Here is a 96611-nt window from a genome sequence, read left to right as displayed (position 1 = left end):
ACATACATGAAAGGCGGGTCAAATCTCGGTGGAAATGCCGGGTCAGTTCTCAGTGAAAATCAACAGGCAATCGGTCAATTCTCGCGGCGCCTTTCTCCAAGGCAACCCATGAGCGTTTAAATCGCATCAAGAACCGGGAGGCTTTCCGCCCGATCGCACCGATTTGCCTGGAGCAGGATGTTGCGCTGCACTTCGATTTGTCACGCCCATCGCCCTACATGCTTTTTTTCCAGAAAGTTCTCGATAGCCGGTTGGAGGCCGTCACGCACGTTGATGGCACAGCACGGGCTCAGACGGTTTCGCGGGAGCAAAACCCCCGCCTGTTTCAGTTGCTCACGTCGTTCAAGGCGAAGAGCGGGGTCGGGGTCCTTTGTAACACATCGCTGAACTTCAATGGCACCGGCTTTATCAACCGTGCAAGCGATTTGTTGACCTATGCCCGGACCGCAGGTCTCGACGGGTTTGTTATGAACGATGCCTTTTATCTCCTCAAGACGGCACCCGGCACGGAGTCGGTGCAATCGAAAGTTTGAGATCTGACAGCTAAGCTGCAAAGTTACGCTGTTCATGGTTTATTTGCCTACCGTATTCTGGCGGCAGATCCTTGGTTGGGGTGCCCCTCAAAGCCATCCTCGGCCGCGTTGCGGCTGGCCTCGATCGAGTCCTGCGGTTCCCCCGCGCGCAATCACATTGGGTCTTGCGCGCTGAACTTTCGCCCAGCTCGGAAAGCCTAAGCAGCCACCTTGTCCAGAAGGATGACACACGCCCTTGGAACTGGCGCGCGGCACATGCCGACAACGTGGCTCTGTCAAGATAGCCTCCTATCATCACGAGCCGTTCACAGGTCACACAGTGCGGGTATTCGTGTCAGCCCCGGGGTGAGGGTCCACGCGCATCCATCTTTATGGCCTTGCGACGAGAGCCTAGATGCAATTGCCCGAGGGCCATTAGCGCCTGGCAAAAAGGCTGACTCACGCCTGTCCTGGAGAATTCCACGAGTTCGTTCAGTCCAGTCGTACTGGAGAGTCGCAAGGCTTCGTAGCGGCAGACCGGAATCTGCCGATTGTTTTTGAATCGCCTGTCCGGCCCACCGCTTTTGTTAGGGTGGGCCCAGGTGTGTGCAACCACTTCAGTGTCGGACGGAACTCTCCCCGTCTCGATAAAATTGCTCGGAGCAAACTGTGAATGGAGATCAGCGTATCCAACCGCGCCGAAGCGGTTGCCATCCTTCACGAGGACGAGATCTGGCATGAAATAGAGCACCTGCCGTCCCACGTGCATCGAAGGCGGTGTAACGTTGCTACGAACAACTTGCGGTAAGGTGTTTGCAAGTTTTGTAGGCTTTTTGTCGACCAGCATGCTGGCCCCGGCATTGCGCTTCCAAGTTGTCAGATCCTGGATCTTGCCTCCGGCAGCGACATGCCACTTTCCTGCGCAGCGAGTGAGCGTTTCGAACGCGGCAACCAGCCCGCCATAGGCAGCCTCGGCGTCTTGCTCCAGATCATAATAGAGCACGCTTACCCGGCGGTAGCCGTCAAACCATTTGCCAATCAGCATGCCCGGTAGAAATGCAGCGACCCCCAGCAGAGGCGCGGCACCTCCGAGCGCTTTCCCAACAAGGAAGCCGCTTATCCCAAATAGAACTGCCAGCACGACGGAGAGCCGGGTCTGCGATTGCCTGGCGTTGATTTCATCGATCACATTTGCAAAAGTCTCATCCCGCATGTCCATAACGTCGCCGGACTCGATCTCGCTCATCACGACGCCATCAGTGATGTATTGTGGGGCCGACGGTTGCGGTTGAGCTTGCGGCGTGTAAGGGGTTGGCTGTTGGATACCCTTTTTCGCGCCGGCTTTTCCGAGCGTGCCGCGATAGTAGAGACCGCCTACGCCTGCGTGGATATAGTGGCCGCGCGGACCCGTTCCGATCCGAAGACCTTTCACACCAACGGAGACGCCTACCCCGCCCGACGAAAAGTTGAAGCGGAACGGCCCTGCACCGATCGATTTTCGAACGTAAAACCCCATTCCCTGAGTCCCCCAACTCAATGCTGTGTGCGCTAAGCCACTAGCATTCTTTCCCACTCACGACTTCGATCCCCCAGCCGGCGCGAGATCCGTTTCTCGCGACCGCTGCCTCACCCTGATTTCAATTCGTCGTCTCGCCTTCACGTCGCCGGCCTGCGCTCCGTCGGTCAGATGGTCGCCAGGCAATATCAGCTGGCCACCCGACATCGGCAGGATTGTGAGCCCTTTCAGCTCGGGCATATCGCGAAGTATACTCGTGACCGAGATTGCTCGGGCCAGCCCAAGGCCGGCGTTGTCGGCCGGATGAAGCGTACCGACTTCAACGTTGCGGGCGAGGACCGGTTGGAGACCTTTATCCATGTTCGATAACTGACCGGACATGGCCTGCTCGTCCGTGTGTCCAATCACCTCGATGACGTCGACGCCGTATGACGTTGCAATGCCCGCAATCGTCTTCGACAGATCCCGCAACCGCGTCCTGAAGCGATCGGAAAGCTCCGCACTTCCGGTGTCGAAATTGTAGCCATCGAGTTCGCTGAGACTGATGATGGGCGGCCAATCGTGCGGCTTGGCAGCAAGCATAGGCTCATCTGCCTTCTTCAATGCATCTGAAAGGTCCTTGGAGGTCTTGGCCGTACCGGCGTAACCAAACTCCTTCAGCACCTTCGTGCGCTCGATCATCGCCTTGGCTTGGTCGACGTCGATATCATTGTCGGAAAGGACTTTGGTGACCGGCGCCTTTTTCACCACTTGTTCAACCGAAAGCCCTGCCTTTTTGATCCTTTCAATGTTCTCTTTGGCCAGGACCAGTTCACGCCATTGCTGGTCGAGCACGTTGCGCCCTGTCGCGGGCTTGACCATTTCATTCAGCTGAGCAAGGAGCCGCTTGTTTTCCTCGTCGAGCTCACGCGATTCCTGCCTGAGGGATTTGGCAATCTTCTGCGCCTCTGCAGCCTCTTTCTGCTTCTTGGCGATGATTGCGCCGGCTGCAAGCAGAAGGCAGAACACCAGAAGCAGCATCGTTTCGGCCATCGTCAGACCCAGGATCAGGCCGCGGCCATAGCCCTTGCGCTCAAAAGCGACCGCTGTTCCCACGACCTCGGTCACCGGCCCCACCAACCGCTTTTTCTCGGCGGTTCAGCCTTGTCTGGCGCGCCGCCCAAGGATTGGAAGGAATCGCCTTGCGCACCTTCGGAGATGTTGATTATCGCCTCTTCACCAACACTGGCGGCAGGTATCACTGCGCGTGCTGGATCGACTGCTATTGCGTCGTTAGCCGCATGGTTGGCGCGCGCCACCTGAAGACCCCTTTCTGCAATTGTTGCAACGAGTTCGCTCGTGTCCTTACTCTGCTTTTGCACCACTGCCGCAAGCGCTTCGGTTAGGCGCTGCTGCGCTTGAACACTCTCCGCTGTCTTCTCTGCCGCGGCTGCCGCCCGCTCTACACCACTCGCCACTTTCGCCACTGCGTCAGCGAGACCGGTCATACGAGCTTGTTGCTCCTGCGAGGCCGTCTCGGTCTTGACCGCATACTGGGCGACAGCGCTGCCCAGGAGCTTTACCATCGGCGCCAGATCGTTCTTTAGCACCTCGTCAGGAACGACAACCTTTTCCAGCTTCGTGGCCACGGTGTCAGCTTGTTCGCCGAGCTTACCGACCGACGAAGACATCGAGCTGTTGGCTTTGTCGAGCAAATCAGCAGCAGCTTCGACCCGCTGCGCAATCGAAGAGAACTGACTTTCGACCTGCCCGAAATTGTCTTTAAGCGCGTCACTGAGTTTGCCTGAGGCCTCTTGCACCGGCTTGATCGATTCCATGGCGATCTTGTCCAATGCGGATCTTATGTGCTCGCCGTTCCGCTCTGCTTGCACGGCAATCTCTGCGAAGCCCTCTTCGAGCATTTGATGGCTGACCCGGCGAAAATCGGCAAACTCCCTGGTGACGCTCTCCATCTCGGCTCTTACTCGCCGCGTCATATCGGCGAGTTCATGCCTGGCCGTCCTCTCGATATCCGCAGGGTCGCGGCGCATCTGATTGTAGAAGATTCTGAGCGCGATGCCGGTGATGGTCGACGTGATCGCGATACCGAAGTTCCTAACGATTGCATCAGTCGAGCCCTCCGACCCGAACTGGAACAACGAGATGCCGAGGCTCGTCAGGGTGAACAGGAAGCCCATGTAGTAAAGATTGTCACCGGTCTGCTCATCGTGAAGGCGAAGCTTCCCGGTGAAGATCGATACGCCGAGGTAAAAGAGCATCAGGCATACCGGTGCACCCGCCGCCACGATCGGGTTTACGCCTGAGAGCTTCGCAATGGCGATGAAAACGCAGCCGCCGAGCGTCAAAGCCGCGAAGACAACGAGCGGAAAGCCTCGATGCCCCAACAGGGGATTGTCGTGCTTCCTGGCCATCAGTTTAACCCCTCCAAGCCAACCAGCTTTTCGAACTCGCCGTGGTGGTTTTGGACCCATTGCGTCCAGAACTCGGCGTGGTCGAGCGACTGAAATGGCTTCTTTGCCCTGTCGATATAGAGAATTGTAACGGCCACTTCATCAAGCGAGGTGCCGTAGGTCCGATCGGCGGCGCTATTGACGTATTTCTGGTAATCGAGACCTGATCGGTACTGCGAATAAGGCGCGCTATGTTCGATCATGTCCGAGGCGACCACCAATCTCTTGGCGCCACCCTGTTTCGCCAAGCTGCTATCGAAGAGCGACAGTTTGATTTTCTGAATGCCGGCCATGATCGGAGACTGGCTCGCCGAGGCAGCATTCGGAATTTCATCAGGAAGCTTGTTCAAAGGGTCGCCGAAGGCGTTTTCCCATTTCTTTTGACGCCGCGCAGGGTTGTTGGTCCAATTATCCACCGTCGACCCGTCACCCGGGTTGCATCCATCGAACATCACGGTCAGGTCGCCGGGGTCAGAGTTCAGCGTGTAAATCCTCACATAGCCGCCCGGCTCGACCCGCCCGATCGTCTTGCGGAACTCGTTCTTCAGATCGGCCATCGTCGTTGCCGAAATCGGATCGGTGGCGTCGATCAGCACGGCCGTCAGGCTGACGGGGCCATCCAACGGACAATTCGTGCTGGCGTCGATCTGACCCTTGCCAGAACGTGACCACATCCAGCCAAAGCCGGCCAGCATCGCAACGGATAGCCCCCCAAGGGCGACAGCCGCGACGATCGTGCCCGCATGGCCCTTCTTGCGCCTGCGAGCCCGCCTAGCCATTCACGCTGTCCGGATGAAGTTTGTCGAGCTCGCGGTACTGCTCAATCCCCCGCTCGCACTCCTGGCCAATGAGGCGGACTTGACCATTGAGCTCTTCTTGCGCCTCGCGGATCGATGCGCCAACATCCCCCTCGCTCCACTCCCCGTCACCGGAAATTTGAGGTTTGATGCGATCGAGCTTGTAAGGCGCCCCGAAATGTTTGGGGGCAGGCTCTTTCCTCGCCTGTATGTTCGCTTCCCTGTATTTCGACAGAAGCTGGTTGCAGGTTCGCTCCAACTGGTCCTGATGCTGTGCAAAAAGCGCCAGAAGCCTGGACCGATGATCGACGATCGCACGATGCTCCCTGCGACGGCTGCCGAGTTCCTTGACGATGTCCTCAACCTTTTCGTTGTGGTCGTCGCGAACGTCTTGCAGTTCTTCAATCAACTCTCTCTTACGATCGATATAGTCCTGCCGCTTACGGACCAACCGATTTTCGACGCCAGCGTAACCCGGATACGGGTCGAGTACGAACCAGCCGTCAATAAATGCGAAAATCGAAAACATGAGGCCGATCGCAAACAGAAGCCACGACTTCACGTCCGTGAGGCCCGCCGGATTGGCGAGCATGTTTCGGATGACCTCTGTACCGGCGCCATCCGCGAGCGAGCCACTCACCTCGCGATAGTGCGCCAGCGCCAAATTTATGGTCACGGCCAGACCGACATAGACAAGGATCGAGAAAATCCCGACTAGCTTCCCAAACACCGACCGGTGGGTGACCAGGCGGGCGCAAAAAAGCGCGAGAAGCAATGCGGCGCCGATGTTGATGAAGGAGAATGCTGCTGCCTCTAGGATGCCACCAAAGAACCCCTGCTCGTTCCCTTTGGCAAGGAAACTCCCGTTCATCGCTGTTTCGATAAGAAAAAGGAGTAGCAGCAGCGAGAGCCGCAAAAGATGAGCCGCGCCGTGCTGGACCCGTGCCGCGCGAAACAATCCGTGCTTCTCTTTGAACCAGGCGTGCTCTTTCTCAGCGTCGTCGAGAGCCCTCCTCAATCCATGGAGTTCATCCAGCCCGACCGTAACCGAAGCTTTGAAGTCTGACACGCTGGCCGCGTTCGCCTGACGGATTAGACCGAACTGTTCTTCGAAATCGAGGCCGGCGAGACGTCCGCCGAGAAGCTGCAGGTTGTCCTCTAGAGTATGATACGAAGCCTTTTTCTCGTCTTCGACACGTTCAATGATGGCATGTTCGACATCGTCGAGATTCTTGGCGCTCTTCGGGGGCTGGTTGCCCTCGCCACGCTCCTTCCCGCGGCCAGCGAGATCCATATCGCGATCAATCTTGGCGACATCCAAGCTGTTGAAAAGCTGGGTGCTCGCTCGGAAATCATGGTTGGAATCGCGCAGCGACTCGCGTAGCCGATTTAGCTTTTCGAATTTAGAACCCACGCCCTTCGCATCCCAATTCTTTTCGCCCCAAGCAGAATGCTTTCTATGCACAGTAGCGCGAAAGGGCAACCATAGGCGTGCGATCGTCTTCGGTCTTCGCGGAGGAGCTTCAACGAACCCCGCAGGTTAGAAATGTAACGCGAAATCAGTTCAGCTGATCTCTCTCTTGCGGTACCTTTGGAAACCAAACGAGCCCTGAACGATGGATCGCTATACAAGTAGACGTGGACCTGAAGACCGCGATCGCGGCGTCGCCCGATCGACTCACATGCGGAGTGAGCTGCTGGGCGAAGTGGCGAGATGTGTAACCTCCGACGACCGGGAAACGGCAATTATCGATCTAAGGCAGGCGAGCCGCTCAGTCCAGATCGACTCCGTTTTTGACAGGGTCCGGGGAGAGTCAATCCGGTTGCACAACACAATTGAGCACATCGGCAATTCCCGAGATATTTCTTTGTTCTCTGATGTTGATCAAACCGAGCTAGGAAATTTGACCATTGCGCCGGACGAGGGCAGCTTGCGAATTGGCTGGATAAACAACAGATACCGGTCGAGGTACGGGGCTCGGCATGGTTATGATCAATATGGCCGATCGGTTCAGAGCGTCAGAGAACCTTCGCAGTCTGATTCTTCGTTCTCAATCTGAAGAAGCTTCAATATTTTTCTACAAGAGCGGATTTCGATTTACAGGAGAAGGAAACGAAGCCAAGAATTTGGAGATACGGAGGCAGATTTCCAACCCACAATTTCCACCTCCGGATGATGTCATCTTTCTTGGCGAAATGGAGCGCGCGTAAGTCGGCGTCGCGCATATCGATCGATCACGCCAGGATGAAATGGCGACCCACCTCTTGACTCAAGCGCCTGAAAGGCGTGGAGCGCCCTGCGAATAGGGGCGTGAGGTTGAGCACAGCGTGTGCGCCTGGATGAGCTTTCTGGCGCCCACCCCGCACCGCCTCGTCACCTGACCATGCCTTGGAGATCAAGGAATGCATCACCGGGGCCATCGTTCGCCACCTGATCCGGTGTTTACGGGGGAAGCACCGGCGACCGGATCTATCATTGGACGCATATGCCTGGTCCGTATGTTGGTTAGTTGAGAGGCGCCTGAACGGCGGCGCAAGACCCGCGCTTACCTCACTGCACCAACGGCATCCTTCCGCTTGCGGCGAGGAGGGTCTATGAGGTCGGCTATTTCGCCACCAAGTTTGGACTCACCATTCCAGAAGTCCGCGAACCACTCGCAAAGCACGGTAACGACAGGGAGACGCTGGAACGCGAGGCAAAGGCGCTCGGCAGCAGATAGCTGCCGATCTCCATTGTGTCGCATCGGCACCCACATGGCACGATGTGCGCCATGCCTGCAGATACTCGCCCCTCGGATGTCTTGGCGCTGGCCGAATTAGCCGATCCGAAGCGTGCAGTAAGCGCCGCGATCGAGCTTTACGGGCGGGACACTGCGGTCCGCGCTAGAGGCGAATTTTGCGGGTCGAAACGCCGACTACCGCTTTTGGTGCCAGGTTTATCGAGAACTGACCGACGGAAGCATGAAGCAATAAAAAAGGCCCGCCGGGTGGGATGCGCGGTCCGGCCTCACAACCCCGATGTCTGGGAGTTGTTTCCACCGCACGAAAAATGCGCAGGGTTAACCCGCGGGCGACCTAATCCGGGAGTGTTCGACGGCTCTCGGCGTACAGGCGTTTCAGCCAGCGAAATTGCCGCAAGAAGCGGATCGTGTCGCCGCGCCGATTGGAACGTGAACGCCCGCAGGAACGCCCCTGCATACTTGTTGTCGCATATTGCTCGGCCGCCAAGGCCAAGGGACGTCCTCGTTGCCCTCGACCGTCGATTCGAGCTCAGGGATGCGCGAAAGCCCGCAAATAATTCAATGGGCGCGTAAGTGACACACTTGGCTCATGCGTGGCCTTGAGCCTCCGGCTGTCATGTTCAGCCGTGTCCGATAGAAGACATTTATGTCCGAAATCGGACGCGGAGGCCCAATATTGCGTCGGCGCAGCGACGCAATGCACATGATTTTACCCTTAGGTCGTCTTGGCACGTCGACTGCAGGGAACCCGTAAAGGATTCTAACGACCTCGGCAGTCTCCCGGTCTCGTCACAGGAATGCAAATGAACTTGCTCGATGGGCTTAATGCCGTAGACGTTGGCACTGTGGAGGTCTTTCCCGCCGGAACCCTGCAGCGTCAGCAGGGAGTGCGCGAATTCGGATCGTGCGACGAAATGACTGCTTTGCTAGTCAGAACACAGCGATCTAGCGCGAAAACGACCGCCGCCACGCCTGGCCTTCAGGAGAAGGAATCTAAAGAGTGAACACGCCGAGCTATTCCGAGACTTTGGAACTTGCGATTGACCGTTCGTACGAGATCAATCTAGACATGTTGAGATCGCGAAACCTGCACCTCGAGATGCACAACGATTATCTCGTTGGGACATATCCCCCCCTCAAGGCCATGAAGGATCTGGATGCCGCACTGTTGTTGGATCAGGTTGCGTCGTCAATCGACCTCTATTTCCACATTCCCTTCTGCAACCAGTATTGCACATTTTGCCACTTTGGCAAAGAAATCAATCCACCCACCGCGCGAGTGGAACGATATCTGGCGGCTCTAGATAAAGAGATGAGTTGGTCGGAGGCGGCGCTTGATGGCAGAGTCATTGAGACTGCGTTTTTCGGAGGTGGCACTCCTTCATTCCTGACCAACGATCAACTCAAAACGCTTTTTGGCATGGTTAGCAAGCGCTTTGATTTATCGAACTCTGAGGTAAGTTTCGAATTGCACCCCTCTCTTGGAAAGCAAGTCGATGCTACGGATCGCTTATCCACTATGCTTGCGAGCGGCGTAAACCGCTTCGTGCTTGGCGTTCAAACCTTGGATAGGAATATCTTGCGCATATTAAACCGCGGGCACGGTGCGGAGGAGGTAACACAAACTGTAAAATTGCTGATTGAGATGGGCGTTGAGAATCTATCCCTTGACCTTATGTATGGACTGCCGGAGCAAACGTTCAGGAGTTGGTACGACTCCATTATCGGCCTATTGGACATGGGAACAGAGAAGTTCAACATATTCCCATTGATGTTTAAATCGACGGACCCCATCACCCGGCAATTAGCGCGAGGACGATACCATTTCGCCGGAGCTAAGGAGCGCATCATAATGCACTTCATGGCTGAGCACATCCTCACGAGCCTCGGCTATCGTCACGGGCCCATTTTCTATTGGACCAAGAGGTCCCAACCGCACTCCTTCCAACAGTCCCGCAAATACGATTCCTGGAACGACAATAATCTTGTCCCGTTTGGGGTTGGCGGATTTGGCTACATGAGTCAGTGCCAGTTCTATAACGAGGCGGATTTAAATAGCTATCTGTCCAGAGTTGAAGCGGGGGAGAAACCGGTGTGGAAAGGTGTTGTACTGTCGCAAGACGATCTCATGCGCAGAACGTTGATGTTCTCATTACGAAGCAGCGGAGTGTTGCTCTCTCGCTTCGAGCTAGAGTTTGGCGTATCGATTGAACAATACTTTGGCCGCGAGCTTAAACTCCTAACTGAGGCGGGGCTGGCGGCTATCTCAAACGATGGCGTGCTTTCGTTAACTGCTTCTGGCGTTATCAATGCGGGCGCTGTGTCGCTGCTATTCTTCTCGGAAGACGTGCTGGAGCAGGTCGCGTACACCGAAAGCAGAATAACCGACAAACGAGCCGATCTGCTCGAAAAACACGATTACTCGCCGGCGGGAAGATACGGGTCAAGTGTAGAAATGCGGGCCCTGTTCGGTGAAGTCGGGGGTGCGCTCGATGTCCATTAGGTCTTCTTTTTCCATCCCGGAACAGGGGGCTCATCGGGTGCAGGCGATATTTTCTCATTTGACCGATCGCATTGATCGCCGGCACCGAAAACGGCCGCTTGGTCTTCTCAGCGATTTTGTCACCGAGCAACTGCCGCACCGTATTGCGGAGATCAAAGGCAGTAAACGTCCAGGTGAAGCGGTTAAGGCCCTAGGGCGGAGCATTAACGCAATGATTGTGGCGAAGGACCACGAAGCGCAGTTGCGGACTCTGCCCCGGTCCGAGTTCGGGGTCGCTAAGACAGACATCCAGTATCTCGCCAATTGTGCTTATCAGATATCCGCCTTTGCCGGCCTTGATCCCGTCGATGCCGAGTTGACGGTGGGAGATGCGCTGAGCCGTCTTGCACGCGTGAGTTGCCAACTGCAACCTAGCATTGACGTCCTCTCCTACGAAGACATGATTCTTACGAATCCGTTGCAGTGCGATCCACGCGTATATTGCCTTGGCTCGGCCGGGGTCGAGGAGCGGGATTTCTGCCTGGGTCATCAATTCATTGAGAGCGAATTACAGTCAGCGATAGACGCTCTACTTGAGCTGCGCGATGCCGCCGAGGCGGATGCAAGTTATTGTCTTGCACGTTGCGCGGAGCGCCTAGAGTCAGCAAATTCTGTTCTGGGGCGCTTTCACCGATATATGTCGCCCGATCTATTCGGCCAATTTCGTATGTTCTACGGAAAGAACCCTTACAAGGATAGGCTTGGCCCAAGCGGCCGTTTTTCTGCCCGCGTCGTGGCGGTCTCGGTGCTACTGATCGGCGAAGAACTCTGCCACCAGAAACCTCAGTTTTACAGAGATGTATATCGACTGTCAGAATACTATCCGCAGGAATGCATTCACGAGATATTTCGTTGGTTGTCATCTGATAGCCGAAACGCCGGACTCCAGCCAAGCTGGCTAGAGGGGAAAGCGAACTTCCCTAAGTCTGCAACGATTGCGCCCGGCATCGAGCGCCAGGCGAGTGAAATCAGAGAGCTGCGCGCGTCCTGTGTCGGGGCGCTGGATCGGTTTACCCGGATGCACCGCAGTACGGCCTTGAAATATACGGTTGAACCAGGTCGTTCAATTGTCGGAGTTGGGGCGTCGGAAAGTGTTGATGCTGTGCTTTCACAGCGGCTCTTGACGGCGGCGGGCCAAAGTTAACGTCGGTATCGCTTTGCCAAGCAAATATCACGCTAGAGGCGCTTGCGTCCGACACGAGTCGAAAGCGAGGGTCAATGTCTCAAGACGTGGTCTTCCGTCGCTTCGAATCTGGGGATGCCGACGATGTATGGCATCTTCATAGAAGCGCAACTAAGCATGTAGGTGTGCGCGGCCCCGGAGGGGTGTGGGAGGATGATTTACGCAATGTTGGAGAAGTCTATATCGAGTCAGGCGGGGACTTCGTAGTCGTGCGTATTGGGACTCAACTTGCTGCTATGGGTGGATTGAAACGCGTTGACGACGACGTCGCAGAACTGAAGCGTATGCGGGTCGCTCCCGTCTTTCAACGACGAGGGCTTGGAAGGAGAATTCTTGGTGAATTGGAATCGCGAGCCGTCGCTCTGGGATTCAAGTGGATAGTCCTCGACACGACAACGATCCAAGTAGGGGCTCAAAGATTTTATGAGACGGCCGGCTATATTCGCCTCAGGGAAGGGATGTTGCACGGATATGCAGTGATCTTCTACCAGAAGCGGCTCGTCGGCCGGGATGGTACCCCGCGTTATCGATGAAGTTGTGAGGCGATACAGAAGTCGGTGAACGCCATGACGCGACCGTAGAACCCAAATGAGGGTCGGCTTCGGGGCGGGCGGAGTGACACCTTGCCCAGAATTCGTCCGCTGGACGCGGATTCGCAATATGCGGTCACAGGGGCCGTGTCGTCGTTCCCTGCCTGGATTTTGGTTCTTGTCCCGATGACCCGCAGGTGGGCGCTGTTAGGTCGCTTCGAGCACCATATTGAGCGGGGTCTGGGCCGCTCGCCGGACATGCTGGAAGCCGCCTGAGCGGATCACCTGGGCCGGCCGCTTTTCTCCGGCTTGTGTGCCAAGTGCGCCCGCCCGACCTCGAAAGTCACGTTCGTTACGTCGTGCGCCCGCGAATGCGCGCTTGCTGCAGCGATCGAAGCTGGGTGGAAGTCGAAGCCGGTAAAGCGGGACTTGGGGAACACCTGCGCCATGAAGATCGTCGACAGCCCGTGTCCGCAGCCGACGTCGGCCACCTTTGCGCCCGCATTCAGTTTTTCCGTCACTCCATCGAGCGCCGGCAGCCAATCCTGCACCAGCGCGGTGACATAGCCTGGCCGGAACAGCCGCGCCACGGCGCAGAACATACACCCAGCCTGATCTCCCCAGGCGACGCCCTTGCCCGTCTTTAACAATACCTGAACCTTCTGTTGGTTCTCGACCATCGCAGCCGCTGTGTCGAAGGCGCCGATAGATGAACCGGGCTGTCGGGCTCCGCAAAGACGAATGACTGCTCGGGCGTCAGCGAGAACTGGCCGCCATCATGATGTACGTAGCCAGAGGCCGCCTGAGCCGAGAGCCATTCGCGCACGTAGCGCGGCGCGCATTCGGAAGCGGCGGCAAGCTCGTCGGGTGTCGCCGGCCCAATTTCCTTAGGGTCCTGTACAGGCCGAGCGCGTCTCCAATCCGCACGAGCGGAACGCTGCCTGCTCCTCCTACGTCGCTAAGGACGCGGCCCACGAGCTCATTGAGTGTTGCTTCGTCGAGTTGTGTCATGTCGGGATTCCTCCTGGTTCGGACGGCGTCCTGCCGCTCCGTCAGTGCAAGGACCTCTTGGGTCCGGCCAACGTGAGGTCAGAACCTTCAGAGGGGAACGCATCGAGCGAATGGGAGGAAACACTCGATGCGCCGCAGGATCGAAGCTTCGCTGGTCTTGAGCACACGTGGCAGCAGCCCGCGTCTCACACCCCTTTGATGCGGCTCGTCCCGTCGCTGCTCTGCCAATCGCCGCGCTCATCGAGGTCCTCTTCGATCAACCCGGCCGCGTACAACTGGTCGAGCAGGTCGGCGACTGCAAGTACGCTCGTCCCGTCTGTCGTGACTCGCATAACCAGCTCCGAGGCTGTGCAGCTGCCGCATGCGATCAGATGCCCAACGGTATATCGGACCGACGTCATCGAGCACCCGGTCTTCCTTGTTGCGTGAGCGGAGATCGAAGTACCCGTTCCCTGCTTTGTATTGCAGGTCTCTGCGGAAGCGGATCGGCAGGTCGGGGGCTGGGCTCTCGAGCATGTGCTGATCCATCATGCTCTGCAGCGCCTCTCGGAACTCGTCAGGCGTCCTGAAGAAACATTGACCCACGATGCGGTACCCGAGAGGCCAGCGTTCGCCACCCAGTACCGGTGTCACCAATTGTAAGCGTCCCTGCCGCATATTTATGAGGAAGCCGGAAACACAGGCGATCGTCGTGTGATCGCCCTCTGGCAAGGCGATTGCATCGTCTTTGTTGGCGCCCCTGAGCTTCTCCTTCCGCGCACGCGCGCGCCCGGTCAGAGCCTTCGCGGTCGGCGCCCCTTTACCCTGCGGGATGAGTTCGACGCCCATCAGCTCCTCAGGCGAAAACGCCGTATGAATCTGATTGAGATGTGCCCTGCTCAGCACTGAGAAACGATTCGGCGTAGTGCCATAGCGGTTGAAAAGTCCGAGCACGCGCCTGGTGAGTGCCTCGTCCTTGAGCGCGGGGCGGTCGTCGTTGTTTGGGGTAATGCGCCCGTGAGCGGATAGTAGTCGAACAGAAAGTGATCGTAGTGTGGATTGTCGATCGGATCTGTGGCCCAGTAACAGAAACCGGTGCGGGCTGCCGAACCAAACATCTCGCTCGCGACACCAACCACCCCACGCCAAAGTTCTGCATGCCTTTGTTATAGTCGTAATAGCCTTTGAAGCGCTCGGCCGAGACGCCACAGAACCAGCAACCGACGGTGCAGCCTTCGCTCAGCTCGAAAGCCAAGATGGGGTGCGAGACCGACGGAGCCGATCCGCCCAATTCGTCATTACATCGCTGGATTTGACGCTCGCGCCAGGCATGAAAGCGAGGGTTGATCATCGACATTTCGCCTTCGTCGCGCAGGAGGTCGCGGTGGCGCAAGGCGTGTTGCTCGCCGCCGCCGGTCGCGGTCAGGAGGACGGGCTTTCCCCGCAACGCGGCCGGATCGATTTGCGTCCGCAAGGCCGGCAATATCTCGTACGATAGCCATGGCACGCCTCACGAAGATGGGGCTGCTGAAACTTCAGCGTTCATTCATGCTTCTTCCTCGAATCGGTCGCTGTGGTCCATGATGTTCTCCAGTTGTCTATTCCGAGTCTCGGGCTCCGGCCCTTCCGTAAGCTGCTGCTGCATTTCGCATGGCGATGGCCCGATCGTATGGTGATGCCGAGATCCTGGCTCCGATGGGCCCCGGTTCAACTTGCGGATCACGCTGGGGAGAGAGTCATTACGGCCATTTCGATTTTCTTATGGGACCATTGCGTAATCACGAGAAACTCGGCCGAAATGACCTCGTCCGATGGCCATCGGATGCCGGGTCTACCGCGACGGCCCGAACGCCTTCCAGACACCTGACGTGACGCGCGACCAAGTCTGCGGCTTTGCTATCGTTCCTCTGGATCTTGGCTGCGCCTCAGAGGGCGAGGTAGAGCGTGCGTTGCGAACAGTTCGTCCCGCAGATTGGACTGCGGCGGCACCTGGGTCGGACGCCGAGGTGACTGCGAGATGCTGTCGCGCGTGCCGCTGAACGGTTGTCCCGCAGTGGGACTGCGAGTGCATCAACCTCGAACCGCTGAGTCAGTATGCCAGATCGTTCCAGCACCCCTCTGGAGGCAGGCATCAGACGAACTGAGGTGCAGCTCGCCGGCTGGAGGCTTTGCTGGTTCGAGCGCGGCTCGAGCAACTCGCATCGGAACTGGCGAATCCGGTCCGGTGGGAGACGCCAAGGGGCGGCGGCTCATCACCTCGAATAACGACCGTGTCCAGATCTTTCGCCGCGCTGTCGTAAGTGGAGCAGACGATATGAACTGGCCGGCCACGCCGAGGTGACATGGGCCACGCGACCCTACATCGATTGAGGATAGCGAACATCGCGGGCGCCGTCGAAAGGCGACTACCCCTGCGCTACGGCCCGAGCCAAGCCGAGATCACTGTATATTGGGGCGAGCTCTTGGTCAGTAAGCGGGCCATTTTCAGGCGCAGCGCGAGGCGCAACTTTGATGGCAAAATAGACCAAAAGTATAGCAGGCTGACGGAATAGTATATCTTCTGGCGCGCGTTCTCTAATACGGTCCGCCAGAAAGGCTTTGTCATCAAGGAACTGCTTTAGGTTTGCCTCGAAGCCCTCCTTCGCCCACTGTCCAAAGTGATCAATCAGCAACGTACCGAGCGGCGACGGCTGAGGCTCCAACCCCGTAAAGGAGCGGTACAAGCGGTCGACAGCTGCTGAGACCTGGCGACTTGGAGCCAGTGCCGCGTCCAACCATTCCCTTACCCTCATGAAGTAGTCGTCCGTGGCCTCCATCAAGGCCATGCTCTTAGCGGCCGACCGCTTCACTTCAGGTGAGGCCTGGACGCTAGGCTTGTATATCGTGTCGTGAGTTAGTTCGCTGTAGGCGTGCTGGAGTAACGTGCGGACCTGAATTTCGCAGGGTATACCGGCCTCGACGATCACATCATCAAATGTCAACTCGTCCTTCGACCGAACTATGTAGTGAACTGACTGGTAGTCGAATTCGTACGGCCGCTGCCTTCGCTCCTCTTCGTAGTCCCGCGCGAGGACAGCCGTCCAATTCGGGCACGTCTTGATTACCCGCTCGACAAGCTTGATGTCGGACGAGACCAAGACGACGACACGCAAACCGACCTTATCTTCGATATCGTTGTAGGGATCCGCATAGGGTTTTCCCCGCCTGAAAGCCTTGGTCAAGAGCGACGACTCGTCCTTTGTCCGTGGCTTGATCGGGATACGGAGGAAAAGCTCGACAGCAGTTGGTTGAATTTCCTCGGCGATGGCATCAGTCAACGTCGCCGAAACAAAGTTTCCCCAAGCAGCATACATCGGGCGCTCGGCGCGCCACCGCTCGAGTAGCCTGGTTTCGCGGTCCGTCATTGCTCGCCCGTTAGGCGCTCATGGATGATAACGCGCGTCCAGCTACTGCTATCGCCGAGGACCCCGTCAGCCGGAATTGCCTCGATATGCACCTTGGTCTTCAGTGCCTCGGGTGAAGCGGAGAGCTCAATGTCACCGCCAAATTTTAGCCGACGCCTGCGAAGTCGAGTGCCCATCTGCGACGTGTCTCTCACGACTGCATTCGGCGTGAACTTCCTGGTGGTCATGAAATCGGCATATGGGTCTTGGAGTTCTGCCGGTAGAAATCTACTGCCAAACTGGTCAATGGTGAACGTCGGATCTTGTTCGTCCCGAACGAACACATAGAGGCTATCGACCATATCACGCTTCTTCTCGGGCTGCAGGTCTGAGCCACGAATGAACTCCTTTGTCAGATCGAAGAACCTCATGGTCTCGTAGGGACCGTCGCTGGGCAACGCGCAACCAAGAAAGCCATCGTAAAAATACGTTGCTGCGGCTTCTCGATTGCCGGCGGAGATGTTGCTATCGAAAATGAAGGCGCGCCGGCCCTCGGGCTTCGGTTTTGTCGTGTCATCAAACGCCATCACGCCAATCTTATAAAGACGTGTTGCAGGGGTGAGGAAGATATTGTTCAGGAATTCGATTATGGCAATTGCGCCCGCAATAGAGCGCCGGAAGCCTTGTTGGATTTCCGCCTTAATCACGCCAATAAACGGAACCGACGCTGCACCCACCGTCCCGTTGAACACAATGACCATGCCGCCCGGTATACGCCGGGCCAGCTGTGACTCAGCAAGTTTGGTCGCGATTTCCTTGGAGCCCAATAGGAACGCTGCGTCGTCGGAACCGACGAGTCCTTCTGCACATTCCAAGAAGCTGCCGGCACCAAACTTCACAATCCGCATCTGCAGGCTTTGGGTGTGACCCGACAGTGCATCGGTCATGCGAAGGCGAAAGGCGCCCATAGCCTCAGCGCTCAGGACTTCCAGATTATTGGAATACGTCGGTGGCTGAATAGATCTGTCGTCGTTGCGACGAAAAACCTCGTGAACCGCAACGCGGTGCACCTTTAGATTCTCAAATAACATAGCTGTCCCGTCTGTCCTATGAGCAACTAGTTCGACGATATCCTGGCTGGGGTAAAGAATTCTCTCACGTCAAAGCGATGGCAGGAATATCCGCCGAGAGTTCGCCGAGGGGAGCTTCCCGATCTCTGCCCGACAGAGGCGATCGGTCCGGCGGAACAAATCATCCTCCCGAGGTCGGATTGCAGTTCAAGGTCGCGAGCCTGCTTGGTTCCGCGACGGTCCCCAAATCGCGCCCCGACGCCACGCACAAGAATTCCAAGGAGAAAAGCACTGGCTGAGCATCATCTCAGCGCCGAACTCGCGTGAATGTTGTTCACTCTCTCGACCAGGCCACTCAGGCTTCAAACGCTGGGGCCCGATTGCCGGCGTTTGTTTTTCTTTCTCGAATGGTTCGCTCTGTCCCGTCATGGCGTCTCCAGTTCTATTCCGAGGCTCCGGCACGGGCCCTGCGCAGGCTGCTGCCCCATCACCCGGGCCATGGTCTGATCCCGCCGAATATGGACGGTGCCGAGATCCTGGCTCCGATGCTTAGGATCGATTCAAACTGTGGATCACGCTAAGAGAGAGTCATTGCACCCATTCGACTTTCTTCCTGCGATCTCACTGTCGTCGGTGACGTGTTGCGGATCACACTGCATCAGTCGTGCCAAGGAGAAACGCTTTAATTACAACGGGGTCCACCGGACCCTCTACGTCGGATGTCCAACATTTCGTTGCACTTCGCACATCGTGCTCAGTGTGCTTTCATGCTCCTGCTGTACTGTGCCAGTGTATGCGAGCCAAACCTGCCACGACATTTCCCTCGCCCAACTACCGAAGTCGGTTTGAAATTGCCGGACCGACCAGACCACAGAAGAGCTTAGCTAAAGAGGAGCGAGTCGGCGCTAAAAGTATGGGCCTTTGCCAAATTGCAGGCCCCACAATGAAAATAATAGACCGGGACAACGGCCCCCAAAGCCCAGTATTGAGTTTTTGTTCCCGCACGTGGCACGAGAAGGAAAGGTCCCTCAACGCGCCGACGCCAAATTGTCTTATGGGCGCGGGTTCGGGTTCGACCTGGAGGAGAGGAAGCGTTCCCAACCTTGGGCGCGTAGTTCGCATGCTGGACAGGTTCCGCACCCGAAGCCCCAGGCGTGAGGGTGCTCGCGGTCGCCATTGTAGCAGGTGTGGGTTTCCTCACAGATGAGCTTGACCAGCGCCTCGTTTCCTAGCCGCTCCGCCAGCGCCCAAGTCTGCGCCTTATCGATCCACATCAATGGAGTATGGATGACAAACCGCTTCTCCATCCCAAGGTTCAGAGCGAGTTGCATCGCTTTGATCGTGTCGTCTCGGGAATCGGGGTAGCCCGAGTAATCCGTCTCACAGACGCCAGCTACCAAATGCCTCACGCCTCTGCGATAAGCGACAGCAGCCGCGAACGTCAAGAAGAGGAGGTTGCGGCCAGGCACGAAGGTATTCGGGAGTCCATTCTCCTGCATCGCGATTTCGACACTGTGGGTGAGCGCAGTTTCGCTCAGATCTCCAAGCACCGCTATATCGACGAGGTGATCCTCGCCCAGTCGAGCACTCCAACCCGCAAAGTCCCTCCGCAATTGATCGAGCACGCGCGGCCGGACGTCTAATTCGACCCGATGACGCTGCCTGTAATCAAAGCCGATCGTCTCGACGCGCGCGAATGTCTCGAGCGCCCAAGCCAAACAGGTGGTTGAATCCTGGCCGCCGGAGAAGAGAACGAGCGCAGTCTCGAAATCTTGTTGCATCGTCTCACCCTTCATATTCGGCCCAGCATTGCGGCGTTTCCCAAACTATTACCGACGCAATTTGCGGCAGGATGGGTTTGATACGGTCCCAGATCCAGATCGCGATATTTTCGGCGGTCGGATTTGTTAGACCCTCGATCTCATTTAGGCAGTGATGGTCAAGGCGCTGCAAAAAGGGGGCGAAAGCGGCCTCGACATCGAAGAAGTCCACGACAAAACCCGTGTCCGGATCAACTGAGCCTGCGAGACGAAGATCCACACGGTATGAGTGGCCATGCATTCGATGGCAGCGATGGGATTCGGGTACCCGGGGAAGGCGGTGAGCTGCCTCAAAGGTGAAAGCTTGCGTGATTTTCATGGAATTCCCAAGAGCTTGTGGGTTTGAAGGCTGAGCCGCCAGCGTGGATTAGCAAGGCAATAGGCGACCGCGGCCGCGGTATTCGCCTCGCGTTCAGGTCCATCCATAGGTTGGAGCAACAGGTGGTCGAATGCCAGGCCTTCGAAGCACTCTGGCTCGGCATTCAGCTGAGGATAAATAAGCTTGAGTTCGTCCCCGGCCCTAACCACCAGTGGAGCACCGGCTTTCGGACTGACACACAGCCAGTCGATGCCAGCCGGCGGATGGATGGTGCCGTTGGTCTCCACAGCAATTTCAAAACGTGCGGCGTGCAGTGCCTCGATCAGCTCTTCATCAACCTGCAGAAGGGGTTCCCCTCCGGTAAGAACGACAAGGCGCTCCCTTCCCCCAGACCCGCGCCAGGCCCATTCAACGGCGGATGCAAGCCCCTGTGCGGTCGCAAAGCGTCCGCCCGCAGAGCCCTTCGTGCCAACGAAATCGGTATCGCAGAATCTGCAGATTGCCGTTGCGCGGTCGGCTTCACGGCCCGACCAAAGGTTGCATCCAGCGAAGCGACAAAATACGGCGGCCCGCCCCGCATTACGCCCCTCACCTTGTAGCGTGTAGAAAACCTCCTTGACGGCGTATGACATGGCTAGGCTACCTTCGATTGAGCGAGTGCCGCTCCCTCCCACGCCATGTGCGAGAATTGGCGTATATCGGAAGGCACGTTCTGGACAGCGCTCCCGCTTCGATGCCTATTCCCGAAGACCCACTCACCCCGGACACGAAGCTAACGTCAGAGGGCGGCAGCCGAACGGAGGCTTCTCGCTCTTGGTAGCCTGGCATCATATGAAGCACCTGAATCGCATACTCTTAGCGACAGGGTTCTGTCGCAAAACGCAACACACAATCCTGCATGAGAGCTTCTCAATTTTAGCCCGCTTCGATCTCTCGCCGAGCATATCGCAGAGCTGCGGGCGAGAGATCCCAAGCAGGCGGTTCGCCTGTGCATTTGATCGGAACGAAGCGTCGTATCCTCCTTGGTGGCAACAAGGAAGGGGCGCGTTCCATGGTCCTTATCTGAACCGTTTCGGGATGATGCTCAACGCACGAAATCTCGGCCGGCTTCATTCCGGATCTTCGGCAAGCCGGGCCTGTGTGGTATCCTTGGCCTTTCGTAGTCCGGCGAGATGGACACGATGAATGATGCCAGCAGCACCCCTTTCGGCCTTGGCGAGGCGATTGGTAAGCGATTGATACTCGCGAGCGTTGGGATGACTTCTTGAACTTGGTCATTCTCTCATTCCTCTGCCTCAAGCCGCTCAACAAACGTTTACCGGCCGTCGCGATGAGCTACCTGTAGAATTATCTGCTGGCTGTGCTGTCCGGAGCCTCGGCGGCGAACTCAAGGTTGTTGCGAGCTTCCCCAATGGCAGCAAGGCGGGAATACCGCTCCGCGGGGGGGCGCCCGGTAAACTCTCGCATTACGGCCGAGCTGGAGCCGACAGGGGATGGTAACTCTGGGGACGCCCGACTCGAGGCATGATTGCGGCTAGCAGACCCTTTTTCTGGAGGCGGGGCGACGCCAAGCCTCGATCGCACGCTGCTGTCGTTGAGCAGATTTCGGCGAAATGCACGACACGTATCGGGTTACAGTCGGGTTTGGGAGCCAGCCCTTCCTCGCCGCCGCATCGGGGTTGGACGTTCGGTCAAGCGGTGAAAATGTCGGGGCCGACACAAGGCACACCCACCCTTGTGTCCGCACTTGGCTGCCTCAGCAGGCGGTAGCTGGCTCGAGAAGTCCATCAGAGATGTGGCACAGGCGCGCGCGAGCTCAGGTGCCACTACGGGTCCGCGCCCCGCCAGCGCTGCGCTTGTCTTTCGACGTTGCGATGGAGCGGTCAGTCCGTGTCGGTGATGCCGCTGTCCTTTCGCAGGACGATCTTTTCGCCCTCCGCGAGGCCTGCAACGATCTCTGCGTCCATTTGGTTCACCAGCCCCACACGCACGGGGCGTGGCTCGGTCGCGCCGCCCCCTATCTCGACGCTCGCGCTGTACACGCCCTGCGGATCAGGGCCGACGAGCGCACCCCTCGGGGCAAGCAACACGTTATCAACCACGCTCACCGTAATCGTCACCTCAGCGGTCATCATCGGCAGAAGCTTCCCGTCCTTGTTGGGTGCCTCAAAAAACACATTGTAACAGACGGCCTGCGGCTCCCCCGGGCAGCCGCCGCCAGGAGGTCCCTGGTTCGTCAGAAGAGTGGATGGGGCCGGCTCCACTTCCATCACCAGGCTAGCTCGGTTCGTCTTTCTGTCTCCGGCTGTGGTGAATTGCACCGGCTGCCCGACCTTGACGCGTTCGACATCTGCTTCGGAAACTTGCACCCGCGCCCTCATCACGTCGGTCTGCGCGACGACAGCAATCACCCGCGGCTGCGTCTGTCCCCGTTTGGCCTCGAGAGCGATCACCCGTCCGTCTATCGGGGCTGTGATCTGTGTATAGCCGAGATCCTTTTGGGCCTTTTCGACCCCGGCAGCCGCTTCTTCGACCTGCGCTGTCGATTCATCGAGCTTGGCGCTGGCAATCCCGGCGGCGACTTCGGCATCCTGGAGAGCAGCGCTCGAAATGATTTGGCTCGCAGACAGTTGGCGCTGGCGCCTCAGGGCACGCTCGGCCCGGTCGAGCTCGAACTGCCTCGAGCGTTGGGCTGCCTGCTTCTGGGAAAGCAAAGCCCTCGCCACGCGCAATCGGTTCTGCTGCTCGAAAAAATCCATTTCCGCAATAACATCACCTGCGTGAACGCTGTCTCCCAAGCTGACGTGAAACGCCGTCAATTGGCCCGAGACTCGCGTACCGATTTGCACAAGCGGTGAGGGTTCGAGAACCCCGATTGCAGTTATGGTGTCCGCCAGCGAGCCCCGCTTTACAGTAGCGGCTGGAGCCGAACTAGACAATTGCCTGCTTGGCGCGGAAGCGAGCCAAACAGCTGCCCCGACGGCACACATGGAAAGCCCAAGGAGGAAAACACATCGTCTCATGATCTCATACCAGCCACTGATTTTTTGTTGCTAGAATTCCGAGGAAAGCTTGAGCCGGACCGGGCCGGCAGCCGGTCGGTTGCTTTATTCTCAATCCTCGAACCCCCATCCCTTGTGGATCGTGGTCATTTCATCGCGCTCTTTCGGCCGCAGCGACCAATCTCTCTTATCCTTCTGATCCGACCCTCCGCTCCTGATGCCGAGACGTGCCTATGCCATCCGCGTCTGCAGGACAGTCCGACGATCGAGCGACCGCAGCAGCACCGCGACGCTCGCCGCCAGCAAAGCGAGCACCGCGCCGGCCAGCGGCAGGTTGGCGTAGGAAACGCCCCAGGAGAGCGCCACGCCGCCGATCCAGGCGCCGCTGGCATTGCCGGCGTTGAAGGCGCCCTGGTTTAGGGCGGCGGCGAGGTTCGGCCCCTCGGAAGCGGCTTCCACGACGCGGATCTGAAGCGGCGGCACCACGACGAAGACGAGCAGGCCCCACAAGAAGACCATGCCCACGGCCACCGTGGCGATGGCGCCGAACGCGGAAAAGGCGACGAACAGCAGCGCCAACAGCAGCAGCGTGCCGATGACTGTCGGCATCGGCTTCCAGTCGGCCAGCCTGCCGCCGATGATGTTGCCGATGGTCATGCCGGCGCCGAACAGCAGCAGCACCCAGGTGACCGCGGAGGTGGACAGGCCGGACACATCGGTCAGGTAAGGCTTGATGTAGGTGAAGACGGCAAACAGGCTGGCCGAGGCGAGGGCTGCAATCAGCATCGCCAGCCACACCTGCAATTTGCCGAGCACGCGCAACTCGCCGCGCAGGCCGCCGCCGCTCGGCTCGGTGACATCGGACGGCACCAGGCAGGCGATCGCCGCGACCGAGATCAGCCCAATGCCGACCACGGCCAGGAAGGTGGCGCGCCAGCCGAAGGCTTCGCCAAGCGCCGTGCCGGCGGGCACGCCAAGGATGTTGGCCAGCGTCAGGCCGGCGAACATCAATGCGATGGCGCTCGCCCGCTTGTTGCGCGGCACCAGGCCGGCGGCAACGACCGAGCCGATGCCGAAGAAGGCGCCGTGACCGAAGGCGGTGAAGACGCGCGCGGCCATCAGCAGCCAGTAGTTGGGGGCGACAGCGCAGAAGAAATTGCCGACGACGAACAGCGCGGCCAGCCCGACCAGCACCGGCTTGCGCGGCAGATGCGCGGTGGCCATGGCGAGGATTGGCGCGCCGAAGACGACGCCCAGCGCATAGCCGGTGACCAGCCGGCCTGCCGCAGGAATGGTCACGTCGAGATCGGCGGCGACCTCCGGCAGCAGGCCCATGATGACGAATTCGGTGGTGCCGATGCAGAAGGACGCAATGGCAAGCGCAAGGATCGGAAAGGGCATGAGAGGTCCAGACTCGCTCGGGGACATTCGCGGAGAGCCACGCATGCATCGTTCCAAACGAGAGGTCGTGCTGAAACAAGACGATGGGGTCGATCCAGCGACGTCGCATGTCTGACATCGTCGGACATCGGACCGAATGCCGCGGGTCCATAGCGCGAGAGAAGGGCTTTCCGGCTGAGGTGCCGATGCCGACAAGGGCCGCTGGTGCGTTGTCGTGCCGACCAGCTCAACACCCCTCATCGTCTGCGACTAAGCCGCTGGGCTCGCTATGTTTGACCCTCTGCCGCGACCGGGCGGCAAAGCATTCCATCAAATCGCGCAAGAACGGCGAGGCGGCAGGCAGCGTGCTTCGGAGCTTGGTACAAGTCACGGGGACGAGGCTACAGGTGAACCGGCGCGGCGCTTGCAGGCGGCGCTCGGACGGCCTGTCGGGTTGCCGGCTGGCAAATCGGCCGATTCAGATACGTTTTCGAGTAAACTTTTCGGTGGTGCTTGACCCAGATCAAGGCTTGTCCGTTTACGGCATGCTCTCGTCACCCGGCTTCAAGGAGAATGATATGGCGGCGGAACCCTTTCTGGTGATTGGACTTTGCATGACAGTGATGGGCTTGTGCTCCTTCGCAATCTGGTCATCAAGCATGCAAGCCATGGCTGTTCCTGGTGGAACCGGACGGCCAATCGCTATCACGCTGCCTTTTAGCCAAGCCGAAAGCCTGAAGCGTCAAATATGAGATGACGGCCGGTGATCAATGGAATCATGAGCGCGGGGCCAGCTTCGTTCTGATCTTGCAGCGGCTGGCCCGCGACGTAGGGATGTTGTTTCAGCGTTGTCTGCCAGATCGTTGGAAAATCCAAGCCCTTGACCCGTGCTGTGTTGCACTCCCGGACAAGCTTCGAGACGGTGTCGGTCATGTATCACCTACCTAATATCGCCTTTTGCAAGAATCGTGTGAACGCGCGGGGGGCGGCATTGACCTGGATCAACTTCGCAGAAATTTCTTGTTCTTGAGAGGCAAAATGTCGAACCTTGTCATCCGAAACACTATCGGGCAACTCTGCTGGTTTCACATGTTGTCGCCTTGGCCTGCGCTGCGGGGGCGTTAGCGCAAGATGACCAGTTTTGACATCATTGTCGTCGGGGCCGGCCCGGTTGGACTGGCGTTTGCCGCGTCGCTTGCCGCAAGTGACCTCAAGGTCGCGTTGATCGAACGCCGGTCGATGGCAGATCTGGCGCAGCCCGCCTTCGACGGACGCGAGATTGCACTCACTCACGCTTCAGTCAAGATTCTACGAGAGCTCGGCGCTTGGGATGCCATTCCCTTTTCGGAGAAATCGCCCCTGCTTGGTGCGCGGGTGCTCAACGGATCGAATCCTTTCGCGCTGAGCTTCGATGCGCCTGTGGGAAGCGCGAAGCCACTGGGGATTCTCGTCCCCAACCATCGGATTCGCAGTGCCCTTTTCAGCGTTGTCGGCATGCGGGAGCATGCATGTGTGTTCGCTGGCTGCAACGTCGTCGCCGCCCAAATCAATGGCGGTGGCGCGACGGTGACCCTCTCAGATGGTCGACAGCTCCACGGCCAGCTCCTCGTGGCCGCGGATTCACGCCTGTCTGTCCTTCGCGATCTGCTGGGCATCGCCGCCGACATCAATCGGCTCGGCTGCTCCATGCTGATCTGCCGTGTGCGGCATGAGCTTCACCACCACCGCATCGCGACGGAATGGTTTGATGACAAGCAGACGATCGCGATGCTGCCGCTTGCCAATGGCGTGTCATCACTGCTTGTGACACTTCCCGCAAACGAGGCTTCCCGGCTTGTCCTGATGAACGATGCTGCTTTTCTCGCAGAGATGACCCAGCGCTGTGGCGGACGGTTGGGTAAGATGTCGCTGGCCAGCAGCCGCCACGCCTACTCACTCGTTACGACTTGGGCAGACAGGTTCTGGATGCCGCGCGCCGCGCTCATCGGGGATGCGGCCGTCGGCATGCATCCGGTCACGGCGCATGGCTTCAACATCGGCCTTGGCGGTCAGCATCGGCTTGCCAAGGGAATTCTGGCGGCTTGGCGCAAAGGAACCGACATCGCCGATCCAACCTTGCTTCGCCGATATGAAACCCGGCTAAGGCTGAGCGCCGCGCCGCTTTACCATGCCACCAACATGCTGGTTAAGCTTTACACAGACGAGCGCCCGCTGGCGCAGGTCGCAAGGCACGTTGGCCTTCGGCTCGGTCAAAATCTGCCATTTGTCCGACGCGGAATTTCTGCCGTGCTGAGGCGCTAGTTTCGATCTTGGAGGCTCGGGGCCGGGTGGCTGCCGATCTCCTCGAGCGACGAATTCGACTTTGATTTTGCACAAGACAAGCCATAGCCGACAGGCGGCCGCGCGCACATCAGGGCAGAAGGTTGGATGTGGGCCGAACCGTATAGCCCTCCCTGCGTTCTGCCCGACTTCGAAACTGCCGCGTTGTGCGCAAGGTTTTGCTCTGGCAACATAGTCCATGATTGGTGTTCAAGATGGCGAGCACCTCTGGCCCAGACGCGCCCACCGCACCCACTCAGACGGCCGCGGAATACCTGCCTGCTCCCGTCTCAAGGTATTTGTCGAATTTCGCCGCCACAGTCCTGACAAGAGGACGGCTCTCCTGCGGCACGACAAAATTATTGCCGTCAATTTGCAGCAGCCTGCCTGAGCCGCCGCTCGCGACGAGGCTTGCCTGACGGAGGACCCTTTGGCCGACCTTACCGAAACGCTCCACCAAATCGAGCGCCGAGAAGGCGAAGTCGCACATCAGGCGCTCGATGACCCAGCCTCTTGCCAAATCATCGATGCTGAATTCTATGCCGCGTGCAGTTGCCAATTGGCCGGCAATCACAGCCTTCTCATACTCGCCCGTCACAACGGTATTCTGGGCGTAGCCTTGCCGGAAGCGGCTGATGGAGGATGGGCCAAGACCGATCAGGGTTTCGCAGTTGTCCTCGCTATAGCCTTGGAAATTACGGTGTAGGCTGCCCGTGCGCGCTGAGATGGCGAGCAAATCGTCCGGCCTGGCAAAATGATCAAGCCCGATCGCCTCATAGCCGGCTCGCACGATGATCCCGGCGACAAGCTGCGACTGCGCCAGCCGTTCGGCGGGATCGGGCAGCCAGGCCTCGTCAATCATCGTTTGATGCTTCTTGAACCACGGCACATGCGCATAGCCGAACAGCGCAATCCTGTCGGGCTCCAGCGTCAGGGCGTGCGCGACCGTCGCGGCGACGCTTTCAAGGGTCTGGTGCGGCAGTCCGTAGAGCAGGTCAAGATTAACCGATCTCACGCCGCGGGCGCGGACGCCGTCCACCACGCCCCTGGTCAGCCGGAAACTCTGCTCGCGATTGATGGCCTTCTGCACCTTGGGATGGAAATCCTGTACGCCAAGACTTGCTCTCGTCATGCCGATCGCGGCGAGCGCATCCAGACGGGCTTCGTCGATGTCGCGAGGTTCGATCTCGACGCTGATGCTGGCATCGGGGCAAAGATCAAACCGATCCCGCAACGCTTTTCCGAGAGCAAGCATGTCATACGGTTTCAGGATGGTCGGGGAGCCGCCGCCAAAATGGACAGCACGCACGCGGCCCCTGCCGCTTATGAGACGCCCGACCGTTTCGATCTCGCTATGCAAAGCGCGCAGGAAGGTTGCCACCGGCGCATAATGCCGGGTGTGCTTGGTGTGGCAGGCGCAAAACCAGCACAGCGTGTCACAATAAGGAACGTGCAGATAGAGCGACAACTCGTCGTCGCTCTTGAGGGCCTTGATCCAGCCTCGAAGCAGACCGGCATCGACACCAGAATGAAAATGTGGCGCGGTCGGGTAGCTCGTGTAACGCGGCACGGTCTCGCTCAGCATGGCGGTCAGTTCGGGACGCGTGCCGTGGGTTGCTGTTTCATGCATGAGGGCAACTTGCCCTGTGCAAACCGCGGTCGCCTTGATTTCGATCAAGAGCGCCGAGGCAGGACAAACTGACGCAACACCTCAGGCAGCAGCGATGCTATCTTGCCGCCACGATTATCGTACGGGCCGTGTGATGACCATCAGACAAGACGTTCAAAGCGATGTCCTTCCTGTTCTTTGCCAATCCTGCGATGCGCGGTGCCACGGGCTGTGCGGCGCGCTCGAGCCCAATCAGTTGGTCGACTTGGCAAAGGCCTCCTCGAGACACAGCGTTCCGCCCGGAACCGAGCTGATCGGAGACGCCGAAGCGATCGAAACCTATTCGAACCTGCTTTCGGGCGTTGTAAAGTTGACCAAGGGTCTTGCGGACGGACGACAGCAGATCGTCGGGCTTCAATTTGCGCCCGATTTTCTGGGCCGGCCGTTCAAGTCGGAAAGCGAGATCAACGCCGAGGCAGCAACCGAAGTCTCGCTGTGCTCGTTCCCGAAAGCGGCCATCGAGCGGATGATGAGGGAGGCACCTGCTCTAGAACACCGCTTGCTGAAGCAGACACTGATGGAATTGGATGAGGCTCGCGAGTGGATGGTGACTCTGGGCCGTAAGACAGCGGTTGAGAAGGTAGCGAGTTTTCTCTTCTTGATCGCGAGGAACATCGACCCGGCGACGGACACCAGCAAGGAATCGGCAACTTTCGATCTGCCGCTCACCCGTGCCGACATCGCCGACTTTCTCGGCCTGACTGTCGAGACCATCAGCCGTCAGCTGACAAAGCTTCGTGCCGACGGCGTGATCCGGATCAAGAACAATCGCCATGTCGTGGTCGATAGCTTGAGCCGGCTGCAACGCTGTTCGGGTACTTGGGCGTGTTCTGACGCTTAGGTCTCCGGTCGGTTCGTCCGATTCTGCTGTGCGGTCAGTGGCAGGACGTGCTCGCGCTCGAATGCGATGTGTCGCCGTGACGCACTAAAAAAGGCCCTCAACATGAAACCGAGGGCCTCAGGGTTGGCGACGCCACCTCCATGCCCGATGGTCAGCAGGGTATCGGTTAAATCCTGTGCCGCGCACTCGTCCTCGATGTGCTCGGCCCGCAAGCGACGTAGCGAAGCCATCCGCTTGCCATCAGTTGCGCCCCTCGCAAACGCAGGAAAGAGATGCTCTTCCTCACGGGCATGGCTCATGCGCAGCAGCGGCACCAACTCGTTTGCCATCAGCAGGCACTTCAACCGATCCACCGAGGGCAATCTGTCGGCTATCGCCTCCAGCTCGTCGCAGATCCGCAACTTGCGATCGTGCAAGAGACAGATATCCCCGCACGGCCGGCTGCCGTGAAGGCAGCCTTCGACAAACGGCCAGGCTTTGCATTTGACGACGATTGAAGATTTGCAGCTGGCCATCTGGCGTCTCCGTGAATTGAAGACGCAGAATTGTCCGTCTGGCGATCGTCGCCCTTGACATAGATCAAGGCGCCAACACGCCGTTTAAGGAATTAGTGGGGAGCGGACCCGCGTCCGCATCAAATGCGGCGTCAGGGACATGTCATGAAATTCGCCACAGAGATCGTCGTTTTGAGCTTGTTTGCATTCGCGGCCCTGGTCGGCGCCGGCTTGGGTGTGGACGGGCCTTTCCGGCAACATATGTGGGTGTTGTTCTTTGTCCTTGCCGGTTTCACGGCCATTCTGCTGCGCAACATCGAATTCAAACCGGCAGCTCCGATTGATCCATCGGCCTATATGGATGGGCCGATCCGTTATGGAGCCATCGCCACAGTGTTCTGGGGCGTCGTGGGCATGCTGGTCGGCGTGGTCATTGCGCTGCAGCTTGCCTATCCAGACCTCAACATTCAACCGTGGTTCAATTTCGGCCGATTGCGGCCCCTACATACATCCGGCGTCGTCTTCGCTTTCGGCGGCAACGCGCTTATTTGCACCTCGCTCTATGTGGTGCAACGCACCTGCCGTGCCCGGCTGTTCGGCGGCAATCTCGCCTGGCTCGTCTTCTGGGGGTATCAGCTTTTCATCGTCATGGCCGCGACCGGGTATCTGCTGGGCGTCACCGAAAGCCGCGAATATGCCGAGCCGGAATGGTATGTCGACATATTGCTTACGATTGTCTGGGTCGCGTACCTGATCCTTTTCCTCGGCACCATCCTGAAGCGCCGGGAACCGCATATCTACGTCGCCAACTGGTTCTACCTGTCCTTCATCGTCACCATCGCGATGCTGCATGTGATCAACAATCTCACGATGCCTGCGTCGTTGCTTGGATCTAAGAGCTATTCGGCATTTTCTGGTGTCCAGGACGCGCTCACGCAATGGTGGTACGGGCATAATGCGGTCGGCTTCTTCCTGACCGCCGGCTTCCTAGGCATGATGTATTATTTCGTTCCCAAGCAGGCGAACCGGCCGGTCTATTCCTATCGGCTGTCGATCATCCATTTCTGGGCGCTGATCTTCCTCTACATCTGGGCCGGTCCGCATCACCTGCATTACACCGCCCTGCCCGATTGGGCGCAGACGCTCGGCATGGCGTTCTCGATCATGCTGTGGATGCCCTCATGGGGCGGCATGATCAACGGCCTGATGACCTTGTCAGGCGCTTGGGACAAGATCCGCACCGACCCCATCATTCGCATGATGGTTGCCGCGATCGCCTTCTACGGCATGTCGACCTTCGAAGGCCCGGTCATGGCCATCAGGACGGTCAATTCGTTGTCGCATTACACCGACTGGACGATCGGCCACGTTCACTCGGGTGCACTCGGCTGGGTCGGCATGATCTCGTTCGGCGCGCTCTATTACATGGTGCCGAAACTGTGGAACCGCGAACGTCTCTATTCGCTGCGGTTCGTTACCTGGCATTTCTGGCTGGCGACACTCGGCATCGTCGTCTACGCGGCGGCGATGTGGGTTTCCGGCGTCATGCAGGGGTTGATGTGGCGCGAATACGACGATCAGGGCTTTCTCGTCTACTCCTTCGCCGAGACCGTGGCCGCGATGCATCCGTACTACGTCATGCGCGCCGCGGGCGGCGCGATGTATCTCGCCGGCATGGTGATCATGGCCTGGAACATCACGATGACCATTCTTGGCCGCCAGCGCGAAGAACAGCCATTGCCGGGTTCCGTGTCCGCTTTCCAGCCTGCCGAATAAGGAACCAGACATGGGCTTGATGGCCAAACACGCCCTCATCGAGCGAAACGCCACGCTCCTCCTCGTGGGATCGCTGCTGGTGGTGACCATCGGCGGCATCGTCGAGATTGCACCGCTTTTCTATCTCGACAACACGATCGAGAAGGTCGACGGCATGCGGCCCTATTCGCCGCTGGAGCTCGCCGGACGCAACATCTATGTGCGCGAGGGCTGCTACCTCTGCCACAGCCAGATGATCAGGCCGTTCCGGGATGAGGTCGAACGGTATGGGCATTATAGCCTGGCGGCCGAGTCGATGTACGATCATCCCTTTCAGTGGGGTTCAAAACGCACCGGTCCGGATCTGGCGCGTGTCGGCGACCGATATTCCAACGAGTGGCATACACAGCACCTGACAAACCCGCGCTCGGTCGTGCCTGAATCGATCATGCCGAGCTACGGGTTCCTCAAGGACGCACAAATCGCCGTGAAAGACTTCTCAACCCATCTCGTGGCGAATGCTCGCGTTGGCGTTCCCTACACGCCAGACATGATCGCCAATGCCAACGCCGATCTGAAAGCACAAGCAGACCCGGCCGCGGATACGACGGCCCTCGCGGAGCGTTACCCCAAAGCCAAGCTCGGTGATTTCGACGGCGATCCAGCCCAGGTCACCGAGATGGACGCGCTGGTCGCGTATCTGCAGATGCTCGGCACGCTGGTCGATTTCAAGACCTACGACGATGCAGCTGGCTACCGCTAAAGGAGGGACGCATGGGCTATGATTTGATGCGGGAGTTCGCCGACAGCTGGGGCCTGCTTGCCATGGCGCTGTTCTTCGTCGGCTGCATTGCCTTTGCCCTGCGCCCCGGTGGCAGAACACGGGCCGATCAAGCCGCCCAGATCCCTTTCAAGGATGACTGATCATGAGCCGCGAGCATATCGACGAAGTCTCTGGCATCTCGACGACCGGTCACGAATGGGATGGCATCAGGGAGCTTAACAACCCGTTACCCCGCTGGTGGGTGATAACCTTCTACGTTACCATTGCCTGGGCGCTGGCCTACACTGTTGCCTTCCCCGCATGGCCCATGCTGTCTTCAGCGACCAGGGGCGTGCTGGGCTATTCCAGCCGCAACGACGTCAAGAACGAGCTGGCGGCAGCGGAAGCCGCCAAAGGCAAATATATCGCCGCCATTCAGCAGAAGACCATATCCGAAATCGCCGCCGATGATGCGCTGCGTGAATTCGCTGTCGCAGCCGGCGGCGCGACGTTCAAGGTCAATTGCGTGCAGTGCCATGGCTCGGGCGCACAAGGCTCCAAGGGCTTTCCAAATCTCAACGACGACGACTGGCTGTGGGGCGGCAAGGCCGAGGAGATCCAGCAGACCATTACCCACGGCATCCGCTTTGCTCCTGACCTCGATACTCGCCAGTCGGAAATGCCTGCCTTCGCAGACGTGCTTCAACCCGAGCAGATCAGCCAGGTCAGCGCGTATGTGGCTAGTCTTTCAGGGCCGGTGCGCGACAGGACCCTGATCCAGTCCGGCGCCAACGTGTTCGCGGACAATTGCGCTGCCTGTCATGGCGAAAACGCAAAGGGAAACCGGGAACTTGGGGCTCCCGACCTGACCGACGCGATCTGGCTTTATGGCTCGGGCGAAAGCGCAATCGCCGTGCAGGTCCGCGCACCCAAGCAGGGTGTGATGCCAGCATGGGGGGCGCGTCTGGAGGAGACAAAAGTGAAGGAGCTTGCGGTTTATGTGCATTCGCTTGGCGGTGGGGAATAGGAGAAGCGGCCTATTCACCCCCCACCACCGTCAAGCGACGGGGCCCGGCTGTAGCCGGGCCCCGACCCAGGTTGTGACGCCAGCATGGGGCACATCTGGGGGAGACCAAAGTCACGGACCTTGCGGTCTATGTCCATTCGCTTGGCGGTGGGGAATAGGAGAAGCGGCCTATTCACCACCCACCGCCGTCAAGCGACGAGGCCCGGCTGTAGCCGGGCCTCGTCCTTCGGCTCGCGGGATTGACTTGCATCAAGGCGGAGCGGCCGCCCCTGCGGCAAAGGTTGCTCGACGGGAAGCTGCAGACTGCTCGACTGGAGGCGTAGTGCTGGACCAAAGGCAGATCGAACGGCGCGCAGCCGAGGATGTGAACTCCGCCAAGATTCGGCAACCGCTTTATGCAGCGCGCAAGAAGATTTTCCCGAAGGGGGCGTCGGGCCGTTTCCGCCAGTTCAAATGGCAGGTCATGGTCATCACACTCGCCATCTATTATCTGACGCCATGGCTGCGATGGGATAGAGGCCCCTTCGCGCCGCGCCAAGCCGTGCTGCTCGATCTCGCGAACCGGCGCTTCTATCTCTTCTTCATCGAGATCTGGCCGCAGGAATTTTATTATGTCGCGGGCCTTTTGATGATGGCCGGCATTGGCCTCTTCATGGTCACGTCTACGGTCGGGCGGGCTTGGTGCGGTTACACTTGTCCGCAGACGGTCTGGGTCGACCTGTTCCTTTTCGTTGAGCGCGCGATCGAAGGCGATCGCAATGCCCGCATAAGACTTGAAGCCGGTCCCTGGAGCGCGCGCAAATTGCTTCTGCGTGCGATCAAACATGCCGTGTGGCTGGTGATCGCAGTTGCCACGGGTGGGGCCTGGATCTTCTACTTTGCCGATGCGCCGAAGCTGCTCGGCGAAGTCGCCGCAGGCACGGCGGCACCCGTCGCCTATATCACCATCGCCATCCTGACTGGAACCACATACGTGTTTGGTGGGCTGATGCGCGAGCAGGTCTGCACCTATATGTGCCCCTGGCCACGCATCCAGGCAGCCATGCTCGACGAAAATTCGCTGACGGTGACATACAACGACTGGCGTGGCGAACCCCGTTGCCGCCATACCAAGAAAGCCTTGGCCTCCGGACAGCCTGTCGGCGATTGCGTCGACTGCAATTCCTGCATGGCGGTCTGCCCGATGGGTATCGATATCCGCGACGGCCAGCAGATGGAGTGTATCACCTGCGCGCTCTGCATCGATGCCTGCGATGGCGTCATGGACAAGCTCGGCCTCGCGCGCGGGTTGATCTCCTATGCAACGCTGGCGGATTACAACGCTAACTTGGCGTTGGCGACCGCCGACGGCACCGGTGCCATCAACCCGGCGCTGATCAGGAACTCGAGCATCACCTTCGTCGATGGTGTCGCGCACTTCCATCTGAGCAAGGTCTTCCGGTTGCGCACCTTCATCTATTTCGGGGCGTGGTCGGCGATCGGATTGGTGCTCATCTGTTCGCTGCTGACGCGTGAGCGGCTGGAGTTGAGTGTCCTTCACGACCGCAATCCGCAATTTGTAACGCTTTCGGACGGCTCGATCCGAAACGGCTACACCGTCAAATTGCTCAACATGATCCCCCAGCCGAGGACGGTCGTGCTCACCCTGGAAGGGCTCGCCGGCGCGGAAATGAGTATCGCCGGAGTCGACCTGCCAGCCGGCCGCTCATTCGCCGTTCCAGTTGAGCCGGACCGGCTCACAATGCTCAAGGTTTTCGTGCGCCAGCCAGCCGACCAGGTCGACGGGCAGAGCAGGACTTTCAGCTTCGTGGTCGAGGACAAATCGAGCTTGGAATCGGACGTCTACATCGCCACCTTCAATGCACCGGAGCAGGCCAAATGAGCGCAGGAACAAGACAGGCCCGCGAATTCAAGGGGCGGTACATGCTTGCCGTCGTGCTTGCATTTTTCGGCGTCGTCATTGCTGTCAACCTGACCATGGCGACGCTTGCCAGAACGAGCTGGACCGGTCTTGTCGTCGAAAACAGCTACGTGGCAAGTCAACAGTTCAACAAGAAGGCCCAGCAAGGCCGCGCCCAGGCTACACTGGGTTGGAAAGGCAGGCTGACAATCGCACAGGGTGAAGTCCGCTACAGCCTCACCGATGCGAACGGCAAGCCGGTCCCCCTGCACGGTGTTAAAGTGCTGTTCCGTCATCCGGCCTATGAGGCCGAGGACAAGTCCATTGTTCTGGCCCTCGGTTCTGACCAGGAATTCGCAGCGCAACATACGCCCAAGGACGGCGTTTGGATCGTCGAAGTCGCTGCCGACGCCGGCCTCGCACAACCTTATCGCGAAGTCCGCCGGACCATGATTTCCCGTGGAGAATTGCTATGAGCTGCTGCGTACCGGGCGCAGAAATGGCGCTGGAATTGGACCGTGTCGCGTCCAGCGTGCCATCCAGCCAGGAAATCAGATTGGCGAGCCGTTCGCTTGGCGATGGAATCGTTCAAACCGACCTTTCAGTACCAGCAGTTCACTGCGGCGCTTGCATACAGGCAATCGAGGCCGCGCTGGAGAAGCTCGGGCAGGTCGAGAGCGCACGTGTCAACCTGTCGACGAAGCGGGTCTCGATTCGATGGCGTGACGGCGAGGTGCCCCCGTTCGTGGCCACACTAGGGAGCCTAGGATACGAGGTACATCTGTTCGAATCCGCCAGCGGCGAAAAGGACGAAACGCTTTCGGAACTGATCCGCGCCGTCGCGGTCGCCGGTTTTGCTGCAGGCAACATCATGTTGCTTTCGGTCTCGGTCTGGTCCGGCGCGGAAGGCGCGACGCGTGACCTCTTCCACTGGGTGTCTGCCCTTATTGCCATCCCGGCGCTAGCGTTCGCGGGCGCCATCTACTTTCGCTCGGCTTGGAATGCATTGCGCCATGGCCGCATGAACATGGACGTGCCGATCGCGGTTGGCGTCTCGCTCGCCTATGCGATGAGCCTCTACGAAACGATAAGCCATGGCGAGCATGCCTACTTTGACGCTTCGGTGTCGCTCCTCTTCTTCCTGTTGATCGGCCGAACGCTCGACCATGTCATGCGCGAACGCGCGCGGACCGCGGTGAAGGGTCTTTCGCGGTTGGCGGCCCGTGGCGCTATGGTCGTTCGCGGCGATGGCTCTCGTGACTATCTTTCGGTTGAAGACATCGTTCCTGGCATGCATGTGCTCGTAGCTGCGGGCGAAAGGATTCCGGTCGACGGCAGGATCCTGGACGGATCATCGGATCTCGATTGCTCCCTAGTCTCCGGCGAGAGCACGCCGCGAAGCGCATCCGCCGGGCAAACCGTTCAAGCCGGCATACTCAACCTCACCGGCCCGCTAACGCTAGAAAGCACGGCCATCGCGAAAAACTCGTTCCTCGCGGAGATCATTCGGCTGATGGAGGCGGCCGAGGGTGGACGGGCCAAGTACCGCCGCATCGCCGATCGCGTCTCGGCGCTCTATGCGCCGGTGGTCCATCTCACGGCCTTCGTGACGTTCCTGGGTTGGATGGCGGCCACCGGCGACTGGCATCGGGCAATGACGATCGCCATCGCCGTTCTCATCATCACATGCCCGTGTGCGCTCGGCCTCGCCGTGCCGATCGTGCAGGTGGTCGCGGCGCGGCGACTGTTCGAAAGCGGTGTCATGGTCAAGGACGGTTCGGCCATGGAGCGCCTGGCGGCGATCGACACGGCGGTGTTCGACAAGACCGGAACTCTTACGCTCGGCCAACCGCAGCTGGTTAACGCTTCCTCCATTGATCCGGCGATGCTGGCGATCGCAGCCGATATGGCCGCGCACTCGCGCCACCCGTTCTCAAGGGCCATAGCCGGTTTCGCCGATCTCATCGGTCAACCCAAGCTGGATGCCGTCAGCGAGCACCCTGGCTTCGGAATCGAGGCCGTGGCCGGTGGCAGCACCTGGCGTCTCGGTCGACAAGGATGGGCGCTCTGGAGGACACAAAACGGCAGCGAAAGAGGCGAAGGAACGGTTTTGACCAGGAACGGGGTTGTTGTCGCGTCGTTTGCCTTCGAGGATGCGATGCGCGCCGGTGCCGAGGCGGCCGTAGCGGAATTGAAACGTCGGTCCGTCGAAGTGGAGATGCTTTCGGGGGACACTGCTAGCGCCTGCCGCGAAGTAGCAGGCAGTTTGGGGATCGGCCGCTTCGCCAACGGTTTGCTCCCTTCCGAAAAGGTCAGGCGCATCAATGACCTGACGGGAGCAGGGCAAAAGGTGCTGATGGTCGGCGATGGGCTCAATGATACACCGGCACTTGGCGGCGCGCATGTCTCGATGGCACCGGCCACCGCTGCCGACATCGCCCGCAGCGTGGCGGATCTCGTATTCCTGCGCGAAAGCCTCCTTGCGATCCCGCTCGCGCTCAACGTGTCGCGAAAGGCCGGTCGGCTGATCCGGCAGAATATCGCCATCGCGATCGTCTACAATGCGATAGCGGTGCCGATCGCGATCCTGGGGCATGTCACGCCCTTGATCGCAGCGGTCGCCATGTCTGGCTCGTCGCTGCTGGTCATCACAAATGCGTTGCGCCTGCAGGGCTTTGCCCCGAACCAGTCGACGAGGACCGCTTTGGCAGGCATGCATTCACGCAGTCGGGCATCAGTGTAACTGTCGTGGCGACGCTGGTGTACCTCATACCGGTTGCTCTTTGTCTCGGAGGGCTTGGTCTGTTCGGATTCCTCTGGGCCCTAAAGAGCGGTCAGTACGAGGATCTCGACGGCGCGGCAGAGCGCATCCTGATCGACCGGGACGACAAACCGGGCGGTTTGACTGGATACTCGTCGGATTTGCGAGTTCGCAATGGATGACCATGGTCTCGCCACAGGCCGAGCCAAAGAGCGACCTGCACCCGATTAGACATTCAGAAAGAGCCAGAACATCTCTGCCCCGGTCGTCTTGGACTACAGACATCGTGCTGTTGTCTTCGAACGGTGTTCTGAACTGATTCGCGTAAAAACGCGTGCAACTGTTCGCGATGTCACATCGGTTGGCGATGCCGCGGTCCAAACAGCTAGCCTTGACGGGGCCTTGAAACTGCGGCGCATCGCCAATGCCGAAGAGCGTCGCAATCGAGCCTGTACATTTGACAAATCCCAGGAACGGTTTGTTAACCGGGTGCTATCGACATTGGAACAAAACGTGATTCGACCACTCGGTCAAAACCCGGCAATTTGTTCCCTCTTTGTTCCATCGTCAGGCTGGAGCAAGGAAACGTGTTGAAAACAAAGTGAGTGGATAGGCAAATCAGCCGCTCTAGATCACCTTGGGTTCAAAAATTGGGTTCAAAAAATTAAATGCAGCCTAGCTAGGAGGTCAATTATGAAGGTTAGGGTTAGGCAGATAGGGCCAGCGACACACCCAAGCGAGGTTGTGGTTTCTGTGGACACAACTTCGGGAGCCGAACATTTGGTTGTGAATCAGCGTTCTCTTACGGATGATAAATTGGAAATTGGTTATCCAATAAATAGCCGTGATTCGGACCTGCTTGTTGAGCTTCCGCGCGAGACAATAAACGGCTCATGGAGAGTATGGGTGCCGCAGGCCTTGGTGGAATAGACATGGAGGGGCGGGATGATACTAACGGATAGAGAAATCCAAATCGCCTTGCAAAACGAGGCCATCATTGTCGATCCCGCCCCTGACATTTCGTTTTATAGCTCAACCAGTCTGGATCTAACTCTTGACCGGCGTCTAACCCTGTTCAAGGAGCCAAAGGCGGGTATCAGCCTTTGCATCGATCCCTCACAGAAGGGATACAATCACGAAGAGGTCATGGCAGAAATTACCACGCCTCTGGACATCGAAGACGAGCATGGGTTTGATTTCCCGCCCCGCCACATGATCCTAGCCTGGACGCGCGAATATGTGGAACTGAAATTCCAGTCGCGGATCGCCGCTAGGGTGGAAGGAAAGAGTTCCCTGGCCCGACTGGGTATTGGAATTCACCTGGCGGCGCCAACCATACACGCCGGATTTGCGGGCAATATCCGCCTTGAAATGGTCAATCACAACAAGGTTCCGGTTAAGCTCAGGGCTGGGATGAAAATCTGCCAGCTCATTTTCGAGCAAACTCTCGGCACCCCGGTGCGCGGATACGAAGGCCGCTTTGCCGGCCAAACGACGACCAAGAAGGGCTGATCGCTCGCATCTTATGGTCCCTTGGCGGGCGCGATTTTGCCCCCGCTTCAACACACCGGTCAAAGTTCTCTCTTACTCGTCGGTTCTACGTTGAAAGCGGCTTCTCTGAAACGCTCGACAATTGTACTGCTCTCCCCAAGTCCTTCCAAAAGTCGTGTTCCAACGAGAACCGTCTTAATTTCAAGCACCTCCTTCGCCATCGAAACGATGCAACCCGCACGCCGATGCTGCGACATCCGAAGGTTCATTCCTCGTCCTCACGACAGGTTGGCGACTGGCGCCGACCTTCCTGGTCGCCATGGAAATGCTTGGCCTTTTGTGCAGCTCTCCCAGGACGCCCAGACCGCCAGATCAGAAAGAGCACGCTTGCGAAATAGCCTGCCTGGAGAAGCAGCGCACAGCTCAGCGTCTTGACGACTACCGCTCGGATGGAATGCGAGACGAGGTATACAATGAGAGCGTTGGTGGGCAGGACCAACGCCATGACGTGGCAAAACATTCTGAGGGGCACCGACGACTCCTGGCTTGTCCGTCAGTCATGCTGCGGGGTGGTCGGCCGCAAGATGGGTCTGGCAGTTCTTCGGACAGACGCGGGCGCAGGCTCCGCAGCCGATGCAGCGGCCGGCATGATCGACGACCATGATCATGCGATTGAGCTCGCCTTCGAAGTCGTCCTCGTCGTCACAAATGCCGAGGATTTCACCCGCGTCATCGACGCCATAAAGATGCATCACGTCGCGCGAGCAGACCTTGAAGCAGCGGCCACAGCCGATGCAGGTCCCGCCATCGATACCGGTCAGATAATCGGGCATCCATCTGGAGCCGTCGCGGGTGACGAACGGGCTGGTCATCGTGATTTCTCCAAGGCAGCGAGTTCTCTCCTGGCGGCGTCCAACTCGGCAAAAACGTCGAACGTTTTCTCGGCGACGGTCTTTATCGTGCGCCAGCCGACCGGGAGGTCCTCGGCAAGATCGTGCAAGTCCATCTTCGCGGTTCCCGCGCGCGATTGGAGCTTACGGACTTTTCTTTGCAGTTCCTCAACGTCCGACATGACTTCCTTCCTCCGAACCGGTTGCACTGCGCGCTCGCTGGCGGTGACTCTTCGGCTGACCTCCAGCCGAACCGTTTCGGCCAGGCCCGATTGCTTCGCGCGGCAACAGCCTCGATCTTCAGCGCGCCACAAACAGCGGCAATGGCGGCTTCTCAGCTATCCATCTGGTCACACCACCGAAGATCCGCTCACGCAGCCGGCGGTGGCCGCAAGCGCCCATGACGACCATGTCGGCGGATGTGTGGATGGCGTGCTGCGTGAGGACTGTGGTCAGCGACTGGACGGCGCTCGGCAGCCGGTCGATAGCCACCCGAATACCGTGGCGGGCCAGGTAGGCCGCGATGTCAGTTCCCGGCCCAGGGCCATCCCCGTTACCGGTTGCCCCCGGATCCATCAGCGTGAGACGAACTTCCTCTGCACCCAATAGCAGATGCAACGATTCTCGAACGACACGCGACGTCTCGCCTCGCGAATCCCAGCCGACCACCATGCGCCGCGGCCTAAGAGAAGCCTTGGCGCCATGCGGCACCACAAGCACCGGCTTTCCCGATTGAAACAGGCTACCATCAATAGCAAGCGGTCCGAGATCGTCGTCATCGAGAAGCGAGGGTCCGATGACTGTCAGGTCTGCATAAAGGGCCCGCCGCCGCACCAAGTCACCGACACTGGCCTTGTCACAATAATCCGTGTCCACGTCACAGGGAGCCCACATGGCTTTCAGCAGCGTATGGATTTCCCTGGACCGTTTGTGCAGTCTGGCAACATCCTGTGAAAGGGTATCGATTTCGCGAATTCTTCTTTCCAGTCTGACCACGTCTGGTGTGCGCTCAGGCCAGACGCCTGCGCCGATCGGCCGACGGCTGGCAAATTTGATGATCAACACGGACAGACGTGCGCCAACCTCGGCACACAGGTCGGCGGCGGTTCTGACGTCCTGATCGGAGTGTTCAACTTCCGTGACACACAGCACGGTTTTAAAAGCCATATGACTGCTTCTCCAAGTATTCTTGTACGTGCGCGCGTTCGAAGCCGCACCTCCCCCAGCAGGTGGGACAATGGTCGGTGGCACCGTATTCGTTTCATCCTCTGCCGCCGTGCTCGTCGAGAGCGTAGCCGGGCAGTTCGTGGCTTCGCTTGGGTTGGCACAGATGATCGACCTGCAGCACCCTTGAATTCCCTCCCAGTTCCGGCGTGCCGGCAGCTTCCCGAGGTTCTTCTGCACTCCTCAAGGTTCTGACATGATCTGTTTCCTCGAAAAGCGTTGCATCATGCCCGGGCCGCGTCGGGATAGATTTCGATGGCAAAGATCGCATCATCGACCAGTTTCGTACCGGCCTCAGCAAGCTTTCGAAACGTCTCGAAGCCGAACCGGTGGACATCGCGCAGCGTCTTCGACAAAACCACCAATCGCCCGGCCGTGAGAAGCACGCGCCCAAAGCCCTCATGGCTAATTTTCATCATGGGCGATGCCATGAGACCGGCGCGCTCCTCGATCGCCAGCCCGACAGCAGCGTAATAAATATCGAGTCTCCACAGCACGTCCGGATCAGGATCGCCGATGATTGGGATTTCACGACGCTTTTCCTTGGTGACAATGAAGTCGGCCAGCAGCTCTGGGTCCGGTTTGCCTTCCCATGAGCCGTAAGAGTCCTGCGCGCGAACCAGCCGCACGAGGCACTTGACGAAAGGCGTGGCAAGCGCCGCCTCGTCCTCTTTGACAGCAGGCATGACCGCCGCATCAGCCATAGCGCATCTCCTCGTTTCAATCTTCGTCGTCCTCGAAGGACGGTTTTTTTCGGGGAACGCCCGCGTCCGCTAACACCTTGCGCAGCCAGGGCGGAGGAGCCTTCCTGAGCATCTCCTGGGTTCGCGACAGGACGCTCGCGATGGATTCAGGGTGCTGCACTTTGATCGGATGGATTTTTGCTGCAACGAGCCTGGCTGCGGAAGGCCCACCGATCGCCAGACAAAACAGGAGATGGCAGCCTTTCAATGCCGACACTTTTGGGGCGATGCGGTCATCGCCCTCGGTTCGATGCGTTCCGCTTTGGTCGGAAACATCATCGAACGCCACTGCTTCCACGAAATTCCACTCGGCGGGCGTCACGTCGTAGACGGCAAAGCGCTTGGCCGATCCGAAATGGGCGTTGAGGTCCTTCAAGTCTTGCGTGGCGATCGCCACGCGTAATGCGCCGGCTTGCCTTTCCGGCGGCAGTGCGTGGACCTCGTCAGTGACGAGCGAGAGGCGACGAAGCGAGGTCATCTGGCATTTCTCGGTTGCGGAATGGATCAAGGATGTCAGGGCTCGGCGCATGCTGGTTGGCCTGGAAGATGTTGGCGATCTCGAAGATGAGGTCGCGCGTCCCCTGATAGAGGATTGTGGGCTTGTGCTGGCTGCCGAGGCGATCGAAGATGGGGAAGCCGACCCGCATGAGCGGAATGCCGAGGCGCTCTGCCGCCTGGCGCCCGTGGGAATGGGTGACAAGAAGGTCAGTGCCCGCAGCAAGGGTTTCCAGATCTCCGAGATCGCCGACCTGGACGGATTGCGCTGGAATTTTCTCGAGAATCTTTGACGTATCGGCCGTGGTGACCGCCGCCGCGATTTCGGCGCCCATACCGGCGAAAAAAGTCGCGAGTTGGTAGAGCTGGTCTGGTTCGGCCGCGATCGCAATTTTCTTGCCGGCGAAATGGAAATGTCCGTCGAGCAAGGCGTCCTGCAACTGAGCCCGACGTCGGCGTATCTTGGCCGGCACCGGCGCGCCCGAAATCGACGAAAGAAGCGAGACAAGCCGATCGACGGCCTTCAATCCGGTTAGGGAGTGAAACAGCATGTAAGGCACTCCCGTCAGCCGCTGCAGCGCGTCCGCCGAGCAGCGCATGTGCTCGCCAATGGCAATGCAGTGCGCCGCTGTGCCAAGCTCGCGAATGTCCTCGACGCTGGTGCCGCCATAGGTGGTGGGGATCCAGCGGTCCGGCACCGTACCATCGAGCGAGCCGGAGACGTCCGGCAGGATCACCGGCTCGAGGCCGAAGCTTTCCACCACCTCACGCAAGTGCTCGATGTCGGCCACGGTGAGGTTCCAGCCGGGCAGGATCGCGATCTTCTTGGACTCCCGCACCTGCTCACCAGGTCGTGTGATGCCTTCGATCATCGCGGTGACGGCCTTGGCCCAGCCCTCTTCGATCGCGCCGTCGAAATCCGGCGTGTTGGCCAGCATGATCTGCGTACCCGCAAGTTCGTGCGCGCGCTCGAGCTTGATGCTGGCAATCTGGGCTGCGAAATCTTCGCCACGGGTTTCTATCAGCGCGGTGGTGCAGACCCCGATCAGCTTTGGCTTGGTGCGGGTCTTGAGGTTAAGGATCGCCTCTTCGAGATGCTCGGCGCCGCCGAGGATTGTCGCCAATTCGTCCATCGCCGTTGTTTGCAGGGGCACCGCTTCCTTGAAATGCCGCACGAAGAGCACCAAAGCGAAGCTGGTGCAGCCTTGACTGCCGTGGAACAGCGGAACCGCACCATCGACTCCGAGAAAGGCGAACGCGGCACCCAGCGGCTGTGACGACTTCAGCGGATTGACCGCGGCCGATTTGGTCTGGGGAAGAATGCTGGCCATCGGTTTCCTCAACCCTGGCCGACGGCCTTGGCCGTGGTGTCAGCGAATCTCTCAGGAGCGCGGCCCGTCGTGCTGGCGCTGGTTATGCTGGTCAGTTCATCCCACTCGGCAGGTGCTGGCTCGCGCACCTGGCACCAGATTGGATTGTGAATGGCGAGGTCGATCTGGCGTATGAGCTCAACCATGCCGTCGTAACCGGCATAGGGGTGGTGACGCTCCTGGTTGATGTCGAGCCAGGGTGTCTTTGCCTTCAGCGCGACGAATTGCGTGCGCCCGCCCGACAGCATGATGTCGGCCTCGCCCTGTGAGAGCATGGCGTAAAGCTCGCGCGGTGCTATGGACTCGAAGATCTGGTTCTCTTGCTTTAGCGTCTGTCTGATGCGCTGCTTGTCTTCAACGGTCGATTTCTTGACCGAGGTTCCGACGATCTCGATGCCGATCTCCATCAGCGCATCGACGAGCGACCAGGACTTGACACCGCCGGTATTGAGCAGCACGCGCTTGCCTTCGAGCCTGGGGCGGTAGGCGGCGAGCTTCTTCCAAGCTAGCGCCTCCTCCTGTGCAATCAGCGCCTCGGTGCGGTCGACGAGCGCCGGATCGGCCCCCTTCCTGACGAGCAGATCAGAGATGTTGCGAAGTGCTTGCGAGGTGGCGGTGATGCCGTAGAAGGAACCCTCGAAAAAGGGGATATTCCAGCGCTCCTCCATCTTGCGGGCGAGATTGATGAGAGCGGTCGAGCAGACCAGCATCGCTGCTCGGGCGCGGTGCGCGCAGGCGATATCGAGGTAGCGTGCATCGCCCGGAATGCAGGCGCGCACGCGGATGCCGAGTCGATCAAGGAGTGGCTTTACCTGCCAGAACTCCCCAGAGAGATTGAACTCGCCGATGATGTTGATATCGCAAGGGCCGGCATCATCGGGCTCTACGGTACCGATGACGTGGTCGAGCAACGCCTCGCCGGCGAGTTTGTTGCCGAGATTTTTAGAGCCGACGAAGCCCGGCGCATTGATCGGCACCACGGGCAAGCCGAACTTTGCAGCCGCATGCTTGCAGACGGCATCGATGTCATCGCCGATCAGCGCGGTCACGCAGGTTGAATAGACGAAGATCGCCGCCGGCGCATAAGCTTGGCTGATCTGGCGAATGGCCTTGAAAAGCTTGCGCTCGCCCTGTCCCATCACGACGTCGAGTTCGGTGAGATCGGTCGTGAAGCTTGTGCGCCACAGAGCCGACCCGGATGACGTCGCGCCTCGATTGTCCCAGGAGTTGCCCTCGCAGGCGAGCGGCGCGTGGATCAGATGCGCGACGTCGGTGATGGGCTGCAACGCAATCTTGGCACCGTCGAAGGCGCAGCCTCCGGCTGCAGCTCCCGGCGTCAGCGGCTTGGAACATCCCACTTTGCGCGTTTTGGCATCCTTGCCCTGGTTCTTCTCGCAAGCGGGCTCGCTGAAGACGTCCCGCAGTTTGGCATTGGGCAAGAACATTGCGCCGGCCTCCTAAGTCGATCCTGGAATAGCGGCCAGCCCCGATGGCTGGCCGCTGCTTTAGCGGGTCAAGTCGAAGGAATAGTCCGTCACGCCCGTTTCGATCGTCTCTCGGTCGAGCTTGTCGAAGATCTTGTCGAGTATCGTGGTGAGCACGCGCAGTCCACCCTGATAGCCTATGAGCGGGAAACGGTGGTGATGATGACGGTCGAAGATCGGGAACATCAGACGGATCAGTGGCGTGCCCGTGTCGCGCTCCAGATACTTGCCGTAAGAATTGCCGATCAGCAGGTCCACCGGTTCTGTAAAGAGCAGAGAGCGCATCGCCCATAGGTCCTTGCCCGCCCAGACCTGGGCGTCCTTGCCAAAGGAGGAGGCTGCGAGCAGCCTCTTCATCTCAGTTTCCCAGGCACTGGTGCCATTGGTGGCCAAGCAGTGGGTCGGCTCGCCGCCTGTTTCCATGACGAAGCGGGCCATAGCGTGGACGAAGTCCGGGTCACCATAGATGGCGTATTTCTTCCCGTGCAGCCACGACTGGCTGTCGGCCATCGCATCCACCAGGCGACCACGCTCCAGGCGGATCGACTCCGGGATTTCCTTGCCGGATATCTCCGACACCCTCATCAGGAGCTCGTCGGTCGCCTCGACTCCGATGGGATAGTGGAAGGAGGCCGTTGTCTGCCCGACCTCCTGGCAATATTCCAGCGTCTTGCGGGTGTTGTAGTGTTGCAGCGACAGCGTTGCCTCGGCGTTGAGTGCCGCTTTCACGTCCTCGATCTTGGTGCCGCCATCATACATGCGAAATTCGCCGTCCGACGGCGTGTCATACTGGTCGGAGGCGTCCTGGATGAAGGTATAGGACACCCCCATCAGATCCAGCAGACGCTTAAGCTCGCGATTGTTGCCGACGCAGAAGCCGTCGAAACCGGGGATGATGTTTAGGGTGTTGGCGACTTCGGAGCGTTGCTTCCCCTTCCAGAAGTTTTCCAATACACCCTTGACCATAACATCATAGCCATCGATATGGCTGCCGACGAAGGCTGGGGTGTGTGCGTAAGGCACTTCGAAGTCCTGCGGGACTGAGCCTTCCTGCCTGGCATTTTCGATGAACGAATGTAGATCGTCGCCGATCACCTCTGCCATGCAGGTGGTAGAGACCGCGATCATTTTCGGCTCGTAGAGCTTGTAGGTGTTGGCGAGCCCGTCGATCATGTTCTTCAGACCGCCAAACACCGCTGCGTCTTCGGTCATGGAGGACGAGACCGCCGACGCCGGCTCCTTGAAGTGGCGTGACAGGTGCGAACGGTAGTAGGCCACGCATCCCTGGCTGCCGTGGACGAACGACATGGTTCGTTCGAAGCCCGCGGCGGCGAACACCGCGCCAAGTGGCTGGCAGGCCTTGGCGGGATTCACGACCAGCGCTTCGCGTGCGAGGTTTTTGTCCCGATATTCCCAGGTTTTGGTGAATTCGCGTTGGTCTGTGACGATCTGGTCCGGATGCGGACATTCGAAATTCAGCTTCTTTGCGGCCAGCATCTTTCTGTATTCCGTCTCACGGAACAGAGGAGCATGATCGAGAACTTTTTCGGCCGACTGCGGCATGGGGTACCTCTTTTGATCTGGCGGCGCCATCGGGCGGCACAGGGGCGTCAAGATGTTCGGGTCTCCTGCGGATCAAGGACCGCAGGCGCTCGAGGCCTCGCAGGCGATGCGAAGCAAGGTTCTCATTCGGCTGCGATGGCCGCCGATGGCGCGGGTCTGTTCTTCCAGGGCGCGTCGTAGAGGTCCCAGACCGGGTTGTTGATGGCCAAGTCCATGTCGCGGGCGAAGATGGCGAAGCCGTCATATCCGTGGTAGGGGCCGGAATAATCCCAGGAGTGCATTTGACGGAATGGTATTCCCATCTTCTGGACCGGGTACTTTTCCTTGATGCCGGAGCCGACGAGATCAGGACGGATCCCCTCGATGAACTTCTCCAGTTCGTAACCGGTCACGTCGTCATAGATCAGCGTGCCCTCTTGCACGTAATGACCGGTGCGCTGATAGTCGTCGTTGTGCCCGAATTCGTAGCCTGTGCCGACGATCTCCATGCCAAGGTCTTCGTAGGCGGAGATCACGTGCCGGGGGCGCAGGCCACCAACGTAGAGCATCACCGTCCTACCCTCCAGGCGCGGCCAATACTTGTCGATGACTGCGTCCACCAGCGGGCGGTATTTGGCAATCACGTACTCGGTTTTCTCCTGGATCTCCGGCCCGAAATGCTTGGCGATGTTGCGCATCGAGGATTCGATCTGGGAGGGTCCGAAGAAATTGTACTCCATCCAGGGGATGCCGTATTTTTCTTCCATGTGTCGGCAGATATAGTTCATCGATCGATAGCAATGTATGAGGTTGAGCTTGGCTTTCGGCGCGCGCTCGATTTCGGCGAGCGTAGCGTCACCCGACCAGTTGCCGACCACGCGCAGGCCCATCTCCTCGAGCAGGATGCGCGACGCCCAGGCATCACCGCCAATATTGTAGTCGCCGATGACGTTGACATCGTAAGGACCTGCCTCGAATTCAACTTCCTTCTTCTCAAAGACCCAGTCGCGGATTGCGTCATTGGCGATGTGGTGGCCGAGCGACTGCGAGACCCCGCGGAATCCCTCGCAGCGCACCGGCACGATCGTCTTTGCGTGCTCCTTGGCCTTCTTGCGCGAGACCGCCTCGATGTCGTCTCCGATCAACCCGATGGGGCATTCCGACTGGATGCTAATGCCCTTGTTCAGCGGGAAAAGCTCTTCGATCTCGTCGATGATCTTTTCCAGCTTCTTGTCGCCGCCGAAGACGATATCCTTTTCCTGAAAGTCTGAGGTGAACTGCATCGTCACGAAGCTGTCGATGCTCGTGGTGCCGACATAGTAGTTGCGGCGCTGCGACCAGGAATATTGGCCACACCCGACGGGCCCATGCGAGATGTGGACCATGTCCTTCACCGGCCCCCATACCACACCTTTGGAACCGGCATAGGCACAGCCCCGGATCGTCATCACACCGGGAATGGACTTGATGTTCGATTTGACGTCGCATTCGGAGAGAGGCTCCGCCTCTCCGGCAACCTCTTGGCTGCGGGTAGCGACGCCCAAGTGTTTCTTGCGCCGCTTTGCTGTCTTGTCTGGATATCGCGATAGCACGTCCTCAATGAGCTTGGTGTGCAAGGCGCCGTCATTTTGGGAGTCAAGGCTCATAAAGCTGCCCTTTTTGAGGTTCTTCGTCTGGCGCCTGGTAGACGCCGTTCGGTGAAGGCGCCGGGATGCCCGGCGCCCTGGGCGGGACTATTGAGCGGCCGCAGGTGCGGCTTCCTTTGCCGCAAGCTCGGCAAGCATCTGCTCCTCCGTCTTCATGATGCCGAAATCGAGCAGCATGTCTTCCAGCTCTTCCATGGTGATGGGAGTCGGGACGGTGCCTTGACCGCCATTGGCGTGGATTTTCTCGGCAAGCGCGCGGTATTCCCCAGCCTGCTTGGAGTCCGGCGCATATTGGATCACGGTCATCTTGCGCAGTTCGGCGTGCTGGACGATGTTGTCGCGCGGCACGAAGTGGATGAGCTTGGAATTCAGCTTTTTCGAGAGAGCTTCAGCCAGATCGAGTTCGCGGTCGGTCTGGCGCTCGTTGCAGATCAGCCCGCCGAGACGCACGCCGCCCGAATGGGCATATTTCAAAATACCCTTGGCGATGTTGTTGGCAGCATAGAGCGCCATCATCTCACCGGACATGACGATGTAAATTTCCTGTGCCTTATTCTCGCGGATAGGCATTGCGAAGCCACCGCAAACAACGTCACCAAGCACGTCGTACGAGACGTAGTCCACGTCTTCGTAGGCGCCGTTCTCCTCAAGAAAATTGATGGAAGTGATGACGCCTCGGCCTGCGCAACCGACGCCCGGCTCAGGTCCACCGGATTCGACACACTTGATGTCCTTGTAACCGATCTTCAGCACGTCTTGGAGTTCGAGATCTTCGACGGACCCTTCCTGTGCGGCGAGGTGGAGCACAGTGTCTTGCGCCTTCGCGTTAAGGATGAGACGGGTAGAGTCGGCCTTAGGGTCGCAGCCTACGATGAGAATCCTCTGCCCGAGGTCGACCAGGGCAGCCAGCGTGTTTTGGGAGGTGGTAGACTTCCCGATGCCCCCCTTTCCGTAGAATGCGATCTGACGCAAACGCGACATGTAGCTTTCCTTCCTTCGTTCCATCTATTGGGCCAATACGCGAATGACCGGCAGATCATGCCGCTCCCAACAACGGATCAAAACTCGTGCCAACCTGCCTGGGCCGACGTGAAGAAAAAATTGCTACCTGTTTTCAGCTGTTTAGCCTCATGCAAGATGGCTCATATTGTTCAAAAGCCCATGTCGCGGATCCGACAAAGCGTACACAGGTGTCGATTGGTTATGTCGACAGTGACCCATAGCCACAGCTGCGCAATCGACAAACCCTTGACCCTGGCCACGTGGATGCCACCGTTCACACAGCCATTGAGAGAGACGACCGCCTCTACCAAAAACCGCCAGTGACCGGCGCGCGAGAGCCCGTGTCCGACCTGGGTGCTGCCGTCGGCCTCCATCAGCAGGATCATCGTCTGCACAGGCGTCGGCATCCAAGCTGTCATCGCCTGCTGCCGCGGCCGCGGCTGAAGCCGAGGTCGTGACTTCGGACGCAGACGATTTCGCTCTCCGATATGACCTCAGAAAGTCCATCGCGGTAGGTTCAGGCAGATGAAATCGTGTTTGTCCTTTACGGCACGATCATCTGCTTCGGTCGTGGCGTCATGGTTGTCATCGTCGCTCGGTGCCGTGGCCTGCGCCGGTTGATCGACTACGGACAAAAATGATCTCGCTGCCACAAACAAGCCCAGCAAGCCAATCGCTGTCGCCACCGGAAGAATGATCCTCTTCATTTCTGTCTCCGTTCATCGAATTTGGGGATGGCAGATCGAGTCGAACCCCCTGCCGGCCCTGAGCCGCAGGGTGGCGGGCGGGTCAATTTGACGACCCTGCGGACCGCTGCTGGCGACTCTGACGGCGCGGCCATTCCGGGCCAGGCGGATCGGCGTAGGCTGACGGATCCCGGGCGGTACCCCTTCGCGCCGCCATCGCCAATTCCGGCCTGATTACGTCCTCGTCGCTCAGGTGAGATCACTGACACGCTCAAAAACGAGCATCAGTGCACTTCCCTGGCAGTAGCAAGCAGGAGGATCGCCGCCCCAAGATCATCGGTTGCATTGGGACCGCATCACTTTGCGCGTGGGCGCCGGAGCCGAGTGGACGTTGACTTGGCCGCCGAAGCTCTCGCCGTCAGATATTAATCCCCGCAAATCCATCGCGGCAAGATCCAGCAGAAGAACTCGTAGTCGGGTATTAAATCAGGATCGTCGGTTGACTCGGGGGTGGCATCTTGGCGGTCGTCGCTTGGTGCCGTGACTGTTGCCGGAGTCGACGCACCGACCACGGACACAAACGATCTTGCTGTCACAAGCAAAGCCAGCAAGCCAATTATGGTCGCTGCCAGCAGAATGGTCCCCTTCATTTCTGTCTCCGTGGATAAATTTGTGAACGGCACATCGGGCCGAAGCCACCCCGCCGGCCTGGAGCCGCAGGGTGGATGGGTCGAGTTGACGAACCTACGCACCGCTGCTGACGATATCCTGACGGAACAGCCATCAGGATCAGGCAGACCGGAGCAGATGCTGACTGATCCCGGCCATCAGCATGGCCGGCGGCAAGGTCTCATTCCTATGGACAGCGCTAACCCTCAGAACCGAGGATCGGCGCACTTCCCTAGCCGCAGGAAGCAGAGGAGTCTTTCGCCGATCCCAAGATCACCGGTCGCATCGGGGGTGGCATCTTGGTCGTCTCCGCTTGATGCCGAGCATGTCTTGGGCGCCGCGGGTGGCGTGGGTGCCGGAGCTGAGTGGTCGTTGAGTTGGAACGCAAAGGATTTCGCTGTCATAAACAGAGCGAGCAAGCCAGTCGCGGTGGCAGGCAGCAGGAAGGACCTCTTCATTTTCTGACTCCTCGTCAATTCGGATCAAAGTCACCCTGCCAGCTTTGACTCGCAGGCGGATCACCACGGCCTCGATAGAGGTCATTGCTGACGGCAGCCTGTCGAACGGGCGCCATCACGCCGAAGGTTGAAGCTGGTTTCCCGTTCCAAATGCCCGTGAAAGCGGGCGCGCTTTGTCGGACAAGAGCGATGCTGTTTGAAAAGGATGTCCCGTCCATCCGCAGCCTGAAGCCATATGCTGGGCAGCATCGACAAGCGTCCGGTGACGATCTCCCATGGCGAGCAGCGCGACGCCAATGCAGTCTAATTCAATTCAGGCGGTTGCGACTTTGAAACCACGGTGTGACGAAGCGATTTGTTGACTGCCGGGATGATCTTGTCCCCCCAGAGATCGAGCTGGCGCAGCATCGTGTTGTGGTCAAAATCTCCCAATTGGGTCTGAATCGCGACCTGGTCCGGTTTCAGGATCTCTATCTCTTCCAGTAGGCGATCGACTACGCGATTGACGCTGCCGATCGGCAAGTTCTCGCGCATAGTCTCGAAGGACAGATCCTGCTGCGTCGGTGTTTCCTGCAGCAGGTAGCCGTCCTGGCTCTGCTGGCGGCGCTGATGCAGTGCTTCAGATAGTCGGCGCTGGAAACGGGCATTGTCGAGATAGCTGTTGATTTCCGCGGCGTTGTCGCTGGCATAGCAGCATCGCAGCAGCGATATCCTGGCCTGCGCGACGTTCTTAGCCTCGGAAGCGGCCGCCTTCTCGATGCTTTCGCGCAGCATGCTCAAAGTCTCCAAGCTGTTGTGGAATGCTGTGACAAAAAGATTGTGTCCCTCACGATACGCCCGGCTCATGCTGCGCGGGGACCCGGCGGCGATCCAGATCGGCGGGGTCGGCTTCTGAAGGGTGCGTACCGAGATCGCCGTTGGGGGTATCTTCTCATACTGGCCATTGTGCTCGAAGATCTTCTTCCTGAGGCCCTTGAGAAGAATATCCAAATATTCAGAAAATACGGCCGGCGCCTCATCGACATCGACGCCGAAACGATCGAACTCGAACTGCTGGTACCCCGAGCCGACTCCAAGCTCGAGGCGCCCGTTCGAAACGACGTCTGCGAAGCCGATCTCGGAGAGCAGGCGCTGTGGCTGATAGAGCGGTAGAACGCAGACGCCGGTGCCGAGCCGTATGGTCTTCGTGACGCCGGCGCAGTGTGCCACCATCATCAAGGGCGACGGAACCAGGCTGTAGTTGTTGAAGTGGTGCTCGGCGAACCAGGCGGTTTTGAATTGAGCCTGCTCCGAAACCACCGCCTGTTCGATGGCGTTGCGGATCACACTGCCGGACGATTGATGATAGCCGCGTTGAGCGGCCAGGATAAATGTCGCGAATTCCATGGCGGTTCCTTGTTCACGGAGATGGGTGATCGGGGGCTTGAGATGTGCGTCGAGGGCTTGGCCGCGGTGTCCATCCTGTCTTGGTGGTGGCTCACTCCACCACATTGCGGTAAGCCGCTTGCGGTTCGGCGATCGCAGCCGCGCCCGGAAGGTTGGAGCTGATGCGGACCCGCCTCGCCGTGGCGCTTTGGTGCACGAGCCGCAGCCCGCCGGCTCAGTCGACATCATTCCACGTCCTTGGTTGACTCCTGATCGCGTTCGCTGGCGAATCCTGCATGGCCGAACGAAGTCCAGCCGCCGTCCACGTACAGGATTGAGCCGTTGATGTATGAAGCGTCGGGCGAAGCGAGGAAGAGCACTGCGTCCGCGACCTCCTCCGGCTCTCCCATCCTGCCTATCGGGATGCGCCGGCTGATCGCTTTCGGGTCGAGGCTGCTGCCAGGCATGCGGATGTAGCCAGGAGCGATGGTGGCCGTCCGAATGCCGCCCGGCCCAAGTTCGGCCGCCATGCACCGTGTCACGATTTCCAACCCCGCCTTGGTTGCACCATAGGCATGGCGCGGTGCCAAGGGCAGAAAGGTGTTGATCGATCCGATATTGAGGATCATGCCTCCGGGGCGCATCATCTTGATCGCCTCACGCGCGCAAGTGAAGGCGCCGGTAAGAGTGACATCAAGAACGTGTTCGGTCTGTGCCGACATTTGTTCGATCGCCGACAAGTCAGCGACAACAGCACTGTTGACGAGGACTTCCAAGCGACCAAAGCGTCCCCTCAATTCATCGAACAGCGCCACCACCTCGCTCTCCACCGCCACGTTCACGGTTTTCGCCACATGCGTGCCGCCGAGCGATCGAGCGAGTTCTGTTGCGGCAGTGCGATCTCTGTCGGCAATCACCACGGTGTCGCCGTTCGCGGCAAAGCGGCGAACGACGGCCGCGCCTATGCCCTTTGCCCCGCCCGTGACAAGCACGGTCCGCGCGCCGGTGTACTCGGCTGGACGGGAGAGTTCGGCTCCTGGCGTCCCATCCACCGGCGGATGTGCATCGCCCGGCTGGTTGAAGGACATCCACCCACCATCAACCGTCAGCACCGAACCGGTGACGTAACTCGCTTGCGGGCTGGCCAGAAATCGTACGGCCCGGGCGATCTCGTCGGGACGCCCCATGCGCCCCATCGGCACGCGGCGGCGCACCGCCGCCAGATCCGCTTTGCCCGCGCTTTCCAGTGCCGCGGTCATCGACGTGCGCACATACCCCGGTGCCACCGCCGTCACGCGAATGCCGCGCGAAGCCCACTCGCACGCCAAAGATTTCGTGAACGAGATCAGGCCCGCTTTCGATGCACCATACGCATTGCGCTTGGGATTGCTGACCATGCCCGATATCGAGGCGATGTTGACGATGGCAGCGCCGGGTTGCATCCGCCTCGCTGCTTCGCGGGCCATGACGAAGGGCCCGACCAGGTTTACCGCCAAGGTGCGTCGGAAGGACTCGATACTGGTCTCCACAGTCGCATCCATGGTGGGCCCAATAGCCGCGTTGTTGACGAGGACGCTGATCTGCGCGAACTGGGCTTCGACGCGGCGGTAAAGCGCAAGGATGTCGTCTTCTTTCGAGACATCGCACTCGAGGCCGAGATGCCTGCGGCCGAGACGGCGGGCCATTTCAAGCACTCCCCTGCCGGGAAGGTCTACTGCAACGACGACGTCTCCATCCGCGGCAAGCGTATCGGCCAGGACACGGCCGATCCCGCCTGCAGCGCCTGTTATGATCACGATGCGTCCCGCCAGCCGGTTCATGAGTTCTTCTCCGCCATCAGAGCCACGGATCTCGGCCCGGCGACGCCAGCAGGCGGAAGGATCGGTTTCGGCACAGCAGCACGTTCCGGTGACGGCCCAATTCCGTCCCAAGAGGGCCTAGTCCGCTCCGGGTCTCTGATCATCTCCGCAGCATGGCAAGCGGGCAGGCCTTCGCCGGAAGCGGGGCTGGGACATTGCAGCACAGTCATAGTCTTTCGCCTCCACCGCGGCGCGTGGCGAGCGCGTAGACCGGGTCGACTGGATGCGGTGCTCCGACCGGCTGCCGGGGCCCGAACCGCTCTGGCTCGAAGCCCGCCGGCGGGATCTGCTCCTCCTGCCAGTCGTAGACCACCGTCCGTTCGGCAATCCGCCACGCCCCTTCCCGCTTCTGAAACAGATCGCAATAGCGGCCGCAGAGGAGCTCCTGGCGTATCTCGCCGGCCTTGTCGGGTCCGCGTTGCAGCGCGGTGAAATAGCTCTCGACCGCAGCCTTAGCCGGGCTGATGAAATCAATCAGGATGTTCGTGACCTGATGGACGTAGCGCGGTCGGGTCTTGAAGATATCCAGCGCAAACTGGATGAAGCCCTCGGCCGGGCCGCAATAGGCACCATGATTGTCATGCGCATCGGGCCAATACGCGCTGCGCAGTGCTGCCTCGTCGGCGCGGTCTATTCCGCGGCAGTACCGATAAAGGCAGTCGCGGATGGCCTCCCGGTCGAGCAGTTCGATAACTTTTGCATGGTCCATTGCTTGTCCCAAGTTCTGAGATTGGAAGAGGCGTTTTCGCGCCTTCAGGTGCGCAACAACGGTTGTTCGGGGCTTGACGAGACGGTGGACGTTGCCTGGCTGTTTGCGTGTTTTGGGTGCGGCTCGATGCAGCCAGGCCGCAACACGCCCGATGACACCGATCAAGCAGCGGCCGTGCCATCGATTTCCAGTGCACGTTCGGGGCAGGATCGTGCGCCTCGTGCCGCCAGCAGTTCGTCTCCCACTGCCACCTTGATGTCACCGGGCAGGATGTAGCCCTGGTCATGAAGCGTGAAGACGTCCGGTGCTTGTGCCCAGCATCGCGCGTGGCCCTGGCATTTATCCTTGTCGACGATGATGCGCATGGCACTAGCTCCATATTTATGCCTCCAGCTCGAGGAGGGCGTGGTCAGCACCAGTCCAGGATCAGATTTTCGATCCCGAACACATGGCCGCCGTGGGTGATGGGCGCCGTACCTTCCTTGATCCGGAACGCCGGGATGCGCGCCAGCCACTCCTCCAGGCCAATGACAATCTCGCGCCGGGCAAGGTGTGAGCCAAGGCAGCGGTGGGGACCATAGGCAAAGGCGGAGTGGCAATTCTCCTCTCGTGCCAGATCGACCGTGTCGGGGTATGCGAATTCCGTCGGGTCACGATTGGCAATCATCGTGGCACAGGAAATGTAGTCCCCCTTGCGGATGGGTGCGCCTTCGAAGTCGATATCTTTGGTTGCCACGCGGAGCATCTGCACGGTCGGAAAGGCGCGCAGCAATTCTTCGGCTGCCAGCACGATGCGTTCGGGTTTGCTCCGCAGCCATTCCTGGTCTTTCGGATTGCGCGCAAGATAGGACAAATCAAAGCCTATCGCTGCTGCGACCGTGTCGAGACCCGCGACGAACACGAGCACGCCGATGCCGCGGACTTCCTTGTCGGTCAGCGGGCGGCCCTCGACCTTAGCCTGCACGACGAAGGTCATGAAATCACCGACGGGTACCTTGCGGCGCAGGGCTGCAAGTTCGTCGATGAAAGAGACAATCCGCTGGGCCGCTGCCGACCTTTTGACGGCCTCGCCGTGGAGGAGATCCTTCCCCCAGCCGACAAATATGTCGAGGCGGTCGTCGGATAGCCCGAGAAAGCGAAGAAAGATGTTGACCGCGAAAGGGAAGGCGAAGTCCTTCATGACATCGCAGCTTGTGCCCGAGGCGGCGATCCTGTCGATGAGTGCGATCGCCCGCTCCCGGACAGCTGGTTCCAGCGCTCTTACCCGCTGGGGTGAAAACAGTGGGTTGAGTAGTGAACGAAAAATCCCATGAGCCGGTGGGTCGAGTTCGAGTGGGATCATCGGCCAGTTTTCGCCGAGCGCGGAGGCGAAGATGCTGCGGTGGCTGGAAAAGGTTTCGGTGTCCTGCAGCACTCTGCGCTGGTCTCTGGCGCGCGTGATGACCCAGGTACCCCGGCCATCGCGCGTGTTGTGGGGGGCGTAAAAGATCGGCGGCCCGGCATGGACGCAGGCCACAGCCGCGTGGGGATCCCCGTTGGCCGTAGGTGGCATCCCAGGCGACGTGAACAGGCTGAAGTCCCTTACCAGTTCGGGCGGGACATGATCTGGGACCGGACTGCTCGCAACTTCATTTTTCCTCATCTGACGCCTCCTTGGGGCTGCATGGGTAAGGCCTCCGGCTCGAGCGCACTGTCACAAAAAGTGCGAAGCGATGAACTTCCCTCCTCCCAGCAACATAGCCGGTGAAGCGCTGGCGGCTCGTACCTTTGACGGAAGCGGCTTTTAATTCAGGCCGATGTCGTTCCTGATCCGTGCAAGGCAGCTTTCGTCTTCCTCGGAGCCAAAGCAGCTTTCGAAATCATTGCATTGGCGGCAACTGGGCGCGGTGCATATTGAAAAGCCTTCAGCCTCGCAGAGCATGCGGTAAAGGTACTTTTTCCATTTCATGTTCTTGGTGTTGCCGGCTGCCAGTGTCGGGAAATGCGTAGCTAGCAAGCGGCTGAGTTCGGCCCGGTTGAAAAGGCCAAGATCCTGCCAAAGATGGTCATCGCGCATGGCGCGCCGGGCGATGATTTTGGCAAACCGGGCGCTCGCCGGGTCTTGCGGCCGGGCCTGCGCCAATAGCAGGTCGCGCATCAGTTGTTCCTCCATCTCTGGCTCGACGTCGGTCGCCTCTTCCAGGGCGAAGGCACTGATAGGGACATCCGGGAAACGGTCCGTCAGGACATCACGCAGATCGGCTCGCGAAAGGCCGGTTGCCTGTGTCGCAGTCGCCTCGCCGGCATCGATCTCCTCGAGCGCTCTTGAGAGGACACAGGCAAGGACATGCTCGTCGAACCTGACCGTCGGATCGAGCGAAGGCCATTGGCCGGCGCCGGGCGCGTATGCGTGTGGAAGCCGATCGGGCCGATAGGGCGTTCGAACTCGGCGGGTGATGCCCGTTTTCCTGCCGATGACTTCCTGAGACTGACCTGACATTTTGCTTCCTTGCTTCGTCCCTCGATCGCGACGTCATCCGCGACTTGAAAGCCTGCGTCCCTACCGCTCGTGGTGAGGGATTCAAACGGCGTGCCAACTGCGCCGCCAGCTGTGTAACGAGAAGCTGGAAAGCATTCTTGTCAGTTTGGTGGGAGCGTAGCTAGAACGCGGGCAGACACTACTGTCCCGGACTGGACAACCCGACAGTGAGTGTCCGTTTCACCCTCCCCGGAATGGTGAACAGGATTCTGCGCAGCGGACGCGGAATTGCCCGAGCCATCCGACCGCCCTTCGCATTGTCCGATGTCCGACATGCGACAAAGCATGTTGGAACCGCCACCTTGTTTTAGAAACGATTTCTCCTTTGGCACGATCCATGCGTGGAGATCCGCGAACGCTTCACGGACCGAGGAGATGAGACTTGTTGCAGAGCGAGGGGCAATGTCGATGTGGCTGGAATGCAGGGCACACGCATATGCGGCCGCCTTTGGCGGCTACGTTGCCCACCACCACCGTTGCTGACGGTGAGGCAACACATTTCCGGTGCGTTCAGATATTGGCGGACGTCTGCGGCCGTCCTGGAGCCGGCGGGACTATCCGTCTCGAGCGCGGCGAGGATGCTGGTCGAAACATCGTCGACATCGATGAGGATCTCTGTCTTGCCCTCGACCGCCATGCTGACGTGAGCGATCCGGCGCACTTTACTCGAGGACAAGCAATTCGTCGTCGATATCCCTTTCAACGGCATGGCCGTAGAAGGCGTGCCAGAGAACCCAAGTCCCCCAGATCGACGTCGTCGGGTGCCAAAGAGCGGGAGCCTGACCGTCGCCGTACAGACGTCAAGGATCGGGCCCGGCAAGACGCCTGCCCCATGCCGGCCAGTGTCGATGTTGCGTCCGGCCCACAGAGAAGCATTTCGCCAGTTTCCCCTCTACAGGAGCAATACTTGATGACCGTGAACAAGAAGATTCCCTTCGCGACCTTTCGCATGCGTATTCGCGACGAATCTATTGGCGGGCCAAATCCGTTCCGCTGGGATGACAAAACGTCGGACGACTGTTTCAGGGGCAAGCGCGTCATCCTGTTCTCGCTGCCTGGTGCCTTCACGCCGACTTGCTCGACTTACCAAGTGCCTGATTTCGAAGAGCTCTATGATGAGTTCGAGAAAGAGGGGGTTGAGGCGATCTACTGCGTCTCGGTCAACGACACTTATGTCATGAATGCTTGGGGCAAGGCCTTGGGGCTTCGGAAGGTTCAGCTCATCCCGGACGGCTCGGGCGAGTTTACGCGCAAGATGGGTATGTTGGTGGCCAAGGACAATGTCGGCTTCGGCATGCGCTCCTGGCGTTACGCCGCGCTGATCAACGATGGTGTAGTGGAGCAATGGTTCGAGGAGGACGGTTTCTCCGACAACTGCGAGACCGACCCCTATGGCGTCTCGTCGCCGCAGAACATCCTTGAAACCCTAAGGGGCGTTAAAACCACGGCCGCGGTATGGCCTAGTGGCATCAACGTCTCACAGGGTCCGTTGCGTACAGGCTAGGGGCGTTGCGGTAATCATGAAGCCCTCAGCAAGCCTGCTTCAGAGCCAGAAGCAAACTCTGGTTTTAACACCTCAACTCATCGAGTCGATTCGCTTACTGCAACTGGCGCATACGGAACTGCGCCAATTCGTCGAGCAGGAAGTCGAGAAGAACCCCCTTTTGGACCTGACTACAAACGACAGTGAGGCTGATGGTGATGTCTCGCCGATTTTGGGAGAGGTGCCCAGCGGCGAACGCGAAAACCTGGTCGATGGGCCTCTCAGGGCCGAGCCTTCGGAGCGGCTCAGGCAACAGAAGTCAACGCGCGACACACCCGCTGTCGGGTCAGGGGAAGACCTTACCGCAGAAAGGTTTGTCGCCAATCCCGAAACACTGCACGAACATGTCGCTCGTCAGATCGCCCTCACTGCGTTCAACCCACAGGAGCGGATGATTGCCGGCGCGCTTGCCAGTCATCTGGATGACGCCGGGTATCTTCAGGTGGACCTTTTGGGGCTGGCGGGGATCCTGAATGTTCCCCTGTCTGTCGTGGAAAGGGTTCTGGCAGCCTTGCAGCGTTTTGATCCGCCGGGGCTATTTGGGCGAACTCTCGGCGAGTGCCTTGAAATACAGTTGCGTCAGCAAGACCGGTTCGACCCAGCGATGGCAGTTTTGGTGGCCAATCTCGAGATGGTTGCTGAACGCGACTTCAAGGCATTGCAGCGGCGTTGCGGGGTTGATGAAGACGACTTTGTAGACATGCTGCACGAACTGCGTGCGCTCGATCCCAAGCCTGGCCACCGAATCCAATCAGGGGGGACGGAATCAATAGTACCTGACGTCTGGGTGCTGCCGTCGCACGAAGGTGGATGGAATGTCGAACTTGATCCTGACACGCTCCCCAAGGTGCTGATCAACCAAAGCTATTTCGTCGAAGTCTTGCGGCTCACCGCCCAAAACCCAAAGGATCAGGCGTTCCTAAACGAATGCATGGAGAACGCGAATTGGCTTGTCCGCAGCCTCGACCAGCGCGCCAAGACGATCCTTAAGGTGGCCGCTGAGATCGTGCGCCAGCAGGATGCCTTTTTGAGACATGGCGTGGCGCATCTGCGGCCCCTCAATCTCAGAACCGTCGCTGACGCTATCAACATGCATGAGTCGACTGTCAGCCGGGTGACGTCGAACAAGTACATGCTCACGCCGCGGGGCGTATTCGAACTGAAGTATTTTTTCACCGTCGCGATCGGCTCTTGCGAAGGCGGCGGCGCCCACTCCGCCGAAGCCGTTCGCCATCAGATCAAGGCGATGATCGCCGCGGAAGAAGCCGTGCTTTCCGATGAGGACATTGCTGTGCGGCTGAGGAAAAACGGCATCGACCTTGCTCGCCGCACCGTCATGAAATACCGGGAGGCAATGAACATCCCCTCCTCCGTGCAACGGCGCCGGGAAAAGCGTGGCTGGCCTTGACGAGTGATCAAATCTTCCCGCTCGTCCCGCGGCGAAAGCTTCATGATCCAAGTCATGGCGTTCTTGATTGGTGAGAGAGGTGGCCGTGGCGTTTGTCCGACCCAGGGCGCGTCGCCCTGGCGCGCGGTCGCCCCGCCGGGTGCTGAACCAGTTCCTGGCAATCGCGTGAACAGCCGGCTGCGGCATCAAGTCTGGCCTCCTCTTTGCGCGGTGACATCGAGTTGCTCCTCGGGAAGGTCGTCGAACGAGGCATGATTGAGGTTGTAGAGTTTGAAGTACAGCCCGCCCATGGCCATCAGCTGATCGTGGTTGCCGGTTTCGATCACTTCTCCGTTCTGCAGCACGATGATGTGGTCGACATTGCGGATCGTGGCAAGACGGTGGGCAATCACCAAGCCAGTGCGGCCTTCAAGAAGCTTTGTCAGAGCCTTCTGGATCAGCATTTCCGTGTAGCTGTCGATGTTGGCGGTCGCCTCGTCGAGGACGAGGATCTTGGCATCGGCCACGAGAGCGCGAGCGAAACTGATGAGCTGGCGCTGACCGAGCGAGAGATTGCCGCCGCGCTCGCCTAAAGGGGCGTCGTAGCCGCCGGCCAGGCTCACAATGAAGTTATGGGCGCCGACGGCTTTGGCGGCTTTGATGACCTCGTCGCGCGTCGCGTCCGTCCTATGGTAGCGGATGTTATCGAAGATCGTGCCCGTGAAGAGGAACGGCTCCTGCAGAACCATGGCGACCTGCCGCCCGAGCGATTCCTGGGTCAGATCGCGCACATCGTGTCCGCCGACCAGCACTTGGCCGCGCTGGACATCGTAGAAGCGGTGAACGAGCGCCATGGCGCTCGATTTGCCCGAACCGGTTGGGCCAACCAGGGCGACCGTCTCGCCGGGGCTGATCTTCAAGGAAATGTTTTTCAGCACCGGATGTTTGGGATCGTAGCCGAAAGTGACATTCCTGAATTCGACCGAACCGTCCATCTGCGGCGAAAGCGCTTTGGCGTCCGGCTTGTCATGAATCTCGATGTCCAGGTCGAGCACCTCTGTCAGTCTTTTACCCGAGGCCATTGCGCGTTGCATGACAGAATACTGCAGCGTGAGCGAGCGGATCGGGTCGAAGAAGCGCTGGATATAGAACAAGAATGCTATCGTCACGCCCACAGCAATGCGGTCGTTCACGACCTTTGAACCGCCCAGGACGATAGCGGCCATGGCAAGGCCCGTGAGGGTATCGACAATCGGCACCATGACCTGGGCGTATTTGGCAGCTGTCAGTTGCGTCTTGAGATTGGCATGGGCCTTGTCGTCATAGAGGAGAAAGTTGACCTGCTGGCGATCCATGGATTGGACGGCTCGCACGCCGTGAATGGCCTCGGCCAGTGCGCCATTGGTGGCCGAATTGGTCTCAGTCGCGGCCATGAAGGCATTGCGGGCGCTCGGCAGCCACAAGATGCGGACGATGAAGAGGACTGGCAAGACCGAAAGCGTAAGGAGCCCCAACGATAAGTCCAGCCACAGCATGACGAAGATGATGCCGAAAAGAAGGGCGATATCGCCCACCGAAAGCACTGAGGTCTCAAGAAATTCCTGGATTGAACTGACATCGCCCTGGAGTCGCGACATCAGACGTCCGACCTCGGTTTGGTCCATAAAGGAAAGCGAGACCTTCTGCAGATGGCCGAACATGGCGCTGCGAATGTCGAAGAGCACAACCTCGACCATTTTGCCGATCACGCTCTGTTGCATGTAGCTGGCAGCGTGATTGGCCAGAATCGCGAGAAAAAAGGCGCCAGCGGCCGCAAGCAGCGCAGAGCGATCGCGGCTTCCCGGAGTGATGGCGTGCTCGACCGCGTAGCGGATGATCAGCGGGATCAGAAGCTGCACGCCGGCGCAGATCAGGACTGCGACAAGCGCGATAACAGCCTTGATCCGGTAAGGCTCAACGAATGCCCAGATGCGCCGGACAATGTTCTTGTCAAAAGCCTGTCCGAACACCTCGTCTTCGATCCGATGCGAGCCGACGACAGCGCGGGGCGGACGCATACCGTCGCGGACACTGTTGCGTTCGCTTTCAACGTCGACGATGTGGGGCATCAGTTCGCGCCCTCATCATCGCGTGGGCGCGTCTGAAGATTGTGAAGAGCCTCATAGCGCCCTGCCTTGACCAGAAGCTCTTTATGCGTGCCACGTTCGACGATCTCGCCATTTTCAACGAAAAGGATTTGATCGGCGTGCATGACGGAACTCAGCCGGTGGGCAATGATGATCGTCACGCGGTCTTTGGCGAAACGGCGCATGGCCGAGCGAATGCGCTGTTCGGTAGCGGCGTCGATTGCCGCGGTCGAGTCGTCAAAGACAATGACTGAGGGGCGCAGCATCATCGCGCGGGCAATTGTGAGACGCTGGCGCTGGCCGCCCGAGAGGGAAACGCCACGTTCGCCCACCACCGTTTTGTAGCCAGCGGGCAGGCCCAGAATGTAGTTGTGCAGCTGGGCGGATTCGCTTGCGCGCTCGATTCGCGGTTCGTTGGCCCAGGGGTCTCCATAAGCGATATTGTTCTCCACCGTTGTGGTGAACATGAAAGGATCTTGCTGCACAACCGCGACCGCCCTGCGAAGCGAGGAAAGAGTGACATTGCGGATATCTTGGCCGTCAAGCGTGATGGTGCCGCCGGTGACATCGTAAAAACGTGGGATCAGGTGAGCGATTGTCGACTTGCCCGAGCCGGGTGGACCGACGATAGCGACAGTCTCGCCTCTGCGGGCCTGGAAACTGATATTGCGCAGGATCTGGCGGTTTTCAGAGCCAGGATAAGCGAACGAGACATTGTCAAAAAGCACAGTGCCCTCGCTGATCTCGAGGGGACTAGCGTGGGGTGCGTCCTTTATCGTGATGTCCTGGTCGAGGAAGCCGAACAGACGTGAACCGCATGTTGAAGCGCGAGCGAAAGCGTTGATCATCAGCCCGATTTGCCGGACCGGCATTTGCAGGACGGTCATGAATGTCAGGAAGGTCGTGAGGGTTCCGACGCTGATCTCACCGGCGATGACCTTGTTGCCGCCAATCCAGAGGACCAGCCCCATCGCAAACAAGAAGGAGAAGGTCATCGCAGAAGTGTCGCGCGCGTAGATGTCGGCGCGTTCCTGGGCAAGTGCGAGGGCGTTCTTGGAGGCACGCTCGAACTTCAGCATCTCATAGGCTTGTGCGGCAAAAGCGCGGACAACGCGGATGCCGCAGAGATTTTCCTCCATGACGCGGCTCAGAACCGAGAGCCGCCCTTGCAGTTCGAACCAGGTGGCGCGCAGCTTGAGCTGGGTTCGCGATGAGCGCCATGCGACGAACGGCACAAAGCTTAGCGCCAGGACGCCGAGCACCAGATTGGTGGAGAGCAGAATGTAGGCGCCAATGCCGATTAACATGGCCAGCAGGACAGCGCGGACCAGCGCTGTGGAGAAATACCAGCACACACCTTCGAGATCGAGCATGCAAATGGTGATCAGATCGGCTGAATGACCCTGGTCGTGAAAGGAGAAGCTGAGGCGCTGGATCTTCTCATAGCATGCGAGCCGCAGCTCATAGGCGAAGTGATGCCCGACCGATTCGGCAAAGTAGTTCTGCGCCAATGTGAATAGGCCGCGCAGCACACTGACGGCGAGCAGCAGGAGAGCCGATGTCCAAAGCGCTTGTTCGACGGCACCGCCGGAGATGACACCACCGATCCGGACCTGGTCAACGGCCTTACCGAGCAGTTTGGGAATGAGCAGCTGGAGGGTTGCGGCGATGAATGTCGCTCCAATAGCGAAAGCAACCTGCCACGGGTGACGCAAATTCATGTAGGTAATACGCGTGAGCGTTCTCAGGCCCTGGCCCCAGCCCGCGGCCTCCACATGTGCGAACGGATTCCTCGGATTGTTTGCTGCGCCATCGGCATGACTGTTCACGGCGTAATTTCCCGATCTGTTTTGCTCCGCGAGCACGCTGGGCGGCTTACCGGAACAAGCACTTGCTGGAAGACAATTACCCAGTTCCATTTTTCCGATGTTCCGGGCGTTAGATTTCAGCGTGGCGAGCAGGCAAACGGCTGAGCTCGGCCTGATCGAAAGACGCGAGTCCTTCGAGATGGTCATTGCGACGGCACTGCGTCGGATGATCTTTGCCATACCGAGCCCCCGATGGGGTCGCCGAGCGGGTATGCGATCGCATCGATATCGGAGTCGGGGTCGATCAGCTTTTCAAAGCGAAGGCGCTGGTAGGCGAAGGAGACTGCGGGGCAGGATGTCCCGCAGCTCGGCAGGCGAAAGCCAGTTGGCTCCATCGTGGTCGCCTCGCCGGCATCGATCTCTTGATGGCTGCGATCTCATCGCCAACCAGTTCGCTGCCGGTCTCAGCGCGCTTCCGAAACGTCGAAGCAGAGGCGGCGGTGTGCCGATGGAATCGGCGATGGGTCGCAGCTGACGATCAAGATCTTTTGCCGAAGATCGACAATGGCGGCGAACGTGTTTTGGGGGGTGGCCAATGTAAATTCCACGCGGCCCATTGAATGGGGATCTGAGGCAGACCTGACATGTTTGTCCTTCCTTCGCTGCGATGTCACGGGTGACATGAATGGCGGTCGCTTTCTTGCCGCCTCGCAACGAAGGAGTTTCAAAAGCCATGCCAACTGCGTCGAAAAAGCCTCGCAGAACAGTTTCCCAGCTTATTCAATGGCTTGAAGAGCCCAAGAGAAAGCTGGCGGGACCCCGGTATGTTGTGGGCTCGACAAAGCCGACAGTGGTGTTTGGTGCCCAGCATTTCTAGGGAAGAGCGGAGGCGCGGGAAAAGCCTACCCACGCCATCCTACCGGCTGCATGTTGTCCGATGTTCGACGATTTTCGATATGCGACGTGCCGGTGCTAAAAACATTACGCTGTTTAAAACAACTTTCTCTTTGGCACGGTCCATGCGTCGCCATCGGCGAACGCATCGCGCACTCGAGGAGAAGGCGTCCCATGATCACGCTCACCGAAAATGCTGTCGCCGCGGTAAGGACCGCGCTTTCCCAAGCCGAGGAGCCGGCGGAAGGCCTGCGCATCAAGGTCGAGGGGGGCGGCTGCGCGGGACTGAAGTATCTCATGGGCTTGGAAAGCCTCGCGCGTGAGGGCGATGCGGTCATCGAGACAGACGGCGTCAGGGTGTTCGTGGACGTAAGCTCGCAACCCCATGTCGCCGGTATGACGGTCGATTTCGTCACCAGCTTCGAATCCTCTGGCTTTGTCTTCGATAACCCGAACGCCCGGGAAAAATGCGCTTGTGGGAAGTCCTTCGGCTAATGGCCTGAGAGAAGAGACTCGTCGACGGTCGGGTCTGCCCAAAACGCGTGTTTTCGGTCAGCTAAGGAGAGCTTCATGAGGCCGGTCTATCTCGACAACAACGCAACCACACGAGTGGATCCTGAAGTCTATGAAGCGATGCGGCCGCTGTTTATGGATCAGTTCGGCAATCCTTCGTCAAAGCACGGATTTGGCGCTGCCGCGAGCGTGGCCATGAAAAAGGCGCGCCAGCAGGTGCAAGCGCTGATCGGCGCGCAATTCGACGATGAGATCGCCTTCACATCGGGCGGAACGGAAAGCAACAATGCGGCGATCCTTTCGGCGCTGAGGGTGATGCTTCACCGCACAGAGATCGTGACCTCCGCGGTCGAGCATTCGGCCGTGCTGACGCTGTGCGAGCATCTTGCGAAGACGTGCGACCTCAAGGTGCACAAGATCCCGGTGGATGGCCGTGGCCGGCTCGACGTTGACGCCTATAAGGCGGCGCTGACCACGAACGTGGCAATCGTCTCGATCATGTGGGCAAACAACGAGACCGGCACGATTTTCCCTGCCGCTGAGCTTGCTGAATTGGCCAAGGAAGTCGGTGCCCTGTTCCATACGGACGCGGTGCAGGCGGTCGGCAAGCTTCCGATGGAGCTGAAATCGACGGCTATCGACATGCTGTCGCTCTCCGGTCACAAGCTGCATGGCCCTAAAGGGATCGGTGCGCTTTATGTGAAGCGCGGCGTGCACTTCCGTTCGCTGATCAAGGGCGGGCACCAGGAGCGCAACCGGCGCGCCGGCACAGAGAATACCCCTGGCATCGTCGGGCTTGGCAAGGCAGCCGAACTTGCCATGAAATTCATGGATGAGGACAGCAAGCTCATAAAATCTCTCCGCGATCGGTTGGAATGCGGGCTTCTCCAGCGCATTCCACGCGCTTTCGTGACCGGCGATCCGCTGGATCGGCTCTCGAATACGACCAACATCGCCTTCGAAAACATCGAGGCCGATGGCCTGCTGCTCCTTCTCGATCGCGAGGGGATCGCCTGTTCCTCTGGCTCGGCCTGCGGTTGCGGCTCGCAGGAGCTCAGCCATGTCCTAGAAGCAATGAACGTTGCCAGCAGCGCGGCACAAGGGGCAATCCGCTTCTCCTTGTCGCGCGACAACAGCGCGATGGATATCGACCGGGTGCTCGAGGTCGTGCCCGCACTCGTGGAGAAGCTCCGTGATCCCTTCCCGGCCTGCAATGGATACGGCGAAGGGATTTGAATGCGGATCTTGGTGGAGAGGAAGCCGAGCCCGAGACCATCATCACAAGGGAGTTTACAATGAGCCACTGTTCCACCGAAAGGCCAATCATCGACGTCACCGACATTCTCACGCGGCTGAAAGGCTTGTCTGCTGCGGAGGAGTTCTTCGTGGCCCTTGGCGTCTTCTATGATCCGAAGGTGCTCGATGTCTCGCGGCTCCACATCATGAAGCGCATGGGCCAATATCTCGCCGAAGAGGATTTCTCCGGTCTCACAGACCAGGTGATCGCCGCGCGCGCGCGCGCCACACTGGAACGCGCCTATGAGGACTTCGCGACGTCCTCGCCGCTCAGGCACCGGGTCTTCAAGGTGCTCAAAGACCACGACCCAAATCGCCCCGCCACGCCGGGCCGCACCTTCGTCCCGTTCGCTTCCATCCTGAAACCGTTCGGAAAGGAGTGAACGCGACACGGTTGCGACACGACAATGTCGTGAAGCCGACAAACCCGCCTCTCACGGACACACCTCAGAAGCAGAGTGCCGCGGCTCAAAGGTATGGCGCGATGCTCAACGGTTGGCACGAATGGTGCTTGCAAGCAGATCAAGCGCCAAGCCGCATCCTGATAGAAGCCAGAGAGACCGCATGCATATCGTCGTCTGTATCAAGCAGGTCCCGGACTCCGCGCAGATACGCGTCCACCCGGTGACCAACACGATCATGCGCCAGGGTGTGCCGACCATCATCAACCCATACGATCTGTTTGCCCTTGAAGCAGCGCTGAGACTACGCGACACCGACGGCGGCGAGGTCACCGTGCTCACCATGGGGCCGCCTATGGCCGAGGACGCGCTGCGCAAGGCGCTCACCTACGGGGCCGACCGTGCGGTGCTCCTGACCGATCGTTTTTTTGCCGGCTCCGACACCCTGGCGACCTCGTTTGCGCTCGCTCAGGCAATCGGCAAGATCGGTGAGACGTTCGGCCTGCCAGACATCGTCTTCACCGGCAAGCAGACAATCGACGGCGACACGGCCCAGGTCGGGCCTGGCATCGCCAAGCGCCTCGATTTCCTGCAACTCACCTACGTCGCGAAGATCGCCTCCCTTGATCTCGATGCGCGCGAGATCACTGTCGAGCGCCGCGCGGAGGGCGGCATGCAGATGGTGAAAAGCAAGCTTCCTTGCCTCATTACGGTGCTGGAAGGTGTCAACGAGATCCGTCGCGGCTCGCTGCACGATGCGCTGCGCGCCGCCCGCAGCCAGATCGTAAAGTGGAGTGCGGCAGAGGCTGGTATCGGGGACCTCGGCAAATGCGGCCTTCGCGGATCGCCAACTGTCGTGAAGCGTGTGTTCGCCCCGACCAGCCGGGCAGAAAAGGCGGTGCAAATCGACACCGCAGATAAGGCGCTGCGTGATCTCGCCGACGAGCTGATTGCCGCAATTTTCGCGCGCCAGCCGGCGCTGGAACACGAACTGGCCTTCGAGGGTGGCTCAGGGCAAGGAGCTTAGGATGTCAAGCGTGAACCGAGAAACCCCGCCTGCCGCCAGCGGTCGTGCCGGCATGAAGAAGGATCTGCCTGAGCATTTCAAGGAATATCGGCACGTCTGGGTGTTCATCGAGCTGGAGCGCGGCGAAGTCCATCCGGTCTCCTTCGAACTGCTCGGGGAAGGTCGCAAGCTGGCCGACAAGCTTGGCGTGCAGCTTGCGGGGGTCGTGCTCGGACCGCCGGGAGAGGCCTCTTGGAATGCCGTCGCCCAGGCCTTCGCCTATGGTGCCGACCTTGCCTATATCGTGGAGGCACCGCTGCTCGCCGACTACCGCAACGAGCCCTTCACCAAGGCAATGACTGACCTGGTCAATCAATACAAACCCGAGATCCTGCTTCTGGGTGCCACCATGCGTGGCCGGGATCTTGCCGGCTCCGTGGCGACCACCTTGCTGACGGGGCTCACGGCCGACTGCACACAACTTGACGTGGATCCTGACGGTTCGCTTGCCGCGACCAGGCCGACTTTCGGGGGCTCCTTGCTGTGCACCATCTATACGCTCAACTGCCGGCCGCAGATGGCGACAGTGCGACCGAGAGTCATGGCGATGCCGCAGCGTATGGAAAAGCCGGTCGGGCAGGTCGTCCAACACAAGCTGTCGATGCTCGAGGACGAGATCGTCACCAAGGTCCTTGGCTTCTTGCCCGATGCGCAGTCGGTAAAGGCAAATCTGGCCTATGCCGATGTCGTTGTTGCGGGAGGTCTCGGCCTGGGCGGGGCGGAGAACCTGCAGGTTGTGACGAAGCTCGCGCGAGCGCTCGGCGCCGAATATGGCTGTTCGCGTCCGCTGGTCCAGAAGGGCTGGATGCCGGCTGAACGGCAGATCGGCCAGACTGGCAAGACCATCAGGCCGAAGCTCTACATCGCGGCCGGAATTTCCGGCGCCATCCAGCACCGGGTGGGCATTGAAAGCGCCGATCTGATCGTGGCGATCAATACCGATGCGAACGCGCCGATTTTCGATTTCGCCCATATCGGTATCGCCACGGATGCGATCCGCTTCCTGCCGGCTTTGACGGAAGCCTTCACCCGGCGGCTGTCGCCGCACAGTCGCGACAAGCTTGCGAGCTAAGGGAGACGGCCATGGTCGAGGAAAAGTTCGACGCTATCGTCATTGGCGCCGGCATGGCCGGCAACGCAGCTGCTTTCACGATGGCAAGCTGCGGCCTGAAGGTGCTGCAACTGGAGCGCGGCGAGTATCCGGGCTCCAAGAATGTCCAGGGCGCCATCATGTATGCGAACATGTTAGAGAAGATCATCCCGGATTTTCGCGATGACGCGCCTGTTGAGCGGCATCTGGTCGAGCAGCGCTTCTGGATGATGGACAAGACATCCCATGCTGGGATCCACTATCGGTCCGACGACTTCAACGAGGCAAAGCCAAATCGTTACACAATCATCCGCGCCCAGTTCGACAAGTGGTTTTCGCGCAAGGTGCGCGAGGCCGGCGCGACCGTCCTGTGCGAGACGACGGCGACGGAGCTGGCATACGATATCACGGGCAAGGTCATAGGCGTTCGGACCGACAGAGACGGCGAAAGGATCTTGGCGGACGTGGTCGTACTCGCGGAAGGGGTTAACGGGCTGCTTGGCACGCGGTCGGGCCTGCGCGAAATGCCGAGGCCCGAAACCGTGGCACTGGCCGTCAAGGAGATGCACTTCCTGCCCGAAGAGGTGATCGAGCAGCGCTTCGGCCTCAAGGGCAATGAAGGCTGCGTGATCGAGGCGGCGGGCACCATCTCCCGCAGCATGACCGGGCTAGCGTTTCTCTACACGAACAGGGAATCGATCTCGCTTGGCATCGGTTGCCTCGTTTCCGATTTCGCCGCCACGATGGAGAGCCCCTACGTGCTGCTCGACGGATTCAAGAACCACCCCTCGGTCCGGGCGCTGATAGCGGGCTCGGAGGTGAAGGAATATGCCGCCCATCTTATTCCCGAAGGTGGTTATAAGGCGATCCCGCAGCTCTTCGGCGACGGTTGGGTGGCAGTCGGTGATGCAGCGCAATTGAACAACGCGGTTCACCGTGAGGGTTCGAACCTCGCCATGACGTCCGGCCGCATCGCGGGCGAGGCGATCGTTCAGGTCAAGAGCCGCAACGCCCCGATGACCAAGCGGAACCTCGTCCTTTACAAAACCATGCTCGACAAGTCGTTTGTCCTCAAGGACTTGCGAAAACATAAGGACATGCCGGCACTGTTGCACACCAACTCGCACAATTTCTTCATGACATACCCGCAGCTGATTTCTCTGGCCGCGCAGAACCTCGTGCGGGTCGACGGCACCCCGAAAATCGATAAGGAAAAAGCGACCACTGCTGCGTTCATAAAGACGCGATCGCGCTGGGGGCTGGTCAGCGACGCGCTTCGCCTGGCATTGGCCTGGCGCTGAGGGAGAGCAAAATGACGATCACAGTGCCGGCCGGCCGCGTCGAGGACAAGCTATATCAGAACCGTTATCTCATCGATGCAGGGCGTCCGCATATTAAGGTGCGACCTCACCAAAGCCCGAGCGCGAACCTGCTCGCGTTGACACGCATCTGCCCTGCCAAATGCTATGAGCTGAACGCCACGGGCCAAGTTGAGATCGCGGCCGAGGGGTGCATGGAGTGTGGCACATGCCGAGTGCTATGCGAGGGGAGCGGCGAGATCACGTGGAATTATCCGCGCGGCGGTTTCGGTGTCCTGTTCAAGTTCGGATGACCCCAGCACTCACCCCTTCAACAAGTGCGCCCGGGTGCAACTCGCTGTTGCGGCAACACGTCGCATCGGCGTTGTCAGGAACTCGTCAGTTGAAGCCGGCATGGTCGATACTCCTCTTCGACCTTCGCAAATCCAGAACGTGCAGGTGGGGGAATACACGGAGCTGCTTCTATGGACGACACGATGCGCGGCAGGGTCGACGAAGTGGGACTTCCAATCACCCTGCCTGAACCAGCCATCGGAAATATGCATAAAGCGGATATTTCGCTCAGGGGCCTATACGAAATATCGAAGATCCTAACCGCCCCTGCCCCGCTGGAGACGAGACTGGTCGATGTCGTCACGATCCTGTCTTCATTTGTGCGAATGCGCCATGGAGCAATCATCGTGCTCGGCGCTGATGGAGAGCCGGAGATCGCCGCGACGCCCGGCAACGTCTATCCACCGCAATCCATCACTCGTCGCGCCATACCAAAGGCTGTAATCGACCAAATCGTCGCTACGGCGAGACCGGTCATCACAGAGGACGTCAGCAAGTCGGAACTATTTCAGGCTGATCCCCAGATGCCCTTGAGCGGCGACACTCTGCCGGTGAGCTTTATCGGTGTTCCCCTGAAAGCTCAGCATGAAACCCTTGGAACATTGTGGATCGACCGCGTCGGGGACGGCTCGATCAATTTCCGCAATGACGAGGACGTAGGCTTCCTAAGCATGGTCGCCGTCCTCGTCGGCCAAATTATCTATCTCCATCGCCTCCCGAGCATGGGGGTTCAACGGCTTGTCGAAGAGAAACCGGAACCATCGCCCGGCGATGGAAGGACGGATCGCGACCGGCATCCGCACGTCAAAATCGACGGAATCGTGGGGAAGAGTCCCGCGCTCAAACAGGTGCTCGAAATGATCCCGGTCGTGGCAAGCACGAATGCCGCCGTGCTGCTGCGGGGGGAAAGCGGCACCGGCAAGGAAGCCTTTGCAAAGGCAATCCATAAATTCTCACCTCGGAAGAACAAGTCCTTCGTCAAGTTGAACTGCGCCGCGCTCTCTGAAACCGTCCTGGAATCGGAACTGTTTGGGCACGAAAAGGGCGCCTTCACTGGGGCTATCTCGCAGCACGCCGGCCGTTTCGAATTGGCGGATGGCGGAACGTTGTTGCTTGACGAGATCGGTGAGATTTCGCCTTCCTTTCAAGCCAAGCTGCTGCGCGTCTTGCAGGAAGGCGAACTGGAGCGGGTCGGCGGCACCAGAACGCTAAAGTTCGATGTCCGGCTTATATGCGCCACCAACAAGGACCTCGAAACGGCTGTGGGGAATGGGGAGTTCAGGGCCGACCTTTATTACCGCATCAATGTGATACCAATTACGTTGCCTCCGCTCAGGGAGCGCCCCGGAGACATTCGACTCCTTGCCGAATTCTTTCTCGATCGGTTCAACAGGGAGAACAATCGCGATCTCACCTTCGCATCATCGGCGATTGATGTGATCTCGCAATGCCACTTCCCTGGCAACATCCGAGAGCTGGAAAACTGCGTGCTAAGGACGGCGACACTTGCCCGGTCGAAGACGATAGTTCCGTCGGATTTCGCCTGCAGGAATGGCCAGTGTCTTTCTTCGCTCATCTGGAAAGGAGCCGGCTGTTCGCGGGGCACAAATGCCGTCGCCGATCTCGCTCGTGGCACCATGAACCGAGATGGATCGCAGCTGCCGGCCGATCGGAACGATCCCAATTGTCACACAACGGGCAGCCCGCGCCTGACGGAACGCGACCGGCTGATCGACGCGATGGATAAGGCAGGCTCGGTCCAGGCCAAAGCGGCTCGTCTCCTCGGCCTCACGCCGCGGCAAGTCGGGTATGCTCTACGCCGTCACGGGATCAAGGTGAAGAAATTTTAGACGAGCTTAACGTCTGAACCATGTGAAGTTTCGGTGTCCCCCGCCCTGTGCGGGACCAGAGACAATCGCTCTGGCGATCCCATACGCTTCTCCGATGTCGCAAGCCCGACAAATCCAGGTATAGGCAATCTGACAAATCAGACACCAAAAGCCGAAATTTCGGGTGAATGTCAGCTTTTGGGAAGTGGCATAGCTCTTGCGCCTGGCAGTGTAAGTCAGCCAGGGACAGAGCCATTCGATGTCGACACCGAAGATTTCGCTTGAAAGCGAGACCACCGCGAAATCGGCTGGATGCGCGTCTTCAACCTGCGGCTCGTCCGCAAGGCCTGGCGACATGGAGCCGGCCATTTGGGAGAAGGTCAAGGACCATCCATGCTATTCAGAAGAGGCGCACCATTATTTCGCGCGCATGCACGTGGCGGTCGCCCCGGCCTGCAACATCCAGTGCAATTACTGCAATCGCAAGTTTGACTGTGCCAACGAGAGCCGACCTGGGGTCGTCTCGGAAAAGCTGACACCAGATCAGGCGGTGCGCAAGGTGATCGCGGTCGCCAACCAAGTGCCGCAGCTTTCCGTGCTCGGCATCGCTGGACCGGGCGACGCCTGCTTCGACTGGAACAAGACAAAGGCCACATTTGAACGCATCGTCAACGAAATCCCCGACCTCAAGCTTTGCATCTCGACCAACGGGCTGGCGTTGCCGGACCATGTCGCCGAGCTTTGCGACATGAATGTCGACCACGTGACAATCACCATCAACATGGTCGACCCGAAAGTCGGCGCAAGGATCTATCCTTGGATCTTTTACAAGCACCGCCGCTACACCGGGGTCGAAGCCGCCCGGATCCTGCACGAGCGGCAGATGCTGGGCCTGGAGATGCTGACGGCGCGCGGCATCCTGACAAAGATCAATTCAGTGATGATCCCCGGCGTCAACGACGAGCACCTGATCGAGGTCAATAAATGGGTCAAGCAGCGCGGCGCCTTCCTGCACAACATCATGCCACTGATATCGAACCGGGAGCACGGCACCTATTACGGCCTGACCGGGCAACGCGGCCCAAGGGCGATGGAGCTGAAGGCTCTTCAAGATCGTCTGGAGGGCGGTGCCAAATTGATGCGCCATTGCCGGCAGTGCCGGGCTGATGCCGTTGGCTTGCTGGGCGACGATCGCGGCCAGGAGTTCACGCTCGAGCAGATCTCCGACGAGGTCACCTACGACGCAAGCAGGCGCGACGCCTATCGCGAGGTTGTCGCGCGCGAGCGCGGCGATCGAGCGGTGGCTAAAAGCGAGGCGACCGAACTGGTCAAAGGAGCGGGCTCGGGCAAGTCGCTTCTTATCGCCGTGGCCAGCAAGGGCGGCGGCCGCGTCAACGCACACTTCGGTCACGCGAGAGAGTTCCAGGTCTACGAGGCCTCGCGGAAAGGAATCCGCTTGGTCGGGCATCGGACGGTCGAGCAGTATTGCCTGGGTGGCTGGGGCGAAGATGCCACCCTAAAAGGCGTGATCGCTGCCCTCGAAGGAATAGACGTCGTGCTGTGCGCCAAGATCGGGGATTGCCCGAAGACTCAGCTCAGGGGAGCCGGTATCCGGGCCGTGGATGAATACGCCTATGAGCATATCGAGACCGCGATCAGCACGGTCTACGCCGCCGAGTTTGGGGCCAAACCATTGGCCGCAACGGCCTGACATCTCTCAATCAACCGACCAGGAGTTGAAGACAAATGGCGTTCAAGATCATCGCATCCCAATGCACCCAATGCGGTGCCTGCGAGTTCGAATGTCCTTCCGGTGCGATCAAATTCAAAGGCGAGGCCTACGTTATCGACCCGGAGAAGTGCACCGAATGCAAGGACACCTTCGATGCACAGCAATGCGCCTCGGTCTGTCCGGTGGAGATGACCTGCGTTCCCGCCTGACGTCCGATCGGCTCGCGAGGCGCCTCGAGTTCTCCATTCCAACCTCCAACTGCGAAAAGGAAGAACAGCCATGAGTCTTTGGCGCGAACAGGAGGTCGAAATCCGCAAGCCTCCACGGTTTATGCCGGGTGAACGGGTCCGCGCCACACGTCACATCAAGAATGACGGCACCTACCCGGGCAGGGAGATCGGGGAAAACCTCGTGTTGAAGGGTGACGAAGGGTACGTGCGTGACATCGGCACCTTTCTCCAGCAGTTCTACATCTATGCGGTTGAATGGATCGGCCGTGGCACGGTCGTGGGAATGCGGGCGCGCGAAATGGTGAGCCTCGAGAATGCCGGGGCTTCTCGTAGCGCGGAAATTACGTCTGCTCCTGGCAAGGGAGCAGCCGGATGAAGTTGATGATCCGCAGGACCGGCGCCGGCCTGTCGGCCTATGTTCCCAAGAAGGATCTCGAAGAGCCGATCATCCAGGTTGAGAATGAAGGCTTGTGGGGCGGGGCCGTCATGCTCAGGAACGGCTGGCGCTTCGTCTTGCCCGACCTTCCGCGAGATACGCGCCTGCCAATCACCGTTGAGGCCAGGAAAATATCCGACGGGGATTAGGACGGTGGGTCGACGGCATGAAGCCAAGAGGACTGAGCATGAACACCCTCCCGCGCCATCTATTAATCACTCGGGACAGCCATGCAGACACGCGGCTTGACCTGCTCAGGGGAGCGCTCGCCGCCGACGCGATCATTCCTTACCTTGGCCCGGGTCTCCTCCAGCTCGGGTGCGCAAAACCCGTTGTACCGGATACTCCAGAAGCAGTCGCCGCGGCCCTTAACAAGCGCGCCCCGGCTCCATCCAAGATCCGCACCAATATGTGGTCTGTCGCGCAGTTCATCGAGCAGCGCCGGCATCGCCGGACGCTCCAGGATTGGATGGCTGAGATCTTCGCCGCGCCGGCAGCGCCGACGGTCCTCCACGCCTGGCTCGCCACGCTGCCGCTCTCGCTCATCGTTGACAGTTGGTATGATGGCGCCATGCGCGCGGCCCTGATCGCCGCCGGCCGAACGGATGTCGTAGAGATACAAGGCGTCACGCGGGCGAACGAAACCAAGGACCTTTGGACCAAAGCCTATGATTTGTCGGGAATCGAACTCGACGCGGTACCTCCGGTTGAGACGGTGCTCTATGTGCCTCATGGCAGTGTCAGGCCGGCGGCTAACTTTCTGGTTTCGGATTCCGACTATGTCGAAGCGCTGACAGACATCGACATCCAGACGCCGATCCCTGATCAGGTGAAGCAGCGGCGCAGCAACCGGGGTTTTTTCTTCGTCGGCTGCCGCTTCGACGATCAGATGCTGCGCACCTACGCCCGGCAGATCATGAAGCGCTCCGACGGCCCACATTTCGCGCTAATCGATGGGTCGGTGCTGACCAGAAACGAACGCCGTTTCCTGGCAGCGTGCGCAGTCACAGTCATTGACATGCCGATAGGCGAAGCTGCGGCTCGGCTTGCCGGCTCAGGCCTGTTACCAAGTGGCCTTGACGGTTGCTAGCCGACACTGGATCACGCCCCGGCTGAGATGAATGCGGCTGGCGGCGCTCCTGCGGCGACGGCTTCGTCACCAAGGTCCGATGTCGGATGCCTACACCCTCCTGAATGCCACAACGGCATTCGTCCCGCCGAAAGCGAAAGCGTTGCTCAGCGCCACTCGCACCTCGCGCTCGCGCGCCACGTTGGGCGTAACGTCGAGATCGCAATCGGAATCCGGCTCACGATAGTTGGCCGTAGGCGGCACGACACCTTCGCGTATGGCCATCACGCAGGCGATCATTTCGAGGGCGCTAGCTGCACCGAGGCAATGCGCGTGCATGGATTTGGTGGAAGAGATGGACATTGAATACGCATGGTCGCCAAAAACGCGCTTGATCGCGACCGTTTCGGTTTGGTCGTTAGTCTTGGTGCCGCTGCCGTGCGCGTTGAGATAGTCAACATCCTCGACGTTCAGCCCGGCATCGGCCAGGCAGGCACGCATCGCGCGTTCCGGCCCCTTCACAGTCGGCGCCGCGATGTTCTGCGCATCCGCGGAAAGGCCGACGCCAGCGATCTCCGCAAGTATTATAGCACCGCGCGCAATGGCATGTTCGTAGCTTTCCAGCACAGCCATGCCCGCCCCCTCGCCCAAAACAACTCCCTGTCTATCGGCGGAAAAGGGGCGGCACGTATCTGGCGCGAGCACTCGCAGCGCATCCCAGCTCATTAGCACACCATATGTAAGCGGCGCATCAGTCCCCCCCGCCAGCATCACGTCGGCTCGGCCAAGCCTGATTTGATCCACCGCCACGGCAAACGCATGGTTCGCTGAGGCACAGGCGGTGGTGATACCGTAAACAGGTCCACATAGGCCAAGACTCATGCTGACGTGACCGGCAGGCGCGCTTGGCATAGCCTTAGGTGCGCTGAAAGTGCCAGCACGGACTGCGCCCTCCAAAAGGAGCGCACGGTAATTTTCCTCAATGGCGTCCCAGCCGCAGCCGCAGACGCCCACAACCGCACCGAAACGATGACAATTTGCTTCATCGGTGGATAGCCCAGCATGGCGCATAGCCTCGCGCGCTGCCAGCACAGCCAGCAAGCTGAACCGGTCCATGGAAATGAGGTGCTTACGATCGATGTCGTGCTCCGGCAGCGCCTTAATCTCGGCACCAATCTTGAGCTTTACGTCGTAAAGCTCCGCATTTGTGACAGGGCCGATGGAGCAGCGACCTTCGCGCATCTCTTTCCAAATGGAGGCGGCGTTGGCGCCTAACCCACACAATCCTCCGATTCCGGTAATAACGACGCGCCTGTCCATTACGCCTCCTTGGCGAGCAAGCCGCGGACAGAAGCCACCAGATCGCCGACAGTCCTTAGATCCGTCCAGGCATCAATCGTGTTCAGCTCGATTCGGATGTCATAGGACTTCTCCAAGTCGGCGAGGATGTCCGTGAACTCCAGCGAATCGATGCCAAGCGACTGGAGTTCCGTGGCGATCGTTATCTCCTTGCCTGCCAAATCGGGATGGCTCTTAATTTTTTCGATAACTCCATGTTCAAGTTGATCTTTCATCTTATTCCTTCGATATTGCGTTTCGATGCAAGGGGGCAAAGTACCTCCGCGGGCCCGCGATCGGTGCCAGCACCGCGCCTCTGCCGTTTGGGGACGGCCAGGTTGCTCAAAGAATCTGGTTGGCCGTCGGTGGGCATACGTGCCCTTTCATAGCTCCGGACCGTTCCGATCAATCAAGGTACCCGAGGGCCACTCGTCGATCTGTCGCGTAACTGGCACAATGACGATGAGTGCGTCGTCGACGCGAGTGGGCGATAGGTCGGCAAACACATCCCGGAGGGTCGACCGCACGCGGACACCCGATTTGATGGTTGCCAGACCGCCCCGAGACCACCTTTCCATGTGGCTGCGCATCGCGTGCCGAACGGTACCGAAAGCAAAGGGAACGCCAAGCTGCTGCAACGTCGGATACATGGCGCTGATTGAATGGCTTATCCCAAGCCTTTCAAGGTCCTGGCGCACACCGTATAATCCGAGTTCGGCCACCAATAGATCCGCATCGCCAACCCTTATGAAGCGGCGCAGAGCGCCCATATGCGCCCCTACGCCGCGCGAATCGTAGGCGATTGCGCGCAGCTCAGGCCTGGCACCGGCCCAACTGCGGTAGCTTTCGAATGGCTTTGCGTTGAAGGACCCGGTCGGGGCATAGATAGTTCTGAAGAACTCGGCGAGCTCTTTGTGATCGGAGAGCTCCAGCTCACTCTCCCAGCACAATTTCCACCGCACGTCAGAGCTCATGCACTCTCCTCTTTTGGCATCATTCGAAGCACCGGTCACGGGTCAGAAACAGCGCGGTGGATTCCTGCTTTACATGGCGTCTCACGCGACATTGCCCCAGGTAAAATTTATTGTTTGGATCAAAAGCATCAACGTTATGAATAGATTGCGTGGTGCCCACTACCTATCCTCCCATTATGGTCTTCCGTCCACATTCAGAGGGTATCGAGCTTGGCTTAATCCGAAAATGCCGTGAAGCTGCTCGGGCCACGCCAAAGACGGTGCGGGCGGCCGCTGAGCCGGCGAGATCGATTTGGCGTGCGGAAGTTGCTATCGTTCGGCACACGGCGACGCCGGTGAAGGGCCTCGCGGTGGGCGAGGCCGGGTAAACCACACGAGAATAGTTGGAAACACGCCGATGATGTCACGATGCCAGTTTACCCCGCAGCTGCCTCCGGCTTATGTCTCGCAATCCAACAACAGTCCTCACGCAGGACTGGGGACTCCGGACGGGAAGCGTCCTTGCTTTAGCGGCTCTTGCCGCAAAATGCCCACTGAACTAGGAGCTCTTGAGGCCTCCAGCAGTTTCGCGCGGAGCAGCCATGCGGGATGCCTCCTCTAATAAGATCTCCCGCATCCAGATGCTTGCTGAATCGCTGTTATGAAGGGCAGGCCATTGCACGGTCTCGGTGAACACGGGAAGGGGCACTGGAAGGTCTACAATCCTCAGCGGTATGAGTGGTGCGAAATATTCAACCAACCGCAAGGGTATGGTCGCTATCCGCTCTGTGCCCGATAGCATAGCTGGAATCACGCTAAAGCCCTGCACGATGAGCTCGATACGTCTCTTGCGACCGTGCTCGAGCAAGAACCATTCTTCGATGGAGGGCTGCCGCGTACGCCCGAATTTGACCGTAACGTGTCCCATCGACATATATCGCTCAAACGTGAAAGGGCGCGATAAATGCTTGTTCGTGGGGCAGCCGACGCAGACGAGTTTGTCGTCAAACAGTGCTGCTCTGGGATGCGTGCTCGACATGAACACGTCCGGAAGGATTAGAAAATCGATCTCACCCCGTCGGAGAAGCTCGTCAGGGTCATCCATGAGAGGGACGAACTCGAAGCTGACGGCGGGGGCCTCCCGCGCGACACGCTCTACAACCTTTTGAAAGTATATAAGGGTCATGAAGTCCGAAAGGCTGACCTTGAAGCGACGCTCCGATTGAGCTGGGTTGAACATGTCCCAGGAAATGATGGAGAGCTGGACGTGCAGGAGAGCCTCCCGGACGGCGGGAGCAAGCCCTTCCGCACGGGGTGTTGGGACAAGCTCGCGCCCCCTCATCGTAAATAGCTCATCGCGAAAAAAGTCGCGCAACCGGGCAACTGCCGCGCTCATGGCGGGCTGGCTCAGATTGATGCTGCGTGCGGCAGCGGTGAGGTTACGCTCATTCATAAGAGCGTCGAGCGCGACGAGGAGGTTTAGATCAAGGCCCTTGAACCGCACGGTGCTAATTTATCCATAGCGTGGATGGGATGTATCAAATCAATGGATTTTACGAGTTCTTTGGGGTGCTGCATAGTAGAATGTCAAAGCGCGCAAGCGACCTTCAGACATAGCTAAACACGGCTGTTCACTTGCCAGGCTTCCGGCCAGACGAACTATCATCAGCAAGTTGATCGGAGACACATGCAATGAGCCATTCCATGCCATCGCCTGGCCCATTTGTGATCCTTGCGATGCCGAGGACGGGCACGCACTACCTAGAAGAATTGCTGAACGAGCATCCGAACGTGTTGAGCAACGGTGAGTTGCTCAACACCTACGATGCGAATTGGTTCTTCGATAAGGATCGCTTGGCAGGCAGCGATCGCGCGCTTCTTGAGCTTGCCTACTTGCGCTACCCCAACGGAACCAACAAGAAGGTGACGCGCGTTGGCTGCAAGATCAACGAACCTCAGTTCAATGAGCGTCCAGAGTTTTTCGGTGAGCTCGCCCGTTGGCCAGGCCTCAAGGTCATCCTTCTGGTCCGCAAAAACACATTGGAATCGCTGCGATCGCTGACACAGGCGAGGCAAACCCGCCAATGGCTGAAGTTCAGTTCGGACAACGACGCCGCTCCATCCGTCAAACTGGGAATCGCCTGCTGCGAGGCTTATTTCAAGACCGCCGACGAATTCCACAATCGCGTCGTGCGCTCCTTCGGGTCCACCCACTTGCATGTGGTCGAGTACGAAAGCCTTCTTGGCCAACCCTCCGCGTGCTTGGCGCCGATCTGGGATTTTCTGGAGGTTCCACCGCTTGTTGGACTCTCTGGTGAAGCTACCCTTAAGCGCCAGGAAGCGCGCTCCCTGAACGAAACGATAGAGAATTTCGAAGAGTTGCAGCGCCACTTCGCAGGCGGACCTTACGCGAGATTTTTTGAGCTCGGCGACCGTCTGACTGGTCGTCGTGGCGGCAAGCGGCGACCTAGCTCTCGCTAGGCTCCGCGGTTTCGGCGGACGCGAGCTTACCTGCCCTTTGCGACAATGGCGCAACTGTGCACTTCGGGCAAAAAAGTGGCTCGCCGGTGAAGGCGAGCATGGGGTTAAAATCTGGACACTGTCATGGATATCGGCCCGTCTTGTCTATTTGAGACGCGTACTGTCACCGATCTCTCGCCAGCATGAGTTCTGGTGCTTTCAGGGAGTTGGCGCCATCATTCCCTGCCTCGACGATCCCGTTGCGCCGCTTTGGCGCGCGCTGTTCGACTCTACTTCCTCCAGCGACGCCGGGCCGTCCTCCAACGGCGGGACTAAGTGTAAATGGTCGAAGTCGTCAATGCCCTACTAAGATACGTCAAACGGAATGAACGAAAGGCAGATCGTGACGCTTGATGCTGCTCAGGGAAATGGCGCTTCTCTCATCCATGTCCTGAATAGCTTCCATCAAAACAATCGATTTTCCCAATTTTAGAGAATGCTGCATTAAAGGAGTCGAAGCTTGAGTGGGACACTTAAGGATGATCGTCTAAATCCTGGATCCAGAGAAACGACATTCAGTCGTATGCAGAGCATCAATCGAGCCGTGTGTCCATTGGGCCGTGCTATTCGGCATCGCGCCGCCTCAACCGATCAAGCTGCCACTAAGCTGCTCAGATCCTAGCGGTCTTCTTGCCGCTGGCACATTCGATCAAGCCCATTCGTCCGGCGATGCTTGGCCGCCCCAGTGTTGCCGTTCGTGTCATCAGCACTGCAGCGTCGACGCATACTTTGATGCACTTACGACCAATACGAGAAGAAGGAGACACCCGATGCAGTATCGTGAACTTGGCTCAAGCGGCCTGAAGGTCAGCGCGCTCGGCCTGGGCACTATGAGCTGGGGAGAGCAGAACACGGAAGCCGAGGCGCACGCGCAACTGGACGCGGCTCTGGAGGCCGGCATAAACTTGGTCGATACTGCCGAGATGTACCCTGTGCCACCGCGCGCGGAGACACATGGACTTTCGGAAGCCTATATAGGCAGTTGGCTAAGCAACAACACCGGCCGCAGGCAAGACGTCGTGCTCGCGACCAAAGCCATCGGGCCCGTTCGAGCAGGCAAGGCGAACCTGCCCTATGTGCGCGACGGCCGCGTCAGCTACACACGCGCCAATCTGTTCGAGGCCCTAGAGGCCAGCCTTCAAAGGCTCCAGACGGACTATATTGACCTGTACCAACTGCACTGGCCCGACCGCAGCACCAACGTCTTCCAATCACTAGACTACCAGTACGAACTCGATCAGGACACCGTACCAATTCGGGAGATGCTGGAAGCGTTGGACGCGCTGGTCAAAAGCGGTCGCGTTCGCCACATCGGACTGTGCAACGAAACGCCTTGGGGCCTTGCGCGATTCCTGCATCAAGCGGAAATACACGGTTTGGCCCGCGTAATAAGCATACAGAATCCGTACAACCTGCTCAACCTCGACTTCGAGAACGGCCTCGCCGAGATGGCTCAGCGCGAGCGGGTCGGCCTCCTAGCCTATTCGCCGCTGGCAATGGGGACATTGACTGGCAAGTATTTGGGCGGGCAGCGGCCAGCAGGCTCTCGGCTGAACTTGTTCAAACGGTTCTTTCGCTACAGTCATGAAAGAGCCGAGCACGCCGCCCTCGCCTACACCACGCTTTTTCGAGAACACGGCATTGACCCGGTGCATGGCGCGTTGTCGTTCGTTACCAGCCGTCCATTCGTTGCAAGTACCCTCGTGGGCGGTACCTCCGTGCTGCAACTGAAGCAGAACATCGCCAGTGTGGACGTCAGCCTTTCACGCGAGGTCCTCGATGGAATTCAAGCCATTTACCAGCGTTATGGAACGCCACCGGCTGCCTAACACCCCGAGCGGGTTCAGACCGGGCTCTCACGCCGGGCCCTGCACCCTTGCTCTTAGCGCTGCCCAGTCTGATTTGCACGCCGCCTGAGGCAACCCAGTTGCAACGGGGTGTCACGCGCTGCTCCAAGATCCACCTACTGTCGTCACCTGAAAGGCCAATATATATGCTTTCACGCCGTCTTTTTTGCGGTTGCCTGCCGCTTGCTGCCGCGAGTGTTGCCGCAACTAACGTGTACGCTACCCAGTCGGCCCGGTCTCCCTCCTGTGAGGTTTTCGATCGCGAGCGCCAGCAGCGTGTGAGCCCCAACACGGCAATTGAGCTGTTGAAAGCGGGCAACGAACGATTCGTTGCCAATAGGACGCTCAACTGTGATCTGCTGGCACAGGTCAGGGCGACTGCAACCGCACAGGCACCTTTCGCGGCGGTCGTCGGATGCATGGATTCGCGGGTGCCGCCTGAACTGGTATTCGATCAGCGCATCGGCGACATCTTCTGCGTGCGCATCGCCGGCAATTTCGTCAACAATGACATCATCGGCAGCCTGGAATATGCAACAAAGGTGGTTGGGGCTCGCGCGATCGTCATTCTGGGACATTCCCAATGTGGCGCCGTCAAGGGAACCATCGACGACGTCCAGCTTGGCAACCTCACCGCCACCCTCGCAAAGATCAAGCCGTCCGTCACTGCCACGATCAGTCACGGGGAGCGCAATTCACACAACAAGGAGTTCGTGCAGGCGGTGGCCGAAACGAACGCCAAATTTGCCGTCTAAACACTAATGTCGAGCAGCCCCATCATGAACGCAATGGTGGAAGCCGGAGAACTGCGCATAACCTGGGCCATGCACGACGTGGCGACCGGGCATGCCGCCTTCGCCGGCCAGACGTAGGGGAGATGCTCGGCAGTTCGGATGGAAGCTTGCAGGCAATTCGGGCCAGGCGTCCGCTACACCGCCATGGCATTTCCTATGCGACCAATGCAAGCCATGGCGAGGCGCAAGGCGCGGCCTGCGTGCTGCTGACCCTTTATGTCTCTGTGGCACCTGGAGCAGCGAGTGCTGAGTCATGATCAGAATCTTGACGGCTGCGGCAAGCTCAAGCAGGTCACGCCGAAGTCATTTTTCCGGCAGCCCTCGGCCTCTCATGCCTCGCCTTGGCTTGTCTGGCAGTCGCGGAAGAAGCGGTTGTGTGCGTCAAGTTCTCAAAATGGGTGCCATGGAGCTGGTCATGCGGCTTGGCCCAGCGCGGGCTTTTGCGCTCGCGCAGGTCGTCCATGTTGATGTAGGTCGGCGTCCATCCAGCCAATCGTCGGACGGATGCATGATCTCGACCAGGAAGATACGCGGCTCCGTCCATGAGCTTCAGTCGGTCGCAGGCGCGCGGCCTCGAACTCCTCGCCACTTACCCCTCCTCGGCCATGCGCCGGACCTCCCCAAGAATGAGGGAAAGCGCTTGGGCGCGCAGGTCTCTAGCCTGGGCGAGGCGTTCGCGATCCGGAACTATAGAGGGCTTGGCACTCAGGGCGCCGAATACCCGATCGAGATCCCGCGTGAGCGCCCCGGCACCGTCGATGCTACCAGGGTGATGGTGAAATTGCCCGTAAGAAAGCCGGTTCTGGAACGCCTTGAAATCGGCCGGTGCAATGGGTGGCGAGGCTTTGCTTGGTGCCCTCCTGCCGCCGGAAATACGGATGATCACCATAGATGGTCTTGGCCCACCCCACCTGCGCCACCGTCTCCGGGGTCCTTGGCGTTCGCGTCGATGCCACAGATGATATGGGGCACGGGTTCGATCCAGTGCGTCTGTCCTGGGAAGGGAAAGGGGAACTACGTCGGGCCAGTAAGATCATCTAACAGCAGGGGGCGCTACGCTCATCTGCAAACCGACAACCGCCAAGCTCGCATTCAAAACCATGCGTTAACCCCTCCGTGATGGCATTGCCCCGGTAGTTCCGTGCCAGACAAGGAATCAGGCGCAATTCAGGACCTGCAACAAATGTGCTGTAATTGAAAGTCGGAAACCAACCACAATCTTTCGACGGTGATCGCGACTTCGTCAGGATGCCGTCAGCAATGGTCTCTATGTCCGCCTTAGCGATGCCCGCCACCATGCGACCCAAAACTGGCAGGTGGCTTTGATACAATTAATCCTGCCCAAGTTGATTAACGGAGACAGAAATGAAGAGGTCCTCCCTGCTGGCTGCAACCGCGATGGCTTGCTGGGTTTGTTTGTGACAGCGGAATCGTTTGCGCCAGAAATCACCGACCGCTCGGCTCCGGCACTCGGGCACGTGCCGATGACAGCCAAGATCCACCCCGATGATCCCGGGGCCGGCGAAAGAGTCCTCGGCTTGCTCGCGAAGTGCCCTGATCTTCGCTTTTGAGCGGTGGCGACAATCTTTCCAGGAAACGAGGCCCTGCTGACGCGTGGGAATTCTGTTCGGCGCGAACCGCCGAGGCGTTGAAGCCGCCTATTACGCTGTGGGACCAGACCCTCATGGCTTTGTCTCGTCTGATTCCAGAGCTGCATGAGCGGGGATTTGCAATCCGCTCCCTCCCCCAACCATCTGTACAAAGCGACATCCCATGAACCTGCTCGACCCAATCAGCATTGGTGCTGTCTCGACCTACGCGCTGCTCTCGGCTGCGTTTAAAGCATGCAGACGGTTTATGCTGCGCCGGCCGATCTCTCATCGACCTCGGATGGCCAGCCCGGCTCCCAGCTCTGCCGAGTGTGAATGTTTTCATCCCTGCTACAATGAAGATCATGACAATGACCCGCCGCAGCGTGGCAGCATTTCGTGCTCGCCAACTGCGAAGTCTACTACTTCCTCGGAGGCATACCTTATGTGCGCACAGCCATCGGAAACCTGGTGAGCATGCTCGCGCCGGAAGGACGTCTGGTTTCCGCATCAGCGCGCGATGCCGCTTGCCTGCGCTGGGGCACGCTGCTGGCGGAAACCTAACAGCCATGTTGAACGAGACCAGGATCCTCAGCAGTGCCCGAAGTGAATCCATCAGCAAAAGACTGGTGTTCGCTCGCTTTCGAAGCCCCAGTCGCCTTCGGGTGCGTCGAATTTCAGCAAACGAAAGCGGGAGGCTGAGTTAGCCGATGGACGGATCACGTTTCTTGGCAAGTTTGATCGGCGCGTCGGGGACTTTCGCTGCCGTGACCTATTACCTGACCGGTTCGTTCGTTCAGACGGTTCTCTGCGCCGTGCTCGTTCAGGTCGGGCACTTCTTAGCTATGCTTTATGTCGTGTCCAGGTCGGAGCACAGCTGTACAAGGGTTCTACGACCAAACACCCAAGAGACCCAGCAACGTCTCAGCGAAAGCAGTAAAGATGTCTCGGTCGAACCTGATTAGCTCGCGGGCATAGAACATGGAGGCACTATGCGCATTTGTGGCATCAACCTGACGCGAGACGGGGCGATTGGCCGCATCGAGAACGGGTACCTCTTCTTTTATCCGATCGTCAGGTACCTGGACGCAAGTGGGCCGTCGCGGCGCGGTCCGGATGCGTCGGGTGGTCATAAGCTTGTGAGCGACGGCTGGGACGGTGGGGGAATTCGCCGATCGCGCTCTAGCGGGGTGACTCGCCTGTTTCCCGGCGGATCAGTGCAATTGCTTCCAACCGAGGTAACGCTGGTCGACGCCGTTCTGCATGGGGAGACGAGCGCATGTCCATGCCGGCCATCGACCTTGCCGGCGTGAGCAAGTCGTATCGCAACGAGTTGGTTGTCACCGAGTGTGCAACTGTACGGGCGCGCGGGATAAGACTGGCGGAATTGACGAAAAGCTGCTCGTGACGCCTGATGCTCACGTGATGACGGCCGTTTATCCACGACGTGGATGACTTACATCGAAACAATCAATTTTACATATTTTAGCAAGTGCTGCATTTAACAACGCGACGCTTAGATTAAGACCTAAAAGGTTGGCTCTCTACAGCCTTGTTCCAGAGCACACCTTCAGTTGTATTCTGAACGTCAATCGAGGCCCGTGTCCACTGTCGCGTATTCTTCGGAAGTATGTGCAGGCAAGAGACGCTCCAACCGAACCTTACAAAGCTAAAAATACGCCTGACAGATCTTAATGTAAGCTTTCGAAGTTCTATTAAATCGGATCGCGCAATGCGTGACTCAACAAAACAGCAACAAAGAGAAATTTCTTCTAAGCGCTCTCAACTGCGTTGGAGGCTGTGCTGGGAAAATGAACTTGACCTTGACGACCATGTGGAACTTGCCGCGTTCTTCCGCAAGATCTATGGGCAGACCGGGAGTTTCAACGCAAAACCATTCGAAGGCAGCCAAAGTTGGGGCGGCGCGAGGCCTGAGCTGCGTGCAATTGGCTATGACTCTAAGGGGGTGGCGGCTCACATCGGTCTGCTGCGCCGCTTCATAAGGATCGGCGCCGTCGATCTGCTGGTGGGCGAGCTTGGTCTCTATGGGGTACGCCCGGATCTAGAGGGACTCTGGATGGCCCATTCAGTGCGGGTCATGCATCCAGTACTGCAGGAGCTCAAAGTTCCATTCGCCTTCGGGGCCGTGCGACCCGCGCTGCACCACCATATTGCAAGGTTCAGCCGAAATGGTCTGGCGACGATCATGCCCGGGATCCGCGTACGATCGACCCTTCCATGTGCGCGTCTGGACAAACCGCCAATCCGCACGGAGGACGTAGTCCTCATTGTTCTCCCGATTGCACAGCCGATCTCCGAATGGCCGGCCGGGGCGATTATCGATCGGAACGGACCAGAGCTGTGAGAGCCCTCAACTGCATATCCGAAGTCCATGATGAATGTGCCGACGGCACTGGCCGACGCGCAGTTTATTTGACGTTTGACGACGGTCCTAATCCGGTTTGCACACCGGACGTCCTCGATCTGCTGGCGGAAAACCAGGTGTCGGCAACTTTTTTCGTCATCGGGGCGTATGCGGCAGACCAGCCCAAACTCATCCAACGAATGATTGCAGAAGGTCACAGGGTCGCTAATCACACAATGACGCATCCCGACTTTTCCGAATGCCGACCTAGCCAGATACACTATGAAATACTTGAGGCAAACAGGGTCATCCGGATTGCCTGCCCCCAAGCCTCGGTGGCGCATATGCGCGTTCCGTATGGCACCTGGACGGAACAAGCACTCACGACTTGTGTGCGCGCTGGCCTGACGCCGGTCCACTGGTCGATCGACCCTCGAGACTGGTCTCGTCCTGGCGTCGACGCGATCGTCGATACAGTAAGTGGCTCTGTCCGGCCGGGCGCGATCGTGCTCTTGCACGACGGCTGTCCTCCCAGCGAGTTCAGACCGGACGCTCAGGCCGGTCGGCGGGACCAGACCCTCATGGCTTTGTCTCGGCTGATTCCGGAGCTGCACGAGCGGGGATTTGCAATCCGCTCCCTCCCCAACACCACTGAACGAAGTGAGATTCCATGAACCTGTTCCACGCAATCAGCATTGGTGCTGTCTCAACCTATGCGCTGCTCTCGGCTGCGTATAAAAGCATGCAGACGGTTTATGCTTCGCCGGCCGATCTCCCATCGGCCTCGGATGGCCCGGCCGGCTCGCAGCTTCTGCCGAGTGTGGATGTCATCATCCCCTGCTACAATGAGGGCCCCGGCACGCTCTCGGCCTGCCTAGCCTCGATTGCGGACCAAGACTACGCCGGAAAACTGCAGGTCTACGTGGTTGATGACGGGTCTGCAAATCGCGTTGCCGTGGGACCTGTTCACGACCTCTATGCGCGTGACCCGAGATTCAACTTCATTCTGCTGCCGCAGAATGTTGGAAAGCGCAAGGCGCAGATCGCGGCGATACGCCGCTCGTCCGGAGACTTGGTGCTCAACGTCGACTCCGACACGACGCTCGCTCCCGACGTCGTGACGAAGCTCGCGCTGAAGATGCGAAATCCACAGATCGGCGCGGCCATGGGTCAGTTGATAGCCAGCAACAGGAACGAGAATTGGCTGACCCGCTTGATCGACATGGAATACTGGCTTGCTTGCAACGAGGAGCGCGCGGCACAGGCTCGTTTCGGTGCGGTCATGTGCTGCTGTGGCCCATGTGCCATGTACCGCCGGTCGGCGCTCCTTAAGGTTCTTGCTCAGTACGAAACGCAGCTGTTTCGTGGGAAGCTAAGCGACTTCGGTGAGGACCGGCATCTCACGATCCTCATGCTGAAGGCGGGCCATCGAACCGAATACATTCCAGACGCGATCGCGGCAACGGTCGTGCCGGATCGGCTGCGGCCATACTTGCGCCAACAACTGCGATGGGCGCGAAGCACCTTCAGAGACACGTTGCTTTCGCTCCGCCTGCTACCCAGCCTTGATCGCTATCTCACGTTGGACGTGATCGGACAAAATGTCGGGCCGCTGCTCCTCGCCGTCTCGGTGTCAACAGGGATTGCGCACCTGGCGTTGACTGGCACAGTGCCTTGGTGGACAGGCATCATGATTGCGGCCATGACCATGATCCGCTGCAGCGTGGCGGCGTTTCGTGCTCGCGAACTGCGATTTCTGGGGTTTTATCTACACACGCCAATCAATCTCTTCCTTCTACTTCCGTTGAAGGCGTATGCGCTTTGCACATTGAGCAACAGTGATTGGTTGTCGCGCGACTCTGCTGCCACGGTTCCAAGCAGCGGTGGCAAAGGCGTCCCGATCAGAAACCCCGATGTTGGTTCGAGAGCCACGGACTTGCCGGATAATGCGGCGCCATCGCGCAGGCCCACTCTTTTGAGGGAGTTCTCAACGGTGACGTCATCCGGCATCGGCACCCAAGAGTGATTGCGTATCGGAGCTGGAAGACAAGCCTTGGCAGAGCATGATAGTCGCCACTGGTCGCATTTAGAATTGGCGACGGCCGGTCCATGGTGGCTCGACGGCAATCCGTTCGAGCGCAGGCATCACCCGCAAGCGCCCGAGCTGTCGCTTTCCCAGCGGCCTATTACAAACGCGCTCCAAATCGGATGCCCAGCCGGGACATTGGACGAGAACTTTCGCCGCACTGCCGCAGGCTCACGGTCATCGCTGTCGTGCCGCGAGCATAAGCTCGAAGACGCGAACCGATGAACGAGCCGCAACACGTCTGCCTGAGGGTCGCTGACGTTGAACTGTTCTCGAGCCAGGAGCCGTTCGGTCTGATACGTCAGGACGGAAGTTCTATATGGTCCTGTGGGGTCATGGCCGATTTGCGCGCGGCCGTAGGAAAGCTGGTGAGCGAGCTCGCGTCGGGAGGGCATCTGGTTTTTGAATCCGCGCGCGGTGCCACTTGTCGATGCTGGGGCACGCCGCCGGCGCCGATACAGCAACGGCCATGTCGCACACGATCAAGTCGATCGTCAGCAGTGGCGAGTGAACCATCAACAGCCTGCTCGCTCGCTTTCGAAGTCCCATTCGGCTTCGGGTGCATCGAATTCCGGCGGATGACCGGGAGACTAGGAGAGCCGAATGGAAGCATCACATTTCATGACACACGTGATCGGCGCATCGGCGGCTTTTGCCGCGGCGGCCTATTGCTTGACCGGTTCGTTCGGTCAGACGGTCCTCTGCGCCGTGCTAACTCAGGTCGGGTACTTTTTGGCCATGCTTTATCTGATGTGGAGGACGGAGCGGAGCTCCACAACCGGTTCACGACCAGACACACAGGAAGCGAAACGGCATCTGAGTGCAAGCAGTGACGACCTCTCTGTGAAGGCTGACTAGCGTGCGTGCGTCAAACGGAGGCACTATGCGCATGGACGGCATGAAGCTGACGCGCGACGGGGCGATTGGCCATGTCGAGGACGGATGCCTCTTCTGTCACTTTGAACAGGAGAGGCAAGACGAGGGTCTGCCCAATCAGATCGCCGGGTATCTTAACACGAGTGGGACCGCAGTCGCGGGAGGCGGTCAGGATGCAAGGGATGGTGATAAGCGCGTGAGCGAGTGCTGGCACGGTGAGGCCAATTCGCAGATCTTGGTCATCAGCGGCGTGCCCCTCCTCTCTCCCCTCGAGTCTTCGCAGTTTTCTCCAAGGGACGTGGTGCTGGTCGACGGCGTTTTGCAGGGGGAGGCGAGCGCATGTCCACCACGCTAGCCATCGACCTGGACGGCGTGAGCAAGTCATATGGCAACAAATTGGTAGTGAACGGGCTGTCGTTCACTGTTGCGGCAGGAGAATGCTTCGGCCTGCTGGGCCCGAACGGCGCGGGCAAAAGTACGATTACGCGTATGCTTCTCGGCATGACACCGCCTGACGCCGGTAAGATCACGGTGCTCGGCATGCCAGTACCAGCACGCGCTCGCCTGGCACGCGGGCGCATCGGGGTCGTCCCGCAGTTCGACAACCTCGACCTTGAGTTCACCGTACGTGAGAACCTGTTGGTGTTCGGGCGCTATTTCGGCATGAGCACACGCGCGGTGAAAGCAGTGATACCATCTCTGCTTGAGTTCGCCCGCCTCGAAAGCAAGGCCGATGCCCGCGTCGGCGCACTGTCCGGTGGCATGAAGCGGCGCCTGACGCTGGCGCGTGCACTGATCAACGACCCACAGCTGCTTGTCATGGACGAGCCGACCACAGGCCTTGATCCGCACGCGCGCCACCTGATCTGGGAGAGGCTGCGCAAGCTCCTGGCGCTGGGCAAGACGATCATCTTGACCACCCACTTCATGGAAGAGGCCGAGCGGCTGTGCAACCGACTGTGCGTACTGGAGGCAGGGCGCATTATCGCAGAGGGTCGCCCACACGCACTGATCGAAGAACAGATCGGGTGCCAGGTGCTTGAGATATACGGTGGTGATCCGAATGAACTGACTGCGATGATCAAGCCCTATGTACAGCGCATCGAGGTGAGCGGTGAGACGCTCTTTTGCTATGCGCCCGATCCGGAGCAGGTCCGCGTGCAGCTGCACGGGCGCGCGGGTTTGCGTCTGCTTCAGCGGCCGCCGAATCTGGAAGACGTTTTTTTGCGGCTGACCGGACGCGAGATGGAGAAATGATGATAGGCGAACGTTATGCAGCGGCTATGCCAGCCAATGCGTGGAATTGGATTGCTGTATGGCGCCGAAACTATCTAGCATGGAAGAAAGTCGCGCTTGCCTCGCTTATCGGCAACCTGGCCGACCCTATGATCTCCCTGTTCGGGCTCGGCTTCGGCCTCGGAATAATGGTGGGGCGCGTTGAGGGCACGTCCTACATTGCGTTTTTAACAGCGGGCATGGTCGCCGCGAGCGCAATGACCTCCTCCACTTTCGAAACGATCTATGCAACTTTCGGCCGCATGCAGCGGACTTGGGAAGGAATCCTGTACACACAGCTCACGCTCGGCGACATCGTGCTGGGTGAATTGGCGTGGGCAGCCACGAAGGCCTTTCTAGCCGGCACCGGAATCATGATTGTGGCCACAATGCTGGGCTATGTGGCATGGCCATCCGCTCTCTATGCACTGCCTGTCATTGCTCTTACTGGCCTCGCTTTCGCGAGCCTGGCGATGGTGGTGACGGCGCTTGCGCCCAGTTACGACTACGTCATTTTTTACCAGACGCTGGTCATCACACCCATGCTTTTCTTATCCGGGGCTGTCTTCCCGGTGGGCCGGATGCCTGGCGTTTTTCAGCAGGTCGGCGGCTTTTTGCCGCTTGCACATTCGATCGAGCTCATTCGTCCGGCGATGCTTGGCCGCCCGGCCGTCAGCATCGGTCTGCATATCGGCGCCCTGTGCATCTACACAGTGTTGCCGTTCTTCCTGTCGGCGGCACTGTTGCGTCGACGCCTCATGCCTTAAGGCGACGAGGATACCGGATGCGGTATGGTGAACTTGACCTGAATGGGCTGAAGGAAAGCGAGTTAACTTGGGCATATGAGTTGGTGAGATCAGAACACGGGAGCGCCCGCCCATTCAATGCAGCTCTGGATGCTCTGGTCGATACTGCCGAGGTGCACACAGTGCCACTCCGCGCGAGACACCAGCCGCACATCGAAGCCGGCCTCGGCTAGGCGCCATGCGATGGGTCGGTGATAATTCCCCGTCGCCTCAAAGCCGCAGACCACCGATCGGCCATAGGCTTGCAGAGCCTCGATCAGGCGGTCATGTTCGGAACGATTGTTGAGGACCTGCAGCCGGCGGCGGCGTTTTTGTTTCGGCGCTTCGATCAGAACCTCATTGCGTGCCTTGGCGATATCGATCGCTACCAGCACCGCATCGGCGGGTGTAGAATTTGGAGTAGTCGTGGTCGGTCTCTCCGGAATGGGTTGTGACATTCACATTCTAGAGAAACTCTGACTTGCCATGGCCGCCTTGAGCGGTGCGCGCCTGCAGCGAAAAGCTGCGCGCACCGCTGTCGCGGTCGCCTCTGCTCATTCCTTCCGTAGGTGCTACGGCCCCTGCTACAGATCCAGGGCCTTTGCCAGGGCTTGCCGCAAGCACGGCCTCAGGCACGTCAGGACCAAACCCTGTACCCCGAAAACCAACGGCAAGGCCGAGCGCTTCATCCAGACCGCGCTTCGGGAGTGGGCCTATGCCATCGCCTATCCAATTTCGGATCACCTCGCCGCCCAATTGCCTAGGCTGCACCACTACTATTGGCATAGACCGCACGGCAGCCTAAAATCCAAACCACCAATCAGCAAACTCGGCTTGGCCGTGGACAACCTGTTGAGGCTCCACCTAGAGCGGTTGTTGTCTTGTGACGCCATACAGCTAGAAGACGCGCTAGTGGAAGAAGGCGGTCGCGCTTGTTTCGATCGCTTTACGTTCCCGAAAACTGCGCAACTTAGACTTAATGTAAAATAACCTAAACCTGCCGGTGATGTGATACAGTTTTTAGACGGGTGGCGAATGACGTGCAGAGCCGCAGCTATGACGGCAGACCTGATAGATCGCAGCAATCCAAAGTCTGGTCGGCGTGATGCTGTTAGAGGATCGTGTGAAGACAAGTTATGCTCAAAATAAGTAGCTCCAACTCCCTTTTTGCCTTCGAGAATTTCGAGTCGAACGTGCGGTCATATTCGCGATCCTTTCCTGTGGTGTTCAGCAAGGCTGCCGGGACCATTCTCGAGGACGAGAATGGTTCAAAGTATATCGATTTTCTATCCGGCGCTGGCGTCCTTAACTACGGGCACAACGATCCAGATTTGCTGAACGAGGCAGTAAAATATCTCAAATCAAACGGAATCATCCACGGTCTGGACATGGCGACGACGGCCAAAAGACGCTTTATGGAGGATTTCAATGAGATAATACTAAAACCGCGCGGACTGATATACAAATTTCAGTTTCCTGGTCCCACGGGCGCCAATGCCGTAGAAGCCTCTCTGAAACTCGCTCGCAAGGCCACTGGGCGGCACAGCGTGATTTCATTCTCAAACGGCTATCACGGATTGAGCTTGGGCGCGCTCGCGGTAACTGCCAATCGATACTACCGAGACGCGGCAGGCCTTCCTCCAGCCGGCGCGGTGTTCATGCCCTATGATGGCTACTGGGGTGCCGATAAGGACAGTTCGGAATATCTGGCTAAGGTGCTTGCGGATGCAAGCAGCGGCGTTGACCTACCGGCAGCCGTCATTCTAGAGACCGTCCAAGGTGAAGGGGGCATCAACACTGCGAGCAGGAACTGGCTGCGATCTGTCGAGCGGATCTGCAGAAAGAACGGCATTCTCCTGATTGTTGACGACATTCAGGCAGGCTGCGGACGAACGGGCGATTTCTTCAGCTTCGAGTTTGCGGATTTGAGGCCAGACATCGTTGTTTTATCAAAGTCCCTTAGTGGCCTCGGATTGCCGCTGTCTCTTCTGCTGCTCAAACCCGAACTGGACGTTTGGCAGCCGGGCGAGCACAGCGGGACTTTCAGAGGGAACAACCTAGCGCTCGTGACGGCAGCTGCTGCGTTGCGAAAATATTGGACGGATGATAGGCTGTCTGAGGGCGTTATGGAAAAAGGGCGCATCCTGAATGATCGCCTTCGGCAGCTCGCTCAAAGCAAGCTAGATCATAAGCTTTCCGTGCGTGGAAGGGGCATGATGCTCGGGCTTGATTGCAGCACGGGCAAAATGGCCGAGAAAATCATCCGCAAAGCCTTTGAGCATGGACTTGTGGTAGAGCGATGCGGCGCGGAGGACCAAGTTGTAAAGCTTCTTCCTCCTTTGACGTCGGACCGACAGACGCTTCAACACGGTCTCGACATATTGGATAAGTCTGTGCACGCAACCGACTAACAGGCTTCTCTGATTGGGGTCGTTGAGGTCAAGCTCCTCCTGATATTTTTTCGGACTATGTCGCCCCGCGGGTCACTCGCTTCTCTTCGCGGTCGACGTTAGGCCGCCGCATGATGGGGTCAGGAGAGCGAGGCGTCTCAATCTGTTGAACGACCTTGGGAGAGTTCGCCCCAGGATCGTGCCTGCTAACGAGATCGCCTTGCCCATCGTCCCCACGGGAACGATCCGGATCACGCCCTTTCGGTCTGAATCAACTCCTCCTTCGTTGGTCCGTTGCCCTTATTTCATGCCGATACGCGGCCGGGTGCCTTGCCGAAGCGGAATTCTGTTGCATCGCTCCACATGCGATGCAGGATGACGGCGAGCTTGCGGGCAACAGCAACTCGGGCTCGGGCCATACCGCGCCGTTTGGCCACGTTCATACCCCACGCTCTGAGGCTCGACCATTTCTTGCTGCGCACGAGCAGCGAATGGGCCGCTTCATATAGCGCGGTGCGGGCGAGCTCGTCGCCACATCGGCTGATCTTGCCCTGAATGTCGGTCTCGCCGGACTGGTAGCGTGCCGGCGTCAAACCGAGATGTGCCCCCACGTCCCTCGATCGCCTGAACCGATCCGACCGATCAATCGTAGCGCGGAAAGCGAGCGCGGTGATCGGACCAACACCTGGAACACTCATCAACCGCCGGCAGGTCTCTTCTTTCCGCACGAGATCGAGAATATAGCGCGACAAACCGGGAGAGAGGAGCGCGTCAATCTGGATGAGAATCTAGTGTCGCGGCGGTGG

84 protein-coding genes and 9 pseudogenes are annotated in these 96611 nt (G+C 59.1%); 46 read left to right on the top strand and 47 right to left on the bottom strand.

The annotated features are described in order from the left end of the window. Positions 1-74: 74 nt before the first annotated feature. A pseudogene (locus ACWTU9_RS28820) lies at positions 75-533 on the top strand (carbamoyltransferase C-terminal domain-containing protein); the annotation flags it as partial. Between the two features lie 334 nt (positions 534-867). Here ACWTU9_RS28820 and ACWTU9_RS28815 read toward each other — a convergent pair. From ACWTU9_RS28815 to ACWTU9_RS28790, 6 genes and pseudogenes are all read right to left on the bottom strand, one after another. Continuing rightward, positions 868-2028 carry a DUF4236 domain-containing protein gene (locus ACWTU9_RS28815; protein WP_455861280.1) on the bottom strand — a complete coding sequence of 387 codons (1161 nt, stop codon included), beginning with the start codon at positions 2026-2028 and terminating at the stop codon, positions 868-870. 57 nt (positions 2029-2085) lie between these two features. Further along, positions 2086-3135 (bottom strand): hypothetical protein, encoded by a 1050-nt coding sequence (locus ACWTU9_RS28810; protein ID WP_455861279.1) that lies wholly within the window; start codon positions 3133-3135, stop codon positions 2086-2088. Then, positions 3132-4439, bottom strand: coding sequence for a hypothetical protein (locus tag ACWTU9_RS28805; protein WP_455861278.1), 1308 nt, complete (start codon positions 4437-4439; stop codon positions 3132-3134). Before ACWTU9_RS28805 ends, ACWTU9_RS28810 begins: the two co-directional genes overlap by 4 nt. Further along, positions 4439-5257, bottom strand: a complete 819-nt coding sequence (locus ACWTU9_RS28800; RefSeq protein WP_455861277.1) for a hypothetical protein — start codon at positions 5255-5257, stop codon at positions 4439-4441. Before ACWTU9_RS28800 ends, ACWTU9_RS28805 begins: the two co-directional genes overlap by 1 nt. Continuing rightward, positions 5250-6689 (bottom strand): hypothetical protein, encoded by a 1440-nt coding sequence (locus tag ACWTU9_RS28795; RefSeq protein ID WP_455861276.1) that lies wholly within the window; start codon positions 6687-6689, stop codon positions 5250-5252. The genes ACWTU9_RS28800 and ACWTU9_RS28795 overlap by 8 nt, the downstream gene beginning before the upstream one ends. Before the next feature lie 1664 nt (positions 6690-8353). Next, positions 8354-8550: pseudogene (locus ACWTU9_RS28790) on the bottom strand (hypothetical protein); the annotation flags it as partial. Positions 8551-9016: 466 nt separating this feature from the next. Here ACWTU9_RS28790 and ACWTU9_RS28785 point away from each other — a divergent pair. The 3 genes from ACWTU9_RS28785 to ACWTU9_RS28775 all read left to right on the top strand — a co-directional run bounded on the left by ACWTU9_RS28785 (position 9017) and on the right by ACWTU9_RS28775 (position 12274). After that, complete coding sequence (locus ACWTU9_RS28785) at positions 9017-10519, top strand: coproporphyrinogen-III oxidase family protein (protein ID WP_455861275.1); 1503 nt, start codon at positions 9017-9019, stop codon at positions 10517-10519. Between the two features lie 58 nt (positions 10520-10577). Next, the gene (locus ACWTU9_RS28780) at positions 10578-11702 is read left to right on the top strand and encodes a hypothetical protein (protein WP_455861274.1); all 1125 of its coding nucleotides are present in this window, start codon (positions 10578-10580) and stop codon (positions 11700-11702) included. Between the two features lie 74 nt (positions 11703-11776). Then, positions 11777-12274 carry a GNAT family N-acetyltransferase gene (locus tag ACWTU9_RS28775; RefSeq protein WP_455861273.1) on the top strand — a complete coding sequence of 166 codons (498 nt, stop codon included), beginning with the start codon at positions 11777-11779 and terminating at the stop codon, positions 12272-12274. A gap of 204 nt (positions 12275-12478) precedes the next feature. On the opposite strand, the pseudogene ACWTU9_RS28770 reads toward ACWTU9_RS28775, so the two are convergent. From ACWTU9_RS28770 to ACWTU9_RS28720, 11 genes and pseudogenes are all read right to left on the bottom strand, one after another. Then, positions 12479-13282: pseudogene (locus tag ACWTU9_RS28770) on the bottom strand (methyltransferase domain-containing protein). Positions 13283-13467: 185 nt separating this feature from the next. Next, a pseudogene (locus ACWTU9_RS28765) lies at positions 13468-14654 on the bottom strand (radical SAM family RiPP maturation amino acid epimerase); the annotation flags it as partial. Then, positions 14652-14723, bottom strand: a pseudogene (locus ACWTU9_RS28760) (FMN reductase); the annotation flags it as partial. The pseudogenes ACWTU9_RS28765 and ACWTU9_RS28760, both read right to left, overlap by 3 nt. 943 nt (positions 14724-15666) lie before the next feature. Then, positions 15667-16665 (bottom strand): GTP pyrophosphokinase, encoded by a 999-nt coding sequence (locus ACWTU9_RS28755; RefSeq protein WP_455861272.1) that lies wholly within the window; start codon positions 16663-16665, stop codon positions 15667-15669. Continuing rightward, a complete protein-coding gene (locus ACWTU9_RS28750) occupies positions 16662-17735 on the bottom strand; it encodes a nucleoid-associated protein (protein WP_455861271.1) in 1074 nt (357 codons plus the stop codon). The genes ACWTU9_RS28755 and ACWTU9_RS28750 overlap by 4 nt, the downstream gene beginning before the upstream one ends. A 1031-nt stretch (positions 17736-18766) precedes the next feature. After that, entirely contained in the window at positions 18767-19495 is a 729-nt protein-coding gene (gene queC, locus ACWTU9_RS28745) for a 7-cyano-7-deazaguanine synthase QueC (protein ID WP_455861270.1), read from the bottom strand. Between the two features lie 4 nt (positions 19496-19499). Then, the gene (gene queD, locus ACWTU9_RS28740; RefSeq protein ID WP_455861269.1) at positions 19500-19853 is read right to left on the bottom strand and encodes a 6-carboxytetrahydropterin synthase QueD; all 354 of its coding nucleotides are present in this window, start codon (positions 19851-19853) and stop codon (positions 19500-19502) included. After that, entirely contained in the window at positions 19850-20485 is a 636-nt protein-coding gene (gene queE, locus ACWTU9_RS28735; protein ID WP_455861268.1) for a 7-carboxy-7-deazaguanine synthase, read from the bottom strand. The genes queD and queE overlap by 4 nt, the downstream gene beginning before the upstream one ends. 1251 nt (positions 20486-21736) lie before the next feature. After that, positions 21737-22843, bottom strand: coding sequence for an efflux RND transporter periplasmic adaptor subunit (locus ACWTU9_RS28730; RefSeq protein ID WP_455861267.1), 1107 nt, complete (start codon positions 22841-22843; stop codon positions 21737-21739). Between the two features lie 243 nt (positions 22844-23086). Further along, entirely contained in the window at positions 23087-24256 is a 1170-nt protein-coding gene (locus ACWTU9_RS28725) for an MFS transporter (RefSeq protein WP_455861266.1), read from the bottom strand. A gap of 696 nt (positions 24257-24952) precedes the next feature. After that, entirely contained in the window at positions 24953-25168 is a 216-nt protein-coding gene (locus tag ACWTU9_RS28720; RefSeq protein WP_455861265.1) for a hypothetical protein, read from the bottom strand. 198 nt (positions 25169-25366) lie between these two features. On the opposite strand from ACWTU9_RS28720, the gene ubiM reads away from it, so the two are divergent. Further along, entirely contained in the window at positions 25367-26536 is a 1170-nt protein-coding gene (gene ubiM, locus ACWTU9_RS28715; RefSeq protein WP_455861264.1) for a 5-demethoxyubiquinol-8 5-hydroxylase UbiM, read from the top strand. Positions 26537-26810: 274 nt separating this feature from the next. Here the strand turns inward: ubiM and hemN are convergent, their stop codons facing one another. Beyond that, complete coding sequence (gene hemN, locus ACWTU9_RS28710) at positions 26811-28184, bottom strand: oxygen-independent coproporphyrinogen III oxidase (protein WP_455861285.1); 1374 nt, start codon at positions 28182-28184, stop codon at positions 26811-26813. A 133-nt stretch (positions 28185-28317) separates the two neighbouring features. On the opposite strand from hemN, the gene ACWTU9_RS28705 reads away from it, so the two are divergent. Further along, positions 28318-29064, top strand: coding sequence for a Crp/Fnr family transcriptional regulator (locus ACWTU9_RS28705; RefSeq protein WP_455861263.1), 747 nt, complete (start codon positions 28318-28320; stop codon positions 29062-29064). Here ACWTU9_RS28705 and ACWTU9_RS28700 read toward each other — a convergent pair. After that, positions 29061-29579 carry a hemerythrin domain-containing protein gene (locus ACWTU9_RS28700; protein WP_455861262.1) on the bottom strand — a complete coding sequence of 173 codons (519 nt, stop codon included), beginning with the start codon at positions 29577-29579 and terminating at the stop codon, positions 29061-29063. The genes ACWTU9_RS28705 and ACWTU9_RS28700 overlap by 4 nt on opposite strands. A gap of 144 nt (positions 29580-29723) precedes the next feature. Between ACWTU9_RS28700 and ccoN the strand changes: the two genes are divergently transcribed. The 9 genes from ccoN (at position 29724) to dcd (ending at position 39276) form a co-directional block, all read left to right on the top strand. Beyond that, complete coding sequence (gene ccoN / locus ACWTU9_RS28695) at positions 29724-31334, top strand: cytochrome-c oxidase, cbb3-type subunit I (RefSeq protein WP_455861261.1); 1611 nt, start codon at positions 29724-29726, stop codon at positions 31332-31334. 10 nt (positions 31335-31344) lie between these two features. Then, on the top strand, positions 31345-32076 hold the full coding sequence (gene ccoO, locus ACWTU9_RS28690; protein ID WP_455861260.1) for a cytochrome-c oxidase, cbb3-type subunit II: 732 nt from the start codon (positions 31345-31347) through the stop codon (positions 32074-32076). Positions 32077-32087: 11 nt separating this feature from the next. Then, positions 32088-32237 carry a cbb3-type cytochrome c oxidase subunit 3 gene (locus ACWTU9_RS28685; RefSeq protein ID WP_455861259.1) on the top strand — a complete coding sequence of 50 codons (150 nt, stop codon included), beginning with the start codon at positions 32088-32090 and terminating at the stop codon, positions 32235-32237. Positions 32238-32239: 2 nt separating this feature from the next. Then, positions 32240-33103 carry a cytochrome-c oxidase, cbb3-type subunit III gene (gene ccoP, locus ACWTU9_RS28680; protein ID WP_455861258.1) on the top strand — a complete coding sequence of 288 codons (864 nt, stop codon included), beginning with the start codon at positions 32240-32242 and terminating at the stop codon, positions 33101-33103. A 322-nt stretch (positions 33104-33425) separates the two neighbouring features. Beyond that, positions 33426-34985: a cytochrome c oxidase accessory protein CcoG gene (gene ccoG, locus ACWTU9_RS28675; protein WP_455861257.1), complete on the top strand. Its 1560-nt coding sequence runs from the start codon at positions 33426-33428 to the stop codon at positions 34983-34985. After that, positions 34982-35479 (top strand): FixH family protein, encoded by a 498-nt coding sequence (locus ACWTU9_RS28670; protein WP_455861256.1) that lies wholly within the window; start codon positions 34982-34984, stop codon positions 35477-35479. Before ccoG ends, ACWTU9_RS28670 begins: the two co-directional genes overlap by 4 nt. Further along, on the top strand, positions 35476-37746 hold the full coding sequence (locus tag ACWTU9_RS28665; RefSeq protein ID WP_455861255.1) for a cation-translocating P-type ATPase: 2271 nt from the start codon (positions 35476-35478) through the stop codon (positions 37744-37746). The genes ACWTU9_RS28670 and ACWTU9_RS28665 overlap by 4 nt, the downstream gene beginning before the upstream one ends. Before the next feature lie 5 nt (positions 37747-37751). Beyond that, on the top strand, positions 37752-37946 hold the full coding sequence (gene ccoS, locus ACWTU9_RS28660; protein WP_455861254.1) for a cbb3-type cytochrome oxidase assembly protein CcoS: 195 nt from the start codon (positions 37752-37754) through the stop codon (positions 37944-37946). Between the two features lie 763 nt (positions 37947-38709). Then, a complete protein-coding gene (gene dcd / locus ACWTU9_RS28655) occupies positions 38710-39276 on the top strand; it encodes a dCTP deaminase (RefSeq protein WP_455861253.1) in 567 nt (188 codons plus the stop codon). Positions 39277-39520: 244 nt separating this feature from the next. On the opposite strand, the gene ACWTU9_RS28650 is transcribed toward dcd, so the two are convergent. From ACWTU9_RS28650 to ACWTU9_RS28560, 19 genes are all read right to left on the bottom strand, one after another. Continuing rightward, positions 39521-39760, bottom strand: a complete 240-nt coding sequence (locus ACWTU9_RS28650) for an exopolysaccharide production repressor protein (RefSeq protein WP_455861284.1) — start codon at positions 39758-39760, stop codon at positions 39521-39523. A 52-nt stretch (positions 39761-39812) separates the two neighbouring features. Next, positions 39813-40127 carry a ferredoxin III, nif-specific gene (fdxB, locus tag ACWTU9_RS28645; protein WP_455861252.1) on the bottom strand — a complete coding sequence of 105 codons (315 nt, stop codon included), beginning with the start codon at positions 40125-40127 and terminating at the stop codon, positions 39813-39815. Beyond that, the gene (locus ACWTU9_RS28640) at positions 40124-40327 is read right to left on the bottom strand and encodes a CCE_0567 family metalloprotein (RefSeq protein ID WP_455861251.1); all 204 of its coding nucleotides are present in this window, start codon (positions 40325-40327) and stop codon (positions 40124-40126) included. Before ACWTU9_RS28640 ends, fdxB begins: the two co-directional genes overlap by 4 nt. A gap of 118 nt (positions 40328-40445) precedes the next feature. Next, positions 40446-41312: a universal stress protein gene (locus ACWTU9_RS28635; RefSeq protein WP_455861250.1), complete on the bottom strand. Its 867-nt coding sequence runs from the start codon at positions 41310-41312 to the stop codon at positions 40446-40448. Positions 41313-41593: 281 nt separating this feature from the next. Further along, positions 41594-42073: a NifX-associated nitrogen fixation protein gene (locus tag ACWTU9_RS28630; RefSeq protein ID WP_455861249.1), complete on the bottom strand. Its 480-nt coding sequence runs from the start codon at positions 42071-42073 to the stop codon at positions 41594-41596. A gap of 16 nt (positions 42074-42089) precedes the next feature. Further along, the gene (nifX, locus tag ACWTU9_RS28625) at positions 42090-42590 is read right to left on the bottom strand and encodes a nitrogen fixation protein NifX (RefSeq protein WP_455861248.1); all 501 of its coding nucleotides are present in this window, start codon (positions 42588-42590) and stop codon (positions 42090-42092) included. Next, positions 42556-43938 (bottom strand): nitrogenase iron-molybdenum cofactor biosynthesis protein NifN, encoded by a 1383-nt coding sequence (gene nifN, locus ACWTU9_RS28620; protein WP_455861247.1) that lies wholly within the window; start codon positions 43936-43938, stop codon positions 42556-42558. The genes nifX and nifN overlap by 35 nt, the downstream gene beginning before the upstream one ends. Before the next feature lie 8 nt (positions 43939-43946). Further along, a complete protein-coding gene (gene nifE / locus ACWTU9_RS28615; RefSeq protein WP_455861246.1) occupies positions 43947-45422 on the bottom strand; it encodes a nitrogenase iron-molybdenum cofactor biosynthesis protein NifE in 1476 nt (491 codons plus the stop codon). Between the two features lie 60 nt (positions 45423-45482). Further along, entirely contained in the window at positions 45483-47024 is a 1542-nt protein-coding gene (gene nifK, locus ACWTU9_RS28610; RefSeq protein ID WP_455861283.1) for a nitrogenase molybdenum-iron protein subunit beta, read from the bottom strand. A 122-nt stretch (positions 47025-47146) separates the two neighbouring features. Further along, positions 47147-48649 carry a nitrogenase molybdenum-iron protein alpha chain gene (nifD, locus tag ACWTU9_RS28605; protein ID WP_455861245.1) on the bottom strand — a complete coding sequence of 501 codons (1503 nt, stop codon included), beginning with the start codon at positions 48647-48649 and terminating at the stop codon, positions 47147-47149. Between the two features lie 87 nt (positions 48650-48736). Continuing rightward, on the bottom strand, positions 48737-49630 hold the full coding sequence (nifH, locus tag ACWTU9_RS28600) for a nitrogenase iron protein (RefSeq protein WP_454584793.1): 894 nt from the start codon (positions 49628-49630) through the stop codon (positions 48737-48739). Between the two features lie 170 nt (positions 49631-49800). After that, positions 49801-50058 carry a hypothetical protein gene (locus ACWTU9_RS28595; protein WP_455861244.1) on the bottom strand — a complete coding sequence of 86 codons (258 nt, stop codon included), beginning with the start codon at positions 50056-50058 and terminating at the stop codon, positions 49801-49803. Positions 50059-50145: 87 nt separating this feature from the next. Further along, on the bottom strand, positions 50146-50358 hold the full coding sequence (locus ACWTU9_RS28590) for a hypothetical protein (RefSeq protein WP_455861243.1): 213 nt from the start codon (positions 50356-50358) through the stop codon (positions 50146-50148). Between the two features lie 1409 nt (positions 50359-51767). After that, a complete protein-coding gene (locus tag ACWTU9_RS28585) occupies positions 51768-52850 on the bottom strand; it encodes an LLM class flavin-dependent oxidoreductase (protein WP_455861242.1) in 1083 nt (360 codons plus the stop codon). A 224-nt stretch (positions 52851-53074) separates the two neighbouring features. After that, a complete protein-coding gene (locus tag ACWTU9_RS28580; protein WP_455861241.1) occupies positions 53075-54649 on the bottom strand; it encodes an SDR family oxidoreductase in 1575 nt (524 codons plus the stop codon). Between the two features lie 205 nt (positions 54650-54854). Further along, positions 54855-55397 carry a nuclear transport factor 2 family protein gene (locus ACWTU9_RS28575; RefSeq protein WP_455861282.1) on the bottom strand — a complete coding sequence of 181 codons (543 nt, stop codon included), beginning with the start codon at positions 55395-55397 and terminating at the stop codon, positions 54855-54857. A 161-nt stretch (positions 55398-55558) separates the two neighbouring features. Next, on the bottom strand, positions 55559-55762 hold the full coding sequence (locus tag ACWTU9_RS28570) for a ferredoxin (protein WP_455861240.1): 204 nt from the start codon (positions 55760-55762) through the stop codon (positions 55559-55561). 44 nt (positions 55763-55806) lie between these two features. Further along, entirely contained in the window at positions 55807-57039 is a 1233-nt protein-coding gene (locus ACWTU9_RS28565; protein ID WP_455861239.1) for a cytochrome P450, read from the bottom strand. Positions 57040-57180: 141 nt separating this feature from the next. Continuing rightward, positions 57181-57876, bottom strand: a complete 696-nt coding sequence (locus ACWTU9_RS28560) for a nitrogen fixation protein NifQ (protein ID WP_455861238.1) — start codon at positions 57874-57876, stop codon at positions 57181-57183. Between the two features lie 949 nt (positions 57877-58825). On the opposite strand from ACWTU9_RS28560, the gene ACWTU9_RS28555 reads away from it, so the two are divergent. Together ACWTU9_RS28555 and rpoN are read left to right on the top strand one after the other, a co-directional pair. Further along, positions 58826-59419 carry a redoxin family protein gene (locus tag ACWTU9_RS28555; RefSeq protein ID WP_455861237.1) on the top strand — a complete coding sequence of 198 codons (594 nt, stop codon included), beginning with the start codon at positions 58826-58828 and terminating at the stop codon, positions 59417-59419. 16 nt (positions 59420-59435) lie between these two features. Continuing rightward, entirely contained in the window at positions 59436-60866 is a 1431-nt protein-coding gene (gene rpoN / locus ACWTU9_RS28550; RefSeq protein ID WP_455861236.1) for an RNA polymerase factor sigma-54, read from the top strand. 185 nt (positions 60867-61051) lie between these two features. Here the strand turns inward: rpoN and ACWTU9_RS28545 are convergent, their stop codons facing one another. After that, on the bottom strand, positions 61052-62953 hold the full coding sequence (locus tag ACWTU9_RS28545; RefSeq protein WP_455861235.1) for an ABC transporter ATP-binding protein: 1902 nt from the start codon (positions 62951-62953) through the stop codon (positions 61052-61054). Further along, a complete protein-coding gene (locus ACWTU9_RS28540; RefSeq protein WP_455861281.1) occupies positions 62953-64692 on the bottom strand; it encodes an ABC transporter ATP-binding protein in 1740 nt (579 codons plus the stop codon). Before ACWTU9_RS28540 ends, ACWTU9_RS28545 begins: the two co-directional genes overlap by 1 nt. Before the next feature lie 1155 nt (positions 64693-65847). On the opposite strand from ACWTU9_RS28540, the gene ACWTU9_RS28535 reads away from it, so the two are divergent. The 13 genes from ACWTU9_RS28535 to ACWTU9_RS28475 all read left to right on the top strand — a co-directional run bounded on the left by ACWTU9_RS28535 (position 65848) and on the right by ACWTU9_RS28475 (position 77008). Then, the gene (locus ACWTU9_RS28535) at positions 65848-66168 is read left to right on the top strand and encodes an iron-sulfur cluster assembly accessory protein (RefSeq protein ID WP_455861234.1); all 321 of its coding nucleotides are present in this window, start codon (positions 65848-65850) and stop codon (positions 66166-66168) included. A gap of 75 nt (positions 66169-66243) precedes the next feature. Next, the gene (gene nifS, locus ACWTU9_RS28530) at positions 66244-67422 is read left to right on the top strand and encodes a cysteine desulfurase NifS (RefSeq protein ID WP_455861233.1); all 1179 of its coding nucleotides are present in this window, start codon (positions 66244-66246) and stop codon (positions 67420-67422) included. Positions 67423-67481: 59 nt separating this feature from the next. Then, positions 67482-67865, top strand: coding sequence for a nitrogenase stabilizing/protective protein NifW (gene nifW, locus ACWTU9_RS28525; RefSeq protein WP_455861232.1), 384 nt, complete (start codon positions 67482-67484; stop codon positions 67863-67865). A gap of 181 nt (positions 67866-68046) precedes the next feature. Further along, positions 68047-68910 carry an electron transfer flavoprotein subunit beta/FixA family protein gene (locus ACWTU9_RS28520; protein ID WP_455861231.1) on the top strand — a complete coding sequence of 288 codons (864 nt, stop codon included), beginning with the start codon at positions 68047-68049 and terminating at the stop codon, positions 68908-68910. Position 68911: 1 nt separating this feature from the next. Continuing rightward, positions 68912-70021: an electron transfer flavoprotein subunit alpha/FixB family protein gene (locus ACWTU9_RS28515; RefSeq protein WP_455861230.1), complete on the top strand. Its 1110-nt coding sequence runs from the start codon at positions 68912-68914 to the stop codon at positions 70019-70021. A gap of 11 nt (positions 70022-70032) precedes the next feature. Beyond that, on the top strand, positions 70033-71340 hold the full coding sequence (locus ACWTU9_RS28510; RefSeq protein ID WP_455861229.1) for an FAD-dependent oxidoreductase: 1308 nt from the start codon (positions 70033-70035) through the stop codon (positions 71338-71340). An 11-nt stretch (positions 71341-71351) separates the two neighbouring features. Then, a complete protein-coding gene (locus ACWTU9_RS28505) occupies positions 71352-71651 on the top strand; it encodes a ferredoxin family protein (RefSeq protein ID WP_455861228.1) in 300 nt (99 codons plus the stop codon). 171 nt (positions 71652-71822) lie between these two features. Then, the gene (gene nifA / locus ACWTU9_RS28500; protein ID WP_455861227.1) at positions 71823-73541 is read left to right on the top strand and encodes a nif-specific transcriptional activator NifA; all 1719 of its coding nucleotides are present in this window, start codon (positions 71823-71825) and stop codon (positions 73539-73541) included. A gap of 238 nt (positions 73542-73779) precedes the next feature. Next, entirely contained in the window at positions 73780-75231 is a 1452-nt protein-coding gene (gene nifB, locus ACWTU9_RS28495; RefSeq protein ID WP_455861226.1) for a nitrogenase cofactor biosynthesis protein NifB, read from the top strand. Between the two features lie 35 nt (positions 75232-75266). Further along, positions 75267-75461, top strand: a complete 195-nt coding sequence (locus ACWTU9_RS28490) for a 4Fe-4S binding protein (protein WP_455861225.1) — start codon at positions 75267-75269, stop codon at positions 75459-75461. 70 nt (positions 75462-75531) lie between these two features. After that, positions 75532-75858 (top strand): nitrogen fixation protein NifZ, encoded by a 327-nt coding sequence (locus ACWTU9_RS28485; RefSeq protein ID WP_455861224.1) that lies wholly within the window; start codon positions 75532-75534, stop codon positions 75856-75858. Continuing rightward, entirely contained in the window at positions 75855-76067 is a 213-nt protein-coding gene (gene nifT / locus ACWTU9_RS28480) for a putative nitrogen fixation protein NifT (protein ID WP_027144863.1), read from the top strand. Before ACWTU9_RS28485 ends, nifT begins: the two co-directional genes overlap by 4 nt. A 38-nt stretch (positions 76068-76105) precedes the next feature. Next, entirely contained in the window at positions 76106-77008 is a 903-nt protein-coding gene (locus tag ACWTU9_RS28475; protein ID WP_455861223.1) for an SIR2 family NAD-dependent protein deacylase, read from the top strand. Positions 77009-77098: 90 nt separating this feature from the next. Here the strand turns inward: ACWTU9_RS28475 and ACWTU9_RS28470 are convergent, their stop codons facing one another. From ACWTU9_RS28470 to ACWTU9_RS28455, 4 genes are all read right to left on the bottom strand, one after another. Beyond that, positions 77099-78307, bottom strand: coding sequence for a beta-ketoacyl-[acyl-carrier-protein] synthase family protein (locus tag ACWTU9_RS28470; protein WP_455861222.1), 1209 nt, complete (start codon positions 78305-78307; stop codon positions 77099-77101). Then, positions 78307-78561, bottom strand: coding sequence for an acyl carrier protein (locus tag ACWTU9_RS28465; protein ID WP_455861221.1), 255 nt, complete (start codon positions 78559-78561; stop codon positions 78307-78309). Before ACWTU9_RS28465 ends, ACWTU9_RS28470 begins: the two co-directional genes overlap by 1 nt. A 147-nt stretch (positions 78562-78708) precedes the next feature. Then, on the bottom strand, positions 78709-79299 hold the full coding sequence (locus ACWTU9_RS28460) for a NodA family N-acyltransferase (protein WP_455861220.1): 591 nt from the start codon (positions 79297-79299) through the stop codon (positions 78709-78711). A 538-nt stretch (positions 79300-79837) separates the two neighbouring features. Then, positions 79838-80782 carry a LysR family transcriptional regulator gene (locus ACWTU9_RS28455; protein WP_455861219.1) on the bottom strand — a complete coding sequence of 315 codons (945 nt, stop codon included), beginning with the start codon at positions 80780-80782 and terminating at the stop codon, positions 79838-79840. Positions 80783-80970: 188 nt separating this feature from the next. On the opposite strand from ACWTU9_RS28455, the gene ACWTU9_RS28450 reads away from it, so the two are divergent. The 3 genes from ACWTU9_RS28450 to ACWTU9_RS28440 all read left to right on the top strand — a co-directional run bounded on the left by ACWTU9_RS28450 (position 80971) and on the right by ACWTU9_RS28440 (position 84400). After that, entirely contained in the window at positions 80971-81759 is a 789-nt protein-coding gene (locus tag ACWTU9_RS28450) for a sulfotransferase (protein WP_455861218.1), read from the top strand. An 809-nt stretch (positions 81760-82568) separates the two neighbouring features. Next, positions 82569-83627 carry an NADP(H)-dependent aldo-keto reductase gene (locus ACWTU9_RS28445; protein ID WP_455861217.1) on the top strand — a complete coding sequence of 353 codons (1059 nt, stop codon included), beginning with the start codon at positions 82569-82571 and terminating at the stop codon, positions 83625-83627. Between the two features lie 164 nt (positions 83628-83791). Then, complete coding sequence (locus ACWTU9_RS28440) at positions 83792-84400, top strand: carbonic anhydrase (protein WP_455861216.1); 609 nt, start codon at positions 83792-83794, stop codon at positions 84398-84400. Positions 84401-85028: 628 nt separating this feature from the next. On the opposite strand, the gene ACWTU9_RS28435 is transcribed toward ACWTU9_RS28440, so the two are convergent. Next, on the bottom strand, positions 85029-85328 hold the full coding sequence (locus ACWTU9_RS28435) for a hypothetical protein (RefSeq protein WP_455861215.1): 300 nt from the start codon (positions 85326-85328) through the stop codon (positions 85029-85031). 1099 nt (positions 85329-86427) lie between these two features. On the opposite strand from ACWTU9_RS28435, the gene ACWTU9_RS28430 reads away from it, so the two are divergent. The 11 genes and pseudogenes from ACWTU9_RS28430 to ACWTU9_RS28380 all read left to right on the top strand — a co-directional run bounded on the left by ACWTU9_RS28430 (position 86428) and on the right by ACWTU9_RS28380 (position 93397). Then, entirely contained in the window at positions 86428-86592 is a 165-nt protein-coding gene (locus ACWTU9_RS28430) for an SAM-dependent methyltransferase (RefSeq protein WP_455861214.1), read from the top strand. A 146-nt stretch (positions 86593-86738) separates the two neighbouring features. Beyond that, positions 86739-86993 carry an exopolysaccharide production repressor protein gene (locus tag ACWTU9_RS28425; protein ID WP_455861213.1) on the top strand — a complete coding sequence of 85 codons (255 nt, stop codon included), beginning with the start codon at positions 86739-86741 and terminating at the stop codon, positions 86991-86993. Positions 86994-87760: 767 nt separating this feature from the next. Next, a complete protein-coding gene (locus ACWTU9_RS28420) occupies positions 87761-88393 on the top strand; it encodes a NodA family N-acyltransferase (protein WP_455861212.1) in 633 nt (210 codons plus the stop codon). Beyond that, positions 88348-89067, top strand: a complete 720-nt coding sequence (nodB, locus tag ACWTU9_RS28415) for a chitooligosaccharide deacetylase NodB (protein ID WP_455861211.1) — start codon at positions 88348-88350, stop codon at positions 89065-89067. The genes ACWTU9_RS28420 and nodB overlap by 46 nt, the downstream gene beginning before the upstream one ends. Next, complete coding sequence (nodC, locus tag ACWTU9_RS28410) at positions 89064-90419, top strand: chitooligosaccharide synthase NodC (protein WP_455861210.1); 1356 nt, start codon at positions 89064-89066, stop codon at positions 90417-90419. Before nodB ends, nodC begins: the two co-directional genes overlap by 4 nt. After that, positions 90420-90704, top strand: a complete 285-nt coding sequence (locus ACWTU9_RS28405; protein WP_455861209.1) for an SAM-dependent methyltransferase — start codon at positions 90420-90422, stop codon at positions 90702-90704. Then, positions 90698-90907 (top strand): annotated as a pseudogene (locus tag ACWTU9_RS28400) (SAM-dependent methyltransferase); the annotation flags it as partial. The gene ACWTU9_RS28405 and the pseudogene ACWTU9_RS28400, both read left to right, overlap by 7 nt. A gap of 175 nt (positions 90908-91082) precedes the next feature. Continuing rightward, positions 91083-91337 (top strand): exopolysaccharide production repressor protein, encoded by a 255-nt coding sequence (locus tag ACWTU9_RS28395; RefSeq protein WP_455861208.1) that lies wholly within the window; start codon positions 91083-91085, stop codon positions 91335-91337. A gap of 31 nt (positions 91338-91368) precedes the next feature. Continuing rightward, a complete protein-coding gene (locus ACWTU9_RS28390) occupies positions 91369-91710 on the top strand; it encodes a hypothetical protein (protein ID WP_455861207.1) in 342 nt (113 codons plus the stop codon). After that, positions 91695-92612, top strand: coding sequence for a nodulation factor ABC transporter ATP-binding protein NodI (gene nodI, locus ACWTU9_RS28385; protein ID WP_455850681.1), 918 nt, complete (start codon positions 91695-91697; stop codon positions 92610-92612). Before ACWTU9_RS28390 ends, nodI begins: the two co-directional genes overlap by 16 nt. Beyond that, on the top strand, positions 92612-93397 hold the full coding sequence (locus tag ACWTU9_RS28380) for an ABC transporter permease (protein ID WP_455861206.1): 786 nt from the start codon (positions 92612-92614) through the stop codon (positions 93395-93397). The genes nodI and ACWTU9_RS28380 overlap by 1 nt, the downstream gene beginning before the upstream one ends. Positions 93398-93573: 176 nt before the next feature. On the opposite strand, the pseudogene ACWTU9_RS28375 reads toward ACWTU9_RS28380, so the two are convergent. Continuing rightward, positions 93574-93873, bottom strand: a pseudogene (locus ACWTU9_RS28375) (IS110 family transposase); the annotation flags it as partial. A 118-nt stretch (positions 93874-93991) separates the two neighbouring features. On the opposite strand from ACWTU9_RS28375, the pseudogene ACWTU9_RS28370 reads away from it, so the two are divergent. Further along, positions 93992-94279, top strand: a pseudogene (locus ACWTU9_RS28370) (integrase core domain-containing protein); the annotation flags it as partial. A gap of 272 nt (positions 94280-94551) precedes the next feature. Further along, on the top strand, positions 94552-95826 hold the full coding sequence (gene ectB, locus ACWTU9_RS28365) for a diaminobutyrate--2-oxoglutarate transaminase (RefSeq protein ID WP_455861205.1): 1275 nt from the start codon (positions 94552-94554) through the stop codon (positions 95824-95826). A gap of 284 nt (positions 95827-96110) precedes the next feature. Here the strand turns inward: ectB and ACWTU9_RS28360 are convergent. Next, a pseudogene (locus ACWTU9_RS28360) lies at positions 96111-96542 on the bottom strand (transposase); the annotation flags it as partial. Between the last annotated feature and the right edge of the window lie 69 nt (positions 96543-96611).

Source organism: Mesorhizobium sp. 128a, assembly GCF_053848025.1.
Note: the sequence above shows the minus strand (reverse complement) of the source record. Positions and strands in the feature narration are given on the sequence as shown.

What these genes read in the sequence shown, in the direction of transcription:
- ACWTU9_RS28815 (WP_455861280.1), bottom strand. Translation starts at nt 2,028, where the DNA reads ATGGGGTTTTACGTTCGAAAATCGATCGGTGCAGGGCCGTTCCGCTTC.
- ACWTU9_RS28805 (WP_455861278.1), bottom strand. Translation starts at nt 4,439, where the DNA reads ATGGCCAGGAAGCACGACAATCCCCTGTTGGGGCATCGAGGCTTTCCG.
- ACWTU9_RS28800 (WP_455861277.1), bottom strand. Translation starts at nt 5,257, where the DNA reads ATGGCTAGGCGGGCTCGCAGGCGCAAGAAGGGCCATGCGGGCACGATC.
- ACWTU9_RS28775 (WP_455861273.1), top strand. Translation starts at nt 11,777, where the DNA reads ATGTCTCAAGACGTGGTCTTCCGTCGCTTCGAATCTGGGGATGCCGAC.
- ACWTU9_RS28755 (WP_455861272.1), bottom strand. Translation starts at nt 16,665, where the DNA reads ATGACGGACCGCGAAACCAGGCTACTCGAGCGGTGGCGCGCCGAGCGC.
- ACWTU9_RS28750 (WP_455861271.1), bottom strand. Translation starts at nt 17,735, where the DNA reads ATGTTATTTGAGAATCTAAAGGTGCACCGCGTTGCGGTTCACGAGGTT.
- queC (WP_455861270.1), bottom strand. Translation starts at nt 19,495, where the DNA reads ATGCAACAAGATTTCGAGACTGCGCTCGTTCTCTTCTCCGGCGGCCAG.
- queD (WP_455861269.1), bottom strand. Translation starts at nt 19,853, where the DNA reads ATGAAAATCACGCAAGCTTTCACCTTTGAGGCAGCTCACCGCCTTCCC.
- queE (WP_455861268.1), bottom strand. Translation starts at nt 20,485, where the DNA reads ATGTCATACGCCGTCAAGGAGGTTTTCTACACGCTACAAGGTGAGGGG.
- ACWTU9_RS28730 (WP_455861267.1), bottom strand. Translation starts at nt 22,843, where the DNA reads ATGTGTGCCGTCGGGGCAGCTGTTTGGCTCGCTTCCGCGCCAAGCAGG.
- ACWTU9_RS28725 (WP_455861266.1), bottom strand. Translation starts at nt 24,256, where the DNA reads ATGCCCTTTCCGATCCTTGCGCTTGCCATTGCGTCCTTCTGCATCGGC.
- ACWTU9_RS28720 (WP_455861265.1), bottom strand. Translation starts at nt 25,168, where the DNA reads ATGACCGACACCGTCTCGAAGCTTGTCCGGGAGTGCAACACAGCACGG.
- ubiM (WP_455861264.1), top strand. Translation starts at nt 25,367, where the DNA reads ATGACCAGTTTTGACATCATTGTCGTCGGGGCCGGCCCGGTTGGACTG.
- hemN (WP_455861285.1), bottom strand. Translation starts at nt 28,184, where the DNA reads ATGCATGAAACAGCAACCCACGGCACGCGTCCCGAACTGACCGCCATG.
- ACWTU9_RS28705 (WP_455861263.1), top strand. Translation starts at nt 28,318, where the DNA reads ATGACCATCAGACAAGACGTTCAAAGCGATGTCCTTCCTGTTCTTTGC.
- ACWTU9_RS28700 (WP_455861262.1), bottom strand. Translation starts at nt 29,579, where the DNA reads ATGGCCAGCTGCAAATCTTCAATCGTCGTCAAATGCAAAGCCTGGCCG.
- ccoN (WP_455861261.1), top strand. Translation starts at nt 29,724, where the DNA reads ATGAAATTCGCCACAGAGATCGTCGTTTTGAGCTTGTTTGCATTCGCG.
- ccoO (WP_455861260.1), top strand. Translation starts at nt 31,345, where the DNA reads ATGGGCTTGATGGCCAAACACGCCCTCATCGAGCGAAACGCCACGCTC.
- ACWTU9_RS28685 (WP_455861259.1), top strand. Translation starts at nt 32,088, where the DNA reads ATGGGCTATGATTTGATGCGGGAGTTCGCCGACAGCTGGGGCCTGCTT.
- ccoP (WP_455861258.1), top strand. Translation starts at nt 32,240, where the DNA reads ATGAGCCGCGAGCATATCGACGAAGTCTCTGGCATCTCGACGACCGGT.
- ACWTU9_RS28670 (WP_455861256.1), top strand. Translation starts at nt 34,982, where the DNA reads ATGAGCGCAGGAACAAGACAGGCCCGCGAATTCAAGGGGCGGTACATG.
- ACWTU9_RS28665 (WP_455861255.1), top strand. Translation starts at nt 35,476, where the DNA reads ATGAGCTGCTGCGTACCGGGCGCAGAAATGGCGCTGGAATTGGACCGT.
- dcd (WP_455861253.1), top strand. Translation starts at nt 38,710, where the DNA reads ATGATACTAACGGATAGAGAAATCCAAATCGCCTTGCAAAACGAGGCC.
- ACWTU9_RS28650 (WP_455861284.1), bottom strand. Translation starts at nt 39,760, where the DNA reads ATGGCGTTGGTCCTGCCCACCAACGCTCTCATTGTATACCTCGTCTCG.
- fdxB (WP_455861252.1), bottom strand. Translation starts at nt 40,127, where the DNA reads ATGACCAGCCCGTTCGTCACCCGCGACGGCTCCAGATGGATGCCCGAT.
- ACWTU9_RS28640 (WP_455861251.1), bottom strand. Translation starts at nt 40,327, where the DNA reads ATGTCGGACGTTGAGGAACTGCAAAGAAAAGTCCGTAAGCTCCAATCG.
- ACWTU9_RS28635 (WP_455861250.1), bottom strand. Translation starts at nt 41,312, where the DNA reads ATGGCTTTTAAAACCGTGCTGTGTGTCACGGAAGTTGAACACTCCGAT.
- ACWTU9_RS28630 (WP_455861249.1), bottom strand. Translation starts at nt 42,073, where the DNA reads ATGGCTGATGCGGCGGTCATGCCTGCTGTCAAAGAGGACGAGGCGGCG.
- nifX (WP_455861248.1), bottom strand. Translation starts at nt 42,590, where the DNA reads ATGACCTCGCTTCGTCGCCTCTCGCTCGTCACTGACGAGGTCCACGCA.
- nifN (WP_455861247.1), bottom strand. Translation starts at nt 43,938, where the DNA reads ATGGCCAGCATTCTTCCCCAGACCAAATCGGCCGCGGTCAATCCGCTG.
- nifE (WP_455861246.1), bottom strand. Translation starts at nt 45,422, where the DNA reads ATGTTCTTGCCCAATGCCAAACTGCGGGACGTCTTCAGCGAGCCCGCT.
- nifK (WP_455861283.1), bottom strand. Translation starts at nt 47,024, where the DNA reads ATGCCGCAGTCGGCCGAAAAAGTTCTCGATCATGCTCCTCTGTTCCGT.
- nifD (WP_455861245.1), bottom strand. Translation starts at nt 48,649, where the DNA reads ATGAGCCTTGACTCCCAAAATGACGGCGCCTTGCACACCAAGCTCATT.
- nifH (WP_454584793.1), bottom strand. Translation starts at nt 49,630, where the DNA reads ATGTCGCGTTTGCGTCAGATCGCATTCTACGGAAAGGGGGGCATCGGG.
- ACWTU9_RS28595 (WP_455861244.1), bottom strand. Translation starts at nt 50,058, where the DNA reads ATGCCGACGCCTGTGCAGACGATGATCCTGCTGATGGAGGCCGACGGC.
- ACWTU9_RS28590 (WP_455861243.1), bottom strand. Translation starts at nt 50,358, where the DNA reads ATGAAGAGGATCATTCTTCCGGTGGCGACAGCGATTGGCTTGCTGGGC.
- ACWTU9_RS28585 (WP_455861242.1), bottom strand. Translation starts at nt 52,850, where the DNA reads ATGGAATTCGCGACATTTATCCTGGCCGCTCAACGCGGCTATCATCAA.
- ACWTU9_RS28580 (WP_455861241.1), bottom strand. Translation starts at nt 54,649, where the DNA reads ATGAACCGGCTGGCGGGACGCATCGTGATCATAACAGGCGCTGCAGGC.
- ACWTU9_RS28575 (WP_455861282.1), bottom strand. Translation starts at nt 55,397, where the DNA reads ATGGACCATGCAAAAGTTATCGAACTGCTCGACCGGGAGGCCATCCGC.
- ACWTU9_RS28570 (WP_455861240.1), bottom strand. Translation starts at nt 55,762, where the DNA reads ATGCGCATCATCGTCGACAAGGATAAATGCCAGGGCCACGCGCGATGC.
- ACWTU9_RS28565 (WP_455861239.1), bottom strand. Translation starts at nt 57,039, where the DNA reads ATGAGGAAAAATGAAGTTGCGAGCAGTCCGGTCCCAGATCATGTCCCG.
- ACWTU9_RS28560 (WP_455861238.1), bottom strand. Translation starts at nt 57,876, where the DNA reads ATGTCAGGTCAGTCTCAGGAAGTCATCGGCAGGAAAACGGGCATCACC.
- ACWTU9_RS28555 (WP_455861237.1), top strand. Translation starts at nt 58,826, where the DNA reads ATGACCGTGAACAAGAAGATTCCCTTCGCGACCTTTCGCATGCGTATT.
- rpoN (WP_455861236.1), top strand. Translation starts at nt 59,436, where the DNA reads ATGAAGCCCTCAGCAAGCCTGCTTCAGAGCCAGAAGCAAACTCTGGTT.
- ACWTU9_RS28545 (WP_455861235.1), bottom strand. Translation starts at nt 62,953, where the DNA reads ATGCCCCACATCGTCGACGTTGAAAGCGAACGCAACAGTGTCCGCGAC.
- ACWTU9_RS28540 (WP_455861281.1), bottom strand. Translation starts at nt 64,692, where the DNA reads ATGAATTTGCGTCACCCGTGGCAGGTTGCTTTCGCTATTGGAGCGACA.
- ACWTU9_RS28535 (WP_455861234.1), top strand. Translation starts at nt 65,848, where the DNA reads ATGATCACGCTCACCGAAAATGCTGTCGCCGCGGTAAGGACCGCGCTT.
- nifS (WP_455861233.1), top strand. Translation starts at nt 66,244, where the DNA reads ATGAGGCCGGTCTATCTCGACAACAACGCAACCACACGAGTGGATCCT.
- nifW (WP_455861232.1), top strand. Translation starts at nt 67,482, where the DNA reads ATGAGCCACTGTTCCACCGAAAGGCCAATCATCGACGTCACCGACATT.
- ACWTU9_RS28520 (WP_455861231.1), top strand. Translation starts at nt 68,047, where the DNA reads ATGCATATCGTCGTCTGTATCAAGCAGGTCCCGGACTCCGCGCAGATA.
- ACWTU9_RS28515 (WP_455861230.1), top strand. Translation starts at nt 68,912, where the DNA reads ATGTCAAGCGTGAACCGAGAAACCCCGCCTGCCGCCAGCGGTCGTGCC.
- ACWTU9_RS28510 (WP_455861229.1), top strand. Translation starts at nt 70,033, where the DNA reads ATGGTCGAGGAAAAGTTCGACGCTATCGTCATTGGCGCCGGCATGGCC.
- ACWTU9_RS28505 (WP_455861228.1), top strand. Translation starts at nt 71,352, where the DNA reads ATGACGATCACAGTGCCGGCCGGCCGCGTCGAGGACAAGCTATATCAG.
- nifA (WP_455861227.1), top strand. Translation starts at nt 71,823, where the DNA reads ATGGACGACACGATGCGCGGCAGGGTCGACGAAGTGGGACTTCCAATC.
- nifB (WP_455861226.1), top strand. Translation starts at nt 73,780, where the DNA reads ATGTCGACACCGAAGATTTCGCTTGAAAGCGAGACCACCGCGAAATCG.
- ACWTU9_RS28490 (WP_455861225.1), top strand. Translation starts at nt 75,267, where the DNA reads ATGGCGTTCAAGATCATCGCATCCCAATGCACCCAATGCGGTGCCTGC.
- ACWTU9_RS28485 (WP_455861224.1), top strand. Translation starts at nt 75,532, where the DNA reads ATGAGTCTTTGGCGCGAACAGGAGGTCGAAATCCGCAAGCCTCCACGG.
- nifT (WP_027144863.1), top strand. Translation starts at nt 75,855, where the DNA reads ATGAAGTTGATGATCCGCAGGACCGGCGCCGGCCTGTCGGCCTATGTT.
- ACWTU9_RS28475 (WP_455861223.1), top strand. Translation starts at nt 76,106, where the DNA reads ATGAACACCCTCCCGCGCCATCTATTAATCACTCGGGACAGCCATGCA.
- ACWTU9_RS28470 (WP_455861222.1), bottom strand. Translation starts at nt 78,307, where the DNA reads ATGGACAGGCGCGTCGTTATTACCGGAATCGGAGGATTGTGTGGGTTA.
- ACWTU9_RS28465 (WP_455861221.1), bottom strand. Translation starts at nt 78,561, where the DNA reads ATGAAAGATCAACTTGAACATGGAGTTATCGAAAAAATTAAGAGCCAT.
- ACWTU9_RS28460 (WP_455861220.1), bottom strand. Translation starts at nt 79,299, where the DNA reads ATGAGCTCTGACGTGCGGTGGAAATTGTGCTGGGAGAGTGAGCTGGAG.
- ACWTU9_RS28450 (WP_455861218.1), top strand. Translation starts at nt 80,971, where the DNA reads ATGAGCCATTCCATGCCATCGCCTGGCCCATTTGTGATCCTTGCGATG.
- ACWTU9_RS28445 (WP_455861217.1), top strand. Translation starts at nt 82,569, where the DNA reads ATGCAGTATCGTGAACTTGGCTCAAGCGGCCTGAAGGTCAGCGCGCTC.
- ACWTU9_RS28440 (WP_455861216.1), top strand. Translation starts at nt 83,792, where the DNA reads ATGCTTTCACGCCGTCTTTTTTGCGGTTGCCTGCCGCTTGCTGCCGCG.
- ACWTU9_RS28435 (WP_455861215.1), bottom strand. Translation starts at nt 85,328, where the DNA reads ATGGTGATCATCCGTATTTCCGGCGGCAGGAGGGCACCAAGCAAAGCC.
- ACWTU9_RS28425 (WP_455861213.1), top strand. Translation starts at nt 86,739, where the DNA reads ATGGACGGATCACGTTTCTTGGCAAGTTTGATCGGCGCGTCGGGGACT.
- ACWTU9_RS28420 (WP_455861212.1), top strand. Translation starts at nt 87,761, where the DNA reads ATGCGTGACTCAACAAAACAGCAACAAAGAGAAATTTCTTCTAAGCGC.
- nodB (WP_455861211.1), top strand. Translation starts at nt 88,348, where the DNA reads ATGGCCGGCCGGGGCGATTATCGATCGGAACGGACCAGAGCTGTGAGA.
- nodC (WP_455861210.1), top strand. Translation starts at nt 89,064, where the DNA reads ATGAACCTGTTCCACGCAATCAGCATTGGTGCTGTCTCAACCTATGCG.
- ACWTU9_RS28395 (WP_455861208.1), top strand. Translation starts at nt 91,083, where the DNA reads ATGGAAGCATCACATTTCATGACACACGTGATCGGCGCATCGGCGGCT.
- ACWTU9_RS28390 (WP_455861207.1), top strand. Translation starts at nt 91,369, where the DNA reads ATGGACGGCATGAAGCTGACGCGCGACGGGGCGATTGGCCATGTCGAG.
- nodI (WP_455850681.1), top strand. Translation starts at nt 91,695, where the DNA reads ATGTCCACCACGCTAGCCATCGACCTGGACGGCGTGAGCAAGTCATAT.
- ACWTU9_RS28380 (WP_455861206.1), top strand. Translation starts at nt 92,612, where the DNA reads ATGATAGGCGAACGTTATGCAGCGGCTATGCCAGCCAATGCGTGGAAT.
- ectB (WP_455861205.1), top strand. Translation starts at nt 94,552, where the DNA reads ATGCTCAAAATAAGTAGCTCCAACTCCCTTTTTGCCTTCGAGAATTTC.